We start from the raw sequence: 115,343 nt of genomic DNA, 5'->3' as shown, positions 1-115,343 counted from the left end.
ATCTTTGTTTTAAATCCTAAAATCAGCATCAGAGGAAGAAGAGTTTCCAAAAATGTTGCTGCATATGCAGAAAAGGTACTTAATGCTTCAGGAAGAAAAAAAGTCAGTTTTCTTGTGTATGCTTCAAAATTGATCATATTACCCCATGCTGAATTTTCCTTACTCCACCACCCAAATCTATCTGCTACTGCAGAAAGCATGGTGACTGATAAAGCTAATCTTAAAAATAACTGTGGAAATTGATTCTGTTGATCTGTCATTGTATTGGCTTTTAATAACATGACAAATTTCCAAATTATAAATGACAAAAATCTTAAACTGGTTTAAGATCGTAATTTAGCTCTGATTTCACTGAGATATTCCGGCGTTAGATTTAAAAAAGAGGCAATCAGATACTGGGGAATCCTTTGAATAAACCAAGGATATAATGTACTAAAATGAAGATATAGTTCCTCCCGGGACATTTCATACAAATACCGTATTCGTCTCTCTGATGCGGCATATGCTCGCTGATAAATCATCCGGAAATAACGTTCCATCACCGGATGTTTTTTAAGCAACTCTTCCTGACGTTCCAGATCAATCACCAAAATAGAAGAATGCTCTACAGACTGTATAGAAAAATCTGTTGGTATCTGTCTTTCGTAAGCAAATGTATCGGTAATCCACCAGTTTTCAATAGCAAATTCTGTGGTTTGTTCCACTCCTTTTTCGTTGATAAAGAACTTTCTCAGACACCCTTTCATCACAAAATACATAGTCCGGCATACCTCTCCTTCCAGCACGAGGTTATGTTTCTTTTTCACATCAAGAACCTGAAAAAAGGATACAATAGAAGTAAATTCCTCATCATTTACGGTAATGAATTTATTTAAATGTGATTTGAATGAGTCCATCTTACAAATTAATACTCAAACTTAACTTTATTTTTTTAGTTTTACAATTCCAAAAAACAATAAATCATGGACATTATTGCAAAAATTTTGATCGCTTTAGTCGCAATAGAACACATCTATATTCTTTGGATGGAAATGTTTGCATGGGAAACCAAAGGAAAAGAAGTATTCAAAGCTGCTTTACCTGCTGAAATGTTTAAGCCAACCAAAGGGCTGGCTGCTAATCAGGGGTTGTATAACGGTTTTTTAGCTGCCGGGTTGATCTGGTCATTTTTGATTAATGATCCCCAATGGCAAACCAATATTGCTTTATTCTTTTTAGGATGTGTTGCTGTAGCAGGAATCTACGGAGCTATTTCAGCAACAAAAAAAATATTCTTCGTACAGGCATTACCCGCTATTTTGGCCATTATTGCTGTTTTAGTAAAATAATTTTATCAGTCCTGTTTTTTAGAAATCTTCTTAAAAAGAAATATACCACACCTCCTCTCTTTTATGTAAAAATGGATGTTAAATTTGTATTAATATCTGAGTCTATCATCAGACTTAAAACCAGCTCCTTACGTCTCAAAAAATCCATTTAATATAAAATTCGTAAATTTGCACCGTCATAAGAAATTGATATACAGGTTTTTTATGCTGGCCTGCATTTTGATGAAAGGTAGGAATTCAAGTTGTTCAGTACACATATCTTTAATTACTTCATCAGTAATTTAATTGTAGAATCTATGTAAAAGATTAAGTTCTTTTTACTTGATACACTCTTTTTCTAGAGTATAATCTATTGAAATATTTAAAAATAAACATAAGACCTCAAGGTCTGTATGTTCTTATTTTTTTGTAAAAAGCTTCTATCATAATAAGAAGCTCAACAGATTATTTTGCATTATCGTCATCAGCACAGCAACAAAATAAAATGGAGTATAATGAATTGGCGTACCATTTTTTATATCATTTATTAATTGAAAAATTCTGAATATGGAAAAAAATGAAAACAGTAGAAAAGTAAAACTTAAGGTTGAAGATCTGACTATTATTTTTGGTAAAAACAAAGAAAAAGCACAGGAACTTTTAGATCAGGGTTTTTCAAAAAAAGAAATTCTTGAGAAAACAGGCTGTACAGTAGGAATCAACAAAGCAAGTTTTGAAATCTATGAAGGAGAATTCTTTGTGATCATGGGGCTGTCAGGAAGTGGAAAATCTACTCTGCTGCGTTGCCTTAACAGACTGAATGAACCCACCTCCGGAAAAGTATACATCAATGACGATGATATTACCGGTAAAAACAATAAAGAACTTCTGGAAGTAAGAAGAACGGAAATGAGTATGGTATTTCAGAAGTTTGGGTTGCTACCCCATCATACTATTTTAGATAATGCCGGTTTCGGACTGGAAATCAGAGGAGAAAACAAAGCTTCCCGTGATGAAAAAGCGCAGAAAGCACTGGATATTGTAGGTTTAAATGGTTTCGAAAATCAGTATCCGTCCCAGCTTTCAGGAGGGATGCAGCAGAGAGTAGGATTGGCAAGAGCCCTGGCTAATGACCCTGAAGTCCTGCTTATGGATGAAGCTTTCTCCGCACTGGACCCTTTGATAAAATCTGAAATGCAGGATCAGATGCTTGAACTGCAGAATACCTTACAAAAAACCATTGTTTTCATTACTCACGATCTGGACGAAGCCATTAAAATCGGAGACCGTATCGTCATTATGAAAGATGGGGTCATCGAACAGATAGGAACAGCCGAAGATATTTTAACTAATCCTGCAAGCGACTACGTAAAAGCCTTTGTAGAGAAAGTAGATCGCAAAACAATTATCACTGCCAGATCTTTGATGTTTGACAAAGCTACTGTAGTGCGTTTCAGAAAAGATGGCCCCGAAGGCGCTTTAAGAAAAATGAGAACAACAGGGCTGGAAAACTTACCCGTTGTAGATTTTCAAAATAAATTTCTCGGCTTTGTGACACTTAATGATGTTGTCCGGATTGCCAAAAAGAAAGAACCTACAGTAGAATCGATTATCAACAGCAATGTCCCTTCAGTATATCCTGAAGTCACTGTAGAAGAAATGTTACCGTTAATTTCCGGAAATAAATCAGCCATCGCCGTGGTAGATGAAAACAATAAATTTTTAGGTCTTATCACACAACTCTCTCTCATCATAGAAGCTACTAAGTTTAACGAAGAAGAGATCATTGAATTAAAAGAAATCGCAAACAATCAATAAGATGAATAAAACTATAGATATAGGTCAATATGTAGAAACTGCAATCAATTGGCTCACAGAAAATGGAAAACCTGTATTTGATGTCATAAAACACGTAGGAAACTCTTCTATTATGGGGATTGAATGGGTTTTGGTAAACACACCTTTTTATGTTATTATTCTCTTTTTTACTTTACTGGCATTATGGAAAGCCGGAAAAGGTATCGCTATTGTGACTGCAGCCGGGCTGAGTTTAATATTTTTAATGGGATTATGGAAAGAGACGATGGAAACTCTGGCTCTTATTTTTGTAGCCACGATTACTGCCCTTGTCATATCTATCCCTCTAGGAATTTTCGCTGCCAAAAGTAAAATAGCTGATAAAATCATTCGTCCTTTACTAGATTTGATGCAGACAATGCCCGCATTTGTCTACCTGATTCCTGCAGTATTGTTTTTCAGTATTGGTAAAGTGCCCGGTGCTTTTGCAACGATTATTTTTGCCATGCCACCTGCTGTACGATTAACGACATTGGGAATTGAAGCCGTTCCGAAAGATATCGTAGAAGCAGCCAGAGCTTTTGGAGCAACCAATCGCCAGATTCTGTTTAAAGTAGAACTTCCTTTAGCTATGAAAACGATCTTAACAGGAATTAATCAAACCATACTATTATCCTTATCTATGGTTGTTATTGCCGGAATGATTGCTGCAGGTGGTTTAGGTGAAAAAGTTCTGGAAGGAATTAATAATCTGGATATCGGATTAGGATTTGAAAGTGGATTATCCGTTGTGATTTTAGCCATTATCCTCGACCGGATTACTCAAGGATTCGTAAAGAAAAAACAATAAGATGAAACAATTAAAATATCTATTTTTTCCCGTTTTAATGTTGGTAATTACTATATTAAATTCATGTGGAAATATAAAAAACTCCAAATATATCACCATAGGGATGGTCGATGGCTGGGCTGAAGATGTGGCCATGACACACGTTGCTAAAGCCATTTTGGACCAACAAGGGTATCATGTGATTATCCAGAAAGCATCTACAGATATGATTCTGGCATCCATGAATAATGAAGATACAGACCTTTTCATGGGAGTATGGCTCCCTTACACCCATGCTAAAAAACTAGCTAAGTTTCCGGGATTAACCCATCTTGGAACCAACTACGACAACGGCCGTATAGGATTGGTCGTTCCGGAATACGTCCCTGTTCAGTCTATAGAAGAACTGAATCAACATCAGGAGCAATTCAGTCACAGAATCATTGGAATTGAAAAAGGAGCAGGATTAACAACCGGAACAGATAAAGCCATTATTGATTATAAACTGAACTATAAACAAATCAACTCCTCTACCATTGCCATGATCACCGAATTGCAGAATGCCATACAACGTAAAGAATGGATTGTCGTAACCGGATGGCAGCCTCACTGGATGTTTGGCAAAATGAAACTTAAGTTCCTTGAAGATCCCAAAAAGATATTTGGTGAAGCAGAACAAATTAAAACCTATTCCAGAAAAAGCTTTGGAAAAGATCATCCGGAACTGGCTAAATTCTTTTCCAAACTTCATTTTGATGATAAAAATATGTCTGATCTTTTAATGAAAATGGAACAGAGTAAAAATAAAGAAACTACTGCCAAAGAATGGGTGGAAGAGCACTCTGAACTGATACAATCATGGTTAGATAAAAATTAATAAACAATTTGGTATTATTTAAAATCCTCAACTCTACACGGGTATGAGGATTTTTCATCTATAGATCTGAAGAATTCATCGATTCTTTGATCTTTTCCCGATGAAGTATCCCCCAGTTGACCAATGTTTCAGTTACCGGAAAAACTGATTTTCCGTATTCGGTGACCGCATAGGTTACGGTAATGGGTTTTGTATCCTGAATAGTTCTTGTAATCAGAAGATTGATTTCCAGCTCTTTTAATTCTTTGCTCAGCATTTTTGCAGAGATTCCTTCAATACCACGTTCCAGCTTTTTAAAATGAATCATCTGGTCCGGTCTGTTCGTCAGGTACCGCAAAATCATCAGTTTCCATTTCCCGCCCAGGACATCCAGACTGTCTCGCATTGCGAATAGCTCTTCTGTACAACTTGCTTCTCTTTCGATGCCGTTTTCAATGATTTTTGCCATAATAGTTTCATGAAGGTAACTAGTTACCATTAGTTAACTAGTAGCAAATATAAACTATTCCGTATTTACATTTGTGTATCAGATTAAACAAATGAAATCATATGATTTCCAAATACAAATATCTAAGTATGAAAGCAGTTATTTTAAATAAAAACGGAACACTGGAAGATCGATTTACAGAACAACCCAAACCCAAAAACAATGAAGTTTTAATCCAGATCAAAGCAAGTGGTTTCAATCCTATAGATTATCAGATGCTGGAAAATGAACTGGAAAGAAAGCTAATCAGTTCCCCCATATTAGGGAGAGAACTATCAGGAATCATTGTTGGCAAAGGTTCCGAAGTTACACAGTTCAATATTGGTGATGAGGTATATTGCGGCAGCGGTTCCATGGGAAGTAACGGCACTTATGCTGAATATATTTCTGTGCCTGAAAGTATTGTTTCTTTTAAACCAAAAAATATTTCGTTTGAACAGGCGGCCTCCATACCTTCAGTTGGACTTACTTCTTTACAAATCTTTACCCGTTTGAAACTAAAACCAGAAAACACCATCCTTATAACGGGTGCTACCGGAGGGGTTGGTTCTTTTCTGCTTAAACTCTTACTGGCTCATAATATCAGACAGATCACAGCAACTGTTGGCAGTGAAGAAAACAGACAGATTCTTCTCAATATGGGATTAAAAGATTATCAAATCATCAATTACAGAGAAAAAAATCTTATTGAGAATATTTTAAAAGCCAATAATAATCAATCTTTTGAATTTGGAATTGATCTGGTAGGAAACTACATGTCTGAAGTAACAGCGGAAGTTTTAAACATTAATGGAACATATGTGGATGTCACTGCTTTAGTGACTAAGGAAGCTCATGAAATCCTTTTCAACAAAGGAACACTAATTATGAATATCTCCAATTATACTTATGGAATGGCTAAAAAGTATGAGTATTATAAAAACAGCTTACTTGAAATAAAAAGACTTATTGAAAACGGCATTATTCTTCCTCCTCAGCATAAAGTAATCGGAAACCTTTCTTTAGATACCGTTCTGCAAGCTCATTCTATGTTAAAAAATAATCAGACTCAAGGTCATAAATTGATCATGAAACATTAAGCAATGAACAAAATACCAAGACGAATCGTAACAGGATTTAAAAACGGAAAATCCACCATTATAGAAGACCAACAGGTAGAAAACGCAGTGGAACATTTTCCCGGACTCATCATTTCAGATGTATGGAACACTCAGACAATGCCGGCCAGCCTGGAATTTGAGACCAGAATTCCCAACACCGGATTTCCTCAGACACCTGAAAATGGCACTTATTTTCGATATGTAGTAGTTCCGCCCGATAAAGATTTAGAAATAGAATGGAAAAAAAATGAACCTCATCCGATGATGCATCAGACCTCAACACTGGATTACATCATTATCCTTTCCGGTGAGCTTTACCTCATTATGGAAGAAGGCGAAACGCTTCTGAAACCGGGAGACATCGTTATTCAAAGAGGAACGAATCACGCATGGAGTAACCGTTCTGATCAGCCTTGCATTCAGCTGGCAGTTCTCATAGATGCAGAAATTAAAGATTAATTATAATAAAAATTCAATAGGAGCGGACTTTAGTCCGCTTTTTCAATAAGCAAATTCATTGGCTTTAGCCAAAACCTAAAAAGAGAAAAAAATTATGCCCTTTTGCCTTTGCTCAACAAACACCTTACAAAGCAGAAATTTCCAACAGCTTCTGCTTCATTCTTTCAGGGGTAATCTGCCCCTCCTGATAGTATACCAGATTCTGATGCTTATCCAGGAACACCCATAAAGGATAAACAGGCTGATTTTTATTCTTCGACAAAGCCAGCGCCAATTCATGAATTCCGGAATTCCCATTCTGTAAATATTCAAATTCCTGATTCTGAAAGTGGATTTTCTCTTTTGTCTTTTCTGCCTCAAAATTGACAAAATAAAAATCGTCGTTGATCATTTTGACCAATTCTTTATCTTTATTCAGACGAAAGGATTCAATCTTACAGATGGCACACCAGTCCGTATAAAGATGAATAATAACAGGCTTTGAATTTTCTCTTTGCAAAACCTCCAGATCAGAAAAAGTGCCTGTCTTCATCTGAGACAGATAAAAACAGGGCACTAACATTAAAAATAAAATAAAAGTTCTCATTTCAAAGTATATTTTACTCCGAAGAATCCTCTGATACGTTGCATAGGTGCATATCCGTATGCTGTATCGAAAGTATAGTGATTCGGGTTATTGACAGGATCATCAACATATTTATCAAACGGATCAAATGGTCTCATCAAAGGATCTTTAGGAGTAAAGTTGAACAGGTTTTTGATCCCGCAATACACCTCAAAGCCAGATTTGAAACTCTTAGACACCTGAATATTAGCCAAAGAATAAAATGGCGAATATTCAGGACGGTAGTCATTCACTAAAACCGGAAGTCGCATTGGTCCGTAAAACTGTCCGGTAAAGTCTACCGTCAGGTTGTTTGGAAATTTATACGTCAGATTATAAGTTCCGCTCCATTTTGGGGCATGCAATTGTTGTGTTTTTTGATTTTCATTATCAAATTTCTGGTAAACATCCAGATAGGTCACTCCCAGATTAACACTCAGAGGAAACTGAAACGTAAAATCCACATTCAGCGAAGCACCTCTTGAAATTCCATATCCATGCAGGTTATCATAAATAATCTTGTTTGGATCAGAATCAAAATCACCCACAATTTTATTACTGAAATAGGTATAAAATGCTGAGGCATCAAGGTTCACCATACGGGTGCCAACAGGGATTTTCCAGATGTAATTCAGGTTTCCGTTTACTGATCTTTCAGGCTTAAGATCAGACTTTACGACCACTTCACGGGAACCCGTCAACGCCGCATGATCTTCCGTGAAAAGATTCACTACTCTAAATCCTGTTCCAAAATTGAAACGTAAAGTATGGTAAGGGTTTGGGGAAAACTTCCATGCAAATCTCGGAGAATGTACTGAATGATGTACTTTATCATAATCATAACGATACCCCAATAGCAAAGTATTTTTATCATTAATTTCCCACTGATCCTGAATAAAAGCCCCCCAGATCGGAGACTTCATCGGCGCATTGGTCACCCCATCCGATGCCAGAGTTCCCGGTGTATTATCATCGTAAAAAGTTCTTTTAAAAGTAAGCCCGGCCGTGATATCGTGTTTCCCGAAACTCCTGTCCCAATAGGTCTGTACAAAAGCTACCTTTTGAGTGGCATTGAAAGGGTTAGATCCATAAAATGAATTCTGATCGTGGTAATTATAAGAAAACTGGGTTACTATATGCTCCTTCATAGGCCATTCGTACAATCCGAAAACTTCCGCACGATTGGTATAGATGCTTTCTCCATAGACTTCATTACTTCCACGGAAAGATTTGTTCCATTGCATTTCTCCCCCAAAACGATCTTCATACAAATATCGCATTGCAAAACTTGCCTGTCTGTTATCTTTTCGTTGAAAATTCCATTTATTGAAAACAGAAATCCTGCTTTGTAAAGTCGTATCAGTAAAATTATCTTTATTCTGATCTATCCTTTCCTGAAAACTGAAATAATTTAAACTTAATAATGATGCTGCTTTCTTTCCAATATTAAACTTGGTAGAAAGATCAAGATTATTTTCAGCCCATGTGCTTGTCATCAAGTCTACACTGAGTTTAGGAGCCGTCAACGCATTTTTGGTAATAATATTAATCACTCCACCCATCGCCTCGGAACCATAAATAGAAGATGCAGGTCCCTTTACTACCTCTATCCTGTCTACAAGACTATTGGGTATTCCGCTTAATCCGTATACCGTAGAAAGGGAGCTGACAATAGGCATTCCATCAATCAAAATCATCGTATAAGGCCCTTCTAACCCATTGATATGAATATCTCCCGTATTACAAACCGAACAATTCAGCTGTGGCTTTACACCATTTACCATTGCTATGGCTTCAAAAATACTCGGAGTGGGATTTTTCTGAAAAAACTTCTGACTGTAGATTTCCACCGCTACAGGACTTTTAGATCTGCTCATGGGTTTTATAGTTCCGGTAACCACCACATCTTCTATGGTACTCGTTTTGATTTCTCTTTTGGTAACTTTTGCAGAATCTATATTTTTATTCTGCTTTATACTTAAGCTGTCCGTTTCCTGAGCAAAACAATATGATGATAAAAAAGTAATAGAAAATAATATTCGTTTCATGAAATAATAATTGTTAGACAAAGCTAACAATTATTTTCGAAACACAAAACACTTAAAAAAATATTGATATAATGAATTCATGAAAAATGATTAAATTTGAGAAACTCCATATGAAAGTAAAATGAGATATCATCTAGCGGGAAATATCCCACCAAAAAGACATACAATTTTTAAGTCTCCTGAGGATAAATTTTACTATGAGCAGCTTTTTGGAACAGAAGGCTTTCATGGTATTTCTTCTCTGTTATACCATATTCACCGTCCTACACAGATCAAATCGATCGGTGAGCCCAAGGATGTAACCCCAAAAATTGCAGTAGAAAAAAACATTACTCCGAGAATGTTTAAGGGAATGAACGTGACTCCTGAAGACGATTTTATGGACAGCCGAAAAATCCTTTTGATGAACAACGACCTGAAAATGGGATTGGCAAAACCAAGAAAATCAATGGATTATTTCTACAAAAATGCGGAATGTGACGAACTTTTATATGTTCATCAGGGAACAGGAATTTTAAAAACATTTGTAGGAGATCTTGAGTTCGTTACCGGAGATTATCTTATCATTCCCAGAGGTACCATCTATCAGGTAGAACTGAAGTCTGATGATACGGTATTTTTTGTGTTGGAAAGCCACTCTCCCATCTATACACCCAAAAGATACAGAAATGAATTCGGACAGCTTTTAGAGCATTCTCCGTTCTGTGAAAGAGATATGATTGCTCCTGCTTTCAAAGAACCTATTGACGAAAAAGGAGAGTTTTTAATTAAAGTAAAAAAAGAAAACCAGATCACAGATTTTATCTATGCAACCCACCCATTTGATGTTGTAGGATGGGACGGGTATTTTTATCCTTATAAATTCAATATTAAAAACTTTGAACCTATTACCGGAAGAATTCACCAACCGCCACCGGTTCACCAGAATTTTGAAGGACATAATTTCGTAGTCTGCTCTTTCTGTGCAAGAATGTATGATTATCATCCGCAGGCTATTCCAGCACCTTACAATCACTCCAATATCGATTCTGATGAGGTACTGTTCTATACGGAAGGAGATTTCATGAGCCGTAATCACATCGATCTTATGGACTTTACGCTTCATCCCGGAGGAATTGTTCACGGACCTCACCCAGGTGCGATGGAAAGAAGTATCGGAAAAAAATTCACGGAAGAATATGCCGTTATGGTTGACCCTTTCCGTCCATTAAAAATTACCGAAGAAGCTTTAAAAGTAGAAGATCCTTCTTATAAAACTTCATGGTTGGAATAAAACAGTAAAAATTCTTAAAAAGTAGTACTGAATACATACAAAAGACGCTTTAAATCCTTTATTTAAAGCGTCTTTTTTCGTAAATTTGTAAGATATGGTTAACCTATTTAACCGTCATTATTTTTCATAACACATCCTAAGTAATGGTGGTTTAATAAAAATCAAGATTACATGTTAGAAAGAATCAGATTAGAAAGTCTACACCAAAAAGTAACAACAGCTGAAAACGCTGTAAAAATCATTAAAGACGGTATGACCATCGGGTCCAGCGGCTTTACAAAAGCAGGAGACAGCAAAGCGATTTTACCTGCACTGGCAGAAAGAGGAAAAACAGAAAACCTTAAAGTCACGTTAATGACCGGTGCTTCATTGGGGCACGGTACCGACGGAAAGTTAGCGGAAGCTGATGTAATCAGGAAAAGAATGCCGTTTCAGGTAGATCCTATCTTAAGAAACAAGATCAACAATGGTGAAATTCTCTTTATCGATCAGCATTTAAGTGAAAGTGCAGAACTTCTTCACACCAAAAATTTACAAAGTATCGATGTAGCAGTGATCGAAGCTGCCTATATTGAAAGAGATGGGAGTATTGTTCCTACGACATCTGTCGGAAATTCTGTCACCTTTGCCGCTTTAGCCAAAAAAGTAATTATCGAAATCAATACGGAAGTTCCCGAAGAAGTTTATGGAATTCACGATATTTATCAGGCTGAAGATTATCCGTACAGAAATGTTATTCCGATTGTTGCTCCATGGAATAAAATCGGAAGAAAAAGTATTCCTGTTGATCCTAATAAAATTGAGGCAATTGTTTTCACCAATCTTAAAGACAGCCCCGCAGATATTGCAGAACCAGACGAAAAGACAACAGCAATCGCTAAGCACCTTCTTGGTTTCTTTGAAAATGAAGTACAGCTAGGACGTCTTACCGACCGGTTACTCCCTCTTCAGGCAGGTATCGGGAAAGTAGCCAATGCCGTTCTTACAGGATTTAAAGACAGTAACTTCTATGACTTAACCATGTTTTCAGAAGTTCTTCAGGACAGTACCTTTGATTTGATAGACTCAGGGAAATTAAGCTTTGCCTCTGCGTCCTCAATCACTGTTTCTAAAGAATGCTATGAAAGAGTTTTAGGAAATCTCTCAAAATATAAAGAGAAGTTTGTCTTAAGACCTCAGAATATTTCCAATACACCAGGGCTGATCAGAAGATTAGGTGTCATTGCCATCAATACGGCTATTGAATTTGATATCTACGGAAACGTAAATTCTACACATATCGGCGGAACAAAAATCATGAACGGAATCGGGGGTTCGGGGGATTTCGCAAGAAATGCTTACCTAAGTATTTTTGTGACTCAGGCAGCTTCAAAAGGAAACAATATTTCGCATGTGCTTCCTATGGTTTCTCATACTGACCATACAGAACATGATGTTGATATTCTGGTAACGGATATCGGATTAGCAGACTTAAGAGGATTAGCTCCAAGAGAAAGGGCACAGAAAATCATTGACAACTGTGTTCACCCTGATTATAAGGAAGAATTACAATCTTACTTTGACAGAGCTTGCAAAAGAGGTGGGCATACGCCTCACCTATTGGAAGAATCATTCAGCTGGCATTTAAGATTTTCCCAAACAGGAAGTATGAAACAAGCTACTGCAGTGGAAATTTCCAACTAAAAATTTTACAGATCTATACTAAAGGGTTGAGTGCAATGCATTTGATCCTTTATTTTTATACCTGATGTTATTCGCATACAATATGACAAAAGTCTTTCCAATATGCATAAGATAATTAGAATCAATAAAAATATAAAAGCTATCTTTGAGAGAGAGGATAGATATTTTATGAGATAAGAAAATGAGACCATCAATGGTCGTGAATATTATTAAAAGATAAAATATGCATAATTACATAAGCGCAGAAGAAGCGATTTATACGATAAAAAGCGGAAACCGGGTATTTTTCCATGGCAGTGCCTGCACTCCCAATTACCTGATTGATGAACTGGCAAGGCAAGCACACCGACTGGAAAATGTGGAAATGGTTTCTATTACTCAGCAGGGAAATGTAGAAATTGCAAAACCACAATACAAAGACAACTTTTTCATCAATTCCTTATTTGTATCAACACCTGTTCGTGATGCCGTCAATTCAGACAGAGGAGATTTTGTCCCCGTATTTCTAAGTGAAATTCCCATTTTATTCAGAAAGAATATACTTCCATTAGATGTTGCCCTCATAACGGTTTCTCCACCGGACAGACATGGCTTTTGTACATTGGGAACATCAGTTGACATCGCAAGAGCAGCCGTTGACACGGCTAAAATTATCGTGGCCGTTGTCAATCCAAGAATGCCAAGAACCCATGGAGACGGAATGATTCACATCAGCAGAATTAATAAACTGGTATGGCATGAAGAAGAACTCCCCACTGTTGATTACAGCTCAAAAGTAGGCCCGGAAGAAATGCTCGTCGGAAAAAATGTAGCTGAACTAATAGAGGACCGTTCCACCCTTCAGATGGGAATCGGAACTATTCCCGATGCTGTTTTACAATGCTTACGCAATCATAAAGATCTGGGTGTTCATACCGAAATGCTGAGTGACGGAGTGATTGACTTGATTCAGGAAGATGTTATCAATAATAAATATAAAGGCTATAACGATAACAAAACGATAACCAGTTTCTGTTTTGGGACCAGAAAATTGTATGATTACGTAGATGACAATACCGTTTTTGCCTTCAGAGATGTAAGTGAGGTCAACTTCCCGATTAATATCATGAAAAATAAAAAATTGGTAGCCATCAACTCTGCCATTGAAATTGACCTTACCGGCCAGGTTTGTGCAGACTCTATCGGAACGTTGCAATACAGTGGTATCGGAGGACAAATGGACTTTATGAGAGGGGCTGCATTAAGTGAAAATGGAAAACCGATTATAGCCATTACCTCAAGAACCAAAAAGGGTGTTTCAAGAATTGTTCCTTATCTTAAACAGGGAGCTGGGGTCGTTACTACCAGAGGACACATTCACTATGTTGTGACAGAATACGGTACCGCTTATCTATATGGCAAAAACCTACGTCAGAGAGCACAGGAACTGATCAGCATTGCACATCCTGATGACAGAGAGATGTTGGAGAGAGCAGCGTTTGAAAGGTTTAAACACTGATAATCAAACACTAAAGCTATCTTTCAATTCGTTCTGTTTAATTAAAAAAAACATATTTGTAATTCAAACAAATAATTCGTAAAAAAAACTTTAACATTTTGGCAGTATTTTTGATAAAACTCTTTATAAAACAAGGAAATTGAAGACTATATATAATTCGATACGAGAAGAAGTTGAAAAGCATTCTAAAGTAAGGAATTCTGTTTTGGGGAATGTGAGTGAATGGAAGAGAAGCCACTATATTATTCTTTCCGAGATTATCAAAGAAGAATTATCCGAAGCAGAAGAATTGAAAGGAGGAAAAAAATTTGAAATAGGAAATACCATTTCACATGTCACCTTACAACGCTTTTTTGAAAACGACTATCAGGACAAAACACACAGCGATTTAAGATTTTTAAAAACATTAGATAAAATTTGTATTTTTTTAGGATATAAAGATCTCAACGACTACATTCTTTCTGCAAAGCATAAAAAACAAGAGAATGATGATGTGGAAAGCAATTCATTTATGACACAAATGGTCTATGATTATTGTGCATCAGCCTTTGAGTTTTATAAATTATTCCCGGCTCACAACATTGACCTTTTAAAAGGGTTGGTATTTGATGATTCTCCTTTCCTGGAAAGAGCTTCACAATTCAGTAAAGAGCTGTGCGATAAAGATTTTCATTTGGTTACCAAAAACAACAGATCCAATTATGAGGTTTTTGATATTCATGTCGTTACTGATGAACCGGACAAAAAAATACTAGAATCCCAGGAATTCTGGAACCTTCTTTTCAAAGTAGGAGAAACCGGAGAAGAACATTTTGTGAATCAGCTGAGTACTCAGATCTACTTTATCCGAAAAATAAATAATACCTGGAAGATATGGGACAATTATAATCCCGATGCCGGAATGCTTAACAGAAAAATTGAAATTGTATAAAAAATAAGAAAGCCGCAGATAATCTCCGCGGCTTTCATGTTCGAAAACATTTTTTTCACTTGTCTTTTGTATCACAAATGTAGGTAGCCCATTTTTAAATTAAGAAACTTAAATATACTTAAGTGAACACTTCTTTAACTTTATGTTAAATATATCCAAGGAATCTCCATGAATATTTTCGCTATATGTAAGATTTTTGTAATTTGCATACCAATAAAATAAAAGTAAAAAGAAAATATGTCAACACTTACATTCGCCGAAAAGATTGCTCAAGCAGAGAATTTTTTACCGATCAACGGTACAGATTATATTGAGTTTTATGTAGGAAATGCAAAACAGGCTGCTCATTATTATAAAACCGCATTTGGTTTTCAGTCTGTAGCTTATGCCGGCCCTGAAACCGGAGTAAGAGACCGTGCATCTTATGTGCTTCAGCAGGGAAAAATCAGATTGGTGCTCACAACAGGACTTACATCTGAGTCTCCGATCAACGAACACGTAAAAAAACACGGGGATGGAGTAAAAATTTTGGCACTTTGGGTAGATGACGCATACAAAGCTTTTGAAGAAACTACCAAAAGAGGTGGAAAACCTTATTTAGAGCCAATCACTCTGACTGATGAGCATGGTGAAGTAAGAATGTCCGGAATTTATACGTACGGAGAAACTGTTCACATGTTCATTGAAAGAAAAAATTATACCGGAGCTTTCATGCCGGGTTATGAAAAATATGAAAGTGACTATAAGCCTGAAGAAGCAGGATTATTGTATGTTGACCATTGTGTAGGAAATGTAGACTGGAACAGAATGATTCCAACGGTAGAATGGTATGAAAAAGTAATGGGATTTGTAAACATCCTGTCTTTTGATGACAAGCAAATCAACACAGAATATTCTGCATTGATGTCAAAAGTAATGTCAAACGGAAACGGATACGCTAAGTTCCCTATCAACGAACCTGCAGAAGGTAAAAAGAAATCGCAGGTAGAAGAATACCTAGACTTCTATGAAGGGGAAGGTGTACAGCACATCGCGGTAGCAACAAAAGATATCATCCACACTGTAACCGAATTAAAAAAACGTGGTGTAGAGTTTCTTTCGGCTCCACCGGAAGCTTACTACGACATGGTACCTGAAAGAGTGGGTCATATTGACGAAGATCTTAAGAAACTTCAGGACTTAGGTATACTTATTGATCATGATGAGGAAGGCTATTTGCTACAGATCTTTACCAAGCCTGTAGAAGACCGCCCTACTCTATTCTTCGAAATCATTGAGAGACACGGTGCACAAAGTTTTGGGGCCGGAAATTTCAAAGCTTTATTCGAAGCATTAGAGAGAGAGCAAGAAAGAAGAGGTAATCTTTAATTTAACGTTTAAAAATAATAAGTTTTGTCAGGATGAAGAATCTTGACAAAACTTTTTTATAAAACACAGCATATGAAAAAAATTTTTATCGGAATGTTATTCTTTGGAACACTGGGTGTAAAAGCACAATATGGAACATTGAATGCCATTCTTGACAGACTTGAAGCAAGAAAAGGTATCAATCAGCATCTTGAGAATGTAAATATTGATAACAAAAAGTTTGTATTCATAAAAGATGAGGCAGATCATACGGAAAGAGACTTTATTATCATTAAAGGAAACACGGCTACCTATGTAGAGGTTTTTGATGATAAAGCAACCGGTGAAAGCAGCTCTAATGTCTTTACAGGTGACATTATCAGAAAAAAAAGTATTGTTTCCTTAAGAGCAGATATGCTTGAAGGTAAAAAAGTTCCTTTACCGGTCACCAAAACTTTATTGTTGACTCAGCAGGATAATATTCTGTACCTTATCGATGTCAATACCAAAGACAGATGGATTGATGAAGAATCCTATTCCAAACCCAAAAAGGCAAAATAACTATTCGGGAAAATTGAACTTCCCGGATAACTATTTTAATCTAACTTAAAATCTAAACTTATGAAATCATTTGTAGACTATTCCTCAAATTCGGATTTTTCTATACACAATATTCCTTTTGGAGTTGCGGTTTTTAACAAAGAGTACATCGGATGCTGTACAAGAATCGGAGATCAGGTTATTGATCTTGCCACCTTATATGATCTTGGCTATTTTGAAGATATTGAAGGCTTAAACGACAACGTTTTTGAAGCCTATACCATCAACGAATTTATTGAATTGGGTAAACCGGTAACCAATGCCGTTCGTACAAAAATACAGGCACTCTTACAGGAAGGTTCCGCTCTGTCAAAAGATCAGAAAACAATTGAAGAAGCATTCTATGATCTGGATAAAGTAAAAATGATGATGCCGGTTCACATCCCGAACTATACGGATTTCTACAGCAGCATCGAACACGCTACCAATGTGGGTAAAATGTTCCGTGATCCTGAAAATGCATTATTACCTAACTGGAAGCATTTACCTGTAGGCTACCATGGAAGGGCCTCCTCTATCGTTGTTTCCGGAACTGACATCAACCGTCCAAAAGGACAAATGAAACCTGCTGATGCAGAAAAACCTGTTTTTGGTCCATGCAAACAATTGGATTTTGAATTGGAAATGGCTTTTATCATCAATAAAAATACCGAAATGGGCGAAAGTATTTCTACAAAAGACGCTGAAGATGCTATCTTCGGAATGGTAGTTTTCAATGACTGGTCTGCAAGAGATATTCAATCATGGGAATATGTTCCGCTAGGACCATTCCTTGCCAAAAATTTCGGTTCATCTATTTCTCCTTGGGTAGTTACCCTTGAAGCACTGGAGCCATTCAAAACAGCTTCTCCGGTACAGGATCCTGAAGTTTTAGATTATTTAAAATTTGAAGGAGACAAAAATTACGATATCAACCTTGAAGTATATATCCAGCCTGAAAACGGTGATCAAAACCTGATCTCCGAAAGTAACTACAAGCACATGTACTGGAATATGACTCAACAATTGGCACACCATACGGTAAACGGATGTAACGTGGAAGTGGGCGATATGTATGCGAGCGGAACCATTTCAGGAAGTGATCCGAAGTCATTCGGCTCTATGCTTGAACTGACATGGAGAGGGCAAAATCCTATATCACTAAGCAACGGAGAAGAAAGAAAATTCATTGAAGATAACGATACCGTTACTATGAAGGCCTGGGCTGAAAAAGACGGAATAAGAGTTGGTTTCGGTGAAGTTTCAGGTAAAATTATTCCAACACTTTAATAATTTTTAAACACTTAAGTTTTTTAAGTTACATGATAATGGTAAAATTAAGATCACTTTAGTTTTTGAAAATCTATGATTTTCAAAAACTAAAGTGATCTTCTATATGCAGCATCAGAAATAAATAAAAATAACTTAAGTGTTAATAGAAAAATATGAAAACAGTAATCCCCTCCGAGATAACCTCCGTACAACTGCAAACCATTATGCAGACTGCCGTTTCACCACGCCCTATTGCATTGGCTTCTACAGTAGATAAAGACGGTAATCATAACTTATCTCCATTCAGTTTTTTTAATATGTTCAGTACCGTACCTCCGATTCTGATCTTTTCACCATCAAGAAGAGTACGTGATAATACCACAAAACATACTCTGGAAAATGTTATTGAGGTTCCGGAAGTGGTGATAGGAACTGTTAATTTTCCAATTGTACAACAGATTTCTTTAGCTTCTACAGAGTATGGAACAGGAGTGAATGAATTTATCAAATCCGGTCTTACCATGAAAGAGGCAGATTTGGTGAAGCCAAAACTGATTGAAGAATGCCCTGTTAACTTTGAATGTAAGGTTTTAGAAGTAAAATCTTTAGGCAACCAGGGAGGCGCAGGAAATCTGGTAATCTGTGAGGTTCAGAAAATTCATATCAGGGAAGAATATCTGAATGACGCCGGAAATCTCGATCAGCAAAAACTGGATATGGTAGCCCGTTTGGGTAGCAACTGGTATTCAAGAAGTAATGAAAACAGTCTTTTTGAAGTTCCTAAACCTTTGGTAACAAAAGGAATCGGTTTTGATCTTTTACCAGATGAGATCAAGTACAGTAAAGTATTTACCGGAAATGATCTGGGAATGCTGGCCAATATTGAGGTATTACCTTTAGGAATCTATTCTTCAGAAGAAAATACACATCTTAACGCTCAACAATTATTACTGGAAAGTAAAATTGAAGAAGCATGGAAGATTTTGGTTAAATAGTTTCAATGGATTTATGAAGAAATACATTTTCTTTTTCTTTCTCATCTGTCTCCAATCATGTTATTATCCGGTCAGGAAAGATTATGGGATTTACAGTAAATCACTGGTGTTTTCAAAAGATAAAAAATGGCTGATAAATGATATCAGAACAGGTGTAGATTCGCACCATAGAGACATGATGGGCAAAGAAACGCTGAAATTATTTCAGGATCTGAGCAATGGCAAAGCCACTGATTTAAAAACAGCAAGAGCAGAAAATATAATTCAAAGCAGCATTCCGTTTGAACCTGAACCTGAAGACCTCGAGGTCTTGAAAAATAATTCTGATTTTAATTTTCTGGTCAATATCTATACATTGAAAGTCCGAAACGGTTTAGACCATTCAATCGGAACGCAGTATGAATATAAGAAGAATGAAACTTTCGCAATGATGGACGTGTATGACATTACTACGATGAAAAAAATATATTCTCTGAAGGCATCTTCAGAAGTCTCTGTAGAAAAGGATCAAAAAGTTACCATTTTTGATCCCACTACTGAAATGATGACGATGAAAAACTTCAGAAGTCTTTTAAAGTCGGTAAAAAAGAATGCGGTAAAAACCGGCGATATTCAATAAAAAAGGAGTGAAATTTCACTCCTTTTTTATTTGCAATATTGTTCTGTTATTTGGCTTTCAGTGATTCTGAAATAGTAATCTTTCCTTTTTCTGCAAAATCAGTGACCTTTCCGTTTCTATCAATAGAAACATTCAGGTTATCATTTTTAGCATCATAATAAATAGAGGTAGCATATCCCGGACAATCGTGCTGCTTACATCCATGAAGTTTATAAATCGCGTTCTCAGATACGATAGGACTTTCTACATTGAAACTTTTTACCATTTCATCATAGTCTTTTCCTACCACTTTTTTCAATCGATCCGTAAAATTCTTATCTTCAAATAATTTTACATCATGGGGATACTTCCCGTCATTTTTTGTAATAACTTCAACTGTAGTGGTAGTGGCTGGAGCAGCCGTAGCAGATACTGAATCGGTTTTAGATGCATCCGCTGAATCTTTTGGTAATACTGTTGCTAATGTATCTGTACTTACAGAAGATTGCGTTTGGGATTCTTTTTTACAGGAAACAACAGCTGTACATAATGATAGCGCCAATGCGCCGGCAATAACCTTTTTCATAATTAATTTATATGGTGATTAAGTATTATAACGTATTTAAAATAGCTTTATTTTAGAAAAAAAATCTTATCTCATCTTCTTGTTGATAAAATCAATACACTTTTCCGTCACCGCATTCAGGTCTTTAGGTAATTCTTCTTCTGTCCATGGTTCTTTGGCTCCAAAGGTGTGATTAGCATTTTCAATAAGAAATAATTCAGAATTAGGATTAAGGATATGAAGATGTTCCGCTTGTTTTACTTCCACTGCTTCATCATCCGTTCCGTGAATGACTAACACGTGAGCCTTTGCCATTTCAGTGGCACGTTCTACATCAAACCGATGTTCGTTTTGTTCATAATTTTCATAAAACTGATAATAATGAGGCATCTCTTGTTTTGTTCTGCCATTAAGTACAAAATATACGCCACTATTCTTCCAGTTTTCAAAAGCATTTCCCGTAGGAAATCGCTCCAAAGTATCTACACTTGCCAATGTGATCAATCCGTTGATTCTTTCATCTTCAAAGGTTTTGATAATAGAAATTCCTCCGCCCCTGCTATGACCGATCAGGATAACCTTTTCAGGATCCACATGAGGATCTGTAATAAAATGATCAATCACAAAACCAAGATCAGACAATTCTTTAGAATAATTATTATTCCCAAATGCTTCCAGATCTCCAAAATTAAAAGGATCCTCTATCGTGGTACCATTATGAGAAAAATTAAATTTTACGAAGAAAAATCCTGCCTTAGCAAACTTTTTTGCCATTACATTCCACGCTCCCCAATCTTTATATCCTTTATAGCCATGAACGAAAATGATCAATGGTCGTTTTTCATTATTTTCAATATAAAAACTATCCGCGAGGAAGCTTCTTGTTTCCGGATTTTCAAGCTTGATATTTTTCTCAATCGTCAGATTCATACAACAAATACAATTTATTTTCATCGAAATTTATGAAAAAAACTATAAAAAATAAGCTTATTTTTGCTTCATGCAGAATTTAAGAACTGTAACCGTGATGCGTTACATTCTGCCCTTGAGAGAAGGAGGCTCACTTCCTGCTCTGGCAGAAGCTGATGATGATTTCAAATATGTGTTAAAGTTCCGTGGTGCAGGCCATGGAGTGAAAATGCTGATCTCTGAACTGTTAGGTGGAAAAATTACAGAAGCGTTGGGGTTAAAGATCCCTGAGCTCGTTTTTATAAATCTTGATGCAGACTTTGGAAGAACAGAAGCAGATGAAGAAATTCAGGATCTTCTTAAGCATTCCGAAGGCCTTAATCTTGGATTACACTATCTTTCCGGGTCTATTACTTATGATCCCGGAGTAAGTATTGATCCTCTTCTGGCTTCAAAGATCGTATGGCTGGATGCCTTTATTACCAACATTGACCGTACTTTTAAAAATACGAATATGCTGATGTGGCATAAAGAACTTTGGATCATCGATAATGGGGCATCGTTCTATTTTCACCACTCATGGCAGAATTTTGATACAGCTGCAAAAACACCATTCAAATATGTGAAAGACCACGTATTACTGCCCAAAGCTAAAATGCTGGATGAAGCTGATACATTTGCCCATGAAGTATTGAATGATACCCTTTTCAGGGAAATTGTCAATTCAATTCCTGAAGACTGGCTACACTGGAATGATGCGGATGAAACTCCTGATGAAATTCGCGAGATTTATTTTCAGTTTATGAAAACCAGATTAGAAAACTCTCAAATCTTTGTAAACGAAGCGAAAAATGCAAGAGGATAAAATATATGAATATGCGGTAATACGCCTGGTGCCTAAAGTTGAAAGAGAAGAATTTTTCAATATCGGATTGGTGATGTTTTCTAAAAAAGAAAAATTCATCAAAGTAGAGTTCTATTTGTGTCCGGATAAATTCAGACTGATGCACAGCAAACTGGATTACGATGATATCATTCAGAATCTTGAAAGTTTTCAAAAAATTGCTCAAGGAGATAAAGATGGCGGCCCAATTGCTCAACTTGATGTTCCTGAACGTTTCCGATGGCTGACAGCTGTAAGAAGTGCTGTTGTTCAGACTTCGAGACCTCATCCTGGAAAATCAACGGATCTGAACACTACTTTTGGTAAACTTTTTGAGGAGTTAGTAAAATAACATTCCCTCAAAAAAGTACAGTATGAAATCAATAAACAATATATCTATCTGCAGGTTTTTTACAAATCTGCTTTTTGTTTTATTTCTAACCTCATTCCAGTTCACTTTTTCTCAATCATTTTCCCAGTCCCCCGCAAAGGTTCAACATGTAAAAAGTACTCTTCTCCCGGAAATAGCTACAATTTCTGAAAATATAGTTTATAAAACCAGTAAAAGAGGAGATTCCCTTTCCCTGGACCTTTACACCCCAAAAAATTTCTCCGGTACACTTCCTGTTTTAATTTATGTTCATGGAGGTGGATGGATAGAAGGTAGTAAAGCGGTATATGCAGACAATTATCTGGAAACAACGATAGCAAAACTGATCGCAAAACAATATGCTGTTATCAGCATTAATTACACTCTTCTGAATGACAGCACTCATTTCCCTCTTCCACTGGAAGATACCAAAGATGCAGTACGATGGGTAAGAAAGAATGCTGAAAAATATAACTTTGATATCCATAATATCGGTCTGTTTGGAGCATCGGCAGGAGCACACCTGTCACTTCTTGCAGCCTACACACCAGATAATGCATTTATAGGAAGTCCTCTGCTTTCATCTTATTCTGCAAAAGTAAATTATGTAGTTGACCATTACGGACCTGCTGATCTGAACAAACTTTTCCTTACCAGGCTGGGAACGATTCCGGTTGCTATCGTAGGAATGATCTCCAAAAAAATTGTGAGTTTACAGCAGGGTTTAGTAAAAGGGCTTTCAGGATATGATTTAAAAAAGGATCAGGACCGGGCCATCGACTATTTAAAAACCATATCTCCTGTCACCTATACCAAAACCGGTGTTCCCACTCTAATCGTTCAGGGAAATAAGGATAAAATTGTTCCTTTGAGCCAATCTAAAAAATTGTACAGAAAGCTCAGAAAAGCAAAAATAGAATCTTCTTTAATTACCATTGATAACGGAGTGCACAGTTTTTCCACAACGGATAAAGCCACTCTTGACAAGATGACAGATCAGACAGTAGATTTCATTGTTTCACAGAAAAAATAAAAACTATACACAGCTTCACTACAAAATCTGTAAACTCCTATCGTTAGAAGAATAGATTAAAACAGAACAATAAATTTGCTAAATTGATATACATATTAATATTTTTTAAGTAAAAAATAATTACCTTGGCTAATAATTAAATTATTCCTAACAAAGAAGCCTATAATTTAAATTATTCACTTAAAAAACCAAATAATATGGATTTCCTGGATAATATCAATGCCCTTACCCTTATATTCACTTCTGTCCTTATTTTTGCGATCGCCTATAGATTTTATGGAATTTTCATCGCCAACAAAGTCTTAAGGCTTAATGACCAGCATATCACTCCTGCTGTTGAATTTGCAGATGGTAAAGATTATGTTGCAACAAATAAAAATGTACTTTTCGGACATCATTTTGCCGCCATTGCTGCTGCCGGACCTCTGGTAGGACCTGTTTTGGCAGCTCAGTTCGGATATCTTCCCGGTGCCCTCTGGATTTTAATAGGCTGTGTACTAGGCGGAGGAGTACATGATATGGTGGTTTTATTTGCTTCCGTTCGTCATAAAGGACAAAGTCTTGCTACCATTGCTTCAAAAGAAATTGGTAAAACAACCGGAACCGTAGCAGGTTTTGCCATTCTGTTTATATTAATCCTAACTCTGGCTGGCTTATCACTCGCTTGTATCAATGCAATGCATGAAGCATCATGGTCACTGTTTACAGTAGTTATTACAATGCCTATTGCGGTCATTATGGGGTTGATTATGAGATATAAAAAGAACAGTGTCCTTTTTGCCAGTATCCTGGGTGGAATCCTGTTAATTGCAGGAATTATCGGTGGACATAGTCTCATGCAGAATCCTACCATGAATAATTTATTTTCATGGGATATTAAAACCATTTCTATTGCTATCCCTTTGTATGGTTTCCTGGCTTCGGTGTTACCCGTATGGTTGCTTTTGGTTCCAAGAGATTATCTCTCAACTTACCTTAAAATCGGAACTATTATTATGCTTGCTATTGGTGTTATTGTCATCCACCCTACTGTACAAATGCCAGCTATCACAGCATTTGTAAATGGTGGAGGTCCTGTCATCGGTGGTCCCGTGCTTCCGTTTATTTTTATTGTGATTGCCTGTGGGGCCATCTCAGGATTCCATGCCGTAATTGCTACGGGAACGACTCCAAAAATGCTGAATAAAGAAAAAGAAATTCTTTTCGTGGGATATGGTGCTATGCTTGTAGAAGGCTTTGTTGCACTCATGGCTTTGATTGCCGCATGTACCTTGATGCCCGGAGATTATTTTGCCATCAATACACCAAAAGAAGCATATGACTCATTCCTTGCAACACATCCTTCATTACATGGAGTGGATATTGATTATTATTCACAAAAAATAGGGATTGATCTTTATGGAAGAACCGGTGGTGCGGTTTCTTTAGCAGTGGGAATGGCTCATATTTTCAATAAAATTCCTTATATGGATCAACTGACAGCGTACTGGTATAATTTTGCCATCATGTTTGAAGCAGTATTTATTCTTACAGCTATTGATGCAGGAACCCGGGTGGGACGTTTCTTTTTACAGGAAATGCTGGGCGCTGTGGTTCCGAAATTCAATGATAAAAACTGGGTTCCCGGAATTATTATCAGCAGTTTACTCTTTACTTTTGCCTGGGGCTATCTGGTGTATACCGGAAATGTGAGCAGTATCTGGCCATTGTTTGGGATCAGTAACCAGCTGCTGGCCGCCTGTGGGCTCATTGTCTGTACCACTATGCTTATCAGAATGAACAGAGGAAAGTATGCGTTATGTTCGGCTATCCCCGGTGTTTTTATGGCGATCATAACTTTCTGGGCAGGATATATTCAGGTCACCAGTATTTATATTCCGAAAGAGCAGTACTTACTGGCTGCTTTAGCAGTAACGGCAATGATACTGATGCTGATTGTTTTCATTGGGGCTTTCAGAAAATGGTACCAGCTGCTTAAGATCAACACAACAGAGATTGATTATTACGGAGAACCGGTCAAAGAGCTGGTGGAGAGATAATATGCTCTCCGTAAAATCTGTTAAAGGTTTTTGCCTCCTGTGATAATTTTTATACATTTGTTTTGCTTTAGGGGTATTCTGAAAAGAATTGAGAGAGTCCCTTTGAACCTGATACGGCTTACACCGACGTAGGGAAAAGCAAAATGACATGATTTCTTATGTCTTTTGTTTCGGATTTTTTCCTAAAGCTATTTTTATTTTTAATGATAACAATGGAAAAAACTCTCTGGCAACAAGTTCAGCTTGTACGACAAAAGTCTCCTCTTGTTCACAATATTACCAATTATGTAGTAATGAACAATACAGCCAATGCTCTGTTGGCTGCAGGAGCATCTCCAATTATGGCGCATGCTCATTCTGAAATCAAAGAAATGGTCAACATTGCCCATTCCTTGGTTATCAATATTGGCACCCTTGATGAATACTGGGCCGAATCTATGTTTATAGCTGCAGAAACAGCAAATACAATTCATAAACCATGGGTATTAGATCCGGTAGGTGCAGGTGCGACCTCTTTCCGCGATCAGATATTACATCAGCTGTTACAGTTTCATCCTACCGTGATCAGGGGTAATGCTTCTGAGATTATTGCACTTTCCAAAACCAATAAAACAATCACCAAAGGAGTAGACAGTACTGCAGAAAGTAATGACGCTGTTGACGCTGCACAAATGTTGGTTAATCAATATAACACCATTGTCTGCATCTCCGGCGAAACGGATATTATCCTAAGCAAAAATCAATCTTTTCATATTAGAAATGGTCATCCGCTCATGACTAAAGTAACAGGTCTCGGATGTTCTGCCAGTGCATTAACAGGAGCATTCATTGGTACTATAGAAGATAAAGTATCAGGAACTGCTGCAGCAATGTCATTACTGGGAATAGCAGGTGAACTGGCTGTTCGTGAAAGCAAAGGCCCGGGAAGTCTTCAAGTCAATTTGATTGACAAGCTGTACAATATCACCGAAGAAGAATTTACAAGTCATCTGAAAATCGAAAGGTCATGAATATAAATACCTTTCCTTATCCATTATATCTGGTAATTTCTGAAGCAGATTGTAAGGGAAAAGATTTTCTGAAAGTTGCTGAACAGGCAATCCTTGGTGGTGTGGATGTTATACAGCTTCGGGAGAAAAATGACAGCCCTGAACTCTTCCTTCAAAAAGCTCAGCAGCTTATTGAAATTACAAATAAATATGATATTCCTCTTATCATCAACGATAACATCAGCGTTGCTGAAAAAGTAAATTCAGCAGGCATTCATGTTGGAAACAATGATGCAACACCTCAGGATCTGAGAAGGAATCCTTTGCTCAAAGATAAAATCATCGGATATTCCATAGAACATCTGAATCAGCTTGAAAATGAGCAAACAGCAGTAGCTGACTATCTTGGAATAAGCCCGGTATTTAAGACAAAAACCAAAACAGATACCATTACAGAATGGGGACTGGAAGGCATCTCAAAAATCAGACAACTTACCCAGAAACCTTTGGTAGCCATAGGCAGTATTCACCTGGAAAACGCCAGAGCGGTCATCAATGCAGGAGCAGATAGTCTTGCAGTCGTTTCTGCAATATGCAGTGCGGCAGATCCTCAAAAAGCTGCTTATGAATTAAAAAATGAAATTGTAAAATGAAAAAATATAAATACCCGTCAGTATTAACCATTGCAGGTTTCGATGGAAGCGGTGGTGCAGGTATTCAGGCTGATATTAAAACAACTTCTGCTTTAGGCTGTTATTCCACTTCGGTATTAACCGCCTTACCTGTACAAAATACACAAGGAGTAAGGAAAATATATCCTATCCCTGTAGAAGCAGTGGCTGATCAGATCAAAGCAATTTTGGAGGATATTGTTCCGGATGCTATAAAAATAGGAATGGTTCATACCCCTCAGTTAGTAGAAACCATTGTTACCACATTAGCAGAATACAAAAAAATCCCTATTGTTTTTGATCCCGTAATGGTTGCAACCAGTGGACATCGTTTGATTGAAGAGGAAACCATTGTAGCCCTCACTGAAATGCTATTTCCTATTGCTGATGTGATTACCCCTAATATGGATGAGGCCGCCATTTTAGCAGATATGAACGTGGAAACCCTGGAAAATTTATATGCTGCCGGGATCAAAATCAAAAAACTGGGCTGTAAAACCATTCTTCTTAAAGGAGGTCATCAGGAAACCACAACAATTACTTCGCTATTCTATGATGAAAACGAGCATTTTCATTCTTTCCAAACCTTAAAATTTAACACGAGTAATACCCATGGTTCGGGCTGTACTCTCTCTTCTGCCATAGCAGCATATATCGCTCAGGGAAAAACCCTGTACGAAGCTGTTTCTCTGGGACAGCAATATGTTTATCATGCCATAGAAAACGGAATAGATGTACAAACAGGTCTTGGAAACGGACCCCTGAACCACTTTTTTAACCCTCAAAAACTTATCAAAAATGAAATGGTCTGAATCAACCTGGAATGACATACAAGAATGCTATCAGTCAATTCTGGATATGCCATTTATTAAAGAATTATCGGATGGAAGTCTTCCACAGGAAAAATTCCGTTTTTATATGGCGCAGGATTCTTTGTATCTGGAGCATTTTGGAAGGACCCTTTCTCTTATTGCAGCTAAGATCCCCGATCTTCAGGATGTACTTGCCTTCATGCGTTTTGCAGAAAACGCTATTGTTGTGGAAAATGCCCTTCATGAATCATATTTCAAAGACTTTGGGTTAATTGATAAAGGAATTTTAGAGCCTGCATGTCATCACTATATTCACTTTCTGAGAAGTACTGCAGCTCTGGAATCTGTGGAAATTGCCGTTGCAGCAGTCTTGCCCTGTTTCTGGATTTACAGGGAAGTAGGAAATTATATTTACGAGATTCAAAATACAGTTGACAATCCGTATGAGAAATGGATTGCCACCTATGCGGGAGAAGAATTTTCAGTCGCAGTAGATCAAGCCATTGCCATCTGTGATAAAATAGCAGAAAGCAGTACTGAAACAACCAGAAAAAAAATGACAGAGGCTTTTATCACGGCGTCCAGAATGGAATATCATTTTTGGGAAGCGGCCTATGAACTAAAAAAATGGAAGTAAGTAAGATGAAAGTTATTGAAGTAACCACCAATGCCTTGATATTATTTTATAGCTGATTCTACATCTGATCACTTATGATACAAAAAAACAGAACCGACTTTCGGTTCTGTTTTTTTGTATTAATTTAATTAAAAATTAAAATTAAGTCTGCTGAAAATATATCTTCCGTTCTGACCAAATTGAGAAGTGGAACGGGAATAGACAAACTGATCATTATTTGCTGAAGCAGGGAGGTTTTTAGTAGGATAAATATCAAACAAATTATTTACCCCTAAAGTCAATCCGATATTTTTAGTAAACTGATAGGCTACAGAAATATCGGTAATGATTTTATCTCCTATTTTCTGGTGCTCATCAAAACCAATAATCCCGTCTCCGTTTACATCAAGAACATCCGCGCCTGTCACTTTTCCAAAATAGGTATTTCTAAGATAGAAGCTTGCGTTCTTCCATGTCAGCGTATGAGAAAGGCTCGCCTTTACTCTCGGTACGGCCTCTTCCAGATAGACTCTTGATTTTTCAGAGAAATATACCTTTTCAAGTTCCGGAGCTTTTAAAAGTCCCGAAGAGTGAATATCCCCCACCTGTTTGGTCTGGTTAAGATTGATGGCAAAATTGTTATCCAGTTTGATCCCTGAAAATCTTGTATTATGAGAAATTACCACATCCAATCCCTTTGTTTCTGTGTCAATAGCATTGGTAAAAAACTGTGCTGCATTCACACCCAGCTGTTCATAAACCTTTTTAGCATCATCAGGTACACTTGCCTTTAAAAACTGGTCGGTAAGAAGGATTCTGTTGTCTATCCTTGTAAAATATCCATCAGCGGTAAATGTCAAATTAGCGGATGGAATTTTATAGGTAAAACCTACACTTGCTGATTTTGATGTTTCCTGCTTTAGTTTTGGTATTCCCAGTAACCCTGCTACCTGTGAATCATTACTGAAAGTTCCCACCTCCAGCAGTTGACCGTTCGGAAGCTGAGGCGAAGTTACAAACAACGTAGAGGTTACATTATAATAAATCTGGTGAATAGATGGTGCTCTGAATCCTGTAGAACCCGCCAGTCTTACATTAAAATTGGGTGCTACTTTAATTCTTGATGCCAGTTTATAATTGAAAGTAGAACCGAAATCCGAATAATTTTCATATCTCGCGGCAGCATCTACCAAAAGCCAGTTGGTAAAATTAAATTCAACATCTGCATATGCCGCTACAGATTGTCTGTTTTTATTCACTGCATTTTCAGGTCTGAATCCACTGAATACCTGTGAACCACCCGGAAGTGCTGCTCCGAAGAAGTCGGTAGGTCTCTGGGAATTTCCATTCCATACATTTCCAAAAACATCATAAGTTGCATAAGAAGCTTCTTCTCCGGCAGTCATTTTAAAATTTTCAAAACGATGCTCTCCTCCAAAAGCTACATTCAATCCTTCCCATACATCATACTTTTTAGAGAAATCTAAATTGATGGTATTTTGGGTAAATCTTAAACCTCCGGCATTAAATTCCTTTGGAGAAGCAAATCGCAAAGAAGTATTTCCTGTATTTCCTATATTATACGTAAAGGCATTTTGCCCAAAGGTATTGCTAAAGTCGATATGCCAGCCGTCCCATTTTCCTTTAATTCCTGCTGCTAGTGAGATATCCTGAATATCTGTACTGATCTGCGGAAGATAACCATCAGGGTATAATGCTGTAAATGTTCTGCTTTCACTAGGCCGTCTGTAAAATCCACCTGAAGTACCATGTCTAAGGCTATATCCTCCAAAAGTATACACTTTCCAGTCCTCACTTACAGGAACTTCAGCATTGATAAAAAGCTGGTGATTATTTAATTTAGACTGCCCTACCTGCATATTAAAATCTTTTCTTGTCTGACCTCTGTATGCCAGTTCCTGATCCGTAAAGTAATTAAGCTGATCTCTGGTAAAACTTCCGGATTTTAAAACATTTTGTAATGCTGAAATAGTATTTGCTGTCTGAATATCATTCTGCAAGGTCGGAGAGAAATAGCTTACATTCTGAGCATACTGATGGATATAGTTGATCAGTTGCTGGGAATTCGGAGTATTTCCGATATTATTAAAAAGTGAAGAAAGATTTACTCCATCATTGAGTGCACGTCGTTCAATGGCATTATAAGCATTATAAATAGGGGCGCTTTCTGTTCCTGCTCTGTAGGTAGGGTTTCTGAATTGAGAAGACCAGGTAATATTGAAAAAACCTCCTTTGGTTCCTATTTTATTTCCGTAATTCAGATCCAGCTGAATATTTTGTCCGTCAAAATTACCGGTATGGTCATTGGCTGCCGGAGTTAGATTTCCCCCATAGCTGATCTGTCCTGCCAGTTTTCCCGTCTCTCTTTTAAGTTCGAGATTCATTACCCCTGCAATGGCATCAGAACCATATTGTGCTGCAGCACCATCTCTTAAGACTTCAATTCTGTTTAAAGCAAAAGATGGAATGGCATTCAAATCAGTTCCTACGGTTCCCCTCCCCGGTGTTCCGTTTACATTGACCAGTGCAGAAGTATGTCTTCTCTTTCCGTTCATCAGCACCAATACCTGATCAGGTCCTAATCCTCTCAACTGTGCAGGATCCAGGTGATCAGTACCATCTGAATTGGTCTGAATCGTAGATGTAAAAGAAGGTGCTATTGCATTCAGGATCTGCCCGATATTACTTTGTGGTAAAATCACTGAGGATTCTTTTATATTGAATACATCCACAGGGACAGGACTGTCTGTTTTAGATCTTGCCCCTGCTCTGGATCCCAAAATCACCACTTCTTCTACAGTATTTGTTTTTACAGTGTCCTTTTTTTCTTTTATGTTATCTTTCTCCTGCCCAAAGGTATATACCCCGAGGAAAAACAGGACAGAAGCCGAAAGAATAGTTTTTTTATTTCTCATATAGTTTAGAATTTGATTAAACATTTATGTTTTTACAAGCTGCAAATGTAAAACTTATTCATTAGTCTACAAAATTAATAGACTTTGTTTTATAAAAAATAATTATCGTTTCTTTCTATTCCCTCTATTAAAGTTAATTCTTTTGGAATAAACTATTGATATTTTATAAAAAAAACGGATTCAAAAGTTGAATCCGTTTTTTTTTATTATAGAGTTTATGTTTAAATCTTAGTTAATTTCGCATACTTTAAAATCAGGTTCTTTTCCCCTTCATGTATGAAAATCACTTTTGCTTTGATATTCTGAGGATCAGTTCCGTCCAGGAAGGAAACTTCACCAATTCCAAAACGGTCGTGTCTTACTTTATCTCCCACTTCAATATCCTGAGAAGAAGCGCCACTTGGATTGATAATTTTAGCAGTACTGACCGGTTTTAGTTTTCTTACTTCCGGGGCAGGTTTAGCATTATCACCTCTTTCGATGGTCTTTTTCTCCACTTTTCTAAAACTTTTCATTTCAGAAGGATGTTCATCAAAAATATTGGATTTTACACCGGCATTATTGATAAATCTCTTTTCCAGAACCGGATTAAGGAATTCAATATATTCATCATCAATCTCACTTAAGAATCTTGAAGGTTCTGCATCGGTAATTTTCCCCCATTGGAAACGGGAGACCGCATAAGAGAAAAACACTTGTTTTTCTGCTCTGGTTAAAGCCACATAGAATAATCGTCTTTCTTCTTCCAAATCTTCTCTGGTAGCAGAACTCATAAAACTTGGAAAAAGATTTTCCTCAAGACCTACCAGATGAACCACCGGAAACTCCAATCCTTTTGAAAGGTGAATTGTCATCAGTGAAACCATATCATCTTCAAGATTCTTATCCTGTGTATCTGCAGAAAGAGCAATATTTTCAAGGAAATTAGAAAGGCTCGGGTCCCCGTCTTCTAATTGCATTTGTTCTTCTATGAATCCCTGCATAGAGTTCATCAATTCCTGTACGTTTTCTACTCTGGAAATCCCTTCCGGCGTTTGATCATCTTTCAAAAATTTGATCAATCCGCTTCGTTTTGCTACTTCCATTGCGACACTATAAGCAGTATCCGTTTTTAACAAAACCTGAAAAGCCTTGATCATCGACCAAAAGTCATTCAGTTTATTTAAAACCCCATTATTAAGGCCTAATTGAGGAGCATACATCGGAAGATTATCCAACACTTTTGAAACAGAAATATTTTGAGCATCAGCAAATACGATCAATTTATTCTGAGTGGTGTCTCCAATACCTCTTGCAGGATAGTTGATAATTCTCATCAAGGCTTCAGAATCATTTTCATTGATCAGAAGGCGAAGGTATCCGATTAAGTCTTTTACCTCTTTCCTCTGATAGAAGGAAAGTCCTCCATATACCTTGTATGGAATATTTTTACGTCTTAAAGCATCTTCAAATGCTCTGGTCTGAGAGTTTGTTCGATATAAAATAGCGAAATCACTGTACTTTCTCTGATCCCTGTTGCGAAGTTCCCAGATATTTCCGGCTACAAAATTGGCTTCATCAGCATCAGAAAGAGAACGGTAAATTTTAATTTTATCCCCTTCTTCATTATCACTGAACACATTTTTCTTGAACTGCTGTAAGTTTTTCGCAATAACAACATTTGCTGCATTCACAATATTCTGGGTGGAACGATAATTCTGTTCCAGAGATACTGTTATAGCATCCGGATAATCTTTTTTAAAGTTTAAAATATTGTAAATATTTGCTCCACGGAACGAGTAAATAGACTGAGCATCATCACCTACCACACAGATATTTTCAAATTTCGAAGCTAAAGCTTTTACAATAAGATATTGTGAGTGGTTGGTATCCTGGTACTCATCCACCATAATATATCTGAATCTATCCTGATATTTTGCCAGTACTTCCGGAAAACGGGTCAATAGTTCATTGGTTTTCAATAGCAAATCATCAAAATCCATTGATCCGTTTCTAAAACAGGCATCAACATATCTCTGATAAATTTGCCCTATAAATTTCATGTTCGCCTTTTCATCAGCTTCCATCAATTCCGGGTTGTTGAAATAGGCTTTTACTGTAATCAGGTTATTTTTGTAGGTAGATATCCTTGCCTGAACCTTCTTCGGTTTATAAAGATCAGCATCAATATTCATGTCTTTCAACACTTTTTTGATTACATTTAATGCATCCTGCTGATCATAGATGGTAAAATTGGAAGGATAACCCAGATAGTGAGCTTCAATTCTTAAAATCCTTGCAAAAACCGAGTGAAATGTTCCCATCCAAAGGCTTCTTGCATTACTATCTCCCACCACTTTGGCAATACGTTCTTTCATTTCACGCGCTGCTTTATTGGTAAAGGTAAGAGCCAGGATATTGAAAGGATCTATTCCATTGTGTATTAAATGGGCAATACGCATGGTAAGTACACGCGTTTTTCCTGAACCTGCTCCTGCAAGCACCATCAGGGGCCCTTGTAAAGAGGTAACGGCTTCATATTGTGATTCATTGAGTCCTTTCAAATAGTCCATACTGCAAAAAAATTTGGGAACACAAAATTAATGTATTCAGAGGAGAATTCAAACTTTGATAAGAGAAGTTAGAATTTTACAGATGAAAATCCGATGAGAATCTCATATAAAAGAGCCCTCAGAAAGGAGCAATCCCATCAACGACTTTAAATCCTGAAATTGAAAAAGTGTATGGGTCATTCGTTATTTACCTGTCCCATTCTCAACTTTCAATTTTCAACTTCTAAAAGCTTCTTCTGTAACATTTAATTCACTTTTCCTACTCATTAACAAACAATTTCTAACTCTATGAAAAAAAGACTTCTTTCTGCTGCTGCCGTGGCTTTCTTCGGGCTCATGCTGAATGCACAGCAAATCAAATTCGAAGAATATGACCTTCCGAATGGTCTTCACGTAATTCTTCATCAGGATAATTCGGCTCCGGTAGTCACCACAGGGGTCATGTATCATGTGGGCGCCAAGGACGAAGTAAAAGGCAGAACCGGGTTTGCACACTTCTTTGAACACCTTTTATTTGAAGGAACTCCTAATATTAAAAGAGGTGAATGGTTCAAAATCGTCTCTTCCAACGGAGGGCAAAACAATGCCAATACGACCAACGACAGAACCTATTATTATGAAACCTTTCCGTCCAACAATGAACAGCTTGGATTGTGGATGGAATCCGAAAGAATGCGTCATGCTGTAATCAACCAGATCGGAGTAGATACACAGAGAGAAGTAGTAAAGGAAGAAAAAAGATTGAGAATGGATAACCAACCCTATGGAAATCTTTTCCCAACCATTCAAAAAAACCTTTTCACCAACCACCCATATAACTGGCCTACCATAGGTTCTATGGAAGACCTGAACTCTGCCAAGCTTGAGGAGTTTCAGGCATTTTATAAAAAATATTACATTCCAAACAACGCTACTTTAGTGGTAGCGGGAGATATAAAACCTGAGCAGACCAAAAAATGGATTGAAGAGTATTACGGAGCGATTCCGAAAGGAACTGTTTATCCGAAAGACTTTCCTAAAGATGCTCCCATTACTCAGGAAAAAGAAGTTACCGCAACTGATCCGAATATTCAGCTTCCGGCTTATGTCTTTGCTTACAGAACCCCTGCTAACAAGGAGAAAGATGCTTATGTTTTAGATATGCTTTCTTCTTATTTAAGCAATGGTAAATCATCTGTATTATACAAAAAGTTGGTAGATCAGGAAAAAAAGGCACTTCAGGTAGCTGCATTTAATCAAGGGCTTGAAGACTACAGTATTTTTGCATTCTTTGCAATTCCGATGGGACAAACTACGAAACAGACTTTGCAAGCTGATATTGATACCGAGATTAAAAAGCTTCAAACCACTCTTATTTCTGAAGAAGATTATCAAAAACTTCAAAACCAGTTTGAAAATCAGTTTGTGAATCAGAATTCAAGTATTCAGGGCATTGCTGCTTCTTTAGCCACCAATCATGTATTGATGGGAAATACCAATCTTATCAACAAGGAAATTGACATTTACAGATCAATCACAAGACAAGATCTTCAAAATGCGGCTAAAAAGTATCTGAATTCCAACCAAAGAATCATTATTAACTACGTTCCTGAGAAAAAATAATTTTACCCATGAAAAAGCAATTCACCTATATAGCAGCGGCATTTTTATTTGCAGGAATGCTTACCGCACAAAAAACAGATATTAATGCAATGCCAAAACCGGGACCAACTCCTGCCATTAACATTGCTAAACCCCAAACCTTCCGGCTCAATAACGGGCTTACGGTAATGGTTGTTGAAAACAATAAGCTTCCCAGAGTAAATACTACTCTTTCCATGGACAGACCTCCTTATTCAGAAGGGAACATTACGGGAGTAAGTTCTATTATGGCAGACCAACTTGAAAACGGAACGATGAACTTAAGTAAAGATGAGTTCAACAAAAAGGTAGACTTTTTAGGTGCTAACCTTAATTTCAGTTCCAACGGAGCATCTTCTAACTCTCTTTCAAAATACTTTCCTGAGGTTTTGGGACTAATGGCTGATGCTATTATTAATCCAAAATTCTCTGCTGAAGAAATTCAGAACTCAAAAGAAAGAACAATAGAAGCCTTAAAAGCGGATGAAAAAAATGCTTCCAATATTGCTTCAAGAGTCTCTAAAGCCTTGATATATGGAAAAAACACCTCCAGAGGGGAGTTTGAAACCATTGAATCAATCAACAAGATCCAATTGGCAGATGTTCAGAATACGTACAACAAATATTACTCACCTGACAATGCTTATTTGGTCATTGTAGGAGACGTAAAATATGATCAGGTAAAACCATTGGTTGAAAAAGCTTTTGGAAGCTGGAAAAAATCCAACACCAAATTTGCAGCATTAGAACCAGCTTCCAATCTAACCAAAACGGAGATTAATGTGGTTGATGTACCTTCAGCAGTACAATCAGTCTTATCTGTGAGCAATCTGAATACTCTCAAGATGAAAGATCCCAACTACTTCGCCGCAACAATAGCCAATTATATCCTTGGCGGCGGTGGTGAAGCCAGATTATTCATGAACCTTAGAGAGAAAAACGGATTTACTTACGGAGCCTATTCAGGGATGAGCACAAGCAAATACTCTCCCGGATTCGCCGCTCAAACAAGTGTAAGAAATGAGGTAACAGATAAGGCTGTAAAGGAAATGATGAACGAACTTAATGCTATTTCTACTGTAAAACCGGAAGAACTGGCAAATGCTAAAGCAAAACTGAAAGGGGCTTTCATCATGTCTTTGGAAAAACCTGAAACGATTGCAAAATTTGCCCTCAATGAAAAAGAACAGGATCTTCCGGCTGATTTCTATACCAACTATCTTAAATCTATTGACAAAGTAAGTGCTACAGATGTATCCAATGCTGTCAAAACAACGATTTTGCCAAATCAAAGCAGAATCTTCATCGCCGGTAAAGGAGCTGAAATTTCTGAAGGTTTGGAAAAGCTGGGTTATCCCGTAAAATATTTCGATAAAGAAGCCAATCCTGTTACAAAACCTGTCGGCCAGAAAATTGACGCTAATGTAACAATTGGTTCTGTAGCTGATAAATACATCAGTGCTATCGGAGGCTTAGCTGCTGTTCAGAAAGTAACTTCAATCACAGCTGATGCGACCACTAAAGTTCAGGGAATGGATATGAGCATGAAGCTTGTTCAGGCGAAAGGAGGGAAAATGATGATGGAAATGAAAATGATGGGCAACACCCTTCAAAAAATCGTTTTCGATGGTAAAGATGGTTATATGGAAGGACAGGGCCAAAAAAAATCATTGAATGACAAGCAAAAGTCTGCAATGATAGAGCCGGAGCTTTTCCCGGAGTTAACTTTTGCAAAATCAGCAGACTTGAAGTTGGCAGGAATCGAAAAGTATAACAATGAAGATTCTTATGTTGTGAAAAGCTCTAAAAACACGTATTACTACAGCGTGAAGACAGGATTAAAAACAGGTGAAATAAAGGCAGGTGAAGGGGCCTCTATCCCAACAAGCTTTGCAGATTATAAAGATGTATCGGGTGTGAAACTTCCATTTACCATCATCCAGAATATGGGTGGAATGGACATCAATATGGCGGTACAATCTTATAAGCTTAATGAAGCTAAGGATTCCGATTTTAAATAAGAAATATACATTATCTATAAGAAAGGGCTGTCTCAGAAATGAGATAGTCCTTTTTTTGAAAAATTATAACTCAGAGTTCCTGATATTATTTTATATAGCATAGCAAAAATAATACACTAAGATTTCATCTGTGATAAAATGCTATTATTCTATTCTCGCAGATCGCACAGATTTCGCAGATATTTGTAGAAGAGTCAGTATTATCTCCCTAACCTCTGCGAGAATTTATAACTATTCCAGGGAGTCTGACAATTTTTGATTTTCTTTAGGTCGTAAAGCATTTTTTTTAAAGCTCATTACCATCTTACGTTTTCCAACTCATGAAAATAGCACCTGAAACCCTATCGCAACCCTATTTTTACCATAAAATCATTGTCTGATTGCTAAACTTTTGTACTTAATACATATTTACCTGCATCTTTCTTTGCCGTTCAGTAAAAAAAGATTAAATTTGCCCATTCAAAAAGATATCAGAATTAATGGATACTATATTTACACTATTGATGGTTCTTATTATGATTGCCAGTATTTTGTTGGTAATTATTGTTATGGCTCAAAACCCTAAAGGAGGAGGTCTTTCAAGTACTTTTGGAGGAGCATCACCTGCTCAGTTTGGAGTACAGAGAACCAATGATTTCATGGAAAAAGCAACATGGACTCTAGGCGGAACTATCATCGTTCTTATCCTTATAAGCGTTGTGATTACAGGTAAACCATCACAAGTGGCACCTACTCCTAAACAACCCGTGAAGCAAGAAGCTCCGGCAAAACAGACGGCTCCGGCTTCTTCTACAACAACCACTACTCCGACTACTACACCAGTAGTACCGGCTAAATAAGAAGATGATCATCAGATATATTTAAAAAAGCAGCTCAAATTGAGTTGCTTTTTTTTTTAATAGGTATTTCAGTTATTTTAATTTGATTTTTTCAATCTTGTGGCGAAGTTGCAGACCAGCCTTCAAAAATGAATATTGCATCGGTTTTGTTTTCTTATAATATTTATCAATAAAAATCTGCATTGCCCCATAAAACCTGTTCAGATAGACTTCATCTTTAATGGTACTTTCTCCTTTATGATGAAGTATAGAGACTTTACCATAATAGTAATTTTTATAGCCATTTCTTAAAAGAGTGTAGCAAAGGTCAATATCTTCTCCATACATAAAATAAGTTTCATCCAGCCCCCCTATCTTTTGGTAAACCTCATTCCTGATCAGTAAAAAAGCACCAGTCAGTACTTCCACTTCTGCAATAGCGTCTTCCTCAATATCATTTCTGTAATAAGACTTGGAATTATTTTTCTTAAAATTAGTGAACAGTTTTTCAAAAGAATTGAACATATCCGGAACCGAACGTTTACTTTCCGGAAGGAAAATTCCTTGCGCATCATGCATTCGTACCCCCATACCTCCAAAATCAGAATGGGAACCGGCAAAATCCAAAAGATCCTTCATATAAAATCCTTCCAGCTCAGTATCGGGATTTAAAAGTAACAAATATTCGCCTTTTGCATTTTGTATAGCCTGATTATTGGCTTTTGAAAAACCTCCGTTAATTTTGGAAGAAATAAAATGAACGTCCGGAAATTCCGGAATAAGATCTCCCCATGAGCTATCTGTGGAAGCATTATCAATCACAATTACTTCATACTCTATCTCCCTGATATATTTTTGAAGAGATAAAAGACAGTTTTTGAGTAATCGGGTAACGTTATAATTAACAATAATAACTGACAGCTTCATATTAATCCTTTTCGTTGTAAGGTAATCTGTTGATGATAGATCTTCCTAAAGAGATTTCATCTGCATACTCCAGCTCATCTCCTACCGAAATTCCCCTTGCAATACTTGAAAAATTCACATCAAAATTTTTAAATTTTTTGTAAATATAATAAGCAGTAGTATCTCCTTCCATAGTGGCACTCAGAGCAAAAATTAATTCTTTTGCTTTACCTTCATTTAATTTTCTTTCAATACTGGGAATATTCAATTGCCCGGGGCCTACTCCTTCCATAGGGGAAATTTTCCCACCCAGAATTAAATATTTTCCGGTATATTTTCCGGTATTTTCTATGGCAATAACATCCCGAACATCCTCCACAATACAAATCAGTTCGCCATTTCTCTTTTCATTACTGCAGATTTCACAAATCTCAAAATCAGAAAAATTATGACATTCTTTACAGTATTTTATTTCGTTGACAAGATTAATAAGGGAATTTCCAAGGCTTATTGCTCTGGAACTGGGTTGTTTCAATAAATGTAATGCTAATCTTAACGCAGTCTTTCTTCCTATTCCCGGCAATCCTGAAATCTCATCAACTGCTTTTGCCAAAACTTTACTCGGATAATCCATAGCTACAAAAATAGACATTATAGTTGAAAATTACCTGTTGAAAATGAAAACAAAAACATGATAATCTATAGTAAATAATAAATCATTTTTACCTCAGTATGTAGGTACCTCCTGGAAAAAATTAGTATAGGAACAGCAAAAAGCCGTCATTGACTTTATCACAATTGTCATTTCAAATCATCATTTATGTTCAATCTCTTGCCGCAAATCTATGATCTACTTTTTACAATGTCTCAATATGATAATTTAATCTTTTCATAGTAACTTCTATACCATATAATTCTAAGAAAACCTTTATATTTGCCGCTCGAATTAAATATGAAAAAAATAAACTAACATGGTACTTAACAATCTAAATTATCCTCTGGATTTCAAATTCAAAATCACTACCTTAGCAAGTGACTTCAACATTACAGACAAGAATGGGAATTATGTAGCCTATGTACGTCAAAAAATGTTCAAGCTGAAGGAGGATGTCATTGTTTTCAATGATGAGAGCAAATCTAAGGAGCTTTTCAGAATCAAAGCTAACCAATGGATTGACTTTAATGCGTCATATTCATTAAATGATATTGTTGATAATAAAAATTTCGGCAGATTAGCTAGAAAAGGAATGCGTTCTATCTGGAAAGCAAGCTACGATATCCTTGATGCCAAAGATCAGCCTAAATTTAAAATTCAGGAAGATAGTGCATGGGTAAGATTCTGGGACAGTTTTGTAGGAGAACTTCCCATCATCGGAATGTTTACAGGATATTTCCTGAATCCTTCCTATACAGTAACCGGTATTGATGGAAAAGCTTATTTTAAATTAAAAAAAATGCCTTCATTCTTCGGAAGAAGATTCCAGTTGGATAGATTAATTGACATTGATGATGAGGAAGAAAGCTTGGTAATCCTTTCATTATTAATGATGACTCTTCTGGAAAGAGCTAGAGGTTAAAAAAATAAAACCACAAACAAATGAAATACCTTATTATTTTCTTTTCTGCGTTTCTTTTAATAGCCTGTAAAAAGGAAAAAGAAACAGTTGCGGGCTCCACTCCCGGAGATTCTTTAAATATTGTTAAAGACTCCGCAACGACTCCCCCTTCAACCGGAAAAATTTTCATCGAAACCATTCCCTTTCCCAAAGAAATTAAAGAATGCTCATGTTATTTTGCCAGGAACAAAGCTGATTTTGAAGCCGAAAAATACATCTATGCTGATGATGCCGGAAAAACTGCTTATATGAAACTGGATGGTAAAAGACTGGTTATGAATCTTATTTCATCAAGTGATATGGAAGTAGACGAAGAACTGACCAAAGAAATCGAAAGTAATGATTACAAAATATCTGTAAAGGGTAAAAAAATAAAAGGCGAAGAAGCTTTATTATTTGAAGGTACCCTGACCATTGAAAAACCAGATGGCAGTGTTGTCACGATCCCGATCTATGGAGAATGTGGATGTTAACAACTAAAAGTGAATAAGCTGATTCAAAAGTTTACTTATTCATACTTTATAACTCATAAAAATGCTTCTGTATCCTACGGAAGCATTTTTTATTTTGTAAATTTGAGAAAAATAAATTTCAATGGAATTATCTAATATAGAACCGCAGATAATCTGGAAAAACTTCTCCAAATTAAATGCAGTTCCAAGACCATCAAAAAAGGAGGAAAAAGTAATTGCTTTCATCAAAGGATTTGGTGAAGACTTAGGTTTAGAAACTACTGTAGATGAAGTAGGAAACGTAATTATTAAAAAACCTGCTACAGCGGGAATGGAAAACCGTAAATCAATCGTGCTTCAGTCGCATCTGGATATGGTTTGCCAGAAAAACAATGACGTTAATTTCGATTTTGAAACAGAAGGGATTAAAATGGAAATTGATGGTGACTGGGTAAAAGCAAAAGGAACTACTTTAGGAGCTGATAATGGTTTAGGAGTAGCTACCATTATGTCTATCCTTGAAAGTTCGGATATTCCTCATCCTGCCCTGGAAGCTTTATTTACCATTGATGAAGAGACAGGTATGACAGGTGCTATTGGTTTAAAACCAGGGCAACTTACAGGAGAAATCCTATTAAACCTTGATACGGAAGAGGATGATGAAATTGACATAGGCTGTGCCGGTGGTGTTGATGTTACCATTACTCAAAACTATGCAACAGAAACTGCAAAAGGACAGATTGTAAGAATTGAAGTAAAAGGTTTGCAGGGTGGACACTCTGGAATGGATATCCATAAAGGTTTCGGAAATGCAAACATTATCCTGGGAAGACTTCTTTACAAAGGATTAGAAAATCAAAATATAGAACTGATCTCTGTTGATGGGGGCGGCTTAAGAAATGCGATCCCAAGAGAAGGAGTTGCTATGATCTCTGTAAGAAATGCACAGGAGTTCATTCAGGAAGTGACTGTTCTTAAAACAGAAATTTTAGAAGAATTTGCTTCTGTAGAACCGGGACTTCAGATCAATATTGAAAACTCTACGTCTTCTGACAAAGCTATTTCAGAAGCAGATTCTAAAAAAGTTATTCTTACTTTAAAAGCTCTTCACAACGGAGTATACAGAATGAGCCCTGATGTGGCAGATCTTGTAGAAGCCTCCAACAACGTCGCAAGAGTTGAATTAAAAGGTGGTGAATTAAAGATTCTTAACCTTACAAGATCTTCGGTAGACTCTTCTAAGTATTCTACAGCAGAACAATTGAAATCTGTAGCTGAATTAGCCGGAATGAATGTAGTATTCAGCGGTTCATATCCAGGATGGAAGCCAAGACCAGGCTCTGAAATCGTACAGATCATGGAAAAGATCTATACTGAAAAGTTCAATGAAAAGCCTCATGTAGTAGCTTGTCATGCAGGTTTAGAATGTGGTATCATCGGTGCCAACTATCCTGAAATGGAAATGGTAAGTTTCGGACCAACCATCAGAGGAGCACACTCTCCTGACGAAAGGGCAAATATCCCTTCTGCTCAGAAGTTCTGGAGCTTCCTGAAAGATATTTTAGCGAATATTCCTCAGAAATAAAAGAGTGTAATAACTATAGTAAATATCCAAAGTCTTTGATTTTGGATATTTTTAATTTTATCAAATCATTAGGCCATATTAAGAAATTAACAACAATTGAATATCTGGAAATTTCAATATAAAATATCAAAGAATATTTTACTATCTTCTTTAGCTTACGAATAAAAACATTCAAATATGAAAAGTATCACCGTATTCTGTGGCTCAAGTTTTGGCACAGATAAAATTTATGAAGAACAGGCATATCTGCTTGGTCAAACCTTGGCAAAACAACAAATACAATTAATTTATGGGGGTTCCCAAACTGGCTTGATGGGAACAATAGCCAATGGTGCCTTGAGTGAAAACGGAAAAGTAACCGGCGTTCTTCCCCATTTTTTACAAGCCAAAGAAATTGCTCATAAAAAACTTACCGAGCTGGTTCTTGTGGAAACGATGCATGAAAGAAAAACCAAAATGAATGATCTTTGTGACGGAGTGATCGTTCTTCCCGGTGGCTATGGAACGCTGGAAGAGTTCTTTGAAATGATCACGTGGGCACAACTCGGACTTCATAAAAAACCTATAGGGATTCTGAATATTGACGGCTTTTACGATGACCTGATTAACCTGGTTCAGAATATGGTGGAGAAAGGTTTTTTAAAGCAGATTAACAGAGATATGCTTCTGATCAGCGATAGTATTGATGAGCTTCTTGAAAAAATGAAAAATTATGAAGCTCCTACGGTTGGGAAGTGGATTTCTAAGGAAGAGATTTAGTAATAAAAAGAGGTATTCATGAATATCTCTTTTTTATTGAAAAAAAGCCAAATAAAAGATTAATTTTATCCCAATATTCAGAACTATTTTTAATTGATAAACAGACTACTGAATACCAGAAAAGACGTTCTGAAGTACATCTGCAACATCACAATCATCTGATATATGAAAACAATTACAAATTTCTTTTGTCTGACATTACTTCTCTGTTTCTTTTGGAGTTTTTCACAGAATCAAAATCTTCTGCAGGATAAAAATACCATAAAAACAGACAATCCATTAAAATCAGAACTTGATCTGGAAGTAGACAAATATGTAAAAAAATACTACGAAGACCCAAAGGCGGTAGGACTTTCTATTGGAATCACAATAAAAGGCAAAGATTATTACTACAATTATGGAGAGTTAGAATATGGAAAACAAGTGCTTCCCAATAATAAAACCATCTATGAAATAGGTTCCATTACCAAAACATTTACGGGAATTCTCACTGCCCAGGCCATTTTAGATAAAAAAATAAGAACAGATGATGATATCCGGAACTACCTTCCTGAGAAGTATCCCAATTTACAATATAATAATCATCCCATTAAAATAATACACCTGGCCAATCATACTTCAAGAATTACAAGAATTTTCCCTAATCTTTATGAAAGACCAGATTATATAGAACTTAATCCGTTTAGCAATTACTCTAAAAAAATGTTCTATGAAGGACTGAAAAACATGAAAATGGATACGCTGCCAGGTGTAAAATACACGTATTCTAATATGGCCGTGAATTTATTAGGATATATTCTTGAGGATGTCTATCATGAAAACTATTTTTCACTGGTCAGAAAATATATTCTGAAACCGCTGCAAATGAACAGTACAACTATAAGTCTTGCAGACGCTAACAAAAATAATATTGCCAAAGCCCATAACAATAACAGAGAGGTGACACCCTATTGGGACTTCCCAGAACTGGTAGCCACCGGAGAATTAAGGTCAAACACCTACGATATGATTAAATATATCAAAGCCAATATTGCCGAAAACCAATTGAATGTTTCATTATCCCATAAGTATACATTTGAAGGAGAAGAAGGCTCTCTCGGACTCAATTGGTTCTTTCATACTACTAAAAACGGAAATACAATGTATGAGCATACCGGTGGAACAGGTGGATCCAGAAGTTCTCTGGAATTCTTTCCGGGACTTCAGTCAGGGTTTATTATTTTAACCAATAATCTTGCAAACAGAAAAATCTTAGAAAAGGATCTGTCTGCATTTGTTGAAAAAACATCTTCCAAATAAATAAAAGCCCGTTTGAGAAAAACTCAAACGGGCTTTATATTAAGATTAAAAAATATTTTCTAAGGATAAGGAGCAATTTCCACTTCAAGTCCTTCCATTTGATCTGCAATATGCAACTGGCATCCCAATCTGCTGTTATCTTTCACGTGGAAAGCTTCAGCCAGCATGGCATCTTCTTCATCTCCCATCGGTTCCAAACCGGGATCATTAATTACATATACCTGGCATGAAGCACACATCGCCATTCCTCCACATACACCAATAGTACCTTCTTCTGCCAATTCATAGGACCGAATAATCTCCATTAAATTCATGGACATATCCGTAGGAGCTATGACATCGTGGGTTACACCTTCTCTGTCGGTGATTTTAATATTAATATCTGACATAATTCTGCAAAATTAGTCAATTTTTTTCACAACAGCCTTCTCTGCTTCTTTACGGCTACCGTCAAATCCGTCTACTCCACTTACCGTAGTATATTTTAATACGAATTTCTTACCAGGATTCAATCTGTTGTAAACACTTTGACACATCAAAGTAGCTTCATGGAAACCACAAAGAATTAATTTTAATTTCCCAGGATACGTGTTGATATCTCCGATAGCATAAATCCCTTCAATATTGGTTTGATAATCAAGGGCGTTGTTTACTACAATAGCATTTTTCTCAATATTTAATCCCCAGTTTCCGATCTCACCCAACTTTGGAGTTAATCCGAATAAAGGAATAAAATAATCAGTTTCCATATCATATGCTTCCTCACCATCTTTTTGAATGGTAATCGCTTCTACTTTTCCATCTCCCTTAATTCCGGTAACTTCAGCAGGAGTAATCAACTTGATCTTCCCCTGATTTTTAAGATCCTGCACTTTTTCTACTGAATCCAAAGCACCTCTGAACTCATTTCTTCTGTGGATCAAAGTCACTTCACTTGCCACATTAGAAAGGAAGATACTCCAGTCAAGTGCAGAGTCTCCTCCACCTGCAATCACTACTTTTTTATTTCTGAAGTGCTCAGGTTCTTTCACGAAATATTCAAGACCTTTTTCTTCATAATCAGCCAGGTTTTCAAAAGTAGGTTTTCTAGGTTCAAAAGTTCCCAATCCACCTGCAATAGCAATAGCTTTACATCTGTGAACTGTTCCTTTGTTGGTGATCACTTCAAACCACTCATCGTCAACCTTTGTATAAGAAACAGCTGTTTCTCCCAGCGTAAATCCGGGTTGGAACTGCTTGATCTGTTCCATTAAATTATCCACCAATTCTCCTGCATTTACTGAAGGATACCCCGGAATATCAAAAATAGGTTTCTTAGGATAAAGTTCTGCCAATTGCCCTCCCGGCTGTGGAAGTGCATCAATAATGTGACACTTCATTTTTAAAAGACCAGCTTCGAAAACTGCAAAAAGTCCTGTAGGTCCTGCACCTATGATCAATATATCAGTGGTTATCATAATTTAAGATAATTTAATTATACATGTAACTGCAAATTTACTAATTTTAATGCGAAGCATATTTAATTGATTCTAAATAAAAACCTGAGATTTGTCAAATATCTATCATTTAAGATTTTAAATTTGGCAATGTATTTGTAAATGACATACCATGAAGAAAATTTTCAATCTTTTTGCAATATTTATATTCTTTATAGGCTCGGCACAGCTGAGTAATATTGCAGACGGTGAATCCATCACTTTCAGGATCCATTATGGCTTTCTGAATGCCGGCACCGCAAATCTTACGACTCAAAAAACCAACTACAAGGGCGTTCCTCATCTCTATGCAAAAGGGACTGGAGCCACCACCGGTGCTGTAAAGGCATTTTTTAAAGTAGAAGATCTTTATGAGAGTTTTATCAATGTAGAAACCGGTCTACCGAGCTTTTATGTAAGAAATGTACGTGAAGGAGGTTATCGCCAGCATTTTGAAACAGTTTTTAATCACGATAATAATACTTTGATTTTAACAGATAAAAAGGAACCTGCCAATGGTTCTAAAGTGATCAAATCTGTAAAAGGCGTTCAGGATATGCTCTCATGCTTTTATTATTTACGCAGCAAAACACCTGACGAGCTGAAAACCGGAACAGTCATCAACATGAATGTATGGATTGACGATGAAATGTTTCCCTTCCAGCTCAAAGTGGTTGGAACCGAAGATCTGAAAACAAAATTCGGAACGATTAATTGTTTGAAAATAATTCCGTCTGTAAAAAGCGGAAGGGTATTTAAAGAAAAAGAAGGGGTAACGATGTGGGTTTCCAATGATGCCAATCATATCCCTATGTTGTTGAAAGCCGAACTGGCTGTAGGCTCTTTAAAAGCTAGTATTGATGATATTAAAAATGTAAAATACCCATTAAAGTTTAGCAAATAAACTACTCTGTAATTTAAAAGAAATTCCAAAATAAAAAAGTCTGTAAAATTTTACAGACTTTTTTTATTTACTCATGTAATACATCCTGAATACCAGTTGTCTTTATTATAGAAGCAGCAATGAGACTGCAGGTCAATACTTCGTTCGTTTTTTCGTAGCTGAAGTATGGATATAAGAAACAAGACACGTGTAAATTTTTCAATAAAAATCAGTTTTTAGTTACCGTTTTGTTTCTTAGGTCAGTAATTAAAAGCAAAAACTTTCCGAGATCTTTTTTTACTATCAAATGTAAAAAAATAACCTCTCTTCTTATGAATTTTCCACCAATCATACAATTTAATAATAATCAATAAGTTACATTTTAAAAATTGATTATTTACTGAGAAAATTGTAAATTAAACACCATATATTACAACATGGCAACCCATAAAACTGTAACCCAAACATCAGACTACGGATATCCTTTTACCAAAGTCTTTTTTATAATACTATTCATAATAGCACCATTTTCATTTTTACAATCCCAAATTGCAAAATTAGATGCTTATTTTTCTACAAAGTCTGAACGAGGGGACTTTAATGGGGTTATTCTTGTTGCTGAAAAAAATAAAATACTATACCAAAAAGCTTTTGGCTTTGCAGATTTTGAAAGCAAACAGCCCAATACTATCCATACACGTTTCCCAGTAGGATCTATAACTAAATTACTAACAGCAACAGCTGTTCTTCAGTTAGTAGATAAAGGACTTCTTAACCTTGACCAACCTGTAAAATCTTATCTGCAAGAATTTCCTTATCCGGAAATAACGCTGACTCACCTTCTTTCGCATACATCCGGTTTACCTTCCTGGGATGTTGTATTTAAGAAAATAATTAAGGAACATCCCAATACCGTATTTAGTAATAAAGACATTTTAAAGGAATATTCAGAACAGAATATCAATTTAGTTTTTAGGCCGGGCTCAGCACATGAATACAACAATGCCAATTCAGTATTTGCAGCCCTGCTTATTGAAAAAATTACTGGTTTATCATATGAAGATTATATGAAGCAGCATATTTTTATTCCTGCAAGTATGAAAAATACTTTTATTCCTACGACCCCTTTTTTTAATTATCTGCCTACAGAACGAAAAAATGTAGCGAAATTATATATAAGTCATATGTATACCCCATTAAAGGAAAATACAGAGACCATACAGTCAAATAAGGAGTACTGGAAAAGGTTTAATTTTAAAGGTTTTGGAGAAGTCATTAGTACAGCAGAGGATTTATTTCAATTTAATACTGCATTAACAACAGGGAAAATCCTTAATTCTTCTGTGTTAAAGGCTGCTCAAGAAGCGATACAGCTTAACAACGGGACAGTTTTACCCAGAGGTATAGGATGGCAGGTTGAAACTGATGATATTTTAGGTAAAATAGTTGGTCATGGTGGCGGGCTCACGGGATTATTGACCAGTTTTGTTTATCAGATAGATACTCAGCGAGTAGCTATTATTTTAGACAATACCCAACAGAACGCAGAAGATCTCAGTATAGATGCGCTGATGATTCTTGCAGGACAGCCTTTGGCCCCTCCAGGGAAAGATTTAGCCCGGATATATGGACGCATTTTATTAGAAAAGGGAGCCGCATCAGCCAGAAATGAACTTTACACATTAAAGAAAAATATAACAGACTATTCTTTGTCTGAGCAGCAATTCAATAAACTTGGTTATGATTTTCTTAGGTCCGGAAAACTACCTCAGGCCCTTGAGACATTTCGCATCAATACAGAACTATTTCCTCAGAGCTTTAATACATTCGATAGTTACGGTGAAGCTCTTCTTAAGAATAAGCAAAAAGAAAAGGCATTGATAATGTATCAAAAGTCAGTGGAATTGAATCCTGATAGCGAAAATGGGAAAAAGATAATTCAGGAATTGATGAAGCAGTAATCTATTGAGAGTTACCGTCTATTTCAGTAGATTCAAGAATATTTAGATCTAAAAGAATTAAAATGATAAATAGCTGTAATAGTTTTCAGTTTTGAATTGTCTTAATTATAGAGGCAGACAAAGAGCTGCGGCATGTCAATACTTCTTTGGGATACCTAGCGGATTCGAATCGGAGTATGGATATAAGAAACAGGACACGTGTAAATTTTTCAATAAAAATCAGTTTTTAGTTACCGTTTTGTTTCTTAGGTCAGTAATTAAAAACAAAAACCTCCGGAGCTCCGGAGGTTGATTTTTTATAATGTTTTGAATTGTTCCAGGGTTCTGATGTCATTCTCAAAGAACATTCTGATATCACTCATTTGGTAAAGAAGCATTGTAATTCTTTCTATACCCATTCCGAATGCATATCCTGAATATTTTTCAGAATCAATATTAACATTCTTCAGTACGGCAGGATCTACCATTCCGCACCCCATAATTTCAAGCCATCCTGTTCCTTTTGTAATTCTGTAATCTGTCTCAGAGTTTAATCCCCAATACACATCAATCTCAGCACTTGGCTCAGTAAAAGGGAAGAATGAAGGTCTCATTCTGATTTTTGACTTTCCAAAAAGTTCTGTAGTGAAGAACTGGATCGTTTGTTTTAAATCTGCAAAACTTACATTCTCATCAATATATAATCCTTCAATCTGATGGAAAATACAGTGAGAGCGTGAAGAGATTGCTTCATTTCTGAATACTCTTCCCGGAGATAAAATTCTGATTGGTGGCTGGTTTTCTTCCATATAACGTGTCTGTACGGAAGAGGTATGTGTTCTCAAAAGAATATCCGGATTCTGCTCAATAAAGAACGTATCCTGCATATCTCTTGCCGGGTGGTATTCCGGAAGGTTGAGCGCTGTAAAATTATGCCAGTCATCTTCAATCTCAGGACCGTCCGCAACTGCAAAACCGATTGACTTGAAAATTTCAATGATTCTGTTTTTAACCACATTGATCGGATGTCTTGAACCCAATTCCAATGGAAAGGCAGGTCTTGTAAGATCTTCTTTTTCTACAACAACAGAGGATTCGGAAGCATTTTTCAAATCTTCCAGTTTTACAGCAACTGCTTGTTTTAAAGTATTAATCTTTTGCCCGAAATCTTTCTTCTGGTCGTTAGGAACTTCTTTAAATTTTTCAAAAAAATCATTCAGAACCCCTTTTTTACCGTTGTACTTGATTCGGAAGTTTTCTATTTCTTCCTTAGAGGTAGCATTGAAGCCATTTACTTCGATCAGTAGTTCTTCTATCTTTTCTATCATTATTTTACCCTTTCAAAATGTTTTGCAAAAATACGACATTTAAGTTGAATAATTAATCCGTAATAAAAAAATCTGCCTCTTTTTCGGGAGGCAGACTTCAATCACTTATTTCACTTAAATAAAAAAATTATTTCTTTTCTAAAGCTTTAACGCTGATCTGAAGAGTCACCTCATCCTTAATCACACCGTTTTCAGCAGGAGCCTGGAATTTTACACCAAACTCTTCTCTCTTGATATCTTTCGGCTCAGTAGCAACACTTACTTCTCCGTCTTTCACAGAAACATTTGCCTTAAACTGAACAGGTTTTGTAATTCCTTTAATGGTTAAATTACCATCCAAAAGAGTATTATAATCACCTTCTGTAGCCGGCGTAACCTTAGTAATTTCAAAAGAAGCAGTCGGGAATTTTTCTACTTCAAAGAAATCACCACTCTTCAGGTGACCATTTAATTTCCCTAAATCTTCCGGGCTGTCTTTTAAATCCACAGAAGTTAAAGAATTCATATCAGCAACGAATTTTCCGCTTTCCAGTTTTCCGTCTTTCACTGTTACATCTCCACTTTCAAACTTAATTGTTCCGAAATGGCTCGTATTTTCAGATTTAAATACTTTATATCCCTTCCATTCAACCTTACTGTTTAGCGTATCCAAAGTGTACTGGCTACCGTCTTTAGTAGTTGCCACTTCATTGCTTTCGCTGGTAAGAGGTTTATCTTTTTTACAAGAAACCATCACCGCAGCAATAAATAAAGCAGGAATAGCTAACGAAAACAGTTTTTTTCTCATTTTTGATTTATTTTTATTACTCCCGCTAATATAATAAAAAAAATTGTGTTTTCATAAAAACCTTACATTTGTAATATGCTATTAGAAATAAACAAATTATTTTTCTCACACACCAAAGATAAATCTCTGTTTCAAAATCTTAATTTGAGGTTTGAAGCCAATAAAATCATAGCCCTGGCCGGAGAAAGCGGATGTGGAAAATCAACTCTTCTCGGTTTAATTTATGGACTTCTTGATTGGGAAAGCGGAGATATTATTTTTGACGGAACCCGGCTTTTAGGTCCTAAAGGAAATCTGGTTCCGGGGGAAACCGATATGAAGTTTGTAGCTCAGAATTTTGATCTGATGCCCTATGCTACCGTTGCCGAAAATGTAGGGAAGTTTATTTCAAATATTAATTTAAAGCAAAAGAAAGAAACCGTTATGGAACTTCTTGAAGTGGTAGGGCTTCAGGAATTTGCCAATGTACTTCCCAAATATTTAAGCGGAGGCCAGCAACAAAGGGTTGCCATTGCCAGAGCACTTTCCGTTCTTCCAAAGTTACTTATCCTTGATGAACCTTTCAGTAATCTGGATTTCCCAAGAAAAATAGAACTTCGCGAAAGGTTATTCCGCTATGTAAAGCAACGTGGAGTTTCTTTAATTATTTCTACTCACGAGCTTCAGGATATCATGCCATGGCTGGATCAGATTGTCATTCTTCAGGATGGAAGGCTCATTCAAAATGACAGTCCGGAACAAACGTACAGACATCCTTATAACTCCTATGTAGCTAAACTATTCGGAGAGGTAAATATTTTTACGGAGGCTGAAGCGGAGGATTTTCAACTTCCAAAACGGTCTTATTATCCTAAAGAAATCAGGATTGTCGAAAACGGCCTTAATGCAGAGGTAATAGAAAGCAGATTTGCAGGAAATTACTACTGGAATAAGATTAAAGCTAAAGGTAAGGAACTGGTCGTATATACTGACGAAAGGTTGGGTGGAACAATTGAGATTTTGTTTATTTAAGACATAACACATACATTCCCTTACACTTATCAACAATTTGTGGATAAAAAAACTACAAATGTAAGAACCTGTTTTGAAACTTTTTCTTACATTTGTAGTTACACAGCATAAGGAAATTGTTGGTTATTTCTCTTTCTGCCTTCCAGACGGACATTAGCAATCTTGCAATTAAGTCTTTTGAAAGATTACACTGTCCAATTTTTTCCTTTTCTTTATTTTCAGGCTATATAGCTGAAGCTACTAGGCTTTCTTCACAAACTCGGATTTCAAAGCCATGGCTCCAAAACCATCAATTTTACAATCAATATTATGATCACTACCCGGTCTTAATCTGATATTTTTCACTTTAGTCCCTGCTTTTACCGGCTTCGGTGCCCCTTTTACCGGAAGATCCTTAACAACGACTACAGAATCACCATCCTGAAGCTCATTTCCGTTAGAATCCAATATTTTACCTTCGTTAGCCACTTCAGAAGCTGTTTCTTCAGGATTCCATTCATAAAAACACTGGGAACACACCATCATATTATCGCTCGGATAAGTAAACTCGGAGCTACATTTCGGACAAAGTACTGTATCACTCATATTTTAATTTTTTGCAAAGGTAGGGCTTTAGAAGGCTGAAGTCAAGAGCAGAAAAGATGACAGATCAGGTGATGACAGGAATACAATATCTATTGTTAATTTTTACTTTATAAAATCTCAATTATGAATTTAGTTTAAAAATCAACTGTTAATGTTCGCAAAAACGTCTCATTCAGCTAAGATATGAACTCATTTGTTGTTGAATAAAACCTTATAGCAACTCGTCTCAGAATAGGATGAATAATTTAGAAATACTTTGTGAACTCTGCGTTAAAATACACTAATAAGATTGATAAGTGGCACAAATTCACTTTCCATCATTGATTACACACTATTATTCTTCTACTCTAATTCCCTCCCACCCTCAAACTCTTCAACTCTCAACTATAATTCGTACTTTTGCAGATTCAAAACAGCGAAGCAAATTTATGGAACTTATTCACAGAAACTTAGCGATCGGAATTCACGATGCTTTACAAGAAACATTTTTCGAGAAAAATAAATACGCAGATAAAGTAATCGAACGACTTTTAAAAGCTAATAGAAAATGGGGAAGCCAGGACAGAGCTGTTGTTTCTGAAATTTTCTACAATATTATCCGTTGGAAAAAGCGTCTTGAGTATTATATGGGAGAAGGGGTAAAACCCAACAACATCTATAAACTTATCATTGCTTATCTTCTTTGGAGCAAAACCAATTATAAAAAGTTTGAAGAATTTGACGGAATTAAAATTGCGGATATTCTTACTAAACTTAAAAAGAACTCCGTTCCTACAAAAGCTATAGAACATTCTATTCCGGACTGGTTGGCAGAAACATTAGAAAAAGAGCTTGGTGCAGGTTGGGAAAGAGAAATGATTGCACTGAATGAGCAGGCACCTACAGTTTTAAGGGCCAATTCTTTAAGAACAACACCAAAGGAGCTTATTTCGGATCTTTCTGATGAGGGAGTGGTTTCTTTTCCTATTAAAAACTTTCCGGATGCTGTACAGCTGGAAGAAAAAAAGAACGTATTTCTTACCACAGCTTTCAAAGAAGGATTATTTGAAGTTCAGGATGCCTCTTCACAGAAAATCGGATATTTCCTTGATGTAAAAGAAGGTCAAAGAGTGGTGGATGCGTGTGCAGGTGCAGGAGGAAAAACACTCCACTTAGCAGCATTAATGCAAAATAAAGGTCAGATTATTGCCTTAGATATTTTTGAATGGAAACTGGCTGAGCTCAAGCGTCGCGCTAAAAGAGCCGGAGCTCACAATATTGAAACAAGAATGATCTCCGATAATAAAGTCATCAAACGTCTTCATGAAAAAGCAGACAGATTATTGATCGACGCCCCATGTTCAGGTCTTGGAGTTTTAAAAAGAAACCCGGACAGCAAATGGAAAATTGATCAGGACTTTATTGACAGAATCAAAAAAGAACAACAACAGATTCTTCAGGATTATTCAAAAATGCTTAAGAAAGGAGGGAAAATGGTATATGCGACATGCTCTATTCTTCCGTCAGAGAATAATAAACAGGTAGAAGAATTCATACAAAACAATCCTGGATTCAAAATGATCAAAGACGAAAAAGTAATGCCTAGTACAGGATACGACGGATTCTACATGGCTTTGATCGAAAGAATTTCTTAATATGATTACCTTATTCAGATAAAAATAAAACTACTCTTAACGGGTAGTTTTTTTGTTTTTTATTGTTAAAATCTGTAACATTTCCTCCTTTTTACCTACTTACTCTATAGATTAAACCGCTTTTGATGCACCACAAAATTGTTTTCAGTTTTCTGTCTGTTTTTTTATTTTGCCTGATTTCAGCACAAACCTATGAAATCACCTACACAACTTCTTATAATGGAAAAGTAGTGCCTGATCAACCCTCTACCATAGTCTGGGTTAATGAAAAAGAAAACATTATGATCAATAGCAGTATTAAGGAACAAAAAAGCAACTTCCCTTTTGAAATAACCAAGGTTGAAAAACCATCAAATACACTTATTTCTTATGCTTTTTTAAAACCGGGCGAGATTATTTCATCTTCAGATACAGAATCAGTAGGAAAACAGAATTTTGAACTCACAAATGAAACCAAAAAGATTCTGAATTACACATGTAAAAAAGCCATTACCAAAGTCAATTCAAATACTATTGAGATCTGGTATACCAGTGATTTAAAGCTTCAGGGAGGACCATCCGTTTTGGGGCAAAGCTTAGGGCTCGTTCTGGAAGTGGAAAAAAACAAAAACTCACTCATCACAGCCACTTCCATCAAAAAAATCAAGAATACAGGAATTGAAAATATCGTCAAAGGATCCGTACAATCTACGGATCAGCTAGGATATAAAGATCTTCTTTGGAAAAGCAGATTTACCACCTTAAAGGTTTTTGAGAATGAAATTATCAATTTTTCTGACGCTTCAAAATCAGACCAGCTGATAAAAAGATATGCCAACGGAACAATTATCCTTAAGAAAGTACAATTTCCGACTATTAAAGAGGGCGAAAACATTTTCGTAGAACTAAAACAACAGTCAAATGGAGATGCCTATGACAGAACAGGAACTGTATTTTTTATTCCTCAGGATAAAGAAAAATCTTTTTTTGACGGTCTTGAGAAAGGAGCAAAAACTCTTCCTGCTTTCGAAAATGGAAACGGAAAGCAATATCATGGAGTGATCGCCACAGAAAACTACAATCCGGCCATAGAAATGATGAGATTCTTTACTCCCTTTGGAATTCAGAAATTCAATCATATCCAGCTGAAAGATAAAATCTGGCAAACCATAAGCCCTTACCGACAGGATATTACAGAATTAAAACCTTCCCTATCAGAAAAAGAATTATGGGTAGGTGTATTCATTGGCAATTACGATAAAGGAGGACATAAAGTAAGCCTTGAGGTCACCATTCATAAAAGCGATCAAACTGTTTATAAAAACAATACTGCTATTCCTTTATTCAATACATTAAATATTATGGAAATGGCAGGACAGGACTATTCTACGATGTTTAATCAGGATAAAGGACTTTTTGTTGATTTTACTTTAACTAAAGACCTTAAAAATGCCCAACTGAGATATATAACCACCGGACATGGGGGTTGGGAAAACGGGGATGAGTTTGTCCCGAAAACCAATTCTATATTGGTTGACGGAAAACCCATATTTTCTTTTGTACCCTGGAGAACAGACTGCGGATCCTACAGGCTTTATAATCCTGCTTCCGGAAACTTTCAGGACGGACTTTCTTCCTCAGACCTCAGCAGATCCAACTGGTGCCCGGGAACAGTCACCAATCCAAATTTCATCTTTCTTGGCGATATAAAGGCTGGAAAACATACTATTCAAATAAAAATCCCACAAGGTCCTACAGAAGGAACAAGTTTCAGTTCATGGAATGTATCGGGCACTTTGTTAGGGGTACAATAAAAACAAAACCTTCTTGCATGAGAATTGCAAGAAGGTAAAAACACAAATGATGAAAAAAAATTATTTCGAGCCACAAAGTAATGACTAAAATTAATTAAATAAATTACCATATATTAATAAATATGTCATTTTTATTTTGTATATAAGCACCGTTAAATTTCAGTTAACGAAAAAAATTAATCAAAAACATATTAATCAATTCAAATAGTTAATATTTTTCACTATTTCAAATTATTTAATTAAAAATTTTCTTATTTAAATATTTTTTATTGTTATTTATAAACATCAATCCTACTTTTGTTTCATAAATAATAAAAAATATGTGTGGAATAGTATGTTTATTTGACGCCAAACAAAAAACTGAAGTATTAAGACCTCAGATATTGGAGATGTCAAAAAAAATCCGTCACAGAGGACCGGATTGGAGCGGAGTTTATCAGGATGAAAAAGTAGTTTTCTCCCATGAAAGACTTGCCATTGTAGACCCTACTTCAGGGAAACAACCCTTATTTACCAAAGATGGAAAAGTGGTATTAGCCGTAAACGGTGAAATCTATAACCATAGAGCATTAAAAGAAGAATTTCCGGATTATGAATTTCAGACTCAATCTGATTGCGAAGTCATTCTCGCATTATACAGAAAATACGGAAAAGATTTTGTTGAAAAGCTGAACGGAATTTTTGCATTCGCCTTATATGATACAGAAAACGATGTATACCTGATCGCCCGTGACCACATGGGAATCTGTCCTCTTTACCAAGGTTGGGACAAAAACGGAAACTATTATGTTGCATCAGAATTAAAAGCATTGGAAGGGGTTTGTAAAAAAATTGAAACATTCTTACCAGGACATTTACGATACAGCAAAGATGGAGAAACTCTTCAGCAATGGTACACCAGAGATTGGGAAAGTTTTGACCATGTAAAAGATAATGAAACAGATATTTCTGCTTTAAGAAAAGGACTTGAAGACGCCGTTCACAGGCAATTGATGAGTGATGTTCCTTACGGAGTTCTTCTTTCCGGGGGCTTAGACTCTTCTGTAATTTCTGCAATTACCGCAAAATTTGCCAGACAGAGAATTGAAAGCGGTGATACTCAGGAAGCATGGTATCCCAGACTTCATAGCTTTGCCGTAGGACTGGTAGGTTCACCTGACCTTGCAGCAGCCCAAAAAGCCGCAGAACATATCGGATCTGTTCACCACGAAGTTAACTTTACCGTTCAGGAGGGACTGGATGCTATACGAGATGTGATCTATCATCTGGAAACTTATGATGTAACTACGATCAGAGCTTCCACACCGATGTATCTTCTGGCAAGGGTTATCAAATCTATGGGGATCAAAATGGTTCTTTCCGGAGAAGGTTCTGATGAATTATTTGGTGGTTATCTATACTTCCACAAAGCTCCGAATGCCAAAGAATTCCATGATGAAACTGTGAGAAAACTAGGAAAACTTCACCTGTACGATTGTTTAAGAGCCAATAAAGCTTTGATGAGCTGGGGGATTGAAGGAAGGGTTCCTTTCTTAGATAAAGAGTTCATGGATATTGCCATGACCCAAAACCCTAAAGATAAAATGATCAATGTTTCTGAGGGAAAAATTGAGAAATGGGTATTAAGAAAAGCTTTTGAAGATCTTCTTCCGGAATCTATTGCATGGAGACAGAAAGAACAGTTTTCAGACGGTGTCGGATATTCCTGGATAGATACATTGAAAGATGTCGCTGAAAAAGAAGTGACGGATGAGATGATGACCAACGCAAGATTCAGATTCCCGCTGAACACCCCTCAAAACAAAGAGGAATACCGATACAGAACGATCTTTGAAGAGCATTTTCCAAGTGAAACTTCAGCCGCTACAGTTCCTTCTGTTCCGTCGGTAGCATGTTCCACTCCTATCGCACTGGAATGGGATGAAGCTTTTAAGAAAATGAATGATCCTAGCGGAAGAGCGGTTAAAGTACATGAAACCTCTTATTAGTTGAAAATGGAAAGTTGAAAGTTGAAAATGCGAACAGACCATCAATATTAATGATTGTTTTTCTAAATTTACTTTTCATACTATTCAAAATAATCTGATTTTAGCTTCTACGATCTGAGTTCAGATACATAAATTTATTAATCCTGTAGCGATACAGGATTTTTTCTTGAATTAACGACAACAATATAGCATAATTTAACTCACAATCAAAAATAATATCTAATAAATAATTATATTTGGAAAACGAAAATATCAATTATAAAAAAATGAGAAGAAACCTTACTGTTTTATTTGCCTTATTATCCATAAGTTTCGCCTTCGGACAAGGAAAATACGGCAAGTATTTGAATTCAAAAAAGCTTGCTTTATCTTATAAAAGTGTGAAAGATGTGGATAAAGATGATTACTATCAGCAATATTACTGGCTTGTAAAAGCTGAACAGCTTAAAACGTATCCTCACTTAAAAGATATAAAGCCTGTTGTTTTATACGAATTTGTAAAATATGTAAACCCTCAGAATCCTACGAAAAAACTGGATGACAGAAGCAAGGAATTGAGAGCAACGGCAGAATTGTCATTAAATCAATATTTTAAAAATAAAAAATTTGAAAACAATTCCGTGTTAATGTACAACCTTGAAACCTATGTTGACCCTTCAAAAGGGCAATATTATACTAAAGTTGATCCTGAAAAAATCAAAGAACTGGTTCCGAAAGAATTGTTTGCATTTAATTCATTCAACAGGAACATAGGCGAAGAAAAGACCTATTACCTGTGGATAGATAAGAAAAAAGATGATTTAAATATTGTAGATATCATTCCTAGTGAAAAAGAAGACAAATCTTTCTATACAAGACTGAAGCAATATCTTCCAAGCTATAAGTTTTCAAAATATGTTCCCTCTGTGAAAAAAGGAAACAAGTCTGACAAAACAGACCTTGATTACTATTACATTATGCCATTTGAGCAGAATACAGACAATATAGAATACAAAACCAAGGATTTCAAAAACTTTACATTAAGCCAGTACAAAAAAGCCGGTGACGAATGGAAAGGAGTAGAAAAACCTAGAAAATAAATCAAAAAGTCCTGTGAAATATCACAGGACTTTTTTAATTTTATAAGGATTTCTTTATTTAAAGATTGAAACTGCTTAAAGCAAGCATTTTCTCGAAATAAAATAAGTCCGGAAGTTGTAAAGATACCGGACTGTATATCATGACAGAAAACAACCCGCAACAGACCTCTATTAAGAAAATTCTTCCTTTGATTCTGGCTACCGCTATTTTCATGCAAATGCTGGATTCTACAATTCTGAATACCTCGCTGCCCTCTATAGCCAAAGACCTGGGCGAGTCTCCATTGAATATGCAGAATGCTATCATCAGTTATGTGTTGACATTAGCAGTTTTCATGCCTGCCAGTGGTTTTCTGGCAGATCGGTTCGGAACAAAGAAAGTGTTTATTGTCTCTTTAATACTCTTCAGCCTGGGATCTTTATTCTGTTCATTATCTGAAAACCTTACTCACCTGGTTATTTCAAGAGTAATTCAGGGAGTTGGAGGAAGTTTAATGACTCCGGTTGGAAAACTTGCCCTCATTAAAACCTTTGATAAAAGTGAATTGCTAAAAGCCATGAACTTTGCCATTATTCCGGCCCTGATCGGGCCCGTACTCGGTCCATTAGTAGGTGGTTATATGGTAGATTATCTGTCATGGCACTGGATATTCCTTATTAATATTCCTATTGGTCTTCTGGGGATTGTTTTAGGTTTAAAATTCATGCCTGATTATCAATCTGATGACGTAGAATTTGATTTAAAAGGCTTTTTAATTTTTGCAGCCGCCTCTCTGTTGCTTTCTGTTTCGCTGGAGCTTTTCGGAGATATGCAAAATATCACACCCGTTCTTGTGGTATTTATCCTTGGCTTCCTGTTTCTCTATTACTACTATAAACATGCAAAAAAAGGAGGACATCCTATTTTTCCTCTTGACCTGTTTCAGGTAAGAACTTTTCGGGTGGGGATTGTGGGAAACCTCGCCACAAGACTGGGGATTAGCTCTGTTCCGTTACTTCTCCCGCTAATGATTCAGATTGCGTATAAACAATCTGCAGTAACTTCAGGCTGGATTATTGCTCCAATGGCTTTAACTGCAATATTCGGAAAATCATCTGTTATTAAAATCCTGGATAAATATGGATATCGCCAAACATTAATGGTGAATACTTTCATCATTGGAACTTTGATTTGTCTGCTGGCAATTCCCAACATCCATACCTCCTTATACTGGTTCGTTCCAATTATTGCCGTCTTGGGATTTTTCAACTCTATCCAGTTCACTTCAATGAATACCATTTCTATTGCAGATCTGCGTAATTTTCAGACAAGCAGTGGTAATTCTCTGATATCAGTTAACCAGCAGCTGGCTATTGGTTTCGGGATTGCCTTTGGACTGATTGTTTTAAAACTATTTGAGAACACAGACCTCATCCAGGGAGAAATTCACAATGCTTTCCGATACACTTTTCTTACCGTAGGAGTATTAACTATTTTATCGGGATTTGTCTTTAGAAGATTACATATATCTGATGGAAAGAATATGAAATCTAAGGAAGAGTAAACACAAAAAACAGAGAGCTCAGCAGCCGAATACATACTGTTTACCTCTCCTATACCCTCTCCTTTCCCATCCTACGAACTTACCACAGATCAATGCCTTTGCCATATAAGTATGGTATTTTTGTGTATATAAAATCAACAATATAATGGCAACTAAAAAAGTAGAAATCGTAGTATCTCCCAGACCTGCGCATTTTGTAGGCGACGGTTTTAGGGTTCATAATTTTATTCCGGGGGTACATGGATTGGATATGAAAAGAATGGATCCGTTTATCATGCTGGATTACAATTCAAAATTTCATTTCAATGGTTCAGACAGACCAAGAGGAGTCGGAGTTCACCCACACAGAGGCTTTGAAACGGTAACCATTGCTTATAGCGGAAAAGTAGAACATCATGACAGTGCCGGCGGAGGTGGCATCATCGGAGAAGGTGATGTACAATGGATGACTGCTGCAAAAGGCGTTCTTCATAAAGAATATCATGAAACGGAATGGGCAAAAAATGGCGGAATTTTCCAGATGGTTCAACTTTGGGTAAACCTTCCGGCAAAAGATAAAATGAGCACTCCAAAATATCAGGCTATTCAAAACTCTACAATGGAAAGAGTTGATTTAGGTGACAATGGATTCATAGAAATTATCGCAGGAGAGTATGAAGGGCATGAAGGTCCGGCTACTACATTTACTCCCGTTCATATGATGAACGCAAAACTTAAAGCGGGAGGAAAAGCAACATTTAATTTTCCTGCTCATTTCAATACTGCAGCTTTGGTAATTGAAGGAAATATCACAATCAACGGAGAAGAGCATGTAAAGGCCGATCATTTTGCCTTGTTTAAAAATGAAGGAGAAATATTCACTATTGAGGCCAACGAAGATTCAGTGGTGTTAATCATCAGTGGGGAACCTATTAATGAGCCAATTTACCCTCATGGACCTTTTGTAATGAATTCCAGAGAGGAAATTATGCAGGCATTTGAAGACTTTAACACCGGAAAGTTCGGTTACCTTGAAGATTAACAAAATTAAATTTATCGTAATCTTTGGTTATTCCTTTTTTATTAACTTTATATAATATTAGGGTAACCATAAAAATTAACAAGCAAACCTAACAGGTTTTAAGTACCTGTCAGGTTTGCTCTTCACACAAAATTACCTCTATAGGAAAAGAATCATGAAACAAGAATTTGAAAATATACCTCTGGTAAAAACTGATAAAAGATTTGAAATAGAATTCAACGGGCATTATGCCTTTATTGATTATCGTGAAACAATGCATCAGATTGCTCTGGTACACACAGAAGCAGAGCCGGAATTAGCCGGAACCGGGGCGGCAGCTGCCGTAGTAGAAAAAACACTTCATTATATTGAGGAAAGTGGCAAAAAACTTTTACCCTTTTGTCCGTATGTTTTCGCATTTATCAGGAAGCATCCTGAATGGAAGCGCATCGTTGATGAGAACTTTAATGGATATGACAAACTTTAAATATACCATCGCTTTCTAAACTAAGTAAACAATTAAAAAAGCACTACACACTATGTCAAATATAGGACTAATCATCGAAGAAAAAGCAGCAGATATCGGAAACTTTCTGGTAGGAAGACTTCTTCCTTTCCGTGAAAAAAGAGCAGTGGGACCTTTTGTCTTTATTGATCACATGGGCCCATCTGAGCTAAAAGATTATCAAAACCTGGATGTTCCACCTCATCCGCATATCGGACTATCTACTCTAACCTATCTGCTTGAGGGATCTATTTTCCACAGAGACAGTATCGGAAGTGCTATTGAGATAAAACCTGGGGCCGTCAACTGGATGACTGCCGGGAAAGGGGTTGTACACTCAGAAAGAACTCCTGAATACCTCAGACATAGCGACAAAAGGCTTCATGGATTTCAAATCTGGGTAGGATTACCTAAGCATCTTGAACAATCTGAACCTACGTTTAGTCATATTGAAGCTGACGATATCCCTGTTTGGGAAGAAGACGGCATTCAGTATAAATTAATTGCCGGCGAAGCATTTGGAAAAACTTCTCCGGTTCCTGTACACAGCAAATTATTCTTCCTGGAAATTAAAACAAAGGAACCCAGAAAAATAAGCATTGGTAAGGATCTTTATGGTGAAGCAGCTATGTATGTTTTAGATGGAACGGTAACTACGGAAGGAAATTCTTATGGTTCAAAACAGCTGATGGTCGCCAAGGACACGAAGCTTTGTGAATTTGACATGAGCGAAAACGGTACGGTGTATCTTTTTGGAGGTGAACCTTTCGATGAAGAACGTTTTATCTTTTGGAATTTTGTTAATTCTGATAAAGAAATAATTGATCAGGCGAAAGTAAACTGGAACGATCAGAATCATGAAGCATTCCCTCTTGTTCCCGGAGATGATCACGAATATGTACCTCTCCCGAAAGCTGTATTAAACAGAAAATAACACCCGATAAAAAAACATGAAAATATTAGCATTTGCCGGAAGCACCTCCTCTACTTCTATCAATCGGGAGCTGGTAAAGTTTGTTCTGAAAGATTTTCCGAATGAAGAAATCAACCTGCTTGATCTTAATGATTTCACTATGCCTGTTTTTTCGGTAGATCTTGAAAAGAAAGGTTTTCCGGATGAAGCACATCGCTTTTTAAAAGTTATCGAAGATTGCGATGTTATCATCTGCTCACTTGCAGAACACAACAGATCGTATAGTGCCGCTTTTAAAAATGTTTTCGACTGGGCTTCAAGAATCAATGTAAAACTTTTTCAAAACAAACCAATGCTCCTGATGAGCACTTCCCCCGGAGGCTATGGCGGAGGGAATGTAATGAATACAGCTAAAACATTTTTTCCACAATTTGCAGCAGATATCAGGGAGACCTTCTCACTTTCGAAATTTTATGAAAATTTTGACCTCGAAAGTGGCATTATTAACCCGGATATGCTGGCTGATCTCAAAACTAAAATAGAAAACTTTAAAACCCAGATATTACCCAATGACTAAAGGAAGACTGGAAGCTTTCAGCGATGGTGTTTTGGCAATCATTATTACCATCATGGTTCTTGAACTCAAGGTACCGGAAGGAAGCAACTGGACCAGTCTTACACCTATTATGCCTAAATTTCTGGCTTATATTTTTAGTTTTATTTATGTAGGAATTTACTGGAATAATCATCACCATTTATTTCAAACTGTTAAAAAGGTAAATGGTGCTATCCTATGGGCAAACCTGCATTTGTTGTTCTGGTTATCCCTGATGCCTATTGCTACAGAATGGATCGGAACCACTCATTTTGCTAAAAATCCTGTAGCCGCCTATGGCTTCGGACTTATTATGAGTGCAATTGCCTACACTATTTTAGAACATGTTATCATCCGATGTGAAGGAGAAAACTCAAAGCTCAAAGAAGCAATACATTCAACATTTAAAGAATATATATCGATTATTTTTTATGTCTTAGGAATCGCTACTTCATTTTTTTATCCTTATATTGCCATAGGTTTTTATTATATCGTGGCTCTTATATGGCTGATTCCGGACAGAAGAATCGAAAAATCATTAAAAGAAAATTGATATGGAAACACACGAATATCCTAACGGTGACATCACAGTAATCTGGCAACCCAAAAAGTGTATTCACTCTGCTATATGTGTAAAAACTCTTCCCAAAGTCTACAATCCTAAAGACAGACCTTGGATAAAAGCAGAAAATGCAACACCCGAAGAACTCAGAAAACAAATAGATCTATGCCCTTCGGGAGCATTAGGTTATAAATTCAATACAAAACAATAATGGCAGTAACGGTAAAAGCAAGATTAGGAAAAACAAAATATTATACAGAGGTGACGGCAGGTGAAAATCAAATCATCACTGATGAACCTATCGATAAAGGCGGGCAAAATAAAGGATTTAATCCCCTGGAAATTCTTGCGACATCTCTTGCAAGCTGTACAGCAGCAACATTGAGAATGTACATTGAAAGAAAAGAATGGGATGTGGAAAACATTAACGTTGAAGTTGAGCTAGAAAATTTTCCACTCACAAAAAGAGCCATTTTCAGAAGAGATATCAGCTTTGAAGGAATTCTGGATGAAGAACAAATGAAAAGACTTCATACGATTGCGGATGCCTGCCCTGTGCATAAAATATTAACTAACGACATAGAAATACTAACTAAATTCTCATAACATGATCGAAGTAAAACAAAACAACGACGAAAAACACGGAAGTTTTGAAGCTTTCATAGATGGAAGACGCGCAGGAGTAATGACCTATACCTGGGCAGGAGAAGAAAGATTTATCATAGACCACACTGAAGTAGAAGAGGCTTACAACGGAAAGGGCGTAGGTAAAGAAATGCTTCTAGCGGCTGTAGATTTTGCCCGAAAGAATGGAAAGAAGATCATTCCTCTTTGTCCTTTCGCCAAAGCAAGTTTTCAAAAAAGTCCGGAACTTCAGGATGTTTTAGTGAATTAGTCACTGTTTTCACCCTACCATATAAGCCTTTCAGAGTAATTCTTTGAAAGGTTTTTTTATTTTAATTTTTCAAATACAAATCATTTTCTTTCTCCAAAAATTGATAACGAACCCAAGTGAAGATTTCATAGTTCTCCTTAAAGCTACATGTATTTCAAATTCATCATTCACGACTGATCTTTTTTATATATTTGCTAAAATTTAAAAATTAAGCATGAATCCAGGAACTATCCTTTTGCTATTTGTCTTTGTCTATTTCGTAGGTCTTTTGGTAATCTCTTATTTTACCAGCCGGAATTCTGACAACCAGTCATTCTTTATCGGAAATAAAAAAAGTAAATGGTGGCTCGTAGCATTTGGAATGATAGGAACCAGTTTAAGTGGTGTTACATTTATTTCAGTACCCGGAACAGTAGGAAAAATGACCGGCTCAGAATATATTTATGGAGGTTTTGAATATTACATGATGGTGATCGGTTTTTTCATCGGATATTTTATCGTTGCAGCGATCTTGCTTCCTCTGTATTATAAAATGAATCTGACTTCCATTTATACTTATTTGGGAAAAAGATTTAATGTAGAAGCCCACAAAATAGGCTCCATATTTTTTATTATTTCCCGCGCGATTGGAGCTACAGCAAGACTTTATCTGGTAGTTAATGTTTTACAGATTTTTCTGCTTGAAGGATTGGGAGTTCCTTTTTGGGCTACCTCCCTCGTTCTTTTACTGATGGTTCTTCTCTATACTTTTGAAGGAGGAGTCAAAACAATTGTCATCACTGACACCTTACAGACTTCTTTTATGATCATCAGTTTAGTTGGCTGCATTGTTTATATCTTATCCAATCTTAATTTATCTTTTGGTGAAGCCTATACTATTCTGGAACAGAAAAATTATACTCACTTTATTAATTTTGACCCCAACTCCAAAACATTTTTCCTCAAAACCATCTTAGGTGGAATTTTCATTACGATTTCCATGACCGGCCTTGATCAGGAAATGATGCAAAAGAACATTTCTGTAGACAATCTAAAAAATTCAAAAAAGAACATGCTCACGTTTGCAGGTACACTTCTTATTGTGAACCTTGCATTCCTGTTTTTAGGAGGTCTGCTTTATCTTTTTGCCTTACAACACGGAGCTGACTATGGAACAATTAATGGAGAAACTCTAACTCATATTTTTGGATTTAAAGATGCTTCGGGTAATATAAAAAATATTATGGGGGATGATCTTTTCCCTGCTCTCTCCCTTCAGGGTTATTTTCCAATGGCTATTTCTGTTATTTTTATTATTGGATTAATCTCAGCATTATTCCCTTCTGCCGATGGTGCCTTAACGGCAGTAACCAGCTCGTACTGTGTTGATTTATTAAACCTCAATGAAGATAAAACTAAAACTGAAAAAGAGAAGAAACGTCTTCGTATGAAAGTACATTTGACCTTCACTGTCGTTTTCTTTATCCTGATTATGGTTTTTAAAGCACTCAACGACAAATCGATTGTTTACCTCATTATGGAGATTGCCGGTTATACTTATGGACCACTACTTGGACTTTTTGCATTTGGAATTTTTACCAAATTCAAAATTTCAAAGAAATACGCCATTCTCGCAGTAACGATACTCGCTCCGATAGCCACTTATCTGATCAATTTTGCAGTTACTTCATACACAGATTACCGTATCGGTGTAGAACTGATCGTTCTTAATGGTTTATTGACATTTATCGGATTGTGGATGGTGAAAGACAAACAATATTTGAGAGTCGTATGATGACAAAAATAAATTTCTGTCATAAAAATTCAAAAGGCTGTTTTCACTATTGAAAACAGCCTTTTTATAATGTTAATGTATGGGTTATGTTATTCTTTAATCCATTTAACCGTTTTATCAATCGTTTTGGATTTGATCTTAATCAGGTAATCTCCCTTCATCAAATGAGTTAAGTTAAAAGTTCCCACTTTATCAGAGCCCGGTTTATTATCTTTCTGGTTAAATACCAGCCTTCCACTTACGTCGTATACTGTAATATCGTACGTTTCATTGGAATTGGCGAATTTAATATTCAGCAGTCCTTTGCCTGGGTTAGGATATACAACAAAAATATCTTTATTTCCATTGACTTCAGTTACTGCTAACGCATCTCTATTGATCGTAAAATTAACAGGATTAATATTAAAAAATACATTTCCTTCTCCTGCCACCATAATTCTGGCTTGTGTAGTACTAACGTCAGGGATGGTAATCATTTCTGAACCGTCATTTGGAGTAGAAGCTATCAGTGTCGTAGGATAGGTAAGACCACCGTCTGTTGAAAGTAAAATACTTACATTCGCACAACTTACCGGAGCTGCCGTTGTATTGGCAACATCCCATGTTATTGTTTGGGAAGAATTGCCCGTCCATGTCACGGCTGAACTCGGTGCCGTTACCAGGAATGGTCCTGAAGCTCCATCTACCGTAATAATAGCATCATCATTTGCAACACCCGCACAGCCGGCATTATTATCTCTCGCAGTTAATCTGAATTCCATTGTTCTTGAGTAGGATGGCAAAATTTCTCCTTTAGAAGTAGTATTATTAATAATATCGGTCAATTTTGGAAAATATCTGTACGGAACTGTTACAGGCATAAATGATCTGAATATAGCAGCATTTCCGGTCGCAACATTCCAGTCTCCGGCAGGGCCATTATCATTTTGTTCCCAGCAATAAGTAATTCCGCTATTTTCCATATCTGTAGCGGATCCTGCTAACTTAAATGGCGTTCCTTTAGGAATTGTATAGTCGCCTCCTGCAGTCACCGTAGGAGCCGTATTAGCAACAGGAGTAGTCACCTGACATGCTGTTGACTGAACTTTGGAAGTAATAGATTGAAATGAGCGTGTATGAAAAATAGCAATACTGTTAGCTGCCAGATTATTGACACTACCACAGATCCCTGCATATGCCATAATGGTAATTCCACTTCCGGGTTCTACGGCATTAGCTGCACTGCGGTTACCATTACAACTCCCTGTTATTGCATTAAAAGTGTGCGGACCTCCGAACTGATGGCCTACTTCGTGAGCAACATAATCTATATCATAAGGGTCTCCAACCGGGTTTGGTGAACCGGTAATTCCTCTTGCTTTTGAAGTTGTGCTGCAGATCACACCCAATCCGGCCAATCCACCACCACCGGTACTAAAGGTATGTCCGATATCATAGTTAGCATTTCCTATTAATAAATCAATTTGAGTTTGGCTCTCATTAATTAATGTACCTGCACTATTATTTCCATTGAAAGGATCTGTAGCAGGATCAGTAAAAATAACATTAGTTTCATTGGGTACCAATACCAGTCTTGAAGCAACTTCCTGCTCATAAACTCCATTTACCCTGTTTACGGTTGTCACTATAGCTGATAAAGTTTGAGCAACAGTAGGTGTAGCCAGTCCTGTAGCTGCCTTTGCATATTCTCCTGTACAAGCTACAGCAAAACGAAACACTCTAATTTGGGTTCCTACGCTTGGAGTAACGCTTTTTTGAGCGCTTTTTTTTTGAAGAAAAGCATCCTCATCCTTTGTTTCACAAACTCTCTGGGATTTATCCGTCAAATCGCTTTTTCTATAAATAATATAATTACTAATATCTGTTTTGGCGTAAGGGTCAATATATGTATCTCCGGTTATTACTGATTTTATTTGAGCATGAAAGCCTAATTCTGTAAAATCCAGTTTTATTGTGGCATACGGGTCATCCACTCCTTGCCCTGTAAACGTTACTACATGAGGATATTTTGCCGCTAATTCCGGAGCCATAACAGAAGATTTCCAAATTTTAAATTTTGTTTTTGTTCCATCAGGCATAGGAAGAACAATAATGGGTGCATGAGTTTTAAGCTGGTCATCTCTTAGTTCAGGAACTGAAACAAAATAATTTTTCATTGCAGTTACATCTAATTTGTAGGTTAGAAACTTTTCAGGTTGCACAGTCCTGTTTTTGAATTCACCTTTAATAGACTCCTCGCTGACCGCTTTAAAGAAATCCTGTGCTTTTCCAAGGGAAATGGATATTATGAATATCCCCAGGTAAAGTAATTGTTTGATTTTCATATTTCTGGGATTTAAGTTGTTTCATAAAGATATAAAAAATTAGCAAACACAATCAATATATACATAAAAACACTTAAATATTTGTAAAATAAATATTAAAAATGCAATATAAAAGCATAAAATAAAATATCACTACTCTTTACATTATTGATTATTTCATACAAAATTGTCTATTTTCAGTATCTTTGAAAACAATAACAATAACTCATAAAAAACAGAATAGAAAACTATGAAAAAAATCATTTCACTTTTCGTTATGGTCCTGGCATTTGGTTATATGAATGCACAGGAAAATTTCGAAGTTTCCACTTTGAGAATCGGTCCTTATAAAGTTTTTATGCCTAAGGTTGAAGCTGAAAAAATTGCCGGCGTCAAACTGAAAAACACAGACGGAGATAAAAAAAACCTTGTAAAGTACAATGGTGAAACCATCCAGATTGATCTGTTTGATAATTACATCAATGAAGCCAATCCGAGTGTTTCCTCTATTACCTATATGACCACTACCAGTAAAAAGTTTAAAACGAAAAGCGGAATCGGTGTTGGAAGCACGAGAGATGACCTTATCAATGCGTATAGGAATTATAATAGCTTCGCTGTACGACCTGATTGGGACGAAAAAGGCAAACCAATAAAAGACGTTGGTTATTTCACCCTTGAAGACAGTCAGGCCGGAACACACTTAACCTTCAAATTTGTGAACAATATTGTTACTGAAATTTCAGTTTACCTCAATGAGGGCTGTTAAAAGCATAAAATTATATCAATATAACAAAATCCGGATTTTCGAATCCGGATTTTTGCATTTCCGTAAGCCACTAAAAAATTGTAGATTTGTGTGCAAATAAATCAGATATAATGAGTAAAAGTATCGAAGAGTTAAAATCTCTTACTACACAGATCAGAAGAGACATTTTAAGAATGGTTCATGCAGTTAATTCAGGACACCCGGGTGGAAGTTTAGGTTGTACAGAATTCTTTACAGCACTTTACGGAAAGGTGATGAACTATCATCTTCCTTTTACAATGGAGGGAAAAAATGAAGATCATTTTTATTTGTCAAACGGACACATTTCACCGGTATTCTATTCTACTTTAGCAAGGTTCGGTTTCTTTCCTGTGGAGGAACTAAGTACTTTCAGAAAACTGGATTCAAGATTACAGGGTCACCCAACGACTCATGAAGGTCTGCCGGGGATCAGAATCGCTTCAGGTTCTCTTGGGCAAGGACTTTCTGTTGCTCTTGGGGTAGCACAGGGTAAAAAACTGGATGGGGATCAATCTATTGTTTACACTCTTCATGGCGATGGAGAACTTCAGGAAGGTCAGATCTGGGAAGCTTTGATGTATGCTGCTGCTAAAAAGGTAGATAATATCATTTCAACAATTGACTACAACGGGCGTCAGATTGACGGAGATACAGATGATGTATTAAGTTTAGGAAATCTTCATGCAAAATTGGAAGCATTCGGATGGATTGTTTTAGAAGAGAAAAACGGCAATGATCTTGAAGCTGTAATCGCAATCCTTGAGAGAGCAAAAACAGAAACAGGAAAAGGAAAACCGGTAGCGATTATGCTTCATACCGAAATGGGTTACGGAGTAGATTATATGATGGGTTCTCACGCATGGCATGGTAAAGCTCCTAATGATGAGCAATTGGAAACCGCTTTCAAACAGTTATATTTAGAGGCTCCGGCTGACTACTAATATCTTAATATCTCGATTAAAAAAATAAAAATGAAATATACATATACAGAAAAAAAGGACACTCGTTCAGGATTCGGAGCCGGATTGGCAGAACTTGCTGACAAAAATCCTAATGTTGTAGCACTTTGCGCAGACCTTATTGGTTCTTTGAAAATGGAGAAATTCATTGAAAAGGCACCGGAAAGATTCTTTCAGGTAGGTATCGCTGAAGCTAATATGATGGGACTTGCTGCAGGTCTTAGCATTACCGGGAAAATTCCTTTTACGGGAACTTTCGCCAACTTTTCTACTTCAAGAGTGTATGACCAGATCCGTCAGTCTATCGCTTACTCGGGAAAGAATGTAAAAATATGTGCATCTCACGCTGGTCTTACTTTAGGAGAAGATGGTGCTACTCACCAGGTACTGGAGGACATCGGTATGATGAAAATGCTTCCGGGAATGACTGTAATCAACCCTTGTGACTACAACCAGACTAAAGCCGCTACTATTGCGATTGCAGATCATGAAGGTCCTGTATATTTAAGATTCGGAAGACCTACTGTCCCTGTATTCATTCCTGAGGATATGCCTTTTGAAATTGGAAAAGGAATTCTGTTGCAGGAAGGAACTGATGTAACTATTGTTGCAACGGGACACCTTGTATGGGAATCTCTTGTCGCGGCTGATGAGCTTGAAAAAGAGGGTATTTCTTGCGAAGTGATCAACATCCACACCATTAAACCTTTAGACGAAGAGATCATTTTAAAATCTGTAGAGAAAACAGGAAAGATCGTAACTGCTGAAGAGCATAACTACCTTGGTGGTTTAGGAGAGTCTGTTGCAGGAATGCTTGCAAGAAAAAGACCTACAAGACAAGAGTTTGTAGCAGTAAATGATACCTTCGGAGAGTCTGCAACGCCTGCAGAATTGATGAAGAAGTATAAAATTGATGCTGCAGCAGTGAAAGAAGCTGTAAAGAGAATTCTGGCTAATTAAGAGTCAATTATAAAAACAAAACAAGCCGTCCCAGTGGGACGGCTTTGTTATTTTGTTGTTTAAAATAATTATTTCAATCCAAAGTTTTTAGAAATTCCTACTCCAATTTCTTTTCCGAAAGAAAACGTAAAATTACTGTTGGTAGCATCAATACCATCTGCTTTTAAATGACTGTATTTAATCCCTCCAATATTGAAGTTTAATCCAAATCCATTTTTGAAATTGATAAATAACGCAGGGGTAAAGTTGGTATAGAAACCGTTAGCTTTCACTTCACTGGTAGAACCCATGGTAGTTGTTTTCATATTCTGATTTTGATACCCGGCACCTAAATCTCCATAAACAGCAAAAATATCACCTAAAGGAACTGCATAACGAACGAATGGACCAATAGCAAATTCATTGTTTTTTACAGTGGAAGCACTATTATTAATACCTTCCTCATTTTTACCAGAAGTAATAACAGAGTTAATACCTACCGTCCAGTTTTTGTGAAACTGATAACCTACCGTTGGGGTAAAGGTAAACGCTTCGGTACTGGAAACTTTGTTCCCCATGAACTTGTTACTGTCATTGCTATAGCCAATGTTCCCTCCTACTAAAAGAGTGTTTTTCTGAGCACTTACCATTCCAAATACTGCGATGGCAGTCACCACTAAGATTTTTTTCATACTTTTTGAATTTTATTCATTCATTAACAATCAGTATGCCAAATCATAATATATGTTAAATAAAAGACAGTATTAAAGTCATAAAAAACAACAAGTAATACACTGTAAATAAGTAATATAAAATTAAAAATACTATCTACACATCAAAATAAAACATTAGATTTGATAAAAAAAATTAGCAATTTTTAACATTTTGCATGAATTTTATTTTATCTAAATTTTGTTCATCATATAAATTACGTTTTATATATTTTCATACAAAATATAAAACACAACATATTAACAATCAGATAATTAAAAAAGAATTTTTAAAGATTAACAAAATTTTTCACACATATAAAAAAATCTTTTTTATTTCATGGTAAGTTTGTCATCCTTTTTCAAATTCCTTTCTCTTATATGCATTGCAGATTTCGACTATACATCCAAAAATGCTGAAAAGGGCTTCCCTATAAAAGTCTGATCTACAGTCAACGATTACTCTATGGATTCGCAGTATTTCCAATCGTTCGTAGTATTGGATGAAATATTTTTTCCAGGTATTCTTCTTCTCTTTTTCTTGAGGCTTTAGAATCTGTAAAGTAATTACTGATTTTATAATTTTTTACGAACTGATTTCTTTTCTTACCAATTGCATAATAGGCTCCTCCTCTATCATCCCTGATAAAATAGGTCATTTCATCAAAAGTCATAATTTTTTTTGACCAATAAAGTTTTTTGTAAATACATCTTTCCGATTTATCAAAAATATAGGTAGCCGGAACTTTGAAAAGCAGATCATACAGAAAGTACGCCATATAAGCACCCCACGGTATCAGGGTAATTCCCAAATGACCACCGGACCATTGACCTCGATAATAAAATAATATCGCTACAAGCGCAACTATACCCAATGCCAACCACCAGACCAAGGTACGGAGGTAGCTGTAGTTCGGCATAAAACGGATTTCACTTCCGTTTTCTTCAAACTTATAGCGGTCGATTGCGTCCATGATCCTGATTAATAGCCATGATATCTTCAGTTTCGTTGACCATTTTCTGTATTCCTTTTTGGGTAAGAGCCTGTCCAATGGTGAGTCGTTTATCTTTTCCGTTGATATTAAAGTGAGCAGATAACATGACGTTGGTAGTAATCAATCCCATATATTTAGTAGCAATTACTTCAAAATTGGTAAAATCATTCATAGAATACGTCTGTGCAGGAACAAAAATGCTATGTTTCCCTGTAATGGTTTGTCTTTCGACATCAATAATAAATTTTTTAGCAAAGAAATTAATTACAATAAGGACAACAAGAGCTATGAGAGCCAAACTTAAAAGTTTTATACTACTAAAAGTCCAGACTGCTATTGCTAAAAAAATGATAGACAATATCGCTATAAATACAGGCTGATTTTTAAAGACATATAGATTTCCGTCTTTTTTATAGAATGAAAGTGTATTCATATTAGTTTTTTTATATTTTGGTTTAAAAGTTTAACAAAATGGCGGATAAAAGTAAGCAATTAGTTTTTATCTAAAAATCATATCCTCACTACAGTTTTAATTTTATTGTGGGTTTGGATATTTTCTTTTAACTTCTTCTCCTACTAAAAGTTTTACAATGGATCTGTTAAAACGCATCAGATCGTAAGGATCATTGTTTTGACAAAAGGCATCCGGAACATTTTTTTCAGCATAATTCTCACAAATTATAGTAGTACGGCTGTGAGGCCGACTTCTATCTGCACTCTTAAAGTCTCGAAATCCATTATCCTCTCTTTTTTGAAATGGGCGGTAAAAATAGCTTAATCCTATTAAATCAAGTTATATATTTACAAAAAGGATAGCCAGTTTCATGATTTTGAATATCTTTTTAAAGCTATGCAAGTTATAGACAAAACAATGTAAGCAATTGTAAGAGTGAAAGTACAATCTGATTTCTTTTCAAAGGAAAAACACGAGAGGAGTAACAACTAAAATATATCCGGACAGGCATTAAGCGCATTACAGTAGCAGAAATTCAAAAGTGGGAGTTCTCCCCGGAATTTACATTTAATGCAAAAGTAGATCAGGCAATGGCTCCAGGCAAGGCTCTCAAATACTATACATGAGATGACAAAAGTGCAAAATCCTGAAAAAAGGAATAATTTCAGGAAAACTCAATTCTTTTATTGATAAAAAGACCAAGAAAGCAACAGGCCGGTGATGAGACCATGAATTGCATCTTCCCTCCCCTTAAAATATCATACTCTATTTCCTTCAGATTTTTGTGTGAGACAAATTCGTCAAAACAAATCTGTAATCTTGTTTTATAAGCGAAAATCTGTTTATCTGAAATCTTTATTTAAAAAACTTCCACTTGGGAATAATCGCCAGCATACCAAATCCTGTAAAAAGGAAAAGATTGGTTACATCCGTATACAGAAAGGTTGAAAGGTAATAATTATGCATAAAAAAATGCAATACTAAAAGTACCGGGAACATGAAGATTCCTATTTTTCTATAGAAAAACATTAGTATCAGCCCGATCATCATGAAAAAATCAATGGAAAAAATCACATAAAAATACCATCTCGGGATCTCAAGATATTCATGTTGCAGATATTCATCAACATCAATCCCCAATCCCATTACAGTAAATAACATTAAAGCCGCAAAGGCTAATACAAAACCCCATCCTTTCTTCGGATCTTCATCAAAATAGCTGTATTCTTCCATAAGTACAAAAATAAAGAACTTATGAGAGATTTCATAAGTTCTTTTATAATAATTCGTTTAAAATTTGAATTAGATAGAGATCGCGTTGATCAGTCTGTTTTTATCACTTAAGTATTCTTCCATAGAAATCATACTTTCAGTTCTCATTACATCCTGAATGTCGTCTATCTGATAAATAATTCTTTTAGCATCCTCTGTATTCTTAGCTCTTACTTTACAGAAAATATTATATTTTCCGGAAATAACGCTAGCTTCGATTACGTTAGGAAGAACTGACAATTCTTTCAATACTTCTTGAGTACGGTTTGATTTTGTCAAAAGAATTCCAATGAAAGCTGTAAAGTGATAATCTAGCTTTCCGTAATCGATGTTAAGAGATGATCCCAAAATAATACCTGCATCCTCCATCTTTTTCACTCTTACGTGAATTGTTCCAGCAGAAACATCCATCTGCTTTGCAATTTCAGTAAAAGGCATTCTTGTGTTTTCTACTAAGAAATCAAGAATCTTCTTGTCTATTTCGTCCAGTTGATAGTTCATATTAGTTAAATTACAATTTCTTTAAAAAATCTATGTATTTTTTGCAAATTTACGAAAAATAATTTAACTAAAAAATATATATCAAATATTAACAATAATTAACACAGATGATAAAAATCATTAAAATATTCAAATTATTTACCTTGTGATTTTATAGAATCTGTTTTTATTTCACTTTTACCTTCTGTAGTTTTTTTGTCTTTTTTCTTCTTTTTAAACAAAGAATTGAAGCTTTTACTCCACATAACTCCTACACCATAAGCCTGATTAGCAGAACCATTTGTACTGATCATACCAATATTTGCTGGCTTAGAATATCCCCTTAGAAGTAATGTACCGTCATTCTTTTTAGAAAGATCATATTCAATAGATCCCTCAGTAGAGAGATAATTAGCTTGTGTACCCTCTGTTCTTGACAATGGAATTCCCAGTCCGGTTTTGACATTGATCCTCGGTGAAACGGCAACACTAACTCCCGCATTAGCTCTGTCTCCAATGTTGGCATTTTGGTCCCCTTTTACATAATTCAGGTCAATCTGAAATTCATTACTCATGGTATTAAGAACTGATCCTAATTGTTTCAGAAGCATATTATACCCGGAAGATTCCGCTACATTCCCTACATTTACGTCTACCCCACCCGTATTGGACACGTTAAACGTGCTTAAAAGGAGAACTGAACCAAATTGAAGTACCTTCTCTCCTTCCTGGCTCATTTTTGCCGCCAAAGTTTCTCTCACCTGGCTTGACACATCCATAGCGGTTACATTAAGATCAATTTTAGGGTCTACCAACGACTGGGTAATGTGGGCCTGCAGCAAAATACTGATCGGCTGAAGCTTACTTAAATTAAGATACTCTCCAACATTGGAAACCATTCTCACATAATTGGCATTAATATCCAATGCCGGTTTCATTGCATCCCCATCCCATCTGATACTACTATTTCTTTCGATCTGAAAAGTTTTATTAAGAATAGCCTTAGAAACAAATGTACCATTATCTACCTTATAAGTACCACTCATCGCAATATTTCCTTGTCTGTTCATGTGGAATCTTAACGGGTCTGCAGATCCTTTTACAGTAATATTTCCGACATCATCACCCACCAGTACATTGACGGTGGTTCCTTTATCCACTGCCAGGTTGAAGTCAATATTCATATTGGCACCTGTTTTCTTTTTCTCTTCAAGGGTTACCAGCCCGTCTTTTCCTTCTTTAAGGAATCTTAGCATTTTAAACTCTTCAACATTGGAAGTAGAACTCGAATTGAAGGTAAAAGTACTTCCATTCAATGCCTTCATATTAGGCGTGGTAATACTCAATCCTGAAACGGGTCCATCAACATAAAGATCTCCCTGACCATATACCCTTCCCCAGAAAAGATCAGAATCCTTTTGAGTATTATTCAACATCAACAGATTATCTGCTCTCATTACGAGAGAAACCCCCATTGAAGAAAGAGTTTCAAACTGAATCGCCCCGGAAATATTACCTTTAGAGTTATTTCTTCCGTCGTGCACTTCAATATTGTTAAGAATCGCCAGACCCTTTGTAAGCTGGATCACGGTATCATCAAATGAATAATCTACCCCTGTAAATAAAAGTTTTAAGCCGAAATCTTTTAAAGCAATATCTCCATTGTAGTCAAGGTTCTTTAATTTACCATTGATTTTAAGATCTCCTGTTGCTTTTCCTCTCAGGTTTCCAAAAATAGTTTGTACAAACTGCTGGGTAAACGAAAGATCAAAGTCACGCATCTGCGCTGTAAGGTCAATATCCGGAGAAGCAGTATTGTTATTAACAGTACCTGTTACATCCAGACTGTTTCCTCCCAATGCTCCTGCCGAATGTACTTTAATATCAATATCATAAACGTTCAAAGAGAACCCGTTGGTAGCAGATACGGTAATATCCCCCATATCATTGCCATTCATTTTAATATCATCAATGGTAAGATCTACCAATGGCTGCAGGGTACTTTTATCCATTTTGATCTTCACACTTCCGTTAGCAAGACCTTTTATATCCATCCCATTCCCTCCTGACTGCATTTCCAGAAGCTTCTCAATAGAAAAATCATGAATATCAGCATCCAGATAAAAGTCCTTCATCGATTTAAACTGTGCTTCCTTGATATGTAAAGCACTGTTATCAGAATAAATTCTCAGGTTTCTGATATCAAAATCACCGGTAGCCTTTCGATATGTAATGGAGTGATTAAGCTCCGGACTTGTATCAACAGCCCAGGTAACTTCATTAAATTTCACTTCTGTCGGTTCAAATCTAAAAACATAATCACCTGCTGCATCCGTTGACTGATCGACATTAATGGCATACTCCTTAAGTTTTTCGTTAATTTCATCATCAGGACTTCCGTGCTTAAATACAGTCGCAAGGTGAAGGGTATTCCCATTCTCATTATTTCCTTTAAGCTCGAAATCTTTTATAATATTCTTATTATATTCTAACCTGTTGATTCTGGCATATATCTGCTGGTTAAGGTTTGCCGTATTAATTCTCACCTTAACACTATCTACCATAGCACTGTCTTTGCTTTGATTCTTTCTGTTATTAACAGTGTAATCAGGATTAGAAGAGGCTAAAGCTTTATCAGCGTCCGTGATCTCCTCTTCTTTGGTCATAATATATTTTAAAGCAACAGCATCAAGATTCAGAATCAGGTTATTAGAATCACCATTATATTCACCTTCAACCAAGGCTCCATTAGGAAGTTTCAAATCTGGTAAAAAATAATTAACCAGTCCTTGCTGTACATTAAAATTCATGTTGAAGCTCTGCCCCCGGTACATTTTTCTCGGAGGTGGACCAACCAGTATTTTCCCAATTCCGTTTTCTACCATTCCTGCAAGATCTGCAAGGTTGTATTTTCCTGAAATTTTTCCGGTAGCTGCCCCTGGCGCATCAACATCAATAACACGCCCTCCTGCTTCTACAAATGTTTTTAATTTAGCATTAGGAATATCATATTTTTGAGTGGCCGTCGCAAAATGAAGACTATTGGCATTAACATCCAGAGTCAGGTCATTGAGTGAAGACATTGCCATTTTACCTTCTACCTGTCCGCTGACAATCTGACTGCCAGGCTTACCTGTAAAATAATTCATATTCAGATAAGTGACGTCAGCATTTATATCTGTAGAAATTCTGGACGTACTGAAGTCAATCAATCCTTTTATTGTAGCTTTTGCCTGTTCATCATTAACGGTGATGAGTCCGTTGTATTTTTTGTGATCTAATAATCCGTCCAGATAGAGATTATTAATCACTTTATCCATGATTTCGATACTTGCAATCTGAGATTTGGTGGTCAATCGCATGGTATTGACATCAAAACTTTGTCCGCTCAAATCAAATTTACCGGAAATAAGACCTACCGATTTGTTTTTGGTAATGACGGAGGTGTTAAGATCTTTTACCTCCAGATAGCCCGTATACTTAGGCATAGCTGTACTATAGCCGGTCAGTGAAAGTTTAGAAATCTTTGCCTGCCCGATTCCCGTCAACAAATTCCCGTTTTCCACATATACCAGATCAGGGGTTACTTTTGCTGTACCGTTGTATTTTAACTTTCCAAAATCATCCGCAAAATTTTTCATTTTACCGGAAATAAAGGAAGGCATCATCGCTTTCAAATCTTTATAGGTGAAATCTGTGGAAAGATCTTTTGTTTCAATGGCAAAATGTCCTTTCAACAGATTGTCTACTTTCATTGTCTTTGTAGCTATATTGACATCGGGATTTCTGATCAGGAAATTTTCAAGGTGGAATTTATTTAAGGGCCCTGTCATTTTGCCTGCAATATTGAATGGTTTAATATTATCCCAATTGGTTACAAAATAACTGATATCATATCCGCTTACCTGGCTCCCCTGTTCAATATTCATATCCCAGCGCACTTTATCAGCAAAATCTGCCCATGAACCATTATGAAGATTGAATTTAATATCTCCCTGAAGCAAAGTATGGTCAGTATTTAAAGTAAGGTCCTTGAGTGATAAAAACTGATGCGTTAAAGAAAACTCTGTTGAAAAGGTATCTACAAAATGAGACTTCCCCCATCTGGAGGTTACAAAAGACATATTATTGATCAATGCCGAAACATTGGGGCCATTCACTTTAACATTGGGAGCTTTAAGATTGAATTTTGTTGCAGTCAGCCATTTTCCATGTTCTCCTTCTGAATTTTGATTCACAATAGAAACTTTAGAATCAATAATCTGCACTCTGGAGTTCAGCTGAAAAGGAGGTTTTTTGGGATCTCTTTTCTTTCCGTCGTCAAATAATTCTGTAAATCGGACAAAGTTGGAAATACTGTCTCCTTTATAGGTAATAACCTTTATCTCTGCATTCATCAGAGTAAGGGAATTAAAGCTTAAAGAATTGCTTTGGCCGGAAATGGCATTTGCTGCCAGAGAGAGCCAGTCTGAATCGGCACGAAATTCACGGGCCTGAATAAAGTCTAAGCCTTTATAATCCTTTACTTTTAATCCTTTTATAGTAACGTCTCCGAAATAATTTACATCCACACTTTCAGTGGAGAATCCGGATTTAAAATCATTGTTTACAAGTTTCAATGCCTGATCTGCCGCCCATTGCTTGGTAACCGGAAGATTGATCGTAATAAGTACTCCTCCGACAAGCACAATACCCAGCCAAAAAAGAATAAGAAGAAGCTTTGCCCACCAGGTGTAGCTGGTGACATCTTTCATTGCCTGTTTTCCAAATTCTTCAGCCGTTTCTACAGGATGATGAATGGCATCTGAAGCCAGTTCAGATGCTTCTTTTACTGTTTCCCTGACCTTCCCTTCTACATTTTCAACAGTCTTTTGTACCTGATCTCCTAAGTTTTCAGTTACTGATTTTTTATTCTCATTCTCGTTATTATTCTCTAACTTTGCCATTATTATGAGCGACTCTATAATTTTAGGTATTGAATCGTCTTGCGACGACACCTCAGCAGCTATCATCAAGGGGAATTCCATTCTTTCTAATATTGCCGCGAACCAGGCCATCCATAAAGAATATGGCGGTGTAGTCCCTGAATTGGCTTCACGAGCCCATCAACAAAATATTATCCCCGTTGTTGAAAAATCTTTTACCAAAGCAAATATACAACAAAATGCCATTTCAGCTATAGGATTTACACGTGGACCCGGACTTTTGGGATCACTTCTCGTAGGTACATCATTTGCTAAGTCTTTGGCTATGAGCCTTAATGTTCCATTGATTGAAGTAAATCATCTTCAAGCCCATATTCTGGCCCATTTCATCGAGGATGCAAATCCTGTGCCGCCAACATTTCCTTTTCTATGCCTCACGGTAAGTGGCGGACACACCATGATTGTCCTGGTAAAGGACTATTTCGATATGGAAATTATCGGTAAAACGATCGATGACGCGGCAGGTGAAGCTTTTGATAAAATCGGAAAGATATTTGATCTGGATTACCCTGCAGGCCCTATTATCGACAGACTGTCTAAAGAAGGAAATCCTGATACTTTTAAGTTTAACAAACCTAAGATGGAAAATTATGATTATTCCTTCAGTGGTATCAAAACATCAGTATTGTATTTCATTCAGAAAGAAGTGAGAAAGAATCCTGATTTTATTAAAGAACATCTTAATGATCTGTGTGCTTCGGTACAAAAAACGATCGTTGAAATCTTAATGAATAAACTTGAAAAAGCGGCCAAAGACCTCAACGTTAAAGAAGTTGCCATTGCCGGTGGTGTTTCCGCCAATTCTGCATTAAGAAAAGCTATGGAAGACAATAAAGAAAAATTGGGTTGGAATATCTATATTCCAAAATTCGAATATACTACTGATAACGCAGCGATGATTGCTATGGTAGCCCAGCTGAAATTTGAGAAAGGAGAGTTTACGGATTTGAGAACCTCTGCGACTGCAAAATATGACCTATGAAAATACTCTTAGAAGAAAAAATACTGGGAACACATTCTAAAAAGAATTCAAAATATTACTGGGTGTTAGAAACCATTACAGGAAAAAGTAATGATTCGGAAAATTCAACAGATTATTTCCCATCAAGTTCTGAAAAAGGATATATTCAGGATGTAAAAGATGAAATTCTGGAAAAGATAAATTCGGAGCACCTTTTTAGTTTCCCTTATACTCCCAAAGAAGGAGACTACTTGTCAATTAAAAATAACTTAAGAAAGCAGGAATATTTAAATCTGATTTTTATCAATAATAAATGGATAGAAGAAATATTCATGTGTACTTACCGCGAATGTGATACTGATATATATACTACCATCAAAACCGGTGTAGCATTCTTAACTCAGGATATATGATATGAAATTATTCTACGGACATATAGCAGATAATAAAGTCATCATTAATGACGAGGAACAACAGCATATCGTAAAGGTTCTTCGGATGAAAGCCGGAGAAGACATCTATGTGACTGATGGAAAAGGAAATCTGGCATCAGGAAAACTGGTTATAGAAGGAAAAAAAGCAGGTATTGAAATCGCTGAGATGAAAGAAAATCTACCGGACTTTACTCCAAAACTTCATATTGCCATTGCTCCCACTAAAAATATTGACCGCATCGAATTTTTTGTGGAAAAAGCTGTGGAAATGGGAATTTCTGACATCACTATTATTATCACTGAAAAGACGGAACGTAAAATAATCAATGTCGATAAGCTCAGAAAGCAAAGTATTGCGGCATCAAAACAAAGTCTGAGATTTCATTTTCCTGTTATCAATGACGCCATAAAACTCACAGACTTTCTGAAAAATACTGATCCTGAAAATACCTTTGTGGCACACTGTCATGAAAATCTGGAAAGAATTGACCTGAATCATATTCCCAAAATGGAACAGATTACTTTCTTAATTGGTCCTGAAGGAGATTTTTCTGAGAAGGAAATTTCGTTCTTGGCAGACAATAATATCAAAGCGGTTTCATTGGGCAATCAACGATTGAGAACTGAAACTGCCGGCGTTTTTGTAGCTGCCTGGAATTACAACAAAATGATTTAGTATTTCAACCCTTCACTCCTGTTTTTTTAGAAACAGGAATCAATAGATGATAGGGAAACAGAGCCGCTAAGATGAAAAGGATAGCATTTCTAAAGTCTGCGAGAACAAATTCTATATTGTATAAGTGAAATACAATAATAAACAGCATAAAGAAAGTCAACAATTTTCTGTTAAAAGCTCCCAGAAAACACAGAAGCTGCAGGAGTATTCCTGAAACAGTGAGGATCACCCATAGATTTTCGTAAGCATATATTTCCTTCATCCATGTGGGTATGGTCATATCGGCAACCCAATAATTATTATATGAATTGAGCTTTGCTGCATTTTTGTCTATCCACAACATTTTATCGGTATGCCTGATGATATTTTTGGCTGTTCCTAAAAATTTACTGGCTCCGGCAAAAGTATAGGTCATTAAAAGTCCCAGGTAGAAGTACTGTACTAATTTATAATCCTTTTCCTCAAGATGGTTGGGGAGTAAAAAAATGCTTAAAAAATACCCTAATATGACAAGGTGGTTATCATGATGTAGCCCAAAATTGGCTGACAACGGAAGATTAATAACTGCCATCAGCAAAAAGATTACTGCATTAAGGATATACGATGGCTTAAAGGCTGAAACAATAATAGATGCTGCACAGGTTATTAAAAGACCGGCAAACAATAGCGTTCCCGGAAATTCGGGAAAGATAATCTTTCCCAGCGAAAAGTAGGGCTCATAAATTTCTTCAGGTCTCCCCCTTAGCTGAGAAAACCTAAAATATTGCACCAACAGCCAATATAAACCAACCAGCCTTATCGCATAATAGGCAATCTTATAGTTGAATATAGTAAGCTGAGGATATTTCATTACAGTCCGATAATCAGTTTTTTAGTAACATGCATTTTCTCTGTGCCAAGTTCATTGGGGTTGTAGCTTTCTTTATACAGCAAATATTTCTGAAATTCCGGTCTGGTATCTTTGGCAAAGATTAAAAGCTTCTTCCTATTTTCTTCTCTATCTTCATTCTTATCAATTCTTTCAGCATAGGTGTATACAATCCCTTCCTCATCATTAGCTTCGTAGCTTTCTACCGTCCTGTTTAATATTCTTATGGTATCACCGTTTTTAATTCCATACAATTTATATCTTTCCATAGAATCTTCCCCCCCGGTCGGTACTGTAAACAGCTTCCAACCGGCAAACGGATAAAGTTCCTTATACCCGTTTTCCTGTATGATCAATGTAATAACCGACATTGACACAGAAAAAAAGAAAAGATATTTGGTGTATTTTTTCATCCCATTCAATTCAGGTTATGCTCTTTCTGGTATTTTGCTAAAATTTCCTTTCCACTTTTTATGGAATTGGTTGCCCAAAGAATCTTCATTCTTAAAAGCTTCTCTTCATTTAATTTATAATCAATATCAGACTTTATCAGCTTTTGTTTCAATTCATACATACAAATTGAGGCCGCTACAGAAACATTAAAACTTCTGGTAAAGCCATACATCGGAATAGCCAGTGTCTCATCTGCAAAATCCAGAATTTCCTGAGAAACGCCTTCCATCTCTGTTCCAAAAACCAAAGCAATGGGCTCGGTTATTTCATATTCCGGTAACATTTTAGCATTATTCTCCAGCGAAACGACTACTATTTTATATCCCCTGTCTTTAATATTCTGAAATGATTCCATATTTCGGGGAAGTCGCTCTACCTCAACCCATGTATCTGCCCCTTTTGTCACACGAAGATTAGGTTCAAAACTATATTCTTCCTGTAAAGCCACTACTTTATGAAAACCACAGGCCTCCACTGAGCGTACAATTGCAGCAGCATTCCGGAACTGATAGATATCTTCTACAACCGGAAGTACAAAATCGGAACTTTCCTGTGAGAAATGTTCAATTTTTGCCAGTCTTTCTTCCGTTAAAAATTGTTTTAAATAGTCATAAGTTTCTGTTAATTCTTTCATCTGCATTCAGTTAGTTTTTCAATATCACAAGACAACACCTACCGTGATAACCCTATTTTTTATAAAATTTTACGATAAGCGTTTCATTCATTTTCAAATCTTTGCAAATTAACGTAATTTTGGACTATGAACCTTATCCCGGTTCAATTTCTTAATTAAAAATAATACATGAAACGAAAAGTCCTGCTTATCTATACCGGTGGAACCATTGGTATGGAAAAAGATTATGAAACCGGAAGCCTCCGTGCCTTTGATTTTGGTAATATATTTGAAAAGATGCCTGAGATGAAGCTGATGGAATGTGAAGTTTTCGTACATCCTTTTGCCAAGCCTCTGGATTCTTCGGATATGGGTCCTGAAGAATGGAAAGTCATCGCTAATTATATTTACAAAAATTATGATGAGTATGATGGATTTCTGATTCTCCATGGTACGGATACCATGTCTTATACAGCATCTGCTTTAAGTTTCATGTTAAAAGGTTTAAGAAAACCGGTGATTATGACAGGTTCCCAACTTCCGATTGGTGATCTGAGAACAGATGCTAAAGAAAATCTTTTGACGAGTCTTTATTATGCCAGCCTTTATGAAAATGACGAAGCCGTTATCCAGGAAGTTGCCATTTACTTTGAATACAAATTATTAAGAGGAAACAGAACGCTTAAATACTCTGCAGAATATTTTGACGCGTATGCGAGCCCGAATTATCCTATTCTGGGGCAATCGGGTGTACATTTAAATATCATCAAAGATAATCTGTTCCGTTGCGATCCCAACGTCCAATTTCATGTTGACGAACATATTTCCGAGGATATTTTGTTCTGGAGAATTTTCCCGGGAATGCATCTGAGTCACTTCAGAGAAATTCCTAAGATGAAGGTTCTTATTTTGCAGGTTTTTGGCTCCGGGACTATCTTCAGTAGCGAAAAAACGCAGGAGACACTTGAGGAAATCAGAAATAACGGGACTGAAATCGTAGTGGTAAGTCAGTGTATTTCAGGAGGAATCTCTTTTGGCAAGTACGAAAACAGCAATATTTTCTCAAGAATCGGAGCCATCTCCGGAAGAGATATGACTGCAGAAACAGCGATTACCAAGGCAATGCACCTGATCGACAACCCTAATTATACAGGAAATTTCGCCGACAACTTCACTCAGAGTCTTTGTGGAGAGATAACTGTTGAAAAATTGCAATAATAATTTGGAAATTCAATAAAATACTCTATTTTTGCAATCTCAAAAAGAAAGGTGTCCGAGTGGTTGAAGGAGCTACCCTGGAAAGGTAGTATACGGGTAACTGTATCGAGGGTTCGAATCCCTTCCTTTCTGCAAAGAAACAAAGCCTGTGCTGGATTTAGCACAGGCTTCTTTTTTATTATTCTGTAGAAATATTTTTACCTACAGATTAGGCAGTCTGATTTTTTGATGTTTGTTATTTTTCTATCAACACAAGCAAAATTAGTATCACACCCATTCAGTTTCAACTTTCAATTAATTCTCAATTCTCAACTTTCAATTTTCAATTTTCAATTAAATAAACTCCGTATTTATACTCAAAATAATAATTGGTTATTTATACTCTACTTTAAATACCCGGTTCTTTGTTCCTTTGAAATACTCAACTCATCACCTAAAACGTATTTAATATGGCATCAAATGTAAACTCATCAGGCCAGCTTCAGCTGGGAAACGGAGCTCAATTCTGGGTATACCTTTCACCACAAAATGAAACATCTAAAATGATTTCAACGTGGCGTGTAACATTTTCACAGGGAAACTGGAGCGATTCTATTTCCAGTGAGAATCCGACTAAACAAATTCAAACTCCCAATCTTTCGGGAATATTTGAAATAAAAGTAGAATTACTAAGTGGTTCTACAGGTACATGGCGACAGATTCCTCCACAGGCAGGAAGTTATAACGAAATTGGCTGTAATTCAAACTGTGCTTCTATGGTAGGTATTGTTGCGGATAGCATCAACCCGCCTATCGGCGCTATTAATGCCCATTTCTGGACTACATGGGACGCTATGTGTAAAGCAGGATAAAGACCGACCTATTCATAACAAAATCCTTATTCCAACAAGATAGAGCACTCCTCAGGGAGTGCTCTATTTTATTTGTCATCACTTATTTTCACATGATGGTGTAAGCAATGATGTTACTATGAATGTTATATTTTCTATCATTCCTAAATCTATCCTAAATCTGATCTTTATTTTGTCATGTTTTCAAACATCATTAAAAGTATTTGAATAAACATCTTATGGACAAAGCCTCTACATTTGTTATGATCAATCATTCCTTCTGCGCATCCTTTACATTCTTATCTGATCTTATGATTTCGAAGATTTCAAAAGTAATATTCAAAAATGTGTCCATGGTATTGAGTAAAAAGAAAGTTTTCGTTGGGTTAGTTTTATTAGTTGGTATGACCGGTCTTTTACGGGCACAAATCAGCCCGCCAGGTTTGGGAGATGCCAATACCGCCTTCTGGTCAGCCTTTGGTGTAAAGCGTCAATTGGATTCTCTGGGAAAGAGATCTACGATGAGCTATATTGCCATAGGCAGAAAAAGTAGTCCTGACAATGATAATTTGCTTTCAAAACAGGCTATTCTGGTACTCAACCATGAGTATTATCATTCCTTTGCTCCCCATCAACAGTATAGCTATGCCATCAGCTATCGCCGGCAACCTCATTATGAAAGTGATGCCCCTTATGAAAAAGAAAATACGGAACAGGAATTCAGAGTTTATGGACGGTATGCCTATACATTTGATCTTGGAAAAAAGCTAAAACTGAAAAACACTATTCGTCAGGAATTCAGGAAATTTTTTGATGCCGGGTTCCATAAAGTTGAGGAAGATTTCCAGTTCAGAACCCGTATAAAAAGTCAATTGACCTATAATTTATCTTCCAAAAACAATCAAAAACTGGCCTTAGGGGCAGAAGCTCTTTTTTCCATCAGCCACATGAACGAACCGGATTCTGAATGGAATTCCTTTGGTTATCGGGAAATGCGTCTTACTGCCTATTATATGTTCAATATTCCGAATTCTCCTTTCACTGTTGATATCGGATACATGGATGATCTGATCAGAGGAAGCCGAAGTATCCATCATGGAGGTGTTCATTATCTGGCTGCAGACCTGATCTGGAATATTCCATATAAAAAGCACTAGTTTTACTTCTAATAAAAAAGTCCCGGTCATTGCTGTCCGGGATCTTATTTGGAAGAATTTCTTCCATCAATATAATTAAGTATGAATGTATGGTGTAAAATTTAATTGCATAGGGTCAGAAACTGACGGCTCATCTGTACATTGAATTTAGCATCTGATTTTGACTTTGCATAGATCGTATGTTCAAAAGCACGGATCGTTTTCAGCTTCTGATCAATAAACTCAGCGATATCCACCACAGAAAAAATGAAATCTTTGTAGGTTGCCATATTAACGGTTTGTCCGTAGTACGGAAGGTATGCCTTTAGAAAAGGAAGTACCTTCTGGTGGCGGTTGTAACTGATACAATAGCCTACTCCTTCTACAGAAGTTATACTATCGTAATGATTGATATAATCCAGAATACTTTTATTGCCTTCCAAAGCAGATTTGTTTTTTGAGCAATACCTGTTTACTTTATCCAAAATATGCTGGGCATATTCCATCATGGAGATATTCTTGAACTCAAATACATGGTTTAGATTTTTTCCGGAGGCAGACTCTTTTTCACAATGAGTACAGAAAGAAATTCCGATTTTCTCATGATAAGGGAAAAAGCAGTCTTTAATTTCAATGGAAGCATCTGCCTGCAACCTGTCGGTTGCAAAGTTGTAGTACACATACGGACTGTATAAATCTGCAAGCGCTTTGAGATAATCTATTTCGCTGGTATTATGATATTCTTCAAACCATTTTTCAAGATTATGATAATATTGGCTTTCAAAGTCTGTAAAGTTTAAGTAAAATGGCAATTCCATAGCTCTGTAATTTTGATGAGACAAAGCTATAGTCGTAATGCGACAAAACTTGACGTAATATTTTTTTGTTTAAATTAATTTGTAAAATCTTTGACAAAGGGAAAGCAGAAAAAAGGAGAGACCAATTGATAAAAGGCTGAAACTTGACCATTATTGAGCATGAAATCCCAGCATTCAATGGTTTTTATTTAGTATTAAAAATTTAACGCTAAGGTTTACAAATTTTTTATGTAAATCTTATAGATCTTTTGCAAAGGCACTTCATTCGGCAAAGACAAACCTTATTCATCTCTGAGCGAAATCAAAGATTATCTCCTTTCAATCTATGAATACTATTTTGACAGAGCTAAATACAGCAACAATCTTAAAACCATAAAACCTGCATCATTTCCTTACAGCAAATAATAAACGACCAACCCATTGAATGATCAAATTACGTTTTCCATTTTCAACTTTCTATTTTCAACTCCTTATTTATCATAGTTTTTCATCATATACTCGAAATAGTGGATCATTTTCAGATAGTTTTCAATGCTCACGTATTCGTTGGTACTGTGGATACTCTGCTGTTCTGCACTATTGATTTTAATCGGCATAAACCTGTATACATTTTTGCTTACAATCTCATATTTACCGGCATCTGTACCCGCCATGGTGAGATAAGGTGTAACGATAGCACCAGGATGAATTTCTTTAACCCCTGCTTCTATTAATTTAAATGCCTTTGTATGGGTTGGAGATATGGCAGAAGCTTCTCTTGTATTATCAATTTCTTCAACTTCAACATCGAAGCCTTTGGTTGCTTTGGCAATGTGATCTCTGACATCTTTAACACTGTTTCCGGGAAGAAGCCTGAAATTGACCACAAATTCCACTTCCGGAGAGAGAACATTGGTTCCGTCACTCCCTTTCATCATGGTTAAAGCAGTTGTTGTTCTAACTAAAGCGTTGGTTGTATTATTTTTGGTCAGTTGTGAGATCAATACAGGTTTCAACAACCACTGATTGGCCAGTGCCATTCGGGTAGTAAACGGCATTTCACCACCGATATTGGTGAAAAACTCTTTGATTAACGGAGTGATTTCCGGCTTCATCTGATCATCTTCCAAACGCTGCATGATCACTGCAGCTTTCCCGATAGCACTTTCCATAGGAGGCATAGAAGAATGCCCTCCCAACCCTTTGACTTTAATTTTAGCAGAAAGAAATCCTTTTTCAGCACAACCTACTACGGCAACGTCAGTATCTATTCCGGCTACATTGCCTTTTCTCATGATCAATCCACCTTCATCGTACACGGCATCAAATTTCAACCCTTTTTTCTTAAAATAATCTGCAATCTGTATCGCTCCTTTCTGACCTCCTACTTCTTCATCAAATCCAAAAGCCAGGTAAATATCGCGTTGGGGAATCTGCTTGTTTTTAATCAAACTATTCATGGATTCCATTAAAGAGAAGAGCATCCCTTTCATATCAATGGCTCCTCTTCCGTAGATTCTTCCGTTGGCAACAGCCCCTGAAAAAGGAGCAAAATCCCAGTCTTCAGCAACTTTTGAAACGGGCTCCAGGGGTTTATCATCAGGGCGGAATATATTTTCCTCGTTATTTTTTATATCTGCATCTCCCGGAGGCACAACATCCATGTGGGAAAGGAAAAGAATCGGTTCTAATGACGGATTAGTTCCTTTCAGTCTGAACACAAGACCATATTGATTGACCTCAACGTTTTCAGTATGTTGAAACACCAGAGGATAAGATATTTTCAGGTATTCTTTGAACCGGGCAAATGGCTCATAATTAAACTCACCCAAACTTCCTGTAGACACAGTAGGAATCTTTATTCCTCCTGACAGGTGCATCACTGCAGAATCATTTTTTACAGGCTTCCATCCTTCACCGGATCCCAGATTGTTTTTCTTAAAAGGATAAGTATAGGTTTTAATCAAAACAACCGCAGCGAGGATAACAATGACTCCCAGAAGGATTAAAAGAAACTTTTTCATAGCAATAGGTTTGTGATGTGGTTTGGTGCTATAAAGATAGGAAAGTATTTCTTCTTTAACAATTTAAAGCCCATCTATATTGACTTTCAATGATAATACAAAGGCCGCTTCATAAGAAACAGCCTCTTCCAATTAAAAACCTTGTGATTTTAATCGTCTATTTATTTTTTGCCCAAACTATCCAATGAATGATATCGTCTACAACCAGTGCTGTATTTCCCATATTGCAATGATTTTCGGCAGCATCACTTTTGGTATAGAGTGTATAGGTCAGTGATTTCACATGAGGCAATGCATCAATAACTCTTTTGTAAAGCGTTACCGGAATAAAATGGTCTTCACTGGAACCCATCAGTAAAAAGTCCTGAGTAATCTGGTGGCCAATACTTTCCATCTCAAAATCTCGGGTTCTGTTGAGATAATCGTAGGGAGTTTCCACATTCATGCTGAACATTCCATGTTGTATGGCCCATTTTACGAGAGGATCGGCTTCCATTTTCTTTTGAATCAGAGCATTGACCTGTTCTTTTTCCTCCTGATCCATCAACAATCTTAATTCTTTGGGAACTTTACTCAGCACCACATCATAAAAGTTCGGCATAATTCCCCAGGCCACTACCCTCTTTATCCGGCTTTCAAACGCTGCTGCACGGGGAGCCAGCATTCCCCCAAGAGAGAGTCCGATAAGGGTGACATCTTCCAGCTCATAAGCATCCAAAATAGCCTTTACAGGCTTTTCCCATTGATAGGTATAATAAATCCCCGATTCTCTTAAAGCGCCTCCCTGTCCCGGACCATCAAAAAGATAAACAGCAATTCCTTCCGATAACAAACGTTGAACAACCGGTAAGAATTCTTCCATATAGGAATCATTTCCTCCGTGGATGATCACGGTATCTTTTACTTCTGTTTCCGGAAGGCAAATCCAGACAGGAAGTTTTCCGTTTTCATAGGTTATCTCCTCTCTTCTGATTGTTTTTATAAAGAGATCCCGATAGTGCTCATAGAATAGTGACTTTGATTTTCTGTAGAGCATTATTTTATCGGGAGATCCGTCTGCTTCAAAAAACTCTGCCATCCTGTAATATCCGATGGCACAGGTTATCCGCCCGTGTGCCTCCGCTCCTTCAGCAAGAGCGGTCATTTCCCTTACCCAGTCTTCTGTCGTTTTGATCAGAGGCGCAATGGTTTTGATATCTTCAAGATCCCCGCCTCCCCACATGATGGTTCGGTTCAATTGATAATTAAAATTTGCTTCATCATGTAATGGATACGTTCCTTTTTTCATTATGATTCTTTTTTAGTGAAAAACAGGCAGGCTGTATTTTACCTTATCCAGCAATGCCTTTGTTAGCTTAACTTGTATCGAAATTAGGATTAAAGTTTAGCTTTTCTTTTCACCTGGATTAAAAAAGAATCATGAACGTTGTCCTCTTATTTTGCTTAATTGCTGTTGGGTCATTCCAAGGTATCCGGCAATGTATCCGAGATTAATTCTCTGAAGCCAATCCGGATGTGCAGCTACCAGCTCGTGATAACGTTCATCTGTAGATTTTATTTGTTGGTCTATCATTCTGTTTCCCATTATGATCAAGCTTTCAGCAAACAGGTCTTCCATAAACTGCTGAATTTCCGGAGACCGGGATTTTAATTCCAATACCTGATGATAAGGCATCCGGAATATTTCACTGTGATCTTCAATGACTTCAATTCCATACGGCACTCTTTTCCCGGACAATATGCCTGAGAAAATAGCAATACACTGATGATCTGAGCTGATCCAGTGGGTATGATTCCGGGCTTTATCATCATAATAGAAAATACGGGCTACCCCTTTTCTGATATAAAACAAATCACGATGAACCTCATCCACATCAACAATAATTTCTTTACGCCGGTATAGTGTACTCTCAAATATTTGAGTGAGGTTTTCAATGACTCTGGTATGCTTCTTACTGATCATGACCGATTATATAATTACCTATCTAAAGGTAGTGTTTACTTTTATCATTCTTCAGAAAAAATATAGTCCCCATCTGAACGTTTCGATCGTCATGACAACAAAAGATTATATTATGAAAAACATTTTGCATATTATTTCCAGTGCCAGAGGAAGTGAGTCTTACAGTAAAGCACTCAGCTCAGCCATTGTAGACAGGCTGGTTCAACAAGGTAATATCAACACAGTTACTACCAGAGATTTGGTTAAAAGTCCACCCCCTTATGCGGATGAAACCTCTATTTATGAGTTTTATAAAACTCCGGAAGCCTACAATGAACGAAGCAATCAATTGCTTTCTTATGCGAATACTATCGTGGATGAAATGCATAAGGCAGATATTATTGTCATAGGAACTCCGATGTTTAATTTTAGTATTTCAACCCCGTTGAAAGCCTGGCTGGATCAACTGATCCGTGCAGGAGTTACCTATGCTTTTGATGAGCAATGGAACCGTGTGGGTCAGTTTAGGGATAAAAAAGTATATCTCGCTGTCGCTTCCGGCGGGCGGAGTATTGAAGGAACACCGGACTATCTTTCCGCATATCTTAAAGATGTTTTGAAAGCGTATACGGGTATTACGGATGTTGAAACGTATCGGATTGAAGGAACGGTGGAACCTGGTTTCGAGCCCGATTATGATCATATTTTGGAGAAAATGAAATTTTAATATTTTGTCACTTGCGACAAAGCTCTTTTTTGGTTGGAAATCACGATGGCGCTAAGTGGCTCTGATATTATGATTTTTAAGGTGCAGGAAAACCGAAGATTTTCAGTAAGAGTCTGCTGATTTTTTTTGCCACGAATGCACGGATGATTTTTATTCGTGCAGTCGTGGCATTTTTTTTCTGTATGAATGGGTTAATTCAGGATCCCGTTCATGTGGGTAAGGATGATAGGGGCTCCGTCAGTAACAACAATGGTATGTTCGTGCTGAGCCATATAACCGCCTTTATTTCCTACCATCGTCCAGCCATCCTTAAGTTCTACGGCAATATTGGAATCGGTAGAAATAAAAGTTTCTATGGCAACTACAGAATTCTTTTTAAAGCGTCTGGTATCGAAGCGGTTTTTGTAATTCAACAATTCATCCGGTTCTTCGTGTAAGCTTCTTCCCACACCATGGCCTCCAAGGTTTTTGATGACTTTATAACCTCTTTTCTTAGCTTCATTTTCCATTAGAGCTCCGATATCGGCTATTTTCACCCCTCCTTTGATATTGTTAATGGCTTTTTCTAAAATATCTCTGGAAGCATCCACCAGCTTCTGATGGTGATGAATATCTTTTCCAATGACAAAAGATCCACCATTATCAGCCCAGTATCCATCCAGCTCTGCAGAGACATCGATATTGATTAAATCACCTTCCTGCAAGACTCTTTTTTCGGAAGGTATACCATGGCAGAATTCATTATCTACACTGATGCAGGTCCAGCCCGGAAATCCATAGGTAAGGTAAGGAGCTGATTTTGCTCCGAAGTCCGATAATATTTTGGCTCCATATTCATCAAGGTCTTTTGTCGTCATTCCGGGTTGGGCATAACGGGTCATCTCCCTCAAAGTATACGCTACGGCTTCACTTATTTTCTGCATTCCCGCCAGTTCGGATTCGTTTGTGATAGACATTATTTTGGTTTTGATTGTTGATATTGACAAAGTTATGAAATTAAAACAGGCCACTCAAAAGGAATCATGACTTATCTGTTTTCATAAGAAATAACAGAACTGGTGTTTGAGACCAGATGATCTACAAATTCCGTCTGTGAAGTTGAAGGGCTTTAAACATCCCTGCGATCTTTTATAATGTTGAAAGACTTATTGCTTTGAGAATGGCTGATATTTTGTAAAAATCAAAATTAAGAACGTCCCTATCATTATTTATAACCTTTTGTAAAAATTCCCAATCCTCTTTAAGACTACCTATGGTAAGTTCCTTGGGTTCTTCATAAATATTAAATAATTCTTCAGTAGAAATATTCCAATATAGATCTTTATCAAAAGAAAATTTAGAAATTTCAGACACTTCTAATTTTTGAATCAAGGTCAATAACAGTTTTTTTATATCTTCTTTTTGAATTTCAATTGTATTCTCCATTTGTATTTTTAGTTGATAAAATGACAAAAAGCAATCGGGAGATAGTATGTACTAATTATCATAAAAAATAATACCCAGGATTACGCTAAAATCTTCGCTACTGAAAATGGAACAACTTCTCTTATCACCATCAATCACAGATAACCTTACATTTTCCAGATCTGAATTTCTCATTTTTTCAACAACTTCTCTATGCCCTTCAAAATGATTTCCAAGGTAAAAACTCATTCCTAATCTATCGTTATAAATATCATATAAGTGCTGTCTTGTTTCCACAAATGAATCCATAATTAAAGTATTTTTAATATTACTAACATAAGATTTAACTTGATCTAAATGGTCTCTAATATTATGTAAATCATTTATTATTGAATCATTCATAATTTATTATTTTTTTATATTTTATCTTACATATGGAGTCCAAGTTCCTCCATTCCATGGTTTTATAATCTGTGCTCCCATAACAGGTCCAAAAACCTGTACTTCTCCATATCTGTCCAAAAAAGGATAATAATTTTGGTTCCAGTAATTTCAGGAGCACCTGCGCTGTTTCTGGCGAAACTTACCCTCACTGAACTCTGTTCGCAGTCTTTGTAAAAGATTCTCTTTTATTCGTCTGTCAAAATGGTCTTTGTACTGGTAAATATAACGGTTTTCTTATTGTAAAAAACCACTGCAAAATGCAGTGGTTTTATTTATTAATGGACACGATGGAATAAAAAATCATTTAAACCTATCACTACCAAAAATTCTATAGACTATAGGACTTAAGCCAGCAGTAACAATTAAAAATAATCCTATATTGGATAAGTTCAATTTACCGGGGAATATAATCATTAACATAAGCCATGTTAACATTATACTAATCACAAAATAACCGTATATTCTAGAAGATTTCGTCTTATACCAATTATATTCAATAATTGGATTATTAATTCTATCTTTATTCTGCAAATTAATAATCTCAATAAAATGTTTTTTAAAATCTAAATAATCACTAGTCGCTTTTTTAGGGATATTTAAAAAAATTTTATAAGAATTAAAAACTAATCTGCATCCGTAATAATTCTCAGTTTCACTAAAGCTGTAATTACAAATATGTGATAAATCAATTTTTTTATTATTAAAAGAAATATAATTATTGTCTAACGATATATTGTAAGTATTCATAGAATTCTTTTTTATTAAAACAAAACTAATAACACTTAATATAAAAAGTACTATTGCGGGATAAATCCTAGGATTAAAGTAAATAGAAGTTAAAACTGTAAATAGTATTACTATAATAAAAGAAACAACCGTGTATAGTGATAGTTTTTTTATTGAAAAATTATTTAATTTATATTCTTTCATTTTCAAATTATTTATGGGTACCATATTGTAGACTTTCTACCAATACTTTCATCTAATTGGTCACCAATACCGAACATATAATCTGCTACACCATATATTGCAATTCCAGCCAGAATAGCTGGCGCAGCTGCAACTATGGCAGGAGCCGTTACAAATGTTGCTACAGCAGTAGCTCCTAATAAACCTAGATTTATGATAGAATGGGCATCCCAAGTATCAGTTCCAAACTCATATAAAGTTACCCCAGCAGTTAAACCAGTACCAACATAGCCTAACCTTTTAGAAATTTTACCTACCGATTTCATAAATCCTTCGGTTGATCTTAAAATCTTTCCTGCTCTAATACCACTAACTGCCGAAAGAAATGTCGAGGCATTTATTTTATTTACATTGGATAATTTATTATATTCATCTATTACCATATTAGCATTTCCTAATTGTCCATTTAAATGCTTTTCCGTATCCTTAAAAAAATCTTCTGTCTGATAATGCATTAGTTTTTTACTCATTCCTTCTACATTGTTTACCATTCCCATTAAACTATTATTAAATACTTTAAGAATATTAAGCTCCCCAACGCTCTTTACCTTTGAATCTGGATCTTTATAGTTTTTCCACCAATAAAAATCTCCATTTTTGTTTCTTTCTATTTTTTTCCCTAATTTCTTTTCCCATATAGATATAATATCATTAAGCAAATCATTATCGTCTGTTCCATTTGATTGTGGATATAAAGAGCCAAATCCATAACTACCTCCATATCCTGTTTCTATAGATCCAAAAGCCGCATCTCCTCTTCCTATCCAGTTAGGATTGATCCAGGTTGAAGGCGCATCCGGTCTCGTATCATTCGGCATAGCAAACTGACGAGGCTGCATTCCATCCGGATCTATAAAGCTTATCGGGTTGTTAAAAGCGTAATTATAAGGAGAATACCTTCTTATCGCTTCCGCCATGGGATCTATCACACCCCATCTTCCTAAATCTGGCATATACATTCTGGCTCCAAAATCATACATTCCTGTTTCCTGAAGTTCTTTACCTCCAAATTTGTAAGAATGATAATTGGAGAACGAAGACATATTTCCTCCTCCGATATGGTTAAGCCCAAAAGGATAATAATTATTGGTTCCGGTAATTTCAGGAGCGCCTGCGCTGTTTCTGACGAAACTTACTCTTACTGAACTACATTCGCAGTCTTCGTAAAAGCTTCTCTTTTACTCGTCTGTCAAGGTGGTTTTAGTACTGGTAAATATAACGGTTTTCTTATTGTAAAAAACCACTGCAATTGCAGTGGCTTTTACTTTTATTCAGGGGGCACGAGCGAGACGCTCACGCCAACTGGAGAAATATTATACTCCTTTTAGAAATTTATCTTTGTTTATATATAAATGCATTATCATCATTATTTCTAAGCTTATTTACATACCAAGTATCAAAATTATCTAATTTTAACATATCAACCTTTTCTAAAATATCAATGTTTTTTGATTCATTTTGTACAAAAATGAATATTTTGTCTTTTATTTTTGCAATATCTATTAGTTCTTTAAGAATTAGCTTAATACTTTCAAAGGCGATTCCTACAGTTCCAATTATAAAAATATCATAATTTTCAATCTCATTTATTATTATGTAGACTAGCTGATTAAAAACATCAATAATTTCTTGGGGTTTAATAAATTTTAAATTGTATTTTTTAATTAAGTTTTCATAATTATTAATAGATAGGTCCTTACTATCTACATATTGTGAAACTTTAATAGAATCGTGAAAAGGTAGATTAATGTAAAATATTTTTTTAGACTTATTTAAATTATCTTCTTGTGATAAGTAATTATTAAAAATTACATATACACTTCCAATTTCTAAATCGATATTTTTATTAAAAATCGTTATTTGTTTATACATTATTTTTATTTTACAGGTAGTTTATAAACTTTATAATTATCAATTAAAGGATTTCTTCTAATAAAGTTGCCTTTATTAATAAGTTCCTCAATATATTTAAAATTACCACTTTCTATTCCATGTTGAATAGCTGCATTCATTCTATGATTTCCATCTGTCAAAATATATTTTCCTTCATAGATATATCCTGCTCCGCCGGTTGGTTTGTAGGTTCCATTTGACATTTGTTCAAAATATTCAGCAACTTTAGCTGGATTAATTCTTTTTTGAGTACTTAATATACCATTTGCTTCTGCTTCTGCAGAAATTTTTGAAATTATAGATATCTCTTCTGTAGCAACTGTAGCATTCCCTATTCTTCCGTATCCACCAAACATATTGTATCCACCTCCTCCGAAATCCTGCATGATCTCTATATGAGAACTATTCATAAGTCTGAAAGACCTGTCCAAACTTGATTCTCCTTCATTGTAAAACGGATTATCGCGATTGGCTCGATATTCAGCCATTGGATTATAATTAGCATTCGTTATTAAGCCAAATAGCCTAGTTCCATCAGCACTATAATCAGGAGGAACCCTTTCAACAGCACCAACACTTACATTCGCTTTTCCTCCTCTTCTTCCGAATAAATTAATGAAAAAACGCCCAATTTTGTTCCAAAAACTTCCATTATTCTTAGATCGGGGAGGATTTCCCGACACCAAATCTGAAAAAGCATCTCTCGCCTCACTTCCGGTGTATACAGTTCCATACTCACTTTCATAAACACTGCCACCGCCACCAGATCCTAAAGTAGCTCCATAATTTATACCATCACTTGTTCCTCTACCTAACCATCCCGGATTTGTCCATCCAGAGGTAGTATCGGGACGAGCATCGGATATCATCGCAAACTGATGCATAGGTGCCATCCCATCAGGATCTATAAAGCTTATTGGGTTATTGAAAGCATAGTTATAAGGAGAATACCTTCTCATCGTTTCTGCCATTGGATCTATCACGCCCCATCTACCCAGATCAGGCATATACATCCTCGCTCCAAAATCATACATTCCTGTCTCCTGAAGTTCTTTGCCTCCAAATTTGTAAGAATGATAATTGGAGAATGAAGACATATTTCCTCCTCCGATATGGTTAAGCCCAAAAGGATAATAGTTGTTGGTTCCGGTAATTTCAGGAGCACCTGCGCTGTTTCTTGCGAAACTTACCCTTACTGAACTGCGTTCGCAGTCTTTGTATTGGTAAATATAATAGTTTTTTTATAGTAAAAACCACTGCAGTGCAGTGGTTTTATTGTATTAAAAAAATAAATAGTTGATGGTTTGCTATAAAATAACTATTTATTCTAATCCATAGACACATTCGTAATGAGCACAAAACTTAAAATAAAGAATGACAAAATTCCTACAACTATTCCAAAACTAATCCAAGCCCATTTATGTCTTATTTTTTTAGGCTCTTTATCAAATTCATCAAAATATTTTAAGTACTTATCGTTTTTAAATAGTAATTTTTCATTTATAATCCATGGCATAACCAATAATCCTATTATAAAAATCCATTTATATGGACTTCCTGGTTCCCAAAAGATTTGTATTAATGATTTTCCTATAATTGCCTGAAAAATATTGAATAATCCATATTCTAAAAGAATTATCAAGCCTCCCATTTGAATACCTGAAATAATAATATTCTGACCATATACACGATTATTTAGTGCATTCTCGCTAGCTACTCTTATTTCTTGTGGTGAACTATTTTTCTTCTTTAGTACATTTATTATAAAAGGAATTTTATAAATTAAATCAAAAATTAAAGTAATAGGATAGGTTATTATTTTTGATGCGTTTCTCTCAAACTGATAAATAAAGTAATGTACATAATTCCAAATTCTTTCCATAAGTTATATATTTTTAAAATTTAATAACCATATTAAAAATATCGCGTTGATTTTCAACGCGATATTCAATTTTATTATATTTGAAATATTACATAAAGTCATTAAAAATTAATGATTTTTATAGTCGTTATAAAATTTAAAAATCACTTTTTCAAGCTCATCAAAATTATAAGCTAATGTATTGGAAGAAATCGAAATAGGAGTACCATAAGTTTTAAAAGTCTTTTGTAATAACTTTCTTTTAATACCACTTTGAGTATTTAGATATTTATTGGGGTCTTTTACATTAATAATCAAAAACTTTGTTGACATAACATCAATACGTTTTATTGAAATAATATCATCCCAAAAAATTGCACCTACGCTTACATAACTAGAATTGTCAACAATCCCCTCTTTGCTAATTATAAGATTAATTTTCTTTGTTAAAAAAACTTTTGTTAAAAAAATTAAACATAATCCAAAAAATATTATTGAGATAATTCCTACAATACGTATAAATATTATATTTCTAAATATTACTGAAACAAATATATCTGGATTTGTTGTTAAAAAAACACCTAAAATTACAAATATTAATGACCCTAATAACATTAATAGTAATTTCGTTTTACTGCTTTCTATTTCAATTGTATTCATTTTTTATTTTTTTATTTATTTGTACTCAGGTTTATTTAATATACCATCGGCCCAACCTTCTGCAATCTCACCACCCCAAAATCCACCTACAATTCCCCCTACTATGCCTCCAATCACAGCTCCAACTGCAGTTCCCTCAGGACCTACAAAGGTTCCAATTCCACCACCAATTTTACCTAAAGCCCATGCACCTGCAGCAGCTCCGGCCATTCCTCCAGCTACATTTGCAGTTGCTACTTGAGCTTTAACACCAAACTTCCATCCATCTTGATAAACACCATACCCAATTTGCCCGGCATTAATTGCTTTTCCTACCCAACCAGCTCCTTTTGCATATTTTCCAAGCTTAGCAGTAGTCCTTACATAATCACTTCGTAGCCCTATCAAAGATCCTACTGATCTACCTGCATAAGCAGTACTCCTCCTGACTCCTAAATTATCAATCCAATAGCCACTATTATAGAGACTTGTACGTTGTTTAACAACAGATTCTAATCCTTTTTCCATAGTAGTTGCACTCCAATCAGCCCAGTTTTTATAGGCATCTAATGGAATATCACCATTTTTAACTGTTATTGAATTCAATACGCCCAGATGATATTCTCCATAAACATCATTATTTGTAGAATACCCTTTAATAAATTCTGGATTTCCCGTCCAAAAGGTAAGATTTCCATTTTCTTCAATATTAATATCAAGTCCTCTTGCTTTCCAGCCTGCCAAAAGCTCATTTAGTAGATAACTATTATTATTTGATGGTGAATACAAAGAGCCAAATCCATAACTACTTGCGCCACCCTCATAAGCACTACCACCGCCACCACTAAAACCTGTATCTATAGATCCAAAAGCTGGACCTCCTCTTCCTACCCAACTTGGATTGATCCAGGTTGAAGGAGCGTCTGGTCTTGCATCACTAGGCATTGCAAACTGACGAGGCTGCATCCCATCAGGGTCTATAAAGCTTATCGGGTTATTAAAGGCATAGTTATAAGGAGAATATCTTCTCATGGCTTCTGCCATTGGATCTATCACGCCCCATCTTCCTAAATCTGGCATATACATCCTCGCTCCAAAATCATACATTCCCGTTTCCTGAAGTTCTTTGCCTCCAAATTTATAGGAATGATAATTGGAAAAAAGAGATTTTCCGCCTCCGATATGGTTGAGCCCAAAAGGATAATAGTTGTTGGCTCCGGTAATTTCAGGAGCACCTGCGCTGTTTCTTGCGAAACTGACTCTCACATTTCCAAGATGGTCTTTATACTGGTAAATATAACGGTTTTCCGTGAAACTGTAAAAGCCTTCTGCGGTTGGGACAAAATCTAATGTCCATTTTGGTCCGCCGGGAATAACAGGTCCAATCACTTTTCTGTAGGCCTGCTCTTCATAGGCGCTTTCGGTTTTACAGGTCAGGCATCCTTGTCCGTCATCAATATTGGTATACTGAAAGCCATCCAGATAATCGGTAGTCTGTATTCTCAGAAGTCCCATATACGCCTGCTGAACAGATGTTTTTCGAAGTTTTACTCCACCAGCTCCGTAGATATGATTGATATTCGTGGTAGATACTTTTCCGGCGGCATTTGTCACCGAAATAGATAACTGATTCTGCAGATCTAATACATTATATCCAATCGTCTGAATTCCCTTATCTTTCATATTGATCATATTCCCGTTCAGGTCATAATCAATCGTGTTGTTTCCCCCTTCATAGCCGGTATCGTTCAATGCGTTTTCAATGACTTTATCCAGACGGTTTCCGGTGTACTGGTATACGAGGTCATCTACCTGAGTGGCCGTGGTTCCTGTTACCGGGAAAGCATTCCTTTTCAGGGTTTTGATGTTTCCGTTCAGATCATAGGTCGCATATTCGTTATAATAATTGTTATACGGGTTGGTTGTATTCGGTTCTGTATATACGGCGTCCTTTAACCTGTTTAAAGCATCGTAGGTATAAGAATATCTTTTCAGCACGCCATCTGATGCAGACTTCCAGTCGATTTCTGAGATATTCCCGTTGCTTTTCCCCGGAGCAATATTGGTATAGGCCGGATTCTGGTATTTCAGAGGGGACCACAATATAAAACCGTAATAATAAGTATATTAAAGTATTACGGTTTTTGTTTTGTGGTTTTTCCCAACAATAAAAAGTTTGTTTATTATAGGGAACTACAAACAAATATTTATTAATGGTTGGTTTTTAAAATATTACCATATTTGTACCATCAATTGTAATTTTATTTTCCAATTTTTTTTGTGAATTTGAAGACTTCCCTGTTTGGTAAACTTCCCTGTTTTTACAAAGTATAGTTCAATGAGTCTAAAGCCTTTTTATTAAATTTATAAATCATAAAGTTTCTCGTATTCATAATTTCGTAATCTTTCGTTTTATCTAAAAACTTCTTTTTTGACACATCAAAAATATTAAACTGTAAACTATCTGCCATGGTTTCTGGATAACTAGAGACCGTTTTATCTAAATCAACTATACAGTTTAAATCAATTGAACTTTTGGGCAAAACAAAAATATCTTCATCATTTATAAATTTTAGATTTAATGTATCTTTTTTATAAATAAATTTATACTTTTCAATAATATCTTTTGTCTTTATTCTAAGGGTATCATTAGAACTATTAGATAAATATAGAAAATTCTCACAATACACTTTCATTCTATAATCATTGTCATTTTTTTTATAAACAACATACTGATAGTGTATTTTACATTCATAGTCATTCTTCTTACATGAGAATAAAGTTATTAAACAAATAAAACTTTTAATTACCAGTTGCCCCATTTTTAACATCTTTATAGTTATTAAGTATTAATTTTTGATATTGTAGTGTTGTCATTCTAAAAATAGGAGAATTAATTTGATTTTTATATAAAATTAAATGTTCATTTCTTTGAGCTGTAGCAGAATTATCAATTGGTGATTTCATATTTACAGTTAAATGGCTAATTTTTCCTCCTTCATGTTCTAGAGTACTTATAAAATTATATTTATTATTTAAAAAAGAATTAATATGTCCATTGGTAACAGTTATATTAACTGTTTGATTTTCTTTGATTGTTGACATTACTCCTTTATAAGAATAACTTCCACCATTAAATGTATTATAAGTTCCACTTTTTAGATCTGGTTGCCCGCCTATCCATTGCTGACCATTCCAAACTGAGCCAGAGAACTGCCCATTTCTAAGGTTTTTCAAGTCTACTCCTGCGGCAGAAGAATAATATTTTGCTATATTTTGGAGAATAAAAAAATTATCTTTATCAAAATAATAATCTTTTAATTGCGCAGACAACCAAGGTGCTGTATTTAAACCTCCTGTAATGGGATTTTGAAAATCAATAACAATATTATTAGAAATTTTATTATCAGTATATAAAAACTGTCCAAACTGATTAAAATGATCATCAGGTGGATAATTAAAATTAAACCTCGAAAAGTTTGGTTTATAATCTGGATTCATCAGTTTTTTAAACTTCTCTACGGCATCCTCTCCTTCATAATATTCCACACCATCAATACCACCACCTCCATCAGATCCTAAAACAGCTTCATAATTACCTTCGGCTCCCCCACCTCTACCTAGCCAGCCAGGATTTATCCATCCGGAGGTCGCATCCGGACGAGCATCGGATATCATCGCAAACTGACGAGGCTGCATCCCATCCGGATCTATAAAGCTTATCGGGTTATTGAAAGCATAGTTATAAGGAGAATATCTTCTCATCGCTTCTGCCATAGGATCTATCACACCCCATCTGCCAAGATCAGGCATATACATCCTCGCTCCAAAATCATACATTCCCGTTTCCTGAAGTTCTTTGCCCCCAAATTTATAGGAATGATAATTGGAGAATGAAGACATATTTCCTCCTCCGATATGGTTAAGACCAAAAGGATAATAGTTGTTGGTTCCGGTAATTTCAGGAGCACCTGCGCTGTTTCTTGCGAAACTTACCCTCACTGAACTGCGTTCGCAGTCTTCGCAAAAGCTTCTCTTTTACTTGTTTATCAAGGTGGTCTTTGTACTGGTAAATATAACAGTTTTTATGAAGTGTAAATTACAAAAGCCACTGCAATTGCAGTGGCTTTTAATGTTAGAAATTAAAGATCAAAGATCTTTATTGAGAAAGCTTATATATTAATATCCGTCATATCTAATTACAAATACCCAAAATAATACACAAAAAATAACAAATCCTAAAGCAATTCTTCTGGACTCTTTTACAACATTTTTATTTGCATAAAAGGTATTAATCTTTTCTGTCAAATCATCATCACCTATAAATTTGGAAGTTAAGAGTAATTGAAAATATGCTAAACCAATTAAAAAGGGATAGAAATATATTTTGGGTGGAACACCGATGGTTTTATCGATGAGCATCAACATAGGAAACTCTAATAAAAAAAGTAAAACTCCACCAAGCGTAATTATTGAGTAAAAATTTTTATTGTTATGCGCTTTATAATAAATATGGGTTTGCAAATAGCACTCATAATAAGCATATAAATATGCATTTCTTATTTTTTCTTTCATTTTTAAGGATTTAAATAATCATATTTGTTACTTCCTCTTTCCATAGCACCCCATGTCCAAATATTCCAATAATTTACATCGGTATTATCAATTCCTACAGCTATAGCAGGACCTACATAAGGAATATAGCCAGACAAAAAACTTGTAATTCCTCTTGAAACATATCCTGGATGATGTGATTCATAAAATTGAGCCACAGAAATTCCTAATCCTGCAAATGCAATTCCTTTTACTACTTTAGAACTATTTAAAGCATTAATAGCCTTTACATTTTTCATAAATTTCACACCAGAAATATATTTATTTCCATTTAAATAACCATTGCTTCTATATAAATTATAAGTTTTGAAAATATTAGGCGTTTTTATCATCTTCCCTGCATTTACAAAATCGTTTGATACTTGAGCAGTAGTACCTAAAGTAATTCCAATTCCATTTGTCATATAAGATTGTGCAGTACTTGCACCATTTAATAATCCCCAATAATCATTATTATCTAGTCCATTCCAACTGCTTCCTCCTTGGGTAATATTTAGGATATTAAGCTCCCCAATACCCTTTACATTTGAATTGGCATCTTTATAATCTTTCCACCAATAAAAATCTCCATTTTTGTTTCTTTCTATTTTTTTTCCTAATTTCTTTTCCCATATAGATATAATATCATTAAGCAAATCATTATCGTCTGTTCCATTTGATTGTGGATATAAAGAGCCAAATCCATAACTACCTCCATATCCTGTTTCTATAGATCCAAAAGCCGCATCTCCTCTTCCTAACCAGTTAGGATTGATCCAGCCTGAAGGAGCATCCGGTCTTGTATCAGTTGGCATGGCAAACTGACGAGGCTGCATTCCGTCGGGATCAATAAAGCTTATTGGGTTATTGAAAGCATAGTTATAAGGAGAATACCTTCTCATGGCTTCTGCCATTGGATCTATCACGCCCCATCTTCCTAAATCTGGCATATACATCCTTGCTCCAAAATCATACATTCCTGTCTCCTGAAGTTCTTTGCCTCCAAATTTATAGGAATGGTAATTGGAAAAAGGAGATTTTCCGCCTCCAATATGGTTGAGCCCAAAAGGATAATAATTATTGGTTCCGGTAATTTCAGGAGCGCCTGCGCTGTTTCTGACGAAACTTACTCTTACTGAACTACATTCGCAGTCTTCGTAAAAGCTTCTCGTTTACTCGTCTTTACTCGTCCGTCAAGATGGTCTTTGTACTGGTAAATATAACTTTTTTTATAGATAAAGCCACTGTAGTACAGTGGCTTTATCTTTATCCAAGGACACGAGCAAGATGCTCTCGCAAGCAGGGATCTATTTAATTATTTTTTCGGGAAAAAACTCTTTGAAATCCATTGCTATAATTATTGGATCACAAGCTTTTACATTACTATTTTTATTTACTTTAGAGACATTATTTAAAATATCATCTATACTCTCAAAAATAATATTACCTTTTACATCAACGTCTAATACATTACAATAATTTTTACAATCTTGTATTTTAATTATTGAAGTAAATACATTGTTGCTAGGTGGAGGTAGAGGCACATAAGAATACTTCATTAAATACTCGTAATTTAAATCTTTACCAACTATAATCATTGAAGGAATAAACATATAATTATCATGAGCACCTGTATATAATCTAATATTATAGACTGATTTTTTCTTCTGTTCAATACTTTGTTTAAAAAGAGTAAGTATTCCTTTATTATATTTTTTAGAAAAGAAGATTAGATTTACCGGATCAATACTTCTTAATTTTTTATCAAAATCAAATCTTTTTCTATCTAAAATATAATATACATCATAATTTTTGTCTTCAAATATTTTTATGATATTTCCCTTTTCTGTTTTTAAATTAATCGAAAATTCTTTATTCTCTATATCAGCCATTCTCATTTGAGAAAAGACTTTAATACTAATAGCTAAAGCTAATAATATTAATAATTTATTTAATTGTTTTAACTCCATATTTTGTCATTATAATATTAAAATTCCTTTGAAAAGCATCACCATCTTTATATCTAACCCATCCATTTATATAATTATTTTTAGAAGTTTGATTATAATTTATAAAATTATCAAATGGAATAGTTCCAAGCTGCATGAATCCTTTCGTGTGGTTGAAAAATAATAATTTCATTCAAAAGTCTTTTTTCATCAGGATAACCAAGTACCCAGCATATTTGTAATTTATATCCTGTAGTACCTGTTTTATGTAAAGATACAAAATGAGCTAGTCTACAAAAATGCCACGAGAAAGGATTCACGCGGCAGCGGAGTTTCTAAAAAAAGGTTTAAAGAGTATTTACAGAAAAATATTGCTTCACGTTAGTTTCGTTTCCCAATTGGAAACGAAACTACTTTATAAACACAAAACCCACCACATTGCGGTGGGTTTATTATTCAATTTAACGAGCAAGATGCTCGAACCTGCAGGTCTCTTCTTAATCAATCAATTGAATCCATACTTGTAAATTCGTTTTCATCAATTTCACGCTCTAAGTATCCAATAACTTTATCCCAATTTTCACTCAGAAAAAACATACCATAATATTTTTTCCCTAACAAACTTACAAACCTCAATTTACTATTAGAATAATTTTCCAAACTTAGTATTAGACTACCTATTTCTTGTGATAAATTATCATTACCATTTCTTGTAGCGTTATATTGTCTAATTTTATATACTCCTATTAAGTTATCTCTGTCGAAGTTATCACTATTGCTGATTTTAATTTTATATTGGTCAATATTACCTAAGAAATTTCTTTCTTTTTTAATTAATTTAAAAATGTCTTCTGATGTTAACATATAGATTATTTTATTTTGATCTTGGTAAAACATATTGAACTTTAGCTCCATATGTAACCCCAGGTACAAGCCATTCAGATTCACTTGATGTGAAAGGATTTGGAACAGCTTGCCCTGTGGTAAATGTTTTAGACATAATAATCCCAGGAACTCCATTTGTGTAAAATGCATTACCCGTTGCGAAATCTCTTGCAACATTTATATCACTCGTCCAACTAGTCCAAATGCTAAGATTATCTCCTCCAGCGTGTAATTCCATATCCCTATGAGGGCCAAAAGTTGTAGCAACTTGTCTAAATCCTCCAGGTATCGCAACTCCCTGCATTGCTTCAAAATACATAGAGCCTTTAGCTTTTGAAGAAACTCCTCTATACAGTAATATACTATTACGATTTATATCTCCTGTTGTGATAGGTACATCCAATGGCAAATCTCTTGTCCAATTATATTCAGCATCTTTCATCATTGTAGGCATTAAAATAGCCCCTAAAGTTGCTGCCCCAATAGACGCTCCTGCTATGCCAATACCTGCTCTCGCACCTATATAATATTCTGCTGTTGTTAATCGAGCTGCTTCTCCAACTTCAATTGTTCTATGTAAGGTTGCTGCAATAGCTGCATTACCTTTCCCAACTAGTCCACTAAAGAAATTTCCAATTCTTTGAAGAAAATTTGTTTTTTTATTTTTAGGTCGAGGAGTCGGATCACCACCCGATATTAAAGCTGAAAAAGCATCTCTCGCCTCACTTCCGGTGTATACAGTTCCATACTCACTTTCATAAACACTGCCACCGCCACCAGATCCTAAAGTAGCTCCATAATTTATACCATCACTTGTTCCTCTACCTAACCATCCCGGATTTGTCCATCCAGAGGTTGTATCCGGACGAGCATCGGATATCATCGCAAACTGATGCATGGGCGCCATCCCATCCGGATCTATAAAGCTTATCGGATTATTGAAAGCATAGTTATAAGGAGAATATCTTCTCATGGCTTCTGCCATAGGATCTATGACACCCCATCTACCCAGATCAGGCATATACATCCTTGCTCCAAAATCATACATTCCTGTCTCCTGAAGCTCTTTACCTCCAAATTTATAGGAATGATAATTGGAAAAAGGAGATTTTCCGCCTCCGATATGGTTGAGCCCAAAAGGATAATAATTATTGGTTCCGGTAATTTCAGGAGCGCCTGCGCTGTTTCTGGCGAAACTTACCCTCACATTTCCAAGGTGGTCTTTGTACTGGTAAATATAACGGTTTTCCGTGAAACTGTAAAAGCCTTCTGCGGTAGGGATAAAATCCAGTGTCCATTTTGGTCCGCCGGGGATAACAGGACCGATCACTTTTCTGTAGGCCTGCTCTTCGTATGCGCTTTCAGTTTTACAGGTCAGGCATCCCTGTCCGTCATCAATATTGGTATACTGAAAGCCATCCAGATAATCGGTGGTCTGTATTCTCGGAAGTCCCATATACGCCTGCTGAACAGATGTTTTTCTAAGTTTTGTCCCACCAGCTCCGTAGATATGATTGATATTCGTGGTAGATACTTTTCCGGCGGCATTTGTCACCGAAATAGATAGCTGATTCTGCAGATCTAATACATTATATCCAATCGTCTGAATTCCCTTATCTTTCATATTGATCATATTCCCGTTCAGGTCATAATCAATCGTGTTGTTTCCCCCTTCATAGCCGGTATCGTTCAATGCGTTTTCAATGACTTTATCCAGACGGTTTCCGGTGTACTGGTATACGAGGTCATCTACCTGGGTGGCCGTGGTTCCTGTTACCGGGAAAGCATTCCTTTTCAGGGTTTTGATGTTTCCGTTCAGATCATAGGTTGCATATTCGTTGTAATAATTGTTATACGGGTTGGTTGTATTCGGTTCTGTATAGACCGCGTCTTTTAACCTGTTTAAAGCATCATAGGTATAAGAATATCTTTTCAGCACGCCGTCTGAAGCAGATTTCCAGTCGATTTCCGAGATATTCCCGTTGCTTTTTCCGGGAGCAATATTGGTATAGGCCGGATTCTGGTATTTCAGTTCATAGCCAAACAACTTATTTCCCAATGCTGCCGGGTCATTTATTTTGATAAGAGCTCCCCGGATGTCATACTGATAATCCATGCTCTCCAGACCATTTCCTACTTTTTTGTTGGTGATCTGTGACAACTCATTATAGGTATTTTCCGACAGGATTTCTACCGGTTTACTATCCACCTGATGACGATGTCTGATCACTCTGTTCTGGTTATCAAAATCAAAACTCTGAGCAATGACTTTTTCCGTATCGGTATTCAGTCTTTTATGGTATACTTTAGATTGTTGGGTAACTCCCGCAAAATCCAGCTCAGTCTCGGTACGGGTATATCCGCCCAAATGGTTAATAGCATAGGTGCTGATCAACCTTCCTTTCGCATCGTAATAGGCATAGTTCTTCGTCCAGTTATCGTCCTCAATATTTTTGACCAGACTTAAGGTAGGCATGGCCTTCGTATTGACAGGAGCATTCCCGGTATCGGAAATAACAGGCTTTCCTAACACCGAAGAAGGGAAAGGCGGATTAAAACTGTAGGCAGGATAGGTGTCGTAATAATTAATGGATAATAACGCAACCCATGTCGGGGATTTGGGATAGCTTCCTTCGGGATTACCATAGTATACATCCATTCCCTGTCTGTTAAACATAACAGTAGGAATTCGGGTCACATTATTAGATCCCTGAAGGTCTGCCAGATATTGTTCCGTAGCTCTGGCGCTTCCCGTACTGATTCCGGTAATAGCGACTCTTCCAAACTGGTCATATTTGGTGTAGAGCCATTGTCCTTTTTGCCTTAAGTTGGCATCCTGAGTGGCCACCAGCCTGTCCTGTTGATCGTAGATCATATATTCCCAGCCTTTTCCGGGAACTTTTTTCTCTACGAGTCTTCCCAGTCCGTCATAGCGGTATTGATAACACAGGTTATCCAATATTGTCTGATCCGGCGCAGCAGTACTTACCGCCAATGGAGGAATAACATAAGTCAACTGTCCGTACTCATTGTAGAGGTAATAGGTATCTGCATTCCGGGAACCGTCATTTTTTCTGACCAGGATGGTTTCTCCTTTTCCGTTTTTAAACTCCATACTCATATTTCCATCCGGATCGGTGACGGTATTTTTCCCTAATTGATTGGCTGAGTAAAAAACAGGTTGGGCAATGGTAGTTTCCGTTCTTCCATCCACCCATGAGGTAGTCACCGTATATTTTCTGACTTCATTGTCATTATTGGTTCCATATCCTATATTGACAGGTTTCTGAGACCAGGTATTTCCTGCAGGTACCACCTGGTTGACACGCCCTGCAAAAAGGACATCATATTTTTTTTCCGTATAGATTTTTTCATTGCCATAGCCTGCCGAAGGCGCATTCGCTAAAGGATCAGCGTAAAGAGCCCCGTTCTGGCTTCCGTTCTGAGGAACAGGAAAATAGTTTTTAGCCTGTCTTCCCTTAGCATCATATTCCACAGGTAATACCACATCTCTTCCCAGAGGCGTCGCTTTGATGGCGACTGACTGGATGGGTCTTCCCAACCCGTCAAAATACTGTACCGATTCTGATTTTTTATTACAGTCTCCATCCATACAGGTTTTGCTGTAGACATAGTTCTCATTGGTGCTGAGATTGGTTTGTGCAAAAGAAATTCCTGCTACAAACAAGAGGCTGAATCCTGATATAATTTTTTTCATAGTGTTAGTGTTTGTAGTTATACTGGTTTTCCTGCAAGGTTTTTCCTTCTGAATCCTTTACTTTAATTAATCTTCCCGCGGTATCATATACATTGGTTGTTCTGATTCCATTGGCTGATATAGAATTGGTCACCCCTACTAAAGGATCATAGGTTGAAGTGGTGATTCCATAGTCTTTCAGAGCAGGATCTTGTCTTAAAGTTTCCAGTGCCTGAAGCAATGCCGGTTCGTTCGCCGGATTATTATTATCAGCATCTGATGCGGTGATGGCAGCGGTAACACTGGATAAAGAAGCGATTTGAGCATAAGAAGCTCCTGCAATCACGGCAATAGGAACGGTCTGGTTATAGCCCCAGATGGTGGTACTCGGAATTCCGTTTTTTCCGGTGGCCTGTACCAGGTTTCCTTTACTGTCGTAGACATCAAGGGTCGAAGTCGTCACCGGAGCCTGGGTTTGTCTGTTATAGCCAATAACAGAGCTTGGATATAAATGGGACCCGTTATCAAATTTTGTTTCAGACTTTCCGATTGTTTTTCCGTTTTCCTTAATTTCTGATTCCAGTAACACCCCCGTCATATTGGCTTCCAGTAATCTGGTGTGGTTTTTATCCTGAGCATATTGATAGAACGTTTCTGTTACCGTTCCGTCAGGAGCGATACTTTTGGAACTGGAAGGTTTGAAATTGTCTGCTCTCACATTATTTTCCCCTGAACTTTGCAGGAATGAAGATGCGGTACCGGAAGGATACGCTACAGAACTTGTTTTGGTCTGACTGGTAAATGCAGGTTTGGAAAAACCTTTGTCTTCTCCTATCACATAGGCATTATCATCTACCTCTGTGAAAGTGTAATTATACTCATCTTTTGCCAGTAACTGATTGCTATCGCTATAGACTTCTTTCTTTTCTACCAACCCTGAATTAACAATGTTATTATAAGGCCAAAAATAAAGCGTCTTTCCATCCTTTGTATAAGAATAAGGCGGATAATCTCTTTGAAGTTTAAAATAATACTTCGTATAACCTTTTCCTGAATCTTCAGTTACCTTAACATTCCTATACATTACATTACTTATTTGATACTCCCCACTTGAAGCATTAGGTATCGAAAAATGATCGTAATTATAAGCAACCGACTGAACAGGTATAGTATTTCCCACATCAGCATATCTTTTAATTGACCTGATCCTATGGCCACCAGCAGAGGTTCTACTTTTGTAAGGTCCCGGTACAGTTACCAATTCCGAAAGAAAGACACCTCCTTTACCCCCAACAGAAGGAACATTAAGGATAAGTGTATATTGTCCCGGATAATTATAAAATTTAGTTTTTATAAAATCCTGATTCGTAGCTACGATTTCTGTCCCTCTTTTTAAGGTATATGTTATCCATTGATCTTTTGGCAGAGGCTTCGGAGGAATAGGTAGTCCGGTTCTTGGATCAATAATTTCAGGGTTGTCAATATAATAATCAATCCCTCCGGTAAGCCAGAATGCTTTTTTCTTTGCCGAATCGCCTGATACAGTAAAATTATAAGTCAAAGATTGATTGGTATCCATATCCAAGTACGGATATTCCTTAATGTACTGAGCACATGGATCCAGGATACCATTAAAATCACCATCCAAAGATGCCAGATAGGTAGCAGAATTCCTGTCACGATACACTTCACCTGTTTCATAGGTGTATTCAGTCACCCCTTTGGCAGGATGGATTATTTTGTTAAGAATACCGGCAGGACGCGTTAAATCACCTCCACCACAAGCTGACCCTTGAATATAAGTATAATCCAACGGGTTATATTGAAAAGATGTCTCTTCTATAACTGTTTGCCCATCCATCTTTTTCACTCTTTCAAGTTGCCTTCTCTTCTTTTTTGTATCAATAGTACCTAAAGGAAGAGGATAAGAATACTCAAATACATACTCTGCAGTTTTACCGTACTTATTATTCAGAATAATTTTTTTGATACTGAATGGATCATTTATTGTTTTTTCAAGCGTTTCATCATGGTCATATACAATCGCTATATTCCCGAAAGCTGTATTTATTTTTTCCAACTGACAGGTCTTATAAAGCAGCGCCCCATTTTTATCGGTCTTTGATTCTTTCTTATATAAAAATCCGGATAATTCCACTCCATTAGTATCTGTAATCCTCGTTAAATAAAAAGCAGATTTATATTCTGTTCCCCAAAGTCCTTTTTCATCATATGAACTATCATATACAACTGCCGTAGAGTAATCATTAAAGTAATAAGAATTTCCCTGATCATCTGTAATAGTAAAAGAATCAACCACTAAAGTCGCCGGATTATTTTGTTTTGTATAAGATATCTTGACATGATTCAAAGGAGTAAGATCAATAATCTTAAAAGTGTTCTGCTGAATATCTCTTTCTATTTTAAATTTCCCTGATAATCCTGGAACATTATAATAGTATTCATCATCAAAAACATTTTTTTCATAATTAGGATTGTTTTGGCTCTGGAATAGTTCATCTACCATTATCCCGTTAATCTGTCTTGAGATAACCCCTCCCTTTGGCATAAACCATCCGGCACCTACCTCTCCTACAGGTTCATCCTGAGCAGTACTAGTAGCGTCATAACTAAGCTGTAAGCTTACCCCTGATCCTCCATTTCCCGGAAGGCTTAATAGCGGTACTGAAATTTCAGGAATTCCCACTGCGACAGATGGCGGATTATCCGTGAAAGAAGCCAGAGAAGCTAAAGAAGGAACCGGATTTCGGGTATCCCCAAAATTGACTCCCTGAAAGTTGTTAAGCTGCCCCATAGCAGTTCCATACCAGAAGGCCAGAACCGCAGCATAAAAGTAAGTTTTCTTCATCGTGTTTATTTTTTAATCAGCTTAGCATTGGCTGTTTTGTTGGTATCCGTTTTTATCGTAACCAGGTAAGCTCCCTGCACCAGTGCCTGAGTATTTATTTTAGTCACTTTATTCTTCGTTTTAAGATTCTGAAGCTGTCTTCCACTCA

Annotated in this window: 108 protein-coding genes, 1 tRNA gene and 1 riboswitch (1 of these 110 running past the window's edge); of the genes, 59 read left to right on the top strand and 50 right to left on the bottom strand. The window is 36.2% G+C overall.

The genetic code is table 11. The features are described from left to right. Window positions 1-260, bottom strand: the 5' portion of a protein-coding gene (locus C1631_RS21885; RefSeq protein ID WP_228441428.1) for a DoxX family protein. The gene continues 172 nt to the left of window position 1, outside the view; 260 of the gene's 432 nt are visible here — the first part of the coding sequence; its start codon is at window positions 258-260; its stop codon lies off the left edge, out of view. Window positions 261-323: 63 nt separating this feature from the next. Beyond that, window positions 324-896: a Crp/Fnr family transcriptional regulator gene (locus C1631_RS21880; protein WP_109714212.1), complete on the bottom strand. Its 573-nt coding sequence runs from the start codon at window positions 894-896 to the stop codon at window positions 324-326. A gap of 66 nt (window positions 897-962) precedes the next feature. Between C1631_RS21880 and C1631_RS21875 the strand changes: the two genes are divergently transcribed. The 4 genes from C1631_RS21875 to C1631_RS21860 all read left to right on the top strand — a co-directional run bounded on the left by C1631_RS21875 (window position 963) and on the right by C1631_RS21860 (window position 4,810). Beyond that, window positions 963-1,328, top strand: a complete 366-nt coding sequence (locus tag C1631_RS21875; RefSeq protein WP_109714210.1) for a DUF1304 domain-containing protein — start codon at window positions 963-965, stop codon at window positions 1,326-1,328. 546 nt (window positions 1,329-1,874) lie between these two features. Beyond that, window positions 1,875-3,125 (top strand): quaternary amine ABC transporter ATP-binding protein, encoded by a 1,251-nt coding sequence (locus tag C1631_RS21870; RefSeq protein ID WP_103249059.1) that lies wholly within the window; start codon window positions 1,875-1,877, stop codon window positions 3,123-3,125. 1 nt (window position 3,126) lies between these two features. Continuing rightward, entirely contained in the window at window positions 3,127-3,954 is an 828-nt protein-coding gene (locus C1631_RS21865; protein WP_109714208.1) for an ABC transporter permease, read from the top strand. A 1-nt stretch (window position 3,955) separates the two neighbouring features. Next, window positions 3,956-4,810, top strand: coding sequence for a glycine betaine ABC transporter substrate-binding protein (locus C1631_RS21860; protein WP_103248079.1), 855 nt, complete (start codon window positions 3,956-3,958; stop codon window positions 4,808-4,810). Window positions 4,811-4,868: 58 nt separating this feature from the next. Here the strand turns inward: C1631_RS21860 and C1631_RS21855 are convergent, their stop codons facing one another. After that, window positions 4,869-5,258, bottom strand: a complete 390-nt coding sequence (locus C1631_RS21855) for a winged helix-turn-helix transcriptional regulator (RefSeq protein WP_103248082.1) — start codon at window positions 5,256-5,258, stop codon at window positions 4,869-4,871. Window positions 5,259-5,386: 128 nt separating this feature from the next. Between C1631_RS21855 and C1631_RS21850 the strand changes: the two genes are divergently transcribed. Both C1631_RS21850 and C1631_RS21845 read left to right on the top strand, forming a co-directional pair. Further along, the gene (locus C1631_RS21850) at window positions 5,387-6,376 is read left to right on the top strand and encodes an NADP-dependent oxidoreductase (RefSeq protein WP_103248081.1); all 990 of its coding nucleotides are present in this window, start codon (window positions 5,387-5,389) and stop codon (window positions 6,374-6,376) included. A 3-nt stretch (window positions 6,377-6,379) separates the two neighbouring features. Beyond that, window positions 6,380-6,856 carry a cupin domain-containing protein gene (locus C1631_RS21845; RefSeq protein ID WP_109714206.1) on the top strand — a complete coding sequence of 159 codons (477 nt, stop codon included), beginning with the start codon at window positions 6,380-6,382 and terminating at the stop codon, window positions 6,854-6,856. A gap of 124 nt (window positions 6,857-6,980) precedes the next feature. Here the strand turns inward: C1631_RS21845 and C1631_RS21840 are convergent, their stop codons facing one another. Both C1631_RS21840 and C1631_RS21835 read right to left on the bottom strand, forming a co-directional pair. After that, complete coding sequence (locus C1631_RS21840; protein WP_228441426.1) at window positions 6,981-7,388, bottom strand: thioredoxin fold domain-containing protein; 408 nt, start codon at window positions 7,386-7,388, stop codon at window positions 6,981-6,983. Between the two features lie 50 nt (window positions 7,389-7,438). Further along, complete coding sequence (locus C1631_RS21835; RefSeq protein ID WP_185144694.1) at window positions 7,439-9,508, bottom strand: TonB-dependent receptor plug domain-containing protein; 2,070 nt, start codon at window positions 9,506-9,508, stop codon at window positions 7,439-7,441. A 121-nt stretch (window positions 9,509-9,629) separates the two neighbouring features. Between C1631_RS21835 and C1631_RS21830 the strand changes: the two genes are divergently transcribed. From C1631_RS21830 to C1631_RS21790, 9 genes are all read left to right on the top strand, one after another. After that, window positions 9,630-10,781 carry a homogentisate 1,2-dioxygenase gene (locus tag C1631_RS21830; RefSeq protein ID WP_109714204.1) on the top strand — a complete coding sequence of 384 codons (1,152 nt, stop codon included), beginning with the start codon at window positions 9,630-9,632 and terminating at the stop codon, window positions 10,779-10,781. Window positions 10,782-10,952: 171 nt separating this feature from the next. Then, entirely contained in the window at window positions 10,953-12,464 is a 1,512-nt protein-coding gene (scpC, locus tag C1631_RS21825) for a succinyl-CoA:acetate CoA-transferase ScpC (RefSeq protein WP_103248075.1), read from the top strand. A 223-nt stretch (window positions 12,465-12,687) separates the two neighbouring features. Further along, entirely contained in the window at window positions 12,688-13,962 is a 1,275-nt protein-coding gene (locus tag C1631_RS21820; protein WP_103248074.1) for an acetyl-CoA hydrolase/transferase family protein, read from the top strand. A gap of 139 nt (window positions 13,963-14,101) precedes the next feature. After that, the gene (locus C1631_RS21815) at window positions 14,102-14,893 is read left to right on the top strand and encodes a hypothetical protein (protein WP_109714202.1); all 792 of its coding nucleotides are present in this window, start codon (window positions 14,102-14,104) and stop codon (window positions 14,891-14,893) included. 237 nt (window positions 14,894-15,130) lie between these two features. Continuing rightward, the gene (gene hppD / locus C1631_RS21810; protein WP_109714200.1) at window positions 15,131-16,261 is read left to right on the top strand and encodes a 4-hydroxyphenylpyruvate dioxygenase; all 1,131 of its coding nucleotides are present in this window, start codon (window positions 15,131-15,133) and stop codon (window positions 16,259-16,261) included. A 72-nt stretch (window positions 16,262-16,333) separates the two neighbouring features. Further along, the gene (locus C1631_RS21805; RefSeq protein ID WP_109714198.1) at window positions 16,334-16,801 is read left to right on the top strand and encodes a hypothetical protein; all 468 of its coding nucleotides are present in this window, start codon (window positions 16,334-16,336) and stop codon (window positions 16,799-16,801) included. 60 nt (window positions 16,802-16,861) lie between these two features. Beyond that, window positions 16,862-18,109, top strand: a complete 1,248-nt coding sequence (fahA, locus tag C1631_RS21800; RefSeq protein ID WP_109714196.1) for a fumarylacetoacetase — start codon at window positions 16,862-16,864, stop codon at window positions 18,107-18,109. Window positions 18,110-18,264: 155 nt separating this feature from the next. Beyond that, the gene (locus C1631_RS21795; protein ID WP_103248444.1) at window positions 18,265-19,086 is read left to right on the top strand and encodes a flavin reductase family protein; all 822 of its coding nucleotides are present in this window, start codon (window positions 18,265-18,267) and stop codon (window positions 19,084-19,086) included. Between the two features lie 13 nt (window positions 19,087-19,099). Further along, window positions 19,100-19,705 carry a hypothetical protein gene (locus C1631_RS21790; protein ID WP_103248445.1) on the top strand — a complete coding sequence of 202 codons (606 nt, stop codon included), beginning with the start codon at window positions 19,100-19,102 and terminating at the stop codon, window positions 19,703-19,705. A 46-nt stretch (window positions 19,706-19,751) separates the two neighbouring features. Here the strand turns inward: C1631_RS21790 and C1631_RS21785 are convergent, their stop codons facing one another. After that, window positions 19,752-20,270, bottom strand: a complete 519-nt coding sequence (locus C1631_RS21785; protein ID WP_103248446.1) for an Ivy family c-type lysozyme inhibitor — start codon at window positions 20,268-20,270, stop codon at window positions 19,752-19,754. Window positions 20,271-20,336: 66 nt separating this feature from the next. Beyond that, window positions 20,337-21,179 carry an alpha/beta hydrolase family protein gene (locus C1631_RS21780; protein ID WP_103248447.1) on the bottom strand — a complete coding sequence of 281 codons (843 nt, stop codon included), beginning with the start codon at window positions 21,177-21,179 and terminating at the stop codon, window positions 20,337-20,339. A gap of 70 nt (window positions 21,180-21,249) precedes the next feature. Between C1631_RS21780 and C1631_RS21775 the strand changes: the two genes are divergently transcribed. The 8 genes from C1631_RS21775 to tenA all read left to right on the top strand — a co-directional run bounded on the left by C1631_RS21775 (window position 21,250) and on the right by tenA (window position 28,592). After that, window positions 21,250-22,023: a HipA family kinase gene (locus tag C1631_RS21775; RefSeq protein ID WP_109714194.1), complete on the top strand. Its 774-nt coding sequence runs from the start codon at window positions 21,250-21,252 to the stop codon at window positions 22,021-22,023. Next, window positions 22,010-22,393 carry a DUF3037 domain-containing protein gene (locus C1631_RS21770; protein ID WP_109714192.1) on the top strand — a complete coding sequence of 128 codons (384 nt, stop codon included), beginning with the start codon at window positions 22,010-22,012 and terminating at the stop codon, window positions 22,391-22,393. Before C1631_RS21775 ends, C1631_RS21770 begins: the two co-directional genes overlap by 14 nt. 22 nt (window positions 22,394-22,415) lie before the next feature. After that, window positions 22,416-23,444 carry an alpha/beta hydrolase gene (locus C1631_RS21765; protein WP_103248864.1) on the top strand — a complete coding sequence of 343 codons (1,029 nt, stop codon included), beginning with the start codon at window positions 22,416-22,418 and terminating at the stop codon, window positions 23,442-23,444. 197 nt (window positions 23,445-23,641) lie between these two features. Further along, window positions 23,642-25,483 carry a carbon starvation CstA family protein gene (locus C1631_RS21760; RefSeq protein WP_185144693.1) on the top strand — a complete coding sequence of 614 codons (1,842 nt, stop codon included), beginning with the start codon at window positions 23,642-23,644 and terminating at the stop codon, window positions 25,481-25,483. 59 nt (window positions 25,484-25,542) lie between these two features. Next, window positions 25,543-25,635, top strand: a riboswitch (TPP riboswitch). Between the two features lie 60 nt (window positions 25,636-25,695). Then, window positions 25,696-26,493 carry a hydroxyethylthiazole kinase gene (gene thiM / locus C1631_RS21755; RefSeq protein ID WP_185144692.1) on the top strand — a complete coding sequence of 266 codons (798 nt, stop codon included), beginning with the start codon at window positions 25,696-25,698 and terminating at the stop codon, window positions 26,491-26,493. Then, entirely contained in the window at window positions 26,490-27,125 is a 636-nt protein-coding gene (gene thiE, locus C1631_RS21750; RefSeq protein WP_109714190.1) for a thiamine phosphate synthase, read from the top strand. The genes thiM and thiE overlap by 4 nt, the downstream gene beginning before the upstream one ends. Next, complete coding sequence (gene thiD / locus C1631_RS21745) at window positions 27,122-27,955, top strand: bifunctional hydroxymethylpyrimidine kinase/phosphomethylpyrimidine kinase (protein WP_109714188.1); 834 nt, start codon at window positions 27,122-27,124, stop codon at window positions 27,953-27,955. The genes thiE and thiD overlap by 4 nt, the downstream gene beginning before the upstream one ends. Continuing rightward, window positions 27,942-28,592, top strand: a complete 651-nt coding sequence (gene tenA / locus C1631_RS21740; RefSeq protein ID WP_103248045.1) for a thiaminase II — start codon at window positions 27,942-27,944, stop codon at window positions 28,590-28,592. The genes thiD and tenA overlap by 14 nt, the downstream gene beginning before the upstream one ends. Before the next feature lie 128 nt (window positions 28,593-28,720). Here tenA and C1631_RS21735 read toward each other — a convergent pair whose 3' ends face one another. Further along, window positions 28,721-31,507, bottom strand: a complete 2,787-nt coding sequence (locus C1631_RS21735) for a TonB-dependent receptor plug domain-containing protein (protein WP_185144691.1) — start codon at window positions 31,505-31,507, stop codon at window positions 28,721-28,723. 221 nt (window positions 31,508-31,728) lie between these two features. Continuing rightward, a complete protein-coding gene (locus C1631_RS21730; RefSeq protein ID WP_109714186.1) occupies window positions 31,729-34,059 on the bottom strand; it encodes an ATP-dependent helicase in 2,331 nt (776 codons plus the stop codon). Between the two features lie 288 nt (window positions 34,060-34,347). On the opposite strand from C1631_RS21730, the gene C1631_RS21725 reads away from it, so the two are divergent. The 3 genes from C1631_RS21725 (at window position 34,348) to secG (ending at window position 38,539) form a co-directional block, all read left to right on the top strand. Next, window positions 34,348-35,661, top strand: a complete 1,314-nt coding sequence (locus C1631_RS21725) for a M16 family metallopeptidase (protein ID WP_103248046.1) — start codon at window positions 34,348-34,350, stop codon at window positions 35,659-35,661. Window positions 35,662-35,669: 8 nt separating this feature from the next. Further along, on the top strand, window positions 35,670-37,700 hold the full coding sequence (locus tag C1631_RS21720; protein ID WP_109714185.1) for a M16 family metallopeptidase: 2,031 nt from the start codon (window positions 35,670-35,672) through the stop codon (window positions 37,698-37,700). Window positions 37,701-38,179: 479 nt separating this feature from the next. Next, window positions 38,180-38,539: a preprotein translocase subunit SecG gene (gene secG, locus C1631_RS21715; RefSeq protein ID WP_109714183.1), complete on the top strand. Its 360-nt coding sequence runs from the start codon at window positions 38,180-38,182 to the stop codon at window positions 38,537-38,539. A 72-nt stretch (window positions 38,540-38,611) separates the two neighbouring features. Here secG and C1631_RS21710 read toward each other — a convergent pair whose 3' ends face one another. Together C1631_RS21710 and recR are read right to left on the bottom strand one after the other, a co-directional pair. Continuing rightward, entirely contained in the window at window positions 38,612-39,451 is an 840-nt protein-coding gene (locus C1631_RS21710; RefSeq protein WP_109714181.1) for a glycosyltransferase family 2 protein, read from the bottom strand. After that, window positions 39,447-40,058 carry a recombination mediator RecR gene (gene recR, locus C1631_RS21705; protein ID WP_103247750.1) on the bottom strand — a complete coding sequence of 204 codons (612 nt, stop codon included), beginning with the start codon at window positions 40,056-40,058 and terminating at the stop codon, window positions 39,447-39,449. The genes C1631_RS21710 and recR overlap by 5 nt, the downstream gene beginning before the upstream one ends. A gap of 337 nt (window positions 40,059-40,395) precedes the next feature. Here recR and C1631_RS21700 point away from each other — a divergent pair, with 337 nt between their 5' ends. The 5 genes from C1631_RS21700 (at window position 40,396) to C1631_RS21680 (ending at window position 45,135) form a co-directional block, all read left to right on the top strand. After that, complete coding sequence (locus tag C1631_RS21700; protein WP_103247748.1) at window positions 40,396-41,001, top strand: LURP-one-related/scramblase family protein; 606 nt, start codon at window positions 40,396-40,398, stop codon at window positions 40,999-41,001. Between the two features lie 20 nt (window positions 41,002-41,021). Continuing rightward, window positions 41,022-41,513: a hypothetical protein gene (locus C1631_RS21695; RefSeq protein ID WP_103247747.1), complete on the top strand. Its 492-nt coding sequence runs from the start codon at window positions 41,022-41,024 to the stop codon at window positions 41,511-41,513. Window positions 41,514-41,634: 121 nt separating this feature from the next. Next, entirely contained in the window at window positions 41,635-43,077 is a 1,443-nt protein-coding gene (locus tag C1631_RS21690) for an aminoacyl-histidine dipeptidase (protein ID WP_109714179.1), read from the top strand. 177 nt (window positions 43,078-43,254) lie between these two features. Then, window positions 43,255-43,836 (top strand): LOG family protein, encoded by a 582-nt coding sequence (locus C1631_RS21685; protein WP_109714177.1) that lies wholly within the window; start codon window positions 43,255-43,257, stop codon window positions 43,834-43,836. A gap of 165 nt (window positions 43,837-44,001) precedes the next feature. Then, window positions 44,002-45,135, top strand: coding sequence for a serine hydrolase domain-containing protein (locus tag C1631_RS21680; protein ID WP_109714175.1), 1,134 nt, complete (start codon window positions 44,002-44,004; stop codon window positions 45,133-45,135). Window positions 45,136-45,194: 59 nt separating this feature from the next. Here C1631_RS21680 and C1631_RS21675 read toward each other — a convergent pair whose 3' ends face one another. Together C1631_RS21675 and C1631_RS21670 are read right to left on the bottom strand one after the other, a co-directional pair. After that, window positions 45,195-45,524: a 2Fe-2S iron-sulfur cluster-binding family protein gene (locus C1631_RS21675; RefSeq protein ID WP_103247743.1), complete on the bottom strand. Its 330-nt coding sequence runs from the start codon at window positions 45,522-45,524 to the stop codon at window positions 45,195-45,197. 12 nt (window positions 45,525-45,536) lie between these two features. Further along, on the bottom strand, window positions 45,537-46,592 hold the full coding sequence (locus C1631_RS21670; protein WP_103247742.1) for an NAD(P)/FAD-dependent oxidoreductase: 1,056 nt from the start codon (window positions 46,590-46,592) through the stop codon (window positions 45,537-45,539). 151 nt (window positions 46,593-46,743) lie between these two features. Between C1631_RS21670 and C1631_RS21665 the strand changes: the two genes are divergently transcribed. Beyond that, window positions 46,744-47,514, top strand: coding sequence for a DUF3108 domain-containing protein (locus C1631_RS21665; protein ID WP_109714173.1), 771 nt, complete (start codon window positions 46,744-46,746; stop codon window positions 47,512-47,514). Between the two features lie 416 nt (window positions 47,515-47,930). After that, window positions 47,931-49,454 (top strand): serine hydrolase domain-containing protein, encoded by a 1,524-nt coding sequence (locus tag C1631_RS21660; protein ID WP_103247741.1) that lies wholly within the window; start codon window positions 47,931-47,933, stop codon window positions 49,452-49,454. Window positions 49,455-49,750: 296 nt separating this feature from the next. Here C1631_RS21660 and pheS read toward each other — a convergent pair whose 3' ends face one another. Next, entirely contained in the window at window positions 49,751-50,761 is a 1,011-nt protein-coding gene (pheS, locus tag C1631_RS21655; RefSeq protein ID WP_103247740.1) for a phenylalanine--tRNA ligase subunit alpha, read from the bottom strand. Between the two features lie 127 nt (window positions 50,762-50,888). Further along, window positions 50,889-51,548 (bottom strand): YceI family protein, encoded by a 660-nt coding sequence (locus tag C1631_RS21650; protein WP_103247739.1) that lies wholly within the window; start codon window positions 51,546-51,548, stop codon window positions 50,889-50,891. Window positions 51,549-51,623: 75 nt separating this feature from the next. On the opposite strand from C1631_RS21650, the gene C1631_RS21645 reads away from it, so the two are divergent. After that, window positions 51,624-52,559 (top strand): sulfate/molybdate ABC transporter ATP-binding protein, encoded by a 936-nt coding sequence (locus C1631_RS21645; RefSeq protein ID WP_109714171.1) that lies wholly within the window; start codon window positions 51,624-51,626, stop codon window positions 52,557-52,559. 240 nt (window positions 52,560-52,799) lie between these two features. Here the strand turns inward: C1631_RS21645 and C1631_RS21640 are convergent, their stop codons facing one another. Further along, on the bottom strand, window positions 52,800-53,144 hold the full coding sequence (locus C1631_RS21640) for a zinc ribbon domain-containing protein YjdM (RefSeq protein WP_103248329.1): 345 nt from the start codon (window positions 53,142-53,144) through the stop codon (window positions 52,800-52,802). A gap of 428 nt (window positions 53,145-53,572) precedes the next feature. Here C1631_RS21640 and C1631_RS21635 point away from each other — a divergent pair, with 428 nt between their 5' ends. From C1631_RS21635 to C1631_RS21570, 14 genes are all read left to right on the top strand, one after another. Then, on the top strand, window positions 53,573-54,778 hold the full coding sequence (locus tag C1631_RS21635) for an RsmB/NOP family class I SAM-dependent RNA methyltransferase (RefSeq protein ID WP_109714168.1): 1,206 nt from the start codon (window positions 53,573-53,575) through the stop codon (window positions 54,776-54,778). Between the two features lie 125 nt (window positions 54,779-54,903). After that, on the top strand, window positions 54,904-56,571 hold the full coding sequence (locus C1631_RS21630) for a GLPGLI family protein (RefSeq protein ID WP_109714166.1): 1,668 nt from the start codon (window positions 54,904-54,906) through the stop codon (window positions 56,569-56,571). 320 nt (window positions 56,572-56,891) lie between these two features. Further along, window positions 56,892-58,559 carry an asparagine synthase B gene (asnB, locus tag C1631_RS21625; protein ID WP_103248326.1) on the top strand — a complete coding sequence of 556 codons (1,668 nt, stop codon included), beginning with the start codon at window positions 56,892-56,894 and terminating at the stop codon, window positions 58,557-58,559. A 236-nt stretch (window positions 58,560-58,795) separates the two neighbouring features. Further along, a complete protein-coding gene (locus C1631_RS21620; RefSeq protein ID WP_228441424.1) occupies window positions 58,796-59,638 on the top strand; it encodes a hypothetical protein in 843 nt (280 codons plus the stop codon). Between the two features lie 140 nt (window positions 59,639-59,778). Continuing rightward, complete coding sequence (locus C1631_RS21615; protein WP_109714162.1) at window positions 59,779-61,182, top strand: MFS transporter; 1,404 nt, start codon at window positions 59,779-59,781, stop codon at window positions 61,180-61,182. 145 nt (window positions 61,183-61,327) lie between these two features. Beyond that, a complete protein-coding gene (locus C1631_RS21610) occupies window positions 61,328-62,203 on the top strand; it encodes a pirin family protein (RefSeq protein WP_103248243.1) in 876 nt (291 codons plus the stop codon). Window positions 62,204-62,357: 154 nt separating this feature from the next. Next, the gene (locus C1631_RS21605) at window positions 62,358-62,669 is read left to right on the top strand and encodes a GNAT family N-acetyltransferase (protein WP_103248242.1); all 312 of its coding nucleotides are present in this window, start codon (window positions 62,358-62,360) and stop codon (window positions 62,667-62,669) included. Between the two features lie 52 nt (window positions 62,670-62,721). Further along, window positions 62,722-63,621 (top strand): pirin family protein, encoded by a 900-nt coding sequence (locus C1631_RS21600; protein WP_109714160.1) that lies wholly within the window; start codon window positions 62,722-62,724, stop codon window positions 63,619-63,621. Window positions 63,622-63,637: 16 nt separating this feature from the next. Further along, on the top strand, window positions 63,638-64,177 hold the full coding sequence (locus C1631_RS21595) for an NADPH-dependent FMN reductase (protein ID WP_103248240.1): 540 nt from the start codon (window positions 63,638-63,640) through the stop codon (window positions 64,175-64,177). Continuing rightward, window positions 64,170-64,748 (top strand): TMEM175 family protein, encoded by a 579-nt coding sequence (locus C1631_RS21590; RefSeq protein WP_103248239.1) that lies wholly within the window; start codon window positions 64,170-64,172, stop codon window positions 64,746-64,748. Before C1631_RS21595 ends, C1631_RS21590 begins: the two co-directional genes overlap by 8 nt. Before the next feature lies 1 nt (window position 64,749). Then, window positions 64,750-64,968: a (4Fe-4S)-binding protein gene (locus C1631_RS21585; RefSeq protein WP_103248238.1), complete on the top strand. Its 219-nt coding sequence runs from the start codon at window positions 64,750-64,752 to the stop codon at window positions 64,966-64,968. Then, complete coding sequence (locus C1631_RS21580; protein ID WP_109714158.1) at window positions 64,968-65,363, top strand: OsmC family protein; 396 nt, start codon at window positions 64,968-64,970, stop codon at window positions 65,361-65,363. Before C1631_RS21585 ends, C1631_RS21580 begins: the two co-directional genes overlap by 1 nt. A 1-nt stretch (window position 65,364) precedes the next feature. Continuing rightward, entirely contained in the window at window positions 65,365-65,652 is a 288-nt protein-coding gene (locus C1631_RS21575; protein ID WP_185144690.1) for a GNAT family N-acetyltransferase, read from the top strand. 214 nt (window positions 65,653-65,866) lie between these two features. After that, on the top strand, window positions 65,867-67,426 hold the full coding sequence (locus C1631_RS21570; RefSeq protein ID WP_109714156.1) for a sodium:solute symporter: 1,560 nt from the start codon (window positions 65,867-65,869) through the stop codon (window positions 67,424-67,426). 89 nt (window positions 67,427-67,515) lie between these two features. Here C1631_RS21570 and C1631_RS21565 read toward each other — a convergent pair whose 3' ends face one another. Then, window positions 67,516-69,750 carry a zinc-dependent metalloprotease gene (locus C1631_RS21565; protein ID WP_109714154.1) on the bottom strand — a complete coding sequence of 745 codons (2,235 nt, stop codon included), beginning with the start codon at window positions 69,748-69,750 and terminating at the stop codon, window positions 67,516-67,518. A 229-nt stretch (window positions 69,751-69,979) separates the two neighbouring features. Between C1631_RS21565 and C1631_RS21560 the strand changes: the two genes are divergently transcribed. From C1631_RS21560 to C1631_RS21550, 3 genes are all read left to right on the top strand, one after another. Next, window positions 69,980-70,498: a hypothetical protein gene (locus C1631_RS21560; protein WP_103248207.1), complete on the top strand. Its 519-nt coding sequence runs from the start codon at window positions 69,980-69,982 to the stop codon at window positions 70,496-70,498. Window positions 70,499-70,584: 86 nt separating this feature from the next. Next, complete coding sequence (locus C1631_RS21555) at window positions 70,585-71,460, top strand: transketolase (protein ID WP_228441421.1); 876 nt, start codon at window positions 70,585-70,587, stop codon at window positions 71,458-71,460. Window positions 71,461-71,490: 30 nt separating this feature from the next. Continuing rightward, complete coding sequence (locus tag C1631_RS21550) at window positions 71,491-72,438, top strand: transketolase family protein (protein WP_103248209.1); 948 nt, start codon at window positions 71,491-71,493, stop codon at window positions 72,436-72,438. A 68-nt stretch (window positions 72,439-72,506) separates the two neighbouring features. Here the strand turns inward: C1631_RS21550 and C1631_RS21545 are convergent, their stop codons facing one another. The 6 genes from C1631_RS21545 to C1631_RS21520 all read right to left on the bottom strand — a co-directional run bounded on the left by C1631_RS21545 (window position 72,507) and on the right by C1631_RS21520 (window position 81,274). Beyond that, window positions 72,507-73,109 carry an outer membrane beta-barrel protein gene (locus C1631_RS21545; protein ID WP_103248210.1) on the bottom strand — a complete coding sequence of 201 codons (603 nt, stop codon included), beginning with the start codon at window positions 73,107-73,109 and terminating at the stop codon, window positions 72,507-72,509. 482 nt (window positions 73,110-73,591) lie between these two features. Beyond that, window positions 73,592-74,101 (bottom strand): hypothetical protein, encoded by a 510-nt coding sequence (locus C1631_RS24420; protein ID WP_228441419.1) that lies wholly within the window; start codon window positions 74,099-74,101, stop codon window positions 73,592-73,594. Then, window positions 74,079-74,555 (bottom strand): hypothetical protein, encoded by a 477-nt coding sequence (locus tag C1631_RS21535; RefSeq protein ID WP_109714150.1) that lies wholly within the window; start codon window positions 74,553-74,555, stop codon window positions 74,079-74,081. Before C1631_RS21535 ends, C1631_RS24420 begins: the two co-directional genes overlap by 23 nt. Window positions 74,556-75,431: 876 nt before the next feature. Then, a complete protein-coding gene (locus C1631_RS21530; protein ID WP_109714148.1) occupies window positions 75,432-75,809 on the bottom strand; it encodes a hypothetical protein in 378 nt (125 codons plus the stop codon). A 69-nt stretch (window positions 75,810-75,878) separates the two neighbouring features. After that, window positions 75,879-76,349, bottom strand: coding sequence for an Lrp/AsnC family transcriptional regulator (locus C1631_RS21525; RefSeq protein ID WP_034703315.1), 471 nt, complete (start codon window positions 76,347-76,349; stop codon window positions 75,879-75,881). A gap of 134 nt (window positions 76,350-76,483) precedes the next feature. Next, complete coding sequence (locus C1631_RS21520; RefSeq protein ID WP_109714146.1) at window positions 76,484-81,274, bottom strand: translocation/assembly module TamB domain-containing protein; 4,791 nt, start codon at window positions 81,272-81,274, stop codon at window positions 76,484-76,486. 4 nt (window positions 81,275-81,278) lie between these two features. Here C1631_RS21520 and tsaD point away from each other — a divergent pair, with 4 nt between their 5' ends. Genes tsaD through C1631_RS21505 form a run of 3 tightly spaced genes read left to right on the top strand, consistent with a single transcriptional unit; the run spans window position 81,279 to window position 83,384 of the window. Beyond that, a complete protein-coding gene (tsaD, locus tag C1631_RS21515) occupies window positions 81,279-82,295 on the top strand; it encodes a tRNA (adenosine(37)-N6)-threonylcarbamoyltransferase complex transferase subunit TsaD (protein WP_103248800.1) in 1,017 nt (338 codons plus the stop codon). Next, window positions 82,292-82,687, top strand: coding sequence for a hypothetical protein (locus C1631_RS21510; RefSeq protein ID WP_109714144.1), 396 nt, complete (start codon window positions 82,292-82,294; stop codon window positions 82,685-82,687). Before tsaD ends, C1631_RS21510 begins: the two co-directional genes overlap by 4 nt. A 1-nt stretch (window position 82,688) precedes the next feature. Further along, window positions 82,689-83,384 (top strand): RsmE family RNA methyltransferase, encoded by a 696-nt coding sequence (locus C1631_RS21505; RefSeq protein ID WP_103248802.1) that lies wholly within the window; start codon window positions 82,689-82,691, stop codon window positions 83,382-83,384. A 4-nt stretch (window positions 83,385-83,388) separates the two neighbouring features. Here the strand turns inward: C1631_RS21505 and C1631_RS21500 are convergent, their stop codons facing one another. Genes C1631_RS21500 through C1631_RS21490 form a run of 3 tightly spaced genes read right to left on the bottom strand, consistent with a single transcriptional unit; the run spans window position 83,389 to window position 85,345 of the window. Next, a complete protein-coding gene (locus C1631_RS21500) occupies window positions 83,389-84,234 on the bottom strand; it encodes a hypothetical protein (protein WP_109714142.1) in 846 nt (281 codons plus the stop codon). Continuing rightward, window positions 84,234-84,665 carry a hypothetical protein gene (locus C1631_RS21495; protein ID WP_123966761.1) on the bottom strand — a complete coding sequence of 144 codons (432 nt, stop codon included), beginning with the start codon at window positions 84,663-84,665 and terminating at the stop codon, window positions 84,234-84,236. The genes C1631_RS21500 and C1631_RS21495 overlap by 1 nt, the downstream gene beginning before the upstream one ends. A gap of 5 nt (window positions 84,666-84,670) precedes the next feature. Further along, entirely contained in the window at window positions 84,671-85,345 is a 675-nt protein-coding gene (locus tag C1631_RS21490) for a TrmH family RNA methyltransferase (protein ID WP_109714138.1), read from the bottom strand. Window positions 85,346-85,507: 162 nt separating this feature from the next. Between C1631_RS21490 and C1631_RS21485 the strand changes: the two genes are divergently transcribed. The 4 genes from C1631_RS21485 to C1631_RS21470 all read left to right on the top strand — a co-directional run bounded on the left by C1631_RS21485 (window position 85,508) and on the right by C1631_RS21470 (window position 88,523). Next, window positions 85,508-86,536: an asparaginase gene (locus C1631_RS21485; protein WP_103248162.1), complete on the top strand. Its 1,029-nt coding sequence runs from the start codon at window positions 85,508-85,510 to the stop codon at window positions 86,534-86,536. A 45-nt stretch (window positions 86,537-86,581) separates the two neighbouring features. After that, window positions 86,582-86,668, top strand: a tRNA-Ser gene (locus C1631_RS21480). Window positions 86,669-86,985: 317 nt separating this feature from the next. Then, window positions 86,986-87,387, top strand: a complete 402-nt coding sequence (locus tag C1631_RS21475; protein WP_103248163.1) for a hypothetical protein — start codon at window positions 86,986-86,988, stop codon at window positions 87,385-87,387. Between the two features lie 218 nt (window positions 87,388-87,605). Further along, window positions 87,606-88,523, top strand: coding sequence for a DUF2490 domain-containing protein (locus C1631_RS21470; protein ID WP_109714136.1), 918 nt, complete (start codon window positions 87,606-87,608; stop codon window positions 88,521-88,523). A 101-nt stretch (window positions 88,524-88,624) separates the two neighbouring features. Here C1631_RS21470 and C1631_RS21465 read toward each other — a convergent pair whose 3' ends face one another. The 4 genes from C1631_RS21465 to C1631_RS21450 form a co-directional block, all read right to left on the bottom strand. Next, the gene (locus C1631_RS21465; RefSeq protein ID WP_103248165.1) at window positions 88,625-89,320 is read right to left on the bottom strand and encodes a hypothetical protein; all 696 of its coding nucleotides are present in this window, start codon (window positions 89,318-89,320) and stop codon (window positions 88,625-88,627) included. A 470-nt stretch (window positions 89,321-89,790) separates the two neighbouring features. Next, on the bottom strand, window positions 89,791-91,323 hold the full coding sequence (locus tag C1631_RS21460; RefSeq protein ID WP_103248166.1) for a M20/M25/M40 family metallo-hydrolase: 1,533 nt from the start codon (window positions 91,321-91,323) through the stop codon (window positions 89,791-89,793). A 157-nt stretch (window positions 91,324-91,480) separates the two neighbouring features. Then, window positions 91,481-92,611, bottom strand: coding sequence for an alpha/beta hydrolase (locus C1631_RS21455; RefSeq protein ID WP_109714133.1), 1,131 nt, complete (start codon window positions 92,609-92,611; stop codon window positions 91,481-91,483). A 129-nt stretch (window positions 92,612-92,740) separates the two neighbouring features. Next, entirely contained in the window at window positions 92,741-93,286 is a 546-nt protein-coding gene (locus tag C1631_RS21450) for a Crp/Fnr family transcriptional regulator (protein WP_103248168.1), read from the bottom strand. A 112-nt stretch (window positions 93,287-93,398) separates the two neighbouring features. Between C1631_RS21450 and C1631_RS21445 the strand changes: the two genes are divergently transcribed. Then, a complete protein-coding gene (locus tag C1631_RS21445) occupies window positions 93,399-93,992 on the top strand; it encodes an FMN-dependent NADH-azoreductase (RefSeq protein WP_103248169.1) in 594 nt (197 codons plus the stop codon). A gap of 191 nt (window positions 93,993-94,183) precedes the next feature. Here the strand turns inward: C1631_RS21445 and map are convergent, their stop codons facing one another. The 20 genes from map to C1631_RS21350 form a co-directional block, all read right to left on the bottom strand. Further along, window positions 94,184-94,948 (bottom strand): type I methionyl aminopeptidase, encoded by a 765-nt coding sequence (gene map, locus C1631_RS21440; RefSeq protein WP_109714131.1) that lies wholly within the window; start codon window positions 94,946-94,948, stop codon window positions 94,184-94,186. Window positions 94,949-95,120: 172 nt separating this feature from the next. Further along, a complete protein-coding gene (locus tag C1631_RS21435) occupies window positions 95,121-95,417 on the bottom strand; it encodes a hypothetical protein (RefSeq protein ID WP_109714129.1) in 297 nt (98 codons plus the stop codon). Between the two features lie 51 nt (window positions 95,418-95,468). Continuing rightward, on the bottom strand, window positions 95,469-95,705 hold the full coding sequence (locus C1631_RS21430; protein WP_103249084.1) for a hypothetical protein: 237 nt from the start codon (window positions 95,703-95,705) through the stop codon (window positions 95,469-95,471). A gap of 435 nt (window positions 95,706-96,140) precedes the next feature. Next, on the bottom strand, window positions 96,141-96,770 hold the full coding sequence (locus tag C1631_RS21425; protein ID WP_109714127.1) for a hypothetical protein: 630 nt from the start codon (window positions 96,768-96,770) through the stop codon (window positions 96,141-96,143). 11 nt (window positions 96,771-96,781) lie between these two features. Beyond that, window positions 96,782-97,909, bottom strand: a complete 1,128-nt coding sequence (locus C1631_RS24545; RefSeq protein WP_109714125.1) for an RHS repeat-associated core domain-containing protein — start codon at window positions 97,907-97,909, stop codon at window positions 96,782-96,784. Window positions 97,910-98,141: 232 nt separating this feature from the next. Then, on the bottom strand, window positions 98,142-98,681 hold the full coding sequence (locus C1631_RS21415) for a hypothetical protein (protein WP_109714123.1): 540 nt from the start codon (window positions 98,679-98,681) through the stop codon (window positions 98,142-98,144). A 5-nt stretch (window positions 98,682-98,686) separates the two neighbouring features. Next, complete coding sequence (locus C1631_RS24410) at window positions 98,687-99,856, bottom strand: RHS repeat-associated core domain-containing protein (protein WP_228441444.1); 1,170 nt, start codon at window positions 99,854-99,856, stop codon at window positions 98,687-98,689. Between the two features lie 173 nt (window positions 99,857-100,029). After that, entirely contained in the window at window positions 100,030-100,584 is a 555-nt protein-coding gene (locus tag C1631_RS21405; RefSeq protein WP_109714121.1) for a hypothetical protein, read from the bottom strand. Window positions 100,585-100,692: 108 nt separating this feature from the next. Next, window positions 100,693-101,223, bottom strand: coding sequence for an STM3941 family protein (locus tag C1631_RS21400; RefSeq protein ID WP_109714119.1), 531 nt, complete (start codon window positions 101,221-101,223; stop codon window positions 100,693-100,695). 15 nt (window positions 101,224-101,238) lie between these two features. Continuing rightward, a complete protein-coding gene (locus C1631_RS21395) occupies window positions 101,239-103,305 on the bottom strand; it encodes an RHS repeat-associated core domain-containing protein (RefSeq protein WP_109714116.1) in 2,067 nt (688 codons plus the stop codon). A 218-nt stretch (window positions 103,306-103,523) separates the two neighbouring features. Then, entirely contained in the window at window positions 103,524-104,024 is a 501-nt protein-coding gene (locus C1631_RS21390) for a hypothetical protein (RefSeq protein WP_123966759.1), read from the bottom strand. Next, window positions 104,005-105,204: an RHS repeat-associated core domain-containing protein gene (locus C1631_RS24405; RefSeq protein WP_228441418.1), complete on the bottom strand. Its 1,200-nt coding sequence runs from the start codon at window positions 105,202-105,204 to the stop codon at window positions 104,005-104,007. Before C1631_RS24405 ends, C1631_RS21390 begins: the two co-directional genes overlap by 20 nt. A 177-nt stretch (window positions 105,205-105,381) precedes the next feature. Then, complete coding sequence (locus C1631_RS21380; protein WP_103249553.1) at window positions 105,382-105,777, bottom strand: hypothetical protein; 396 nt, start codon at window positions 105,775-105,777, stop codon at window positions 105,382-105,384. A gap of 2 nt (window positions 105,778-105,779) precedes the next feature. Continuing rightward, window positions 105,780-106,847: an RHS repeat-associated core domain-containing protein gene (locus C1631_RS24540; protein ID WP_438502081.1), complete on the bottom strand. Its 1,068-nt coding sequence runs from the start codon at window positions 106,845-106,847 to the stop codon at window positions 105,780-105,782. A gap of 255 nt (window positions 106,848-107,102) precedes the next feature. Next, complete coding sequence (locus C1631_RS21370; RefSeq protein ID WP_109714110.1) at window positions 107,103-107,765, bottom strand: hypothetical protein; 663 nt, start codon at window positions 107,763-107,765, stop codon at window positions 107,103-107,105. After that, window positions 107,743-107,937: a hypothetical protein gene (locus tag C1631_RS23870; RefSeq protein ID WP_123966757.1), complete on the bottom strand. Its 195-nt coding sequence runs from the start codon at window positions 107,935-107,937 to the stop codon at window positions 107,743-107,745. The genes C1631_RS21370 and C1631_RS23870 overlap by 23 nt, the downstream gene beginning before the upstream one ends. Before the next feature lie 308 nt (window positions 107,938-108,245). Beyond that, on the bottom strand, window positions 108,246-108,608 hold the full coding sequence (locus C1631_RS21365; RefSeq protein WP_109714274.1) for an enoyl-CoA hydratase: 363 nt from the start codon (window positions 108,606-108,608) through the stop codon (window positions 108,246-108,248). Between the two features lie 10 nt (window positions 108,609-108,618). Continuing rightward, window positions 108,619-112,347 carry a DUF6443 domain-containing protein gene (locus tag C1631_RS21360; RefSeq protein WP_109714108.1) on the bottom strand — a complete coding sequence of 1,243 codons (3,729 nt, stop codon included), beginning with the start codon at window positions 112,345-112,347 and terminating at the stop codon, window positions 108,619-108,621. Window positions 112,348-112,351: 4 nt separating this feature from the next. Further along, window positions 112,352-115,195 (bottom strand): hypothetical protein, encoded by a 2,844-nt coding sequence (locus tag C1631_RS21355; RefSeq protein ID WP_109714106.1) that lies wholly within the window; start codon window positions 115,193-115,195, stop codon window positions 112,352-112,354. Window positions 115,196-115,200: 5 nt separating this feature from the next. After that, window positions 115,201-115,343, bottom strand: a 143-nt coding sequence (locus C1631_RS21350; protein WP_123966667.1) for a T9SS type A sorting domain-containing protein, incomplete at its 5' end; no start/stop codon positions are given.

It is taken from the genome of Chryseobacterium phosphatilyticum (genome assembly GCF_002899825.2).
In the GTDB taxonomy this organism is placed as follows: domain Bacteria; phylum Bacteroidota; class Bacteroidia; order Flavobacteriales; family Weeksellaceae; genus Chryseobacterium; species Chryseobacterium phosphatilyticum.
This window is presented reverse-complemented; position numbering and strand designations above follow the sequence as displayed.

Excerpts from the sequence above, each read along its gene's own strand:
- C1631_RS21675 (WP_103247743.1), bottom strand. The coding sequence starts at position 45,524 with ATGTCAGATATTAATATTAAAATCACCGACAGAGAAGGTGTAACCCAC.
- C1631_RS21455 (WP_109714133.1), bottom strand. The coding sequence starts at position 92,611 with ATGAAAAAAGGAACGTATCCATTACATGATGAAGCAAATTTTAATTAT.
- C1631_RS21485 (WP_103248162.1), top strand. The coding sequence starts at position 85,508 with ATGAAACGAAAAGTCCTGCTTATCTATACCGGTGGAACCATTGGTATG.
- C1631_RS21605 (WP_103248242.1), top strand. The coding sequence starts at position 62,358 with ATGAAACAAGAATTTGAAAATATACCTCTGGTAAAAACTGATAAAAGA.
- C1631_RS21465 (WP_103248165.1), bottom strand. The coding sequence starts at position 89,320 with ATGGAATTGCCATTTTACTTAAACTTTACAGACTTTGAAAGCCAATAT.
- tenA (WP_103248045.1), top strand. The coding sequence starts at position 27,942 with ATGAAATGGTCTGAATCAACCTGGAATGACATACAAGAATGCTATCAG.
- C1631_RS21380 (WP_103249553.1), bottom strand. The coding sequence starts at position 105,777 with ATGAAAGAAAAAATAAGAAATGCATATTTATATGCTTATTATGAGTGC.
- C1631_RS21850 (WP_103248081.1), top strand. The coding sequence starts at position 5,387 with ATGAAAGCAGTTATTTTAAATAAAAACGGAACACTGGAAGATCGATTT.
- C1631_RS21520 (WP_109714146.1), bottom strand. The coding sequence starts at position 81,274 with ATGGCAAAGTTAGAGAATAATAACGAGAATGAGAATAAAAAATCAGTA.
- C1631_RS21550 (WP_103248209.1), top strand. The coding sequence starts at position 71,491 with ATGAAATATACATATACAGAAAAAAAGGACACTCGTTCAGGATTCGGA.
- C1631_RS21510 (WP_109714144.1), top strand. The coding sequence starts at position 82,292 with ATGAAAATACTCTTAGAAGAAAAAATACTGGGAACACATTCTAAAAAG.
- secG (WP_109714183.1), top strand. The coding sequence starts at position 38,180 with ATGGATACTATATTTACACTATTGATGGTTCTTATTATGATTGCCAGT.
- C1631_RS24420 (WP_228441419.1), bottom strand. The coding sequence starts at position 74,101 with ATGGACGCAATCGACCGCTATAAGTTTGAAGAAAACGGAAGTGAAATC.
- pheS (WP_103247740.1), bottom strand. The coding sequence starts at position 50,761 with ATGATAGAAAAGATAGAAGAACTACTGATCGAAGTAAATGGCTTCAAT.
- recR (WP_103247750.1), bottom strand. The coding sequence starts at position 40,058 with ATGGATTATCCGAGTAAAGTTTTGGCAAAAGCAGTTGATGAGATTTCA.
- C1631_RS21415 (WP_109714123.1), bottom strand. The coding sequence starts at position 98,681 with ATGTATAAACAAATAACGATTTTTAATAAAAATATCGATTTAGAAATT.
- C1631_RS21600 (WP_109714160.1), top strand. The coding sequence starts at position 62,722 with ATGTCAAATATAGGACTAATCATCGAAGAAAAAGCAGCAGATATCGGA.
- C1631_RS21570 (WP_109714156.1), top strand. The coding sequence starts at position 65,867 with ATGAATCCAGGAACTATCCTTTTGCTATTTGTCTTTGTCTATTTCGTA.
- C1631_RS23870 (WP_123966757.1), bottom strand. The coding sequence starts at position 107,937 with ATGAAATTATTATTTTTCAACCACACGAAAGGATTCATGCAGCTTGGA.
- C1631_RS21490 (WP_109714138.1), bottom strand. The coding sequence starts at position 85,345 with ATGCAGATGAAAGAATTAACAGAAACTTATGACTATTTAAAACAATTT.
- C1631_RS21785 (WP_103248446.1), bottom strand. The coding sequence starts at position 20,270 with ATGAAAAAGGTTATTGCCGGCGCATTGGCGCTATCATTATGTACAGCT.
- C1631_RS21530 (WP_109714148.1), bottom strand. The coding sequence starts at position 75,809 with ATGGAAGAATACAGCTATTTTGATGAAGATCCGAAGAAAGGATGGGGT.
- C1631_RS21695 (WP_103247747.1), top strand. The coding sequence starts at position 41,022 with ATGAAATACCTTATTATTTTCTTTTCTGCGTTTCTTTTAATAGCCTGT.
- C1631_RS21700 (WP_103247748.1), top strand. The coding sequence starts at position 40,396 with ATGGTACTTAACAATCTAAATTATCCTCTGGATTTCAAATTCAAAATC.
- C1631_RS21575 (WP_185144690.1), top strand. The coding sequence starts at position 65,365 with ATGATCGAAGTAAAACAAAACAACGACGAAAAACACGGAAGTTTTGAA.
- C1631_RS21590 (WP_103248239.1), top strand. The coding sequence starts at position 64,170 with ATGACTAAAGGAAGACTGGAAGCTTTCAGCGATGGTGTTTTGGCAATC.
- C1631_RS21580 (WP_109714158.1), top strand. The coding sequence starts at position 64,968 with ATGGCAGTAACGGTAAAAGCAAGATTAGGAAAAACAAAATATTATACA.
- C1631_RS21405 (WP_109714121.1), bottom strand. The coding sequence starts at position 100,584 with ATGGAAAGAATTTGGAATTATGTACATTACTTTATTTATCAGTTTGAG.
- C1631_RS21860 (WP_103248079.1), top strand. The coding sequence starts at position 3,956 with ATGAAACAATTAAAATATCTATTTTTTCCCGTTTTAATGTTGGTAATT.
- C1631_RS21835 (WP_185144694.1), bottom strand. The coding sequence starts at position 9,508 with ATGAAACGAATATTATTTTCTATTACTTTTTTATCATCATATTGTTTT.
- C1631_RS21460 (WP_103248166.1), bottom strand. The coding sequence starts at position 91,323 with ATGAAAAAGTTTCTTTTAATCCTTCTGGGAGTCATTGTTATCCTCGCT.
- fahA (WP_109714196.1), top strand. The coding sequence starts at position 16,862 with ATGAAATCATTTGTAGACTATTCCTCAAATTCGGATTTTTCTATACAC.
- C1631_RS21355 (WP_109714106.1), bottom strand. The coding sequence starts at position 115,195 with ATGAAGAAAACTTACTTTTATGCTGCGGTTCTGGCCTTCTGGTATGGA.
- C1631_RS21470 (WP_109714136.1), top strand. The coding sequence starts at position 87,606 with ATGGACAAAGCCTCTACATTTGTTATGATCAATCATTCCTTCTGCGCA.
- C1631_RS21680 (WP_109714175.1), top strand. The coding sequence starts at position 44,002 with ATGAAAACAATTACAAATTTCTTTTGTCTGACATTACTTCTCTGTTTC.
- C1631_RS21770 (WP_109714192.1), top strand. The coding sequence starts at position 22,010 with ATGCAAGAGGATAAAATATATGAATATGCGGTAATACGCCTGGTGCCT.
- tsaD (WP_103248800.1), top strand. The coding sequence starts at position 81,279 with ATGAGCGACTCTATAATTTTAGGTATTGAATCGTCTTGCGACGACACC.
- map (WP_109714131.1), bottom strand. The coding sequence starts at position 94,948 with ATGTCTATCACAAACGAATCCGAACTGGCGGGAATGCAGAAAATAAGT.
- C1631_RS21560 (WP_103248207.1), top strand. The coding sequence starts at position 69,980 with ATGAAAAAAATCATTTCACTTTTCGTTATGGTCCTGGCATTTGGTTAT.
- C1631_RS21690 (WP_109714179.1), top strand. The coding sequence starts at position 41,635 with ATGGAATTATCTAATATAGAACCGCAGATAATCTGGAAAAACTTCTCC.
- C1631_RS21665 (WP_109714173.1), top strand. The coding sequence starts at position 46,744 with ATGAAGAAAATTTTCAATCTTTTTGCAATATTTATATTCTTTATAGGC.
- C1631_RS21535 (WP_109714150.1), bottom strand. The coding sequence starts at position 74,555 with ATGAATACACTTTCATTCTATAAAAAAGACGGAAATCTATATGTCTTT.
- C1631_RS21775 (WP_109714194.1), top strand. The coding sequence starts at position 21,250 with ATGCAGAATTTAAGAACTGTAACCGTGATGCGTTACATTCTGCCCTTG.
- C1631_RS21475 (WP_103248163.1), top strand. The coding sequence starts at position 86,986 with ATGGCATCAAATGTAAACTCATCAGGCCAGCTTCAGCTGGGAAACGGA.
- C1631_RS21430 (WP_103249084.1), bottom strand. The coding sequence starts at position 95,705 with ATGGATTCATTTGTGGAAACAAGACAGCACTTATATGATATTTATAAC.
- C1631_RS21390 (WP_123966759.1), bottom strand. The coding sequence starts at position 104,024 with ATGGGGCAACTGGTAATTAAAAGTTTTATTTGTTTAATAACTTTATTC.
- C1631_RS21880 (WP_109714212.1), bottom strand. The coding sequence starts at position 896 with ATGGACTCATTCAAATCACATTTAAATAAATTCATTACCGTAAATGAT.
- C1631_RS21525 (WP_034703315.1), bottom strand. The coding sequence starts at position 76,349 with ATGAACTATCAACTGGACGAAATAGACAAGAAGATTCTTGATTTCTTA.
- C1631_RS21425 (WP_109714127.1), bottom strand. The coding sequence starts at position 96,770 with ATGAAAGAATATAAATTAAATAATTTTTCAATAAAAAAACTATCACTA.
- C1631_RS21400 (WP_109714119.1), bottom strand. The coding sequence starts at position 101,223 with ATGAATACAATTGAAATAGAAAGCAGTAAAACGAAATTACTATTAATG.
- C1631_RS21495 (WP_123966761.1), bottom strand. The coding sequence starts at position 84,665 with ATGAAAAAATACACCAAATATCTTTTCTTTTTTTCTGTGTCAATGTCG.
- C1631_RS21870 (WP_103249059.1), top strand. The coding sequence starts at position 1,875 with ATGGAAAAAAATGAAAACAGTAGAAAAGTAAAACTTAAGGTTGAAGAT.
- C1631_RS21765 (WP_103248864.1), top strand. The coding sequence starts at position 22,416 with ATGAAATCAATAAACAATATATCTATCTGCAGGTTTTTTACAAATCTG.
- C1631_RS21545 (WP_103248210.1), bottom strand. The coding sequence starts at position 73,109 with ATGAAAAAAATCTTAGTGGTGACTGCCATCGCAGTATTTGGAATGGTA.
- C1631_RS21855 (WP_103248082.1), bottom strand. The coding sequence starts at position 5,258 with ATGGCAAAAATCATTGAAAACGGCATCGAAAGAGAAGCAAGTTGTACA.
- C1631_RS21720 (WP_109714185.1), top strand. The coding sequence starts at position 35,670 with ATGAAAAAGCAATTCACCTATATAGCAGCGGCATTTTTATTTGCAGGA.
- C1631_RS21365 (WP_109714274.1), bottom strand. The coding sequence starts at position 108,608 with ATGTTAACATCAGAAGACATTTTTAAATTAATTAAAAAAGAAAGAAAT.
- scpC (WP_103248075.1), top strand. The coding sequence starts at position 10,953 with ATGTTAGAAAGAATCAGATTAGAAAGTCTACACCAAAAAGTAACAACA.
- C1631_RS21640 (WP_103248329.1), bottom strand. The coding sequence starts at position 53,144 with ATGAGTGATACAGTACTTTGTCCGAAATGTAGCTCCGAGTTTACTTAT.
- C1631_RS21790 (WP_103248445.1), top strand. The coding sequence starts at position 19,100 with ATGAAGAAATACATTTTCTTTTTCTTTCTCATCTGTCTCCAATCATGT.
- C1631_RS21865 (WP_109714208.1), top strand. The coding sequence starts at position 3,127 with ATGAATAAAACTATAGATATAGGTCAATATGTAGAAACTGCAATCAAT.
- C1631_RS21725 (WP_103248046.1), top strand. The coding sequence starts at position 34,348 with ATGAAAAAAAGACTTCTTTCTGCTGCTGCCGTGGCTTTCTTCGGGCTC.
- C1631_RS21840 (WP_228441426.1), bottom strand. The coding sequence starts at position 7,388 with ATGAAGACAGGCACTTTTTCTGATCTGGAGGTTTTGCAAAGAGAAAAT.
- C1631_RS21645 (WP_109714171.1), top strand. The coding sequence starts at position 51,624 with ATGCTATTAGAAATAAACAAATTATTTTTCTCACACACCAAAGATAAA.
- thiD (WP_109714188.1), top strand. The coding sequence starts at position 27,122 with ATGAAAAAATATAAATACCCGTCAGTATTAACCATTGCAGGTTTCGAT.
- C1631_RS21760 (WP_185144693.1), top strand. The coding sequence starts at position 23,642 with ATGGATTTCCTGGATAATATCAATGCCCTTACCCTTATATTCACTTCT.
- hppD (WP_109714200.1), top strand. The coding sequence starts at position 15,131 with ATGTCAACACTTACATTCGCCGAAAAGATTGCTCAAGCAGAGAATTTT.
- C1631_RS21875 (WP_109714210.1), top strand. The coding sequence starts at position 963 with ATGGACATTATTGCAAAAATTTTGATCGCTTTAGTCGCAATAGAACAC.
- C1631_RS21805 (WP_109714198.1), top strand. The coding sequence starts at position 16,334 with ATGAAAAAAATTTTTATCGGAATGTTATTCTTTGGAACACTGGGTGTA.
- C1631_RS21630 (WP_109714166.1), top strand. The coding sequence starts at position 54,904 with ATGCACCACAAAATTGTTTTCAGTTTTCTGTCTGTTTTTTTATTTTGC.
- C1631_RS21615 (WP_109714162.1), top strand. The coding sequence starts at position 59,779 with ATGACAGAAAACAACCCGCAACAGACCTCTATTAAGAAAATTCTTCCT.
- C1631_RS21735 (WP_185144691.1), bottom strand. The coding sequence starts at position 31,507 with ATGAGAAATAAAAAAACTATTCTTTCGGCTTCTGTCCTGTTTTTCCTC.
- C1631_RS21820 (WP_103248074.1), top strand. The coding sequence starts at position 12,688 with ATGCATAATTACATAAGCGCAGAAGAAGCGATTTATACGATAAAAAGC.
- C1631_RS21585 (WP_103248238.1), top strand. The coding sequence starts at position 64,750 with ATGGAAACACACGAATATCCTAACGGTGACATCACAGTAATCTGGCAA.
- C1631_RS21650 (WP_103247739.1), bottom strand. The coding sequence starts at position 51,548 with ATGAGAAAAAAACTGTTTTCGTTAGCTATTCCTGCTTTATTTATTGCT.
- C1631_RS21445 (WP_103248169.1), top strand. The coding sequence starts at position 93,399 with ATGAAAAACATTTTGCATATTATTTCCAGTGCCAGAGGAAGTGAGTCT.
- thiE (WP_109714190.1), top strand. The coding sequence starts at position 26,490 with ATGAATATAAATACCTTTCCTTATCCATTATATCTGGTAATTTCTGAA.
- C1631_RS21505 (WP_103248802.1), top strand. The coding sequence starts at position 82,689 with ATGAAATTATTCTACGGACATATAGCAGATAATAAAGTCATCATTAAT.
- C1631_RS21610 (WP_103248243.1), top strand. The coding sequence starts at position 61,328 with ATGGCAACTAAAAAAGTAGAAATCGTAGTATCTCCCAGACCTGCGCAT.
- thiM (WP_185144692.1), top strand. The coding sequence starts at position 25,696 with ATGGAAAAAACTCTCTGGCAACAAGTTCAGCTTGTACGACAAAAGTCT.
- C1631_RS21450 (WP_103248168.1), bottom strand. The coding sequence starts at position 93,286 with ATGATCAGTAAGAAGCATACCAGAGTCATTGAAAACCTCACTCAAATA.
- C1631_RS21670 (WP_103247742.1), bottom strand. The coding sequence starts at position 46,592 with ATGATAACCACTGATATATTGATCATAGGTGCAGGACCTACAGGACTT.
- C1631_RS21795 (WP_103248444.1), top strand. The coding sequence starts at position 18,265 with ATGAAAACAGTAATCCCCTCCGAGATAACCTCCGTACAACTGCAAACC.
- C1631_RS21730 (WP_109714186.1), bottom strand. The coding sequence starts at position 34,059 with ATGGACTATTTGAAAGGACTCAATGAATCACAATATGAAGCCGTTACC.
- asnB (WP_103248326.1), top strand. The coding sequence starts at position 56,892 with ATGTGTGGAATAGTATGTTTATTTGACGCCAAACAAAAAACTGAAGTA.
- C1631_RS21830 (WP_109714204.1), top strand. The coding sequence starts at position 9,630 with ATGAGATATCATCTAGCGGGAAATATCCCACCAAAAAGACATACAATT.
- C1631_RS21635 (WP_109714168.1), top strand. The coding sequence starts at position 53,573 with ATGGAACTTATTCACAGAAACTTAGCGATCGGAATTCACGATGCTTTA.
- C1631_RS21500 (WP_109714142.1), bottom strand. The coding sequence starts at position 84,234 with ATGAAATATCCTCAGCTTACTATATTCAACTATAAGATTGCCTATTAT.
- C1631_RS21780 (WP_103248447.1), bottom strand. The coding sequence starts at position 21,179 with ATGAATCTGACGATTGAGAAAAATATCAAGCTTGAAAATCCGGAAACA.
- C1631_RS21360 (WP_109714108.1), bottom strand. The coding sequence starts at position 112,347 with ATGAAAAAAATTATATCAGGATTCAGCCTCTTGTTTGTAGCAGGAATT.
- C1631_RS21845 (WP_109714206.1), top strand. The coding sequence starts at position 6,380 with ATGAACAAAATACCAAGACGAATCGTAACAGGATTTAAAAACGGAAAA.
- C1631_RS21595 (WP_103248240.1), top strand. The coding sequence starts at position 63,638 with ATGAAAATATTAGCATTTGCCGGAAGCACCTCCTCTACTTCTATCAAT.
- C1631_RS21565 (WP_109714154.1), bottom strand. The coding sequence starts at position 69,750 with ATGAAAATCAAACAATTACTTTACCTGGGGATATTCATAATATCCATT.
- C1631_RS21370 (WP_109714110.1), bottom strand. The coding sequence starts at position 107,765 with ATGGAGTTAAAACAATTAAATAAATTATTAATATTATTAGCTTTAGCT.
- C1631_RS21660 (WP_103247741.1), top strand. The coding sequence starts at position 47,931 with ATGGCAACCCATAAAACTGTAACCCAAACATCAGACTACGGATATCCT.
- C1631_RS21435 (WP_109714129.1), bottom strand. The coding sequence starts at position 95,417 with ATGGAGAATACAATTGAAATTCAAAAAGAAGATATAAAAAAACTGTTA.
- C1631_RS21685 (WP_109714177.1), top strand. The coding sequence starts at position 43,255 with ATGAAAAGTATCACCGTATTCTGTGGCTCAAGTTTTGGCACAGATAAA.